The sequence below is a fragment of the Dactylosporangium sp. NPDC000244 genome (genome assembly GCF_040300725.1).
Taxonomy (GTDB): domain Bacteria; phylum Actinomycetota; class Actinomycetes; order Mycobacteriales; family Micromonosporaceae; genus Dactylosporangium.
The window spans coordinates 1-115,343 of the sequence record NZ_JBEPEH010000006.1; the positions used below are offsets into that span (position 1 = coordinate 1).

At 73.5% G+C, this 115,343-nt stretch carries 93 protein-coding genes and 1 pseudogene (1 of these 94 running past the window's edge); 53 read left to right on the plus strand and 41 right to left on the minus strand.

Going from position 1 to position 115,343, the window contains the following annotated elements; all coding sequences use genetic code 11:
* A partial coding sequence (locus ABT369_RS09905; RefSeq protein WP_502891721.1) for a serine/threonine-protein kinase occupies positions 1 to 1,390 on the plus strand: 1,390 nt, incomplete at its 5' end.
* Positions 1,391 to 1,428: 38 nt separating this feature from the next.
* Here the strand turns inward: ABT369_RS09905 and ABT369_RS09910 are convergent.
* The 3 genes from ABT369_RS09910 to ABT369_RS09920 form a co-directional block, all read right to left on the minus strand.
* Positions 1,429 to 2,361 carry an RNA polymerase sigma-70 factor gene (locus tag ABT369_RS09910; RefSeq protein WP_350611349.1) on the minus strand — a complete coding sequence of 311 codons (933 nt, stop codon included), beginning with the start codon at positions 2,359 to 2,361 and terminating at the stop codon, positions 1,429 to 1,431.
* Positions 2,358 to 3,128: an SDR family NAD(P)-dependent oxidoreductase gene (locus ABT369_RS09915; protein WP_350611350.1), complete on the minus strand. Its 771-nt coding sequence runs from the start codon at positions 3,126 to 3,128 to the stop codon at positions 2,358 to 2,360. The genes ABT369_RS09910 and ABT369_RS09915 overlap by 4 nt, the downstream gene beginning before the upstream one ends.
* Before the next feature lie 125 nt (positions 3,129 to 3,253).
* Entirely contained in the window at positions 3,254 to 4,687 is a 1,434-nt protein-coding gene (locus tag ABT369_RS09920; protein WP_350611351.1) for an arabinofuranosidase catalytic domain-containing protein, read from the minus strand.
* A gap of 171 nt (positions 4,688 to 4,858) precedes the next feature.
* Here ABT369_RS09920 and ABT369_RS09925 point away from each other — a divergent pair, with 171 nt between their 5' ends.
* Positions 4,859 to 5,896, plus strand: coding sequence for a LacI family DNA-binding transcriptional regulator (locus ABT369_RS09925; RefSeq protein WP_350611352.1), 1,038 nt, complete (start codon positions 4,859 to 4,861; stop codon positions 5,894 to 5,896).
* A gap of 173 nt (positions 5,897 to 6,069) precedes the next feature.
* Positions 6,070 to 7,434 (plus strand): glycoside hydrolase family 10 protein, encoded by a 1,365-nt coding sequence (locus ABT369_RS09930; protein ID WP_502891722.1) that lies wholly within the window; start codon positions 6,070 to 6,072, stop codon positions 7,432 to 7,434.
* Positions 7,435 to 7,519: 85 nt separating this feature from the next.
* On the opposite strand, the gene ABT369_RS09935 is transcribed toward ABT369_RS09930, so the two are convergent.
* The 3 genes from ABT369_RS09935 to ABT369_RS09945 form a co-directional block, all read right to left on the minus strand.
* Positions 7,520 to 8,200 carry a hypothetical protein gene (locus ABT369_RS09935; RefSeq protein ID WP_350611354.1) on the minus strand — a complete coding sequence of 227 codons (681 nt, stop codon included), beginning with the start codon at positions 8,198 to 8,200 and terminating at the stop codon, positions 7,520 to 7,522.
* The gene (locus ABT369_RS09940) at positions 8,197 to 8,532 is read right to left on the minus strand and encodes a PadR family transcriptional regulator (protein ID WP_350611355.1); all 336 of its coding nucleotides are present in this window, start codon (positions 8,530 to 8,532) and stop codon (positions 8,197 to 8,199) included. Before ABT369_RS09940 ends, ABT369_RS09935 begins: the two co-directional genes overlap by 4 nt.
* 137 nt (positions 8,533 to 8,669) lie before the next feature.
* Positions 8,670 to 11,060: a penicillin-binding protein gene (locus ABT369_RS09945; RefSeq protein WP_350611356.1), complete on the minus strand. Its 2,391-nt coding sequence runs from the start codon at positions 11,058 to 11,060 to the stop codon at positions 8,670 to 8,672.
* Positions 11,061 to 11,249: 189 nt separating this feature from the next.
* Between ABT369_RS09945 and ABT369_RS09950 the strand changes: the two are divergent.
* Positions 11,250 to 11,687 (plus strand): annotated as a pseudogene (locus ABT369_RS09950) (ATP-binding protein); the annotation flags it as partial.
* A 1,903-nt stretch (positions 11,688 to 13,590) separates the two neighbouring features.
* Complete coding sequence (locus ABT369_RS09955; protein WP_350611598.1) at positions 13,591 to 13,860, plus strand: helix-turn-helix domain-containing protein; 270 nt, start codon at positions 13,591 to 13,593, stop codon at positions 13,858 to 13,860.
* A 23-nt stretch (positions 13,861 to 13,883) separates the two neighbouring features.
* Here the strand turns inward: ABT369_RS09955 and ABT369_RS09960 are convergent, their stop codons facing one another.
* From ABT369_RS09960 to ABT369_RS09980, 5 genes are all read right to left on the minus strand, one after another.
* Positions 13,884 to 19,703 carry a DUF6603 domain-containing protein gene (locus ABT369_RS09960; protein ID WP_350611357.1) on the minus strand — a complete coding sequence of 1,940 codons (5,820 nt, stop codon included), beginning with the start codon at positions 19,701 to 19,703 and terminating at the stop codon, positions 13,884 to 13,886.
* A 26-nt stretch (positions 19,704 to 19,729) separates the two neighbouring features.
* Positions 19,730 to 21,958: a ComEC/Rec2 family competence protein gene (locus ABT369_RS09965; RefSeq protein WP_350611358.1), complete on the minus strand. Its 2,229-nt coding sequence runs from the start codon at positions 21,956 to 21,958 to the stop codon at positions 19,730 to 19,732.
* A 7-nt stretch (positions 21,959 to 21,965) separates the two neighbouring features.
* Positions 21,966 to 24,134, minus strand: coding sequence for a LamG domain-containing protein (locus tag ABT369_RS09970; RefSeq protein ID WP_350611359.1), 2,169 nt, complete (start codon positions 24,132 to 24,134; stop codon positions 21,966 to 21,968).
* 20 nt (positions 24,135 to 24,154) lie between these two features.
* Positions 24,155 to 28,021, minus strand: a complete 3,867-nt coding sequence (locus tag ABT369_RS09975) for a hypothetical protein (protein ID WP_350611360.1) — start codon at positions 28,019 to 28,021, stop codon at positions 24,155 to 24,157.
* A 226-nt stretch (positions 28,022 to 28,247) separates the two neighbouring features.
* A complete protein-coding gene (locus ABT369_RS09980; protein ID WP_350611361.1) occupies positions 28,248 to 28,961 on the minus strand; it encodes a TetR/AcrR family transcriptional regulator in 714 nt (237 codons plus the stop codon).
* Positions 28,962 to 28,999: 38 nt separating this feature from the next.
* Between ABT369_RS09980 and ABT369_RS09985 the strand changes: the two genes are divergently transcribed.
* The gene (locus tag ABT369_RS09985) at positions 29,000 to 30,409 is read left to right on the plus strand and encodes an FAD-dependent oxidoreductase (protein WP_350611362.1); all 1,410 of its coding nucleotides are present in this window, start codon (positions 29,000 to 29,002) and stop codon (positions 30,407 to 30,409) included.
* 26 nt (positions 30,410 to 30,435) lie between these two features.
* The gene (locus ABT369_RS09990) at positions 30,436 to 32,004 is read left to right on the plus strand and encodes a sensor histidine kinase (protein WP_350611363.1); all 1,569 of its coding nucleotides are present in this window, start codon (positions 30,436 to 30,438) and stop codon (positions 32,002 to 32,004) included.
* 19 nt (positions 32,005 to 32,023) lie between these two features.
* On the opposite strand, the gene ABT369_RS09995 is transcribed toward ABT369_RS09990, so the two are convergent.
* Together ABT369_RS09995 and ABT369_RS10000 are read right to left on the minus strand one after the other, a co-directional pair.
* A complete protein-coding gene (locus ABT369_RS09995; RefSeq protein ID WP_350611364.1) occupies positions 32,024 to 32,977 on the minus strand; it encodes an anti-sigma factor RsbA family regulatory protein in 954 nt (317 codons plus the stop codon).
* Positions 32,974 to 33,723: an MEDS and STAS domain-containing protein gene (locus tag ABT369_RS10000; protein WP_350611365.1), complete on the minus strand. Its 750-nt coding sequence runs from the start codon at positions 33,721 to 33,723 to the stop codon at positions 32,974 to 32,976. The genes ABT369_RS09995 and ABT369_RS10000 overlap by 4 nt, the downstream gene beginning before the upstream one ends.
* A gap of 290 nt (positions 33,724 to 34,013) precedes the next feature.
* Between ABT369_RS10000 and ABT369_RS10005 the strand changes: the two genes are divergently transcribed.
* The 3 genes from ABT369_RS10005 (at position 34,014) to ABT369_RS10015 (ending at position 36,361) form a co-directional block, all read left to right on the plus strand.
* A complete protein-coding gene (locus ABT369_RS10005) occupies positions 34,014 to 34,160 on the plus strand; it encodes a hypothetical protein (RefSeq protein WP_350611366.1) in 147 nt (48 codons plus the stop codon).
* Positions 34,141 to 34,749, plus strand: coding sequence for an AAA family ATPase (locus ABT369_RS10010; RefSeq protein WP_350611367.1), 609 nt, complete (start codon positions 34,141 to 34,143; stop codon positions 34,747 to 34,749). The genes ABT369_RS10005 and ABT369_RS10010 overlap by 20 nt, the downstream gene beginning before the upstream one ends.
* Positions 34,750 to 34,966: 217 nt before the next feature.
* Positions 34,967 to 36,361 (plus strand): non-reducing end alpha-L-arabinofuranosidase family hydrolase, encoded by a 1,395-nt coding sequence (locus ABT369_RS10015; protein WP_350611368.1) that lies wholly within the window; start codon positions 34,967 to 34,969, stop codon positions 36,359 to 36,361.
* A gap of 1 nt (position 36,362) precedes the next feature.
* Here ABT369_RS10015 and ABT369_RS10020 read toward each other — a convergent pair whose 3' ends face one another.
* Positions 36,363 to 36,929 carry a TetR/AcrR family transcriptional regulator gene (locus ABT369_RS10020; protein WP_350611369.1) on the minus strand — a complete coding sequence of 189 codons (567 nt, stop codon included), beginning with the start codon at positions 36,927 to 36,929 and terminating at the stop codon, positions 36,363 to 36,365.
* Positions 36,930 to 37,031: 102 nt separating this feature from the next.
* Here ABT369_RS10020 and ABT369_RS10025 point away from each other — a divergent pair, with 102 nt between their 5' ends.
* A complete protein-coding gene (locus ABT369_RS10025) occupies positions 37,032 to 38,102 on the plus strand; it encodes a saccharopine dehydrogenase family protein (RefSeq protein ID WP_350611370.1) in 1,071 nt (356 codons plus the stop codon).
* A 13-nt stretch (positions 38,103 to 38,115) separates the two neighbouring features.
* Here the strand turns inward: ABT369_RS10025 and ABT369_RS10030 are convergent, their stop codons facing one another.
* Positions 38,116 to 40,023: a HAMP domain-containing protein gene (locus tag ABT369_RS10030; protein ID WP_350611371.1), complete on the minus strand. Its 1,908-nt coding sequence runs from the start codon at positions 40,021 to 40,023 to the stop codon at positions 38,116 to 38,118.
* Between the two features lie 187 nt (positions 40,024 to 40,210).
* Entirely contained in the window at positions 40,211 to 41,434 is a 1,224-nt protein-coding gene (locus ABT369_RS10035) for an amidohydrolase family protein (protein WP_350611372.1), read from the minus strand.
* 268 nt (positions 41,435 to 41,702) lie between these two features.
* Here ABT369_RS10035 and ABT369_RS10040 point away from each other — a divergent pair, with 268 nt between their 5' ends.
* The 4 genes from ABT369_RS10040 to ABT369_RS10055 are packed head-to-tail and all read left to right on the plus strand — an operon-like array spanning position 41,703 to position 45,006.
* Positions 41,703 to 42,605: a DMT family transporter gene (locus tag ABT369_RS10040; protein WP_350611373.1), complete on the plus strand. Its 903-nt coding sequence runs from the start codon at positions 41,703 to 41,705 to the stop codon at positions 42,603 to 42,605.
* Positions 42,602 to 43,183 carry a hypothetical protein gene (locus ABT369_RS10045; protein WP_350611374.1) on the plus strand — a complete coding sequence of 194 codons (582 nt, stop codon included), beginning with the start codon at positions 42,602 to 42,604 and terminating at the stop codon, positions 43,181 to 43,183. Before ABT369_RS10040 ends, ABT369_RS10045 begins: the two co-directional genes overlap by 4 nt.
* A complete protein-coding gene (locus ABT369_RS10050; protein ID WP_350611375.1) occupies positions 43,180 to 43,443 on the plus strand; it encodes a hypothetical protein in 264 nt (87 codons plus the stop codon). The genes ABT369_RS10045 and ABT369_RS10050 overlap by 4 nt, the downstream gene beginning before the upstream one ends.
* 6 nt (positions 43,444 to 43,449) lie before the next feature.
* On the plus strand, positions 43,450 to 45,006 hold the full coding sequence (locus ABT369_RS10055; protein ID WP_350611376.1) for a pectate lyase family protein: 1,557 nt from the start codon (positions 43,450 to 43,452) through the stop codon (positions 45,004 to 45,006).
* Positions 45,007 to 45,082: 76 nt separating this feature from the next.
* On the opposite strand, the gene fumC is transcribed toward ABT369_RS10055, so the two are convergent.
* The 4 genes from fumC to ABT369_RS10075 form a co-directional block, all read right to left on the minus strand.
* Positions 45,083 to 46,555 (minus strand): class II fumarate hydratase, encoded by a 1,473-nt coding sequence (fumC, locus tag ABT369_RS10060; protein WP_350611377.1) that lies wholly within the window; start codon positions 46,553 to 46,555, stop codon positions 45,083 to 45,085.
* Between the two features lie 4 nt (positions 46,556 to 46,559).
* Complete coding sequence (locus tag ABT369_RS10065) at positions 46,560 to 48,275, minus strand: NAD-dependent malic enzyme (protein WP_350611378.1); 1,716 nt, start codon at positions 48,273 to 48,275, stop codon at positions 46,560 to 46,562.
* Positions 48,276 to 48,345: 70 nt separating this feature from the next.
* Positions 48,346 to 49,017 (minus strand): response regulator, encoded by a 672-nt coding sequence (locus tag ABT369_RS10070; RefSeq protein ID WP_350611379.1) that lies wholly within the window; start codon positions 49,015 to 49,017, stop codon positions 48,346 to 48,348.
* The gene (locus tag ABT369_RS10075; protein ID WP_350611380.1) at positions 49,014 to 50,147 is read right to left on the minus strand and encodes a sensor histidine kinase; all 1,134 of its coding nucleotides are present in this window, start codon (positions 50,145 to 50,147) and stop codon (positions 49,014 to 49,016) included. The genes ABT369_RS10070 and ABT369_RS10075 overlap by 4 nt, the downstream gene beginning before the upstream one ends.
* Before the next feature lie 166 nt (positions 50,148 to 50,313).
* On the opposite strand from ABT369_RS10075, the gene ABT369_RS10080 reads away from it, so the two are divergent.
* The 4 genes from ABT369_RS10080 to ABT369_RS10095 all read left to right on the plus strand — a co-directional run bounded on the left by ABT369_RS10080 (position 50,314) and on the right by ABT369_RS10095 (position 54,757).
* Entirely contained in the window at positions 50,314 to 50,736 is a 423-nt protein-coding gene (locus ABT369_RS10080) for a hypothetical protein (RefSeq protein ID WP_350611381.1), read from the plus strand.
* Positions 50,737 to 50,774: 38 nt separating this feature from the next.
* Positions 50,775 to 51,197: a hypothetical protein gene (locus tag ABT369_RS10085; protein WP_350611382.1), complete on the plus strand. Its 423-nt coding sequence runs from the start codon at positions 50,775 to 50,777 to the stop codon at positions 51,195 to 51,197.
* A gap of 29 nt (positions 51,198 to 51,226) precedes the next feature.
* Positions 51,227 to 52,669 carry a multicopper oxidase family protein gene (locus ABT369_RS10090; RefSeq protein ID WP_350611383.1) on the plus strand — a complete coding sequence of 481 codons (1,443 nt, stop codon included), beginning with the start codon at positions 51,227 to 51,229 and terminating at the stop codon, positions 52,667 to 52,669.
* A gap of 84 nt (positions 52,670 to 52,753) precedes the next feature.
* Complete coding sequence (locus tag ABT369_RS10095; RefSeq protein ID WP_350611384.1) at positions 52,754 to 54,757, plus strand: ABC1 kinase family protein; 2,004 nt, start codon at positions 52,754 to 52,756, stop codon at positions 54,755 to 54,757.
* Positions 54,758 to 54,763: 6 nt separating this feature from the next.
* Here ABT369_RS10095 and ABT369_RS10100 read toward each other — a convergent pair whose 3' ends face one another.
* Both ABT369_RS10100 and ABT369_RS10105 read right to left on the minus strand, forming a co-directional pair.
* Complete coding sequence (locus tag ABT369_RS10100; RefSeq protein WP_350611385.1) at positions 54,764 to 56,011, minus strand: MFS transporter; 1,248 nt, start codon at positions 56,009 to 56,011, stop codon at positions 54,764 to 54,766.
* A gap of 66 nt (positions 56,012 to 56,077) precedes the next feature.
* Positions 56,078 to 57,163 carry an LCP family protein gene (locus ABT369_RS10105; RefSeq protein WP_350611386.1) on the minus strand — a complete coding sequence of 362 codons (1,086 nt, stop codon included), beginning with the start codon at positions 57,161 to 57,163 and terminating at the stop codon, positions 56,078 to 56,080.
* A gap of 507 nt (positions 57,164 to 57,670) precedes the next feature.
* On the opposite strand from ABT369_RS10105, the gene ABT369_RS10110 reads away from it, so the two are divergent.
* From ABT369_RS10110 to ABT369_RS10125, 4 genes are read left to right on the plus strand one after another with little or no spacing between them, the layout of a single operon-like run.
* On the plus strand, positions 57,671 to 58,450 hold the full coding sequence (locus ABT369_RS10110; RefSeq protein ID WP_350611387.1) for a WecB/TagA/CpsF family glycosyltransferase: 780 nt from the start codon (positions 57,671 to 57,673) through the stop codon (positions 58,448 to 58,450).
* Between the two features lie 43 nt (positions 58,451 to 58,493).
* Entirely contained in the window at positions 58,494 to 60,380 is a 1,887-nt protein-coding gene (gene asnB, locus ABT369_RS10115; protein WP_350611388.1) for an asparagine synthase (glutamine-hydrolyzing), read from the plus strand.
* 43 nt (positions 60,381 to 60,423) lie between these two features.
* On the plus strand, positions 60,424 to 61,428 hold the full coding sequence (locus tag ABT369_RS10120) for a sugar transferase (RefSeq protein ID WP_350611389.1): 1,005 nt from the start codon (positions 60,424 to 60,426) through the stop codon (positions 61,426 to 61,428).
* 4 nt (positions 61,429 to 61,432) lie between these two features.
* Positions 61,433 to 62,758, plus strand: coding sequence for an MATE family efflux transporter (locus tag ABT369_RS10125; protein ID WP_350611390.1), 1,326 nt, complete (start codon positions 61,433 to 61,435; stop codon positions 62,756 to 62,758).
* 15 nt (positions 62,759 to 62,773) lie between these two features.
* Here the strand turns inward: ABT369_RS10125 and ABT369_RS10130 are convergent, their stop codons facing one another.
* On the minus strand, positions 62,774 to 63,163 hold the full coding sequence (locus ABT369_RS10130) for an ArsR/SmtB family transcription factor (protein ID WP_497984935.1): 390 nt from the start codon (positions 63,161 to 63,163) through the stop codon (positions 62,774 to 62,776).
* Positions 63,164 to 63,252: 89 nt separating this feature from the next.
* Here ABT369_RS10130 and ABT369_RS10135 point away from each other — a divergent pair, with 89 nt between their 5' ends.
* A complete protein-coding gene (locus ABT369_RS10135; protein ID WP_350611600.1) occupies positions 63,253 to 65,232 on the plus strand; it encodes a heavy metal translocating P-type ATPase in 1,980 nt (659 codons plus the stop codon).
* A gap of 58 nt (positions 65,233 to 65,290) precedes the next feature.
* On the opposite strand, the gene ABT369_RS10140 is transcribed toward ABT369_RS10135, so the two are convergent.
* Positions 65,291 to 66,292, minus strand: a complete 1,002-nt coding sequence (locus ABT369_RS10140) for a C40 family peptidase (RefSeq protein WP_350611391.1) — start codon at positions 66,290 to 66,292, stop codon at positions 65,291 to 65,293.
* 236 nt (positions 66,293 to 66,528) lie between these two features.
* Here ABT369_RS10140 and ABT369_RS10145 point away from each other — a divergent pair, with 236 nt between their 5' ends.
* Positions 66,529 to 66,936, plus strand: coding sequence for a hypothetical protein (locus ABT369_RS10145; RefSeq protein WP_350611392.1), 408 nt, complete (start codon positions 66,529 to 66,531; stop codon positions 66,934 to 66,936).
* Between the two features lie 123 nt (positions 66,937 to 67,059).
* Here the strand turns inward: ABT369_RS10145 and ABT369_RS10150 are convergent, their stop codons facing one another.
* On the minus strand, positions 67,060 to 68,022 hold the full coding sequence (locus ABT369_RS10150; protein ID WP_350611393.1) for a M48 family metalloprotease: 963 nt from the start codon (positions 68,020 to 68,022) through the stop codon (positions 67,060 to 67,062).
* Positions 68,019 to 68,390 (minus strand): BlaI/MecI/CopY family transcriptional regulator, encoded by a 372-nt coding sequence (locus tag ABT369_RS10155; RefSeq protein ID WP_350611394.1) that lies wholly within the window; start codon positions 68,388 to 68,390, stop codon positions 68,019 to 68,021. Before ABT369_RS10155 ends, ABT369_RS10150 begins: the two co-directional genes overlap by 4 nt.
* 155 nt (positions 68,391 to 68,545) lie before the next feature.
* On the opposite strand from ABT369_RS10155, the gene ABT369_RS10160 reads away from it, so the two are divergent.
* The 5 genes from ABT369_RS10160 to ABT369_RS10180 all read left to right on the plus strand — a co-directional run bounded on the left by ABT369_RS10160 (position 68,546) and on the right by ABT369_RS10180 (position 75,645).
* Complete coding sequence (locus ABT369_RS10160) at positions 68,546 to 70,156, plus strand: dynamin family protein (protein ID WP_350611395.1); 1,611 nt, start codon at positions 68,546 to 68,548, stop codon at positions 70,154 to 70,156.
* Positions 70,157 to 70,212: 56 nt separating this feature from the next.
* A complete protein-coding gene (locus ABT369_RS10165; RefSeq protein WP_350611396.1) occupies positions 70,213 to 70,731 on the plus strand; it encodes a hypothetical protein in 519 nt (172 codons plus the stop codon).
* Entirely contained in the window at positions 70,728 to 72,599 is a 1,872-nt protein-coding gene (locus ABT369_RS10170; protein ID WP_350611397.1) for a dynamin family protein, read from the plus strand. Before ABT369_RS10165 ends, ABT369_RS10170 begins: the two co-directional genes overlap by 4 nt.
* On the plus strand, positions 72,596 to 74,605 hold the full coding sequence (locus tag ABT369_RS10175; protein WP_350611398.1) for an Hsp70 family protein: 2,010 nt from the start codon (positions 72,596 to 72,598) through the stop codon (positions 74,603 to 74,605). The genes ABT369_RS10170 and ABT369_RS10175 overlap by 4 nt, the downstream gene beginning before the upstream one ends.
* Before the next feature lie 101 nt (positions 74,606 to 74,706).
* Positions 74,707 to 75,645: a cyclase family protein gene (locus tag ABT369_RS10180; RefSeq protein ID WP_350611399.1), complete on the plus strand. Its 939-nt coding sequence runs from the start codon at positions 74,707 to 74,709 to the stop codon at positions 75,643 to 75,645.
* A 215-nt stretch (positions 75,646 to 75,860) separates the two neighbouring features.
* Here the strand turns inward: ABT369_RS10180 and ABT369_RS10185 are convergent, their stop codons facing one another.
* From ABT369_RS10185 to ABT369_RS10230, 10 genes are read right to left on the minus strand one after another with little or no spacing between them, the layout of a single operon-like run.
* On the minus strand, positions 75,861 to 76,730 hold the full coding sequence (locus ABT369_RS10185) for a universal stress protein (protein WP_350611400.1): 870 nt from the start codon (positions 76,728 to 76,730) through the stop codon (positions 75,861 to 75,863).
* Between the two features lie 14 nt (positions 76,731 to 76,744).
* Entirely contained in the window at positions 76,745 to 79,396 is a 2,652-nt protein-coding gene (locus ABT369_RS10190; protein WP_350611401.1) for a bifunctional acetate--CoA ligase family protein/GNAT family N-acetyltransferase, read from the minus strand.
* Positions 79,393 to 79,827, minus strand: coding sequence for a hypothetical protein (locus ABT369_RS10195; protein ID WP_350611402.1), 435 nt, complete (start codon positions 79,825 to 79,827; stop codon positions 79,393 to 79,395). Before ABT369_RS10195 ends, ABT369_RS10190 begins: the two co-directional genes overlap by 4 nt.
* Complete coding sequence (locus ABT369_RS10200) at positions 79,824 to 81,209, minus strand: V-type ATP synthase subunit B (RefSeq protein ID WP_350611403.1); 1,386 nt, start codon at positions 81,207 to 81,209, stop codon at positions 79,824 to 79,826. Before ABT369_RS10200 ends, ABT369_RS10195 begins: the two co-directional genes overlap by 4 nt.
* Entirely contained in the window at positions 81,206 to 82,945 is a 1,740-nt protein-coding gene (locus ABT369_RS10205) for a V-type ATP synthase subunit A (protein WP_350611404.1), read from the minus strand. The genes ABT369_RS10200 and ABT369_RS10205 overlap by 4 nt, the downstream gene beginning before the upstream one ends.
* Positions 82,942 to 83,424 carry a hypothetical protein gene (locus ABT369_RS10210; RefSeq protein WP_350611405.1) on the minus strand — a complete coding sequence of 161 codons (483 nt, stop codon included), beginning with the start codon at positions 83,422 to 83,424 and terminating at the stop codon, positions 82,942 to 82,944. The genes ABT369_RS10205 and ABT369_RS10210 overlap by 4 nt, the downstream gene beginning before the upstream one ends.
* The gene (locus ABT369_RS10215) at positions 83,421 to 83,663 is read right to left on the minus strand and encodes a hypothetical protein (RefSeq protein WP_350611406.1); all 243 of its coding nucleotides are present in this window, start codon (positions 83,661 to 83,663) and stop codon (positions 83,421 to 83,423) included. Before ABT369_RS10215 ends, ABT369_RS10210 begins: the two co-directional genes overlap by 4 nt.
* Before the next feature lie 2 nt (positions 83,664 to 83,665).
* A complete protein-coding gene (locus tag ABT369_RS10220; RefSeq protein ID WP_350611407.1) occupies positions 83,666 to 84,094 on the minus strand; it encodes an ATP synthase subunit C in 429 nt (142 codons plus the stop codon).
* Positions 84,091 to 85,407 (minus strand): V-type ATPase 116kDa subunit family protein, encoded by a 1,317-nt coding sequence (locus ABT369_RS10225; RefSeq protein ID WP_350611408.1) that lies wholly within the window; start codon positions 85,405 to 85,407, stop codon positions 84,091 to 84,093. The genes ABT369_RS10220 and ABT369_RS10225 overlap by 4 nt, the downstream gene beginning before the upstream one ends.
* Positions 85,404 to 85,856, minus strand: coding sequence for a hypothetical protein (locus ABT369_RS10230; protein ID WP_350611409.1), 453 nt, complete (start codon positions 85,854 to 85,856; stop codon positions 85,404 to 85,406). Before ABT369_RS10230 ends, ABT369_RS10225 begins: the two co-directional genes overlap by 4 nt.
* Positions 85,857 to 85,991: 135 nt before the next feature.
* Between ABT369_RS10230 and ABT369_RS10235 the strand changes: the two genes are divergently transcribed.
* The 11 genes from ABT369_RS10235 to ABT369_RS10285 all read left to right on the plus strand — a co-directional run bounded on the left by ABT369_RS10235 (position 85,992) and on the right by ABT369_RS10285 (position 96,641).
* Positions 85,992 to 86,858 carry a hypothetical protein gene (locus ABT369_RS10235; protein ID WP_350611410.1) on the plus strand — a complete coding sequence of 289 codons (867 nt, stop codon included), beginning with the start codon at positions 85,992 to 85,994 and terminating at the stop codon, positions 86,856 to 86,858.
* Positions 86,859 to 86,918: 60 nt separating this feature from the next.
* Positions 86,919 to 89,240: a carbamoyltransferase HypF gene (hypF, locus tag ABT369_RS10240; RefSeq protein ID WP_350611411.1), complete on the plus strand. Its 2,322-nt coding sequence runs from the start codon at positions 86,919 to 86,921 to the stop codon at positions 89,238 to 89,240.
* A 5-nt stretch (positions 89,241 to 89,245) separates the two neighbouring features.
* On the plus strand, positions 89,246 to 89,512 hold the full coding sequence (locus ABT369_RS10245; RefSeq protein WP_350611412.1) for a HypC/HybG/HupF family hydrogenase formation chaperone: 267 nt from the start codon (positions 89,246 to 89,248) through the stop codon (positions 89,510 to 89,512).
* Positions 89,509 to 90,621, plus strand: a complete 1,113-nt coding sequence (gene hypD, locus ABT369_RS10250; protein ID WP_350611413.1) for a hydrogenase formation protein HypD — start codon at positions 89,509 to 89,511, stop codon at positions 90,619 to 90,621. Before ABT369_RS10245 ends, hypD begins: the two co-directional genes overlap by 4 nt.
* The gene (gene hypE, locus ABT369_RS10255; protein WP_350611414.1) at positions 90,618 to 91,679 is read left to right on the plus strand and encodes a hydrogenase expression/formation protein HypE; all 1,062 of its coding nucleotides are present in this window, start codon (positions 90,618 to 90,620) and stop codon (positions 91,677 to 91,679) included. The genes hypD and hypE overlap by 4 nt, the downstream gene beginning before the upstream one ends.
* Before the next feature lie 66 nt (positions 91,680 to 91,745).
* Complete coding sequence (locus ABT369_RS10260; protein WP_350611415.1) at positions 91,746 to 92,843, plus strand: 4Fe-4S dicluster domain-containing protein; 1,098 nt, start codon at positions 91,746 to 91,748, stop codon at positions 92,841 to 92,843.
* Positions 92,840 to 93,301 carry a cyclic nucleotide-binding domain-containing protein gene (locus ABT369_RS10265; protein WP_350611416.1) on the plus strand — a complete coding sequence of 154 codons (462 nt, stop codon included), beginning with the start codon at positions 92,840 to 92,842 and terminating at the stop codon, positions 93,299 to 93,301. Before ABT369_RS10260 ends, ABT369_RS10265 begins: the two co-directional genes overlap by 4 nt.
* Positions 93,298 to 94,110 carry an FAD/NAD(P)-binding protein gene (locus tag ABT369_RS10270; protein WP_350611417.1) on the plus strand — a complete coding sequence of 271 codons (813 nt, stop codon included), beginning with the start codon at positions 93,298 to 93,300 and terminating at the stop codon, positions 94,108 to 94,110. The genes ABT369_RS10265 and ABT369_RS10270 overlap by 4 nt, the downstream gene beginning before the upstream one ends.
* Positions 94,110 to 94,901 (plus strand): NADH-quinone oxidoreductase subunit B family protein, encoded by a 792-nt coding sequence (locus ABT369_RS10275; protein WP_350611418.1) that lies wholly within the window; start codon positions 94,110 to 94,112, stop codon positions 94,899 to 94,901. Before ABT369_RS10270 ends, ABT369_RS10275 begins: the two co-directional genes overlap by 1 nt.
* Complete coding sequence (locus ABT369_RS10280) at positions 94,888 to 96,189, plus strand: Ni/Fe hydrogenase subunit alpha (RefSeq protein WP_350611419.1); 1,302 nt, start codon at positions 94,888 to 94,890, stop codon at positions 96,187 to 96,189. Before ABT369_RS10275 ends, ABT369_RS10280 begins: the two co-directional genes overlap by 14 nt.
* Positions 96,186 to 96,641: a hydrogenase maturation protease gene (locus tag ABT369_RS10285; protein ID WP_350611420.1), complete on the plus strand. Its 456-nt coding sequence runs from the start codon at positions 96,186 to 96,188 to the stop codon at positions 96,639 to 96,641. The genes ABT369_RS10280 and ABT369_RS10285 overlap by 4 nt, the downstream gene beginning before the upstream one ends.
* A 49-nt stretch (positions 96,642 to 96,690) precedes the next feature.
* On the opposite strand, the gene ABT369_RS10290 is transcribed toward ABT369_RS10285, so the two are convergent.
* Positions 96,691 to 97,536, minus strand: coding sequence for a universal stress protein (locus tag ABT369_RS10290; RefSeq protein ID WP_350611421.1), 846 nt, complete (start codon positions 97,534 to 97,536; stop codon positions 96,691 to 96,693).
* Positions 97,537 to 97,731: 195 nt separating this feature from the next.
* On the opposite strand from ABT369_RS10290, the gene ABT369_RS10295 reads away from it, so the two are divergent.
* The 5 genes from ABT369_RS10295 (at position 97,732) to ABT369_RS10315 (ending at position 103,490) form a co-directional block, all read left to right on the plus strand.
* The gene (locus ABT369_RS10295; protein ID WP_350611422.1) at positions 97,732 to 98,442 is read left to right on the plus strand and encodes a hypothetical protein; all 711 of its coding nucleotides are present in this window, start codon (positions 97,732 to 97,734) and stop codon (positions 98,440 to 98,442) included.
* Between the two features lie 111 nt (positions 98,443 to 98,553).
* Positions 98,554 to 99,255, plus strand: coding sequence for a hypothetical protein (locus tag ABT369_RS10300; RefSeq protein WP_350611423.1), 702 nt, complete (start codon positions 98,554 to 98,556; stop codon positions 99,253 to 99,255).
* A 230-nt stretch (positions 99,256 to 99,485) separates the two neighbouring features.
* Positions 99,486 to 101,657 carry an MMPL family transporter gene (locus ABT369_RS10305; RefSeq protein WP_350611424.1) on the plus strand — a complete coding sequence of 724 codons (2,172 nt, stop codon included), beginning with the start codon at positions 99,486 to 99,488 and terminating at the stop codon, positions 101,655 to 101,657.
* A gap of 34 nt (positions 101,658 to 101,691) precedes the next feature.
* On the plus strand, positions 101,692 to 102,363 hold the full coding sequence (locus ABT369_RS10310; RefSeq protein WP_350611425.1) for a response regulator: 672 nt from the start codon (positions 101,692 to 101,694) through the stop codon (positions 102,361 to 102,363).
* 2 nt (positions 102,364 to 102,365) lie between these two features.
* Positions 102,366 to 103,490, plus strand: coding sequence for a sensor histidine kinase (locus ABT369_RS10315; protein WP_350611426.1), 1,125 nt, complete (start codon positions 102,366 to 102,368; stop codon positions 103,488 to 103,490).
* Positions 103,491 to 103,505: 15 nt separating this feature from the next.
* Here the strand turns inward: ABT369_RS10315 and ABT369_RS10320 are convergent, their stop codons facing one another.
* Complete coding sequence (locus ABT369_RS10320; RefSeq protein WP_350611427.1) at positions 103,506 to 103,970, minus strand: hypothetical protein; 465 nt, start codon at positions 103,968 to 103,970, stop codon at positions 103,506 to 103,508.
* 371 nt (positions 103,971 to 104,341) lie between these two features.
* Here ABT369_RS10320 and ABT369_RS10325 point away from each other — a divergent pair, with 371 nt between their 5' ends.
* Positions 104,342 to 105,514, plus strand: coding sequence for a D-alanyl-D-alanine carboxypeptidase family protein (locus ABT369_RS10325; RefSeq protein ID WP_350611428.1), 1,173 nt, complete (start codon positions 104,342 to 104,344; stop codon positions 105,512 to 105,514).
* 9 nt (positions 105,515 to 105,523) lie between these two features.
* Here the strand turns inward: ABT369_RS10325 and ABT369_RS10330 are convergent, their stop codons facing one another.
* Genes ABT369_RS10330 through rfbG form a run of 3 tightly spaced genes read right to left on the minus strand, consistent with a single transcriptional unit; the run spans position 105,524 to position 108,964 of the window.
* Positions 105,524 to 106,582 (minus strand): nicotinate-nucleotide--dimethylbenzimidazole phosphoribosyltransferase, encoded by a 1,059-nt coding sequence (locus tag ABT369_RS10330; protein WP_350611429.1) that lies wholly within the window; start codon positions 106,580 to 106,582, stop codon positions 105,524 to 105,526.
* On the minus strand, positions 106,575 to 107,834 hold the full coding sequence (locus ABT369_RS10335) for a glycosyltransferase family 4 protein (protein WP_350611430.1): 1,260 nt from the start codon (positions 107,832 to 107,834) through the stop codon (positions 106,575 to 106,577). The genes ABT369_RS10330 and ABT369_RS10335 overlap by 8 nt, the downstream gene beginning before the upstream one ends.
* Positions 107,831 to 108,964: a CDP-glucose 4,6-dehydratase gene (gene rfbG / locus ABT369_RS10340; RefSeq protein ID WP_350611431.1), complete on the minus strand. Its 1,134-nt coding sequence runs from the start codon at positions 108,962 to 108,964 to the stop codon at positions 107,831 to 107,833. Before rfbG ends, ABT369_RS10335 begins: the two co-directional genes overlap by 4 nt.
* Positions 108,965 to 109,433: 469 nt before the next feature.
* Here rfbG and ABT369_RS10345 point away from each other — a divergent pair, with 469 nt between their 5' ends.
* The 6 genes in view from ABT369_RS10345 to ABT369_RS10370 are tightly spaced (at most 27 nt apart) and all read left to right on the plus strand, a layout consistent with a single transcriptional unit that may run on beyond the window.
* Positions 109,434 to 111,200, plus strand: coding sequence for an ABC transporter ATP-binding protein (locus ABT369_RS10345; RefSeq protein ID WP_350611432.1), 1,767 nt, complete (start codon positions 109,434 to 109,436; stop codon positions 111,198 to 111,200).
* Positions 111,187 to 113,001: an ABC transporter ATP-binding protein gene (locus tag ABT369_RS10350; protein WP_350611433.1), complete on the plus strand. Its 1,815-nt coding sequence runs from the start codon at positions 111,187 to 111,189 to the stop codon at positions 112,999 to 113,001. Before ABT369_RS10345 ends, ABT369_RS10350 begins: the two co-directional genes overlap by 14 nt.
* Entirely contained in the window at positions 112,998 to 113,879 is an 882-nt protein-coding gene (locus ABT369_RS10355; RefSeq protein WP_350611434.1) for a glycosyltransferase family 8 protein, read from the plus strand. Before ABT369_RS10350 ends, ABT369_RS10355 begins: the two co-directional genes overlap by 4 nt.
* Positions 113,879 to 114,133 carry an acyl carrier protein gene (locus tag ABT369_RS10360; RefSeq protein ID WP_350611435.1) on the plus strand — a complete coding sequence of 85 codons (255 nt, stop codon included), beginning with the start codon at positions 113,879 to 113,881 and terminating at the stop codon, positions 114,131 to 114,133. Before ABT369_RS10355 ends, ABT369_RS10360 begins: the two co-directional genes overlap by 1 nt.
* A 27-nt stretch (positions 114,134 to 114,160) precedes the next feature.
* On the plus strand, positions 114,161 to 115,237 hold the full coding sequence (locus ABT369_RS10365) for a Gfo/Idh/MocA family protein (RefSeq protein ID WP_350611436.1): 1,077 nt from the start codon (positions 114,161 to 114,163) through the stop codon (positions 115,235 to 115,237).
* On the plus strand, positions 115,237 to 115,343 hold the start of the coding sequence (locus ABT369_RS10370) for a carbon-nitrogen hydrolase family protein (protein WP_350611437.1). Its footprint extends 751 nt past the window's final position; the window shows 107 of its 858 coding nt (coding positions 1-107); it begins with the start codon at positions 115,237 to 115,239; its stop codon lies off the right edge, out of view. The genes ABT369_RS10365 and ABT369_RS10370 overlap by 1 nt, the downstream gene beginning before the upstream one ends.

Sequence of the window (115,343 nt, forward strand, 5' to 3'; positions counted from 1 at the left end):
TTTGTGTGGTGTGTTTTCGGTTGGGGGGGCGGCCCGCGCGGCGGGGGCGGGGGGCCCCCGCCGGCCCCCGGCCGCCGCCCTCGCCGCGCTGCGCCTGGCCCGCCAGCCGTCCGGCCGCCGCCTGCTGACCGTGCTCGTCGTCGCCGTGGCGCTGCTCGGGTTCGCGGCCACCGGCGTCGCCGTCGCCGCCGCGGCCCAGGACAGGCGCGCCGACATCGCGGTCGGCGCGAGCCGCGTGCTGACCCTCGGCCCGGTCACCCGCCAGCGCCTGCTCGCCGTCACCCGCGCCGCCGACCCCGACGCCCGCTACGCGATGGCCGTCGTCGCGTCGCCGGACCTGCTCGCCGTCGACACGACCCGGCTGTCCACCGTGGCCGTCTGGCGCGACGCCCCGCCCGACGCCGGCCGCACCCTGCACCCGTTCCCGGCGGCGGCGCCCGCGGTCGTGCGCGGCGACACCGTGGCGTTCGACATCACCGCCGCCCGCCTCGACGGCCTGACCCCGGACCTCACCGCGCACCTGGCTCCGCTGGACGGCGCCCCCGGCATCGAGGTCCGCCTCGGTTCGCTGCGGCCGGGCCGCCAGACGTACTCCGGATTGGCCGCCTGCACCGCGGGCTGCCGCCTGGCCGATCTCGAGGTCGACCTCCCCGGCACCGCCGGCCCGACGGTCGCGCTCACCCTGCACGACCCGCCGACCCGCGACTGGCGCACCCCTCCCGACGCGTCCGTCACCGCGGCCCCCGGCGGGGTCACGTTCACGCTGCAGGCCGGCGCCCGCCCCGGCGCGGGCCAGCTGCGCCCGGCCGGCGTCCCGGACCGCATCCCGGTGATCTCGGCCGCCGCACTGGACGGCCCCCTGAGCGCCTTCGACGACACGCCGGTCCCGGTCACGGTCGCCGCTACCGCCCGCACCCTGCCCCGCCTCGGCGCCCACGGCACCCTGATCGACCTCGAGTACGCCGATCGCCTGTCCGGCGACTCCGGCGTCGCCGACAACGCCGAGGTCTGGCTCGCCGCCGACGCCCCGCAGTCCATGGTGGACGCGCTCACCGCCGCGGGCCTGACCGTCACCGGCGAGCGCACGACCGCCGGCGAACGCGCGCTGCTCGGCCGCGCGGGCGGCGCCCTCGGCATGCGGTACTCGCTGCTGGCCGGCGTCGCCGCGGTGACCCTGGGCGTGGCCGGCCTCGTGGTGACGACGCTCGGCGCGAGCCGCGCGGATCTCGTCGCCCTCCGCCGCCAGGGCGTGCCGGCGCGCGTGACGCGGCGCGTGGAGCCGGCGACGCTGGCGGCCCTGGTCTTCTGCGCACTCCTGATCGGCGCGGCGGCGGCCGCGGCGGCCTGGTTCGCGATCGGCCGCTACCTGCCAGCCGTCGCACCGGCCTGATGTGGCGCCGCGTACCGCCGGGCGCGCTCATCTCCCGGTCAGTCCGTGGGCCGGCGGGCCCGCGTCGCCTCGCGGAGGACCGCCCAGGCGTCGGCCACCGGCCCCACGTGCCCGAGCTTGTCGGGGTTGATCACCGCGCGGATCGTCACGATCTGCCCGTCGAGGATGTCGAGGGTCCAGGTGTTGACGACCCTGCCGTCCCGGTCGCGGAAGATCGCGCCCGGCTGGCCGTTCACCTGGTGCGGCTCCACCAGGCCGCCGATGCGCAGGAACGGTGCGACGAGCGCGTCGAGCACCCGGGCCACGTTCTCGGCACCGAAGAAGGCGGGCTGCCACTGCGGGGCCTTGCCGCCGCTGTCGCCGACCATGCGGACGTCGGCGGCGAGCAGCGCCCGCAGCCCGTCGACGTCCCCTTCGCGGAAGGCGTCGAAGAAGCGTCCGGCGAGCTCCTCGCGCTGCCTGCGGTCGGCCTCGAACCGGGGCCGGCCGGCGTCCATGTGGCGGCGGGCCCGCACGGCGAGCTGGCGGCAGGCCGCCTCCGAGCGCCCCACCGCCGACGCGACCTCGCCGAAGCCGAACCCGAACACCTCCCGCAGCACGAAGACCGCCCGCTCGAGCGGGCTGAGCCGCTCGAGCAGGACCAGGGCCGCCATCGAGATCGAGTCGGCCAGCTCCGCCGAGCGCTCGGGATCCTCGTAGGGGTCGTCGAGCAGCGGCTCGGGGAACCACGGCCCGACGTACTCCTCCCGCCGCACGCGCGCCGAGCGCAGCACGTCGATCGAGATCCGGGTCACCACGGCCGACAGGAAGGCCTTGGCCGAGGCGGGTTGCGTCGGCGACGCCTCATAGCGCAGCCAGGCCTCCTGGGCCGCGTCCTCGGCCTCGCTGACGCTGCCTAGGATCCGGTACGCGATCGAGAACAGCAGCGGCCGCAGATCCTCGAACTCCTCGGCCCGCCCCGCGCCCGTCACCAGGGCACCGAGCCCTGCTCGTCGAAGAACCCGCCGGTCGGCCCGTCCGCGCCGAGCGTGGCGAGACGCACCAGGACCGCGGCGCCCTGCGCGACCGTGAGGACCCCGGTGTGGTCGTTGCTGTCCGTGTCGACGAAGCCGGGTGCGGCCGCGTTGACGAGGATCCCGTCCTTGTGCAGCTCCTTGGCGTACTGCACGGTCAACGCGGTCACGGCGGTCTTGGACGGCAGGTACGCGGCCGACGGCAGCAACGCCGCGAACGGGCTGTCCGGGCCGCCGCTGGTCATGGTCAGCGACGCGCCGTGACTGCTGACGTTGACGATGCGCGGCGCCGGCGAGCGCCGCAGCAGCGGCAGCATGGCGTTGGTCACGGCGATCACCCCGAGGACATTGGTCTCGAACACGGCCCGGACCATGTCGAGGTCGACGGAGCTGGGAACCTGATCGTGGGCGTCCTGGGGCGCCACCGGCCCGGAGCCGGTGATGCCGGCGTTGTTGATCAGCACGTCGAGGTGGCTGAACCGCTCCTCGATCTGCCTCGCCGCCTCCCGCACGACGGCCGGGTCGGTGACGTCCAGGGTGACCGCGATCGCGTCGCCGCCCGCCGCCCGCACCGCCACGGCGGCCTCCTCGCCGCGCCGCGCGTCTCTCGCCCCGATCAGGACCGTCATACCCAGCGCCGCGAGCTGCTCGGCCGCCCCGCGGCCGATCCCCTTGTTCGCCCCGGTAACCAGCGCAACCTTCCGGTGCGCGGTCTGTTCGCTCATCACCAGCTCCTTGCCGCGGGAGGGCGTCCCACTCGAAGAATGTGCCTTCGAAACCCGAGACGAGACAGCCCACCGAGCTGTGACGCGCGGACGGCAGTGACCCGCGCACCACCCCGGGAGCACCGTCAGCGGTACCCGGCGGCGACGATGTTCGCCTGCACGGCGCTGTCGGTGGCGTCGGACGGGTAGCCGGAGACCATCGCGCCCTCGTAGAACGTCCCCGCGCTCTGGTTCGTGTTCGTCGCGCAGCAGTCGCCGCCGCTGCCGAGCACGATGGCGCCCTGCTTGCGCATCGGGCTGTAGCCGCGGGGCAGGGCGCCGTCCCAGAGCGTGGTCAGGCCGCCGGACTGGGCGTTGCTGCCCTTGATGGCGAACCGGGAGGTGCCGTTGTTCTTCAGCATCGCGGTGACGAACTTGCTCGTGAAGGCCCGCTGGTTCGGGTTCCACGACGAGCTGCCGCCCGGGTAGAGGCCGTACTCGAGATCCGCCTGCACCCACGGTCCGGTGCCCGAGCAGCCGCCGAACCAGCAGCTCGTGCCGAAGTAGATGGCGTCCATGGCCCCGGCCCCGTCGGCGCGGCGCGTGGTCTCGCTGTTGCCGTAGTCGAAGCAGCAGCCGCTGTTCACGTGCGTGCCGCTGGTGATCATGTACATGCCCTCGGGGGCGCTGCCGGTCGGCACGCCGGAGCCGGACCCGTTGTGCCAGTAGCTGTTGCCGGCGTTGATGAAGAGCGAATAGGCCTTGCTGCCGCCCACCGTCAGCGACTCGCGGGTCGCGCTCGCCGGGGTGTCCTGACCGCCCGCGCCGCCGGGTCCCTGATAGGCGAGGTCGTTGCCGTGGCCGGACTGGTCGAACAGGATCGTGACCACGCACGAGGTGCCGGCGCAGAACGAGTCCTGGGCGGACGCGTTCGCGGCGCCGCCGCGGGTCAGCACGCCGATGTTGCGCGTGGTGTTGTCGGAGGAGCGCCGGATTTGGTACAGGCTGCCGCCGTACGAGCCGTAGAGCGCCCGGACCGTGCTGTGCGCCGCGACGCAGGGCGTGCCCCCGGCGGCGTAGATGTCGCACGGGCCGGCCGGCCCCGCGGAGGCCGAGGCGCTCGGCGCCGGGCTGCTCGGGCTACTCGGGCCGCTCGGGCTGCCGGTGCAGGCGACGCCGTTCAGCGCGAAGCTCGCCGGGGCCGGGTTGGCGCCGGTGGTGCTGCCGTTGAAGCCGAAGCTCACGGTCGCGCCGGTGGCGATGGTGCCGTTCCAGCCGGCGTCGGTCACCGTCACCTGGGCGCCGGACTGGGTGTACGAGCCGTTCCAGAGCTGGGTGACGCTCTGGCCGCCGGTGAAGGCCCACGCGAGCCGCCAGCCGCTGACCGGGTCGCCGAGATTGGTGACCTCGACGCCGGCGCCGAAGCCGCCCGGCCAGGAGCTGGTGACGGTGTAGGTGACCCGGCAGCCGGTCGTCGCCGCGGAGGCGAGGTGCGGGCCGGCGACGGCAGCACCGGTGAGCAGCAGCGCGGCGGCCGCGAGCAGCGCCGCCCGGCGGAGCGGGCGTCTGAGGTGATGCATGGGCGTGTCCTTCCGAAGAGGTTGCCGGTGACGGCCGGTCTGATCGGCATTCGCGAATGTGTGTTCGGGAGTGTTAGCGCTCACTTTGCCGATGTCAACCAGCGCCGGGTGCGACCCCGGCAGGAGCGCGGGCATAACGTTTTTCGCGAAGGCTCCCGTACACTGCCCGGTGTGATCGACAGGCTCCCGCCGGCCCCGCGCGTGCGCTGGCGCGGTGACCTGCCCGTGGCCGAGATCGCGCAGCTCGCCGGCGTCTCCCAGCCCACGGTCTCCAAGGTGCTCAACGGCCGGGCCGGGGTCGGCGACGCCACCCGCCGGCGGGTCGAGTCCCTGCTGCGGGAGCACGGTTATCGCCGGCCGGCCGCCGCGCCCGGGACGGCCGGCGTCGAGGTGCTCTTCTCCGGGATGCTCAGCTACATCGCGATGGAGGTCGTCCGCGGCATCGAGGACGTGGCCGCCGCCCGGGACCTGACCGTGAGCGCCACCGACATCGGGCGCCGGGCCGCGGCCGGGCAGTCGTGGATCGAGCCGCTGCTGCTGCGCCGCCCCGTCGGGGTCGTCGCCGCCTTCGCCGGGTTCACCGCCGCGCACCTCGAACTCCTCGACGCGGGCGACATCCCCGTCGTGACCCTGGATCCGATCGGCGACCTGCACCCGACGCCGTCCGTCGGGTCGACCAACTGGAGCGGCGCGCTCGCCGCCACCCGGCACCTGCTGGGCCTCGGCCACCGGCGCATCGGCGTGATCACCGGGCCGGTCAAGGACCTCTCCGCCCGGGCCCGCCTCGACGGTTTCCGGGCCGGGCTCGACGCCGCCGACGTGCCGTTCGACGAAGGGCTGCGCCGCGGCGGCGTCTTCACCTTCGAGGACGGCCGCGACCTCGGGCTCGAGCTGCTGCGGCGGCCCGACCGGCCGACCGCCGTCGTCTGCGGCGACGACCTGCAGGCCCTCGGCGTGTACGAGGCGGCGCGGATCTGCGGGCTGCGCATCCCGGACGAGCTCAGCGTGGTCGGCTTCGACGACATCGAGCAGTGCGCGTGGTGCGGTCCGCCGATGACGACCGTGCGCCAGCCGTTCGCGGAGATGGGCGCCGCGGCCGCGCAGCTCGTGCTGGCGCTGGCCGCGGGGGAGCGTCCGGCCCGGAGCCGGGTCGAGCTCGGCGTCACCCTCGTGGTGCGTGGCAGCACGGCGCCGCCCGCCGGTCGCTGAAACTTTCAGGTCCTTCGAACCCCTGACCCGCCCGCGGCCGTTCGGCGGGCGGGACGGCGCATTGACGTCACTCGAGTGAGCGATAACATTCGCGAAATTCATTCGCCGGATTGTGGCGCCCGCCGATGCGCCCGACCGGCATCCCGGTCAGACCCGGAAGGGGAACTTCCCTCATGACCCGAACCACTCGAGGCGGACACAGTCGTGTGCGCCTCGCCGTCACCCTCGCCGCGGTGAGCGCCGTGGCCGCGGGCGCCGCCGTCGCCCTCGCCTCCGGTGCGCAGGCCGGCAGCACGCTCGGCGCCTCGGCGGCGGAGAAGGGGCGGTACTTCGGCACCGCCGTCGCCGCGGGGAAGCTGAGCAACAGCCAGTACACCGGCATCCTCGACCGCGAGTTCAACATGATCACGCCCGAGAACGAGATGAAGTGGGACGCGACCGAGCCGTCCCAGGGCCAGTTCCGCTACACCTCCGCCGACCAGATCGTCGCCCACGCCCAGGCGCACGGGCAGCGGATGCGCGGCCACGCCCTGCTCTGGTATCAGCAGGAGCCGGGCTGGGCGCAGAACATGTCCGGCAGCGCACTGCGCAGCGCCATGATGAACCACGTCAGCACCGTCGCCGGGCACTACAAGGGCAAGATCTACGCCTGGGACGTGGTGAACGAGGCCTTCGCCGACGGCAACAGCGGCGGGCGGCGCGACTCGAACCTGCAACGCACCGGCAACGACTGGATCGAGGCCGCGTTCCGGGCCGCGCGGGCCGCCGACCCGGGCGCCAAGCTCTGCTACAACGACTACAACACCGACGGCATCAACGCGAAGAGCACCGGCGTCTACAACATGGTGAAGGACTTCAGGTCGCGCGGCGTGCCGATCGACTGCGTCGGGTTCCAGTCGCACCTGGGCGGGCTGCCGCCGTCGGACTACCAGGCGAACCTGCAGCGCTTCGCCGACCTCGGGGTCGAGGTGCAGATCACCGAGCTGGACATCTCCGGCTCCAACCAGGCCACCGCCTACGCCAACGTGGTCAAGGCGTGCCTGAACGTGTCGCGGTGCGCGGGCATCACCACCTGGGGCATCCGCGACAGCGACTCGTGGCGCACCGGCGAGAACCCGCTGCTGTTCGACGCCAACGGCAACAAGAAGGCCGCGTACACCGCAACGCTCAACGCCCTCAACGGCCCGGGCAGCACCGTGTCCACCCCGCCGGTCAGCTCCCCGCCGCCGGTGAGCTCCTCGCCCGGGGGCGGGACGGGCAACGGCTGCACCGCGACCGTCTCCCTGAACCAGTGGGACGGCGGGTTCGTCGCCACCGTCAGGGTCACCGCGGGCTCGTCGGCCATCAACAGCTGGACCGTCACCCTGCCGGTGCCATCGGGTGTGACCGTCACCGGCTCCTGGAACGTCACCCGCTCCGGCAACTCCTGGACGAACGTGTCCTACAACGGTCACGTCGAGGCGGGGCAGTACACGGAATTCGGCTTCCAGGCCACCGGGACCGCCTCGGGCCTCAACCCGGCCTGCTCAGCCGCCTGACATTGCGCACATCGGGCTGGACGCGACGCCCGATCGCGTGGCCGTGCGGTTGGCAGACCGCACGGCCACGCACACGCTTTCGGCGTTATCCGGTGGTCGTCGGCCGTTGCCGGACGCCGGGCACCATGCGGCCGGCGGCCGCCACGAGCAGGGCCACGACGACGGCGACGGCCAGCGGGGAGACGCCCAACAGGCCGAAGGCCCCGACGAGGACCCACAACAGCATCGTGACGGGAATCGCGGCGAGCAGGACGGCGCGCGGGCGCGGTGCGGGCCAGCGCAGCGCCGTGGCGACGCCCACTGCCAGGACGGCCAGGACGTCGACCTGCGCGATCCCGCCGGTGGCCACCTGGTAGGCGAGCAGCACCGCGACGACGCCCAGCATCGTGCGGCGGGCCGAGAGGATCCACGCCACCGCGATGGCGAGCCGGAGCACGGCGGGGATCAGCAGGACGAGGGCCACGCTGTGGATGGGGAACGAGTGCTCGACGCTGACGAAGGCCCTGCCGGTTCCGATGTCGTACGCCGTCTTGGCGATCCACGTGCCGATGGCGACGAGGAACGCGGCCAGCAGCAGCGATGCCGGGCCGCCCAGGCGCAGGCGCAGGGCGAGGCCGAGCACGCCGGCGGACTGGCGCGGGCTGGGCCGGGTGCGGCCCTCGTCCAGGTCGAGCAGGAGGCCGAGCAGCTCCTCGCCGCGGGTGGCGCGATGGTCGGCGGGCAGCAGGCGCAGCAGGCGGCGGTAGCGCCGCTCCAGCGGGCTCATCCGCTCAGGCCCAGCTGCGCGCGGCGAGCGAGGCGGCGCTTGGCCGCGCGCGCCTGGCTGGCCATGCGCTCCGTCTCGGCCTCGACCACGGCCGCGCCCGCGTCGGTCAGGCGGTAGTAGCGGCGCAGGCGGCCGTTCTCCACCTCGTCGCGCTCGGGCTCGACCAGGCCGCGGGCGGTGAGGCGCTCCAGCGCCGCGTAGAGCGTGCTCGCCCGGAGCCGGACGCGGTCGCCGGACAGCGCGGCCACCTCGGTCACCAGGCCGTAGCCGTGCCGGGGCTGGTCGGCCAGCCCGGCGAGGATCAGAAACGACTGTTCGCTCAATGATTCCACGCCGAGAGCATATACCGCGCGATGGTATATGCGACGCTCAGGCCGTAGGAGGCGTATCGCGCGGTCCGCCAAGGTCTCCCGGGGCCGCGCGAAGCGGAACGGTGTGGACGGGGGCCCTGCCGCAGGGCCCCCATCCGTCACTCGGGCTGGCCGTTGCTGACGACGAGCTGGACCCCGCCGCCCTTGGTCGTGGCGCCGCCCGGATTGGTGCGGTCGACGGTGCCGGCCGGGCACTTGGACGGCACCTGGGCGGCCGCGACCGTGACCGAGAAGCCCGCCTTGGCGACCTTGTCCCGCGCCTGGTCGACCGGGAGGCACTTGACCGACGGGATGTCGACCAGCTTGCCCTGCGCGCGGTCCTTCGTCGGCGCCGTGAACTTGACCTCGGGCTGGCCGGCGAGCCCGTCGCGCAGCACGCCGAGGGCCGCGTAGTTCACCGGCGCGTGCTGCATGTCCACGGTGGTCTCGGGCCAGTCCGGGTCGGTCAGGAAGCCCGACACCGCGAGCTGCTTGGTCATGACGGTGAACGTGGCGCTCTTCTCCGAGTCCGTGGTCCCGGACTTGCCGGCGATCTGGCGCTTCACGAAGCCGCGCGCGTACTGCGCCGTCGCCCCGCTGCACTTGCTGGTCGCGGACTGGTCGCCGACCGGGCAGCGGGCCATGTCCACCGCGGCCCGCGCGACCTCGGGGTCGACCACCTGCTTGCACTTCGGGTCGAGGCCCTCGACCTTCTTGCCGCTGTTGTCCTTGACCTCGAGGATGGGGGTCGGCTCGCAGTAGAGGCCGTCGGCGGCGAGGGTGCCGTAGGCGTTGGCCAGCTGCAGCGGGGTCGTGGCCGAGACGCCCAGCGTGAACGCGCCCCACCCGTCCGGCTTGGCCGCGAGGTCGGCGTCCTCCTTGGCGTTGAACTGGATGCCGAGGCGCTGGGCCACGTCCACCACGTGCTTGACCCCGACCTGCTGCTCGAGCGGGACGAAGTAGGTGTTGATGGAGCTGCCGAACGCGGTCCACATGTTGTAGGGACCGGACTGGCCGCCGGAGTTCTTGGGGCAGTAGTGGTTGCCGTTGCACGTGGCGGGGCCGCCGCCGTTGAGGATGAAGTCCGACACGAACTGCTTCTCGGTCTGGATCGTCGTGGCCAGGGGCAGGCCGGACTCCAGCGCCGCCACCGCCGTGAACATCTTGAACGCGGAGCCGGCCTGGTAGCCGGGGATGTCCGCGTCGCCGGTGATGATCGGTACGGTGGTGTTCGGGTAGTTGCCCTTCTGGCCCTTCTTGCCCGGGTTCGTGTTCTCCTTGTTGCCGCTCTGGTCGTTGCTGAAGGTCCGGTTGGTCGCCAGTGCGGTCACCCGCCCGGTGCCGGGCTGGATGGCGGCCAGCATGAGGGCGCTGGAGTTACCCAGGTGGATCTGCTGGTTCTTGGCGACGTCCTTGGGCTGCTCCTGTGCGTACTTCGCCGCGGCCGTCTGCGTCTGGATGTCCAGCGAGGTGACGATGGTGTAGCCGCCGGCCCGCAGCCGGTTGGCGCGCTGGTACTCGTCCTCGCCGAACACCTTCTGGTCGTCCCACCAGCGCCGCAGGTAGTCGCAGAAGAACCCGGCGCCGAGTTCGGGGGAGGCCTGGATGGACTCGCAGCCCTCCGGAGTCCGCTTGCCGACGATGGTCAGCTTCTCGCCCACGGCGGCATCGGCGGCCGCCTTGTCGATGTAGCCCATCGAGACCATCTGGCTCAGGACGTACTTCTGCCGCTTGACCGCCTCCGGGTAGCCCTTCTCGGTGGCGGGGTCGTTGGTGCCCGGCGCCTTCACCAGCCCGGCGATGAGCGCGGACTCGGGCAGCGTCAGGTCCTTGGGGTCCTTGTCGAAGTACACGTGCGCGGCCGCGTACACCCCGTAGGCGCCGTGGCCGAAGGGCGCGATGTTCAGGTACCGCTCGAGGATCTCCTTCTTGGAGAGCTTCTTCTCGAGGTCGATCGCGTACTTCATCTCCCGCAGCTTGCGCGTGCTGGTCTTGCCGGTGGCGTCGACCACCTCCTGCGGCGTCTGCGCCGAGTACGCGATGGCCTGCCGCACGTACTGCATCGTGAGCGTCGAGGCGCCCTGCTCGGTCCCGCCCGCGTTCTGGTTCGCCACGAACGCCCGCGCGACGCCCTTCACGTCCACGCCGCGGTGCTCGTAGAACCGGTTGTCCTCGGCCGCGACCATCGCCTGCTGCATGACCGTGGCGACGTCGTCGATCTTCACATCGCGGCGGTTCTCGTCGTACATCATCGCCAGCCGGGTCTTGCCGTCGGCGGCGAGCACGTATGAGATCTGCGGCGACGGCAGCACGACGAGGTCGCTGGACATGCTCTCGAACGTGTCCGAGCCGGTCTTCGCGGCCAGCCCCGACATCGCCACGATGGGGAACGCCGCCCCGGCGACCACCAGCCCGGCCAGGAGCCCGCACAGCAGCAGCGAAGCCGCGCTGGGCAGCAGGCGTTTCCTCAGAATCCGTACCCGGGCCACGCTGGCGTCCCCCCGTGTCATGCGGCGTCCTTGTGCGTTCGTCGTCCTCGTCCGTCCTAGACGCGGAACACGGAGCGTGAGGTTGCCACCGGTGTGAGAAAGTTTTCGCGGCCAGGGTACGGGTTCGGCGGGAACCCCGATCCGGGGGCGGCCGACCACGATCCGGGAACGTAGTCTGGCAGGGTGGCGGGCCCGGCGGACACTGGCGCGATGGCACTGCTCGAACGCGACTCGGCGCTCGCGGCGCTGGCCGAATACGCCCGGCAGGCGCTGATCGGCGACGGCCGGCTCGTGCTCGTCGGCGGCGAGGCCGGCATCGGCAAGTCCAGTCTCGTCGAGACCTTTGCGCACCGGCTGCCGGCGCACGTGCCGGCCGCCCGGATCGCCTGGGGCCTGTGCGACGGCCTCTCCACGCCGCGGCCGCTCGGCCCGCTGTTCGACATCGCCGAGGAGCTCGGCGGCGACCTGCTGGAGCGGTCGCGGGCCCGAGCCCCGCGCGACGAGCTGTTCACGACCCTGCTGCGCCAGGCCAACGCGCCCGACGAGTTGCACATGCTCGTGCTCGAGGACCTGCACTGGGCCGACGAGGCGACGATCGACCTGCTGCGCTTCCTCGCCCGGCGATTGCGCGGCGCCCGCATCCTGCTCGTCGCAACGTACCGTGACGACGACCTCTCCTCACGTGACCCGCTGCGGATCGCCCTCGGCGACCTCGCCACCCAGCGCACGACCCGGCGGATCGGCCTCGCCCCGCTGTCGATGGAGGCGGTCGGGCGCCTCGCCGCCGACAGTGGCCTCGAACCCGCCGGCCTGCACCGGCTCACCGGCGGCAACCCGTTCTTCGTGACCGAGGTCGTCCGGTCCGGCTCGCCCGCGGTTCCGGCGTCCGCCCGCGACGTGGTCCTCGCCCGGGTCGCGACCCTCGGCGACGACGCGCGGGCGGTGCTCAGCACCGGTGCCCTGATCGGCAACCGGATCGACCCGCGCCTGCTCGCCGCGGCCACCGGCGGTTCCCCGGCCGACGTCGACGAGCTGGTGCTGTCCGGCCTGCTCGTCGGCGACGGCGGGCTGCTGACGTTCCGGCACGAGCTGACCCGGCTCGCCGTCGAGCAGGCCGTCCCGCAGCACCGCGTGGGCCCCGTCCACGCCAGGATCCTGGCCGCGCTGCGGGATCTGGACAGCGACGACGACGCCGGGATGGCCTTCCACGCCGAGGCGGCCGGCGACGCGGCGGCGGTGCTGGAGTACGCGGTCCGGGCGGCCCGGCGCGCGGCCGAGCTCGCGTCGCACCGGGAGTCGGCGGCGCAGTACGAGCGGGCGCTGCGCTTCGCCGGCGACCTGCCCGTGGCCGAGCAGGCCGAGCTCTACGACGCGCTCGCGGCCGAGCTGATGCTGGTCGACCGCGGGCCGCGCGGCTGTGAGGTGGCCGAGCGGGCCCGGGAGCTCTGGCACCGGGCCGGCGACCCCCGGCGGGAGGGGGCCGCCCTGCGCCGGCTCTCGGCGGCGCTGCGGTATGCGTGCCGGGGCGAGGAGGCCGTGGCCGCGGCCGAGCGGGCACTGGCCACGCTGGAGCCGCTGGGCGCGACCGCGGAGCTGGCCGGGGCGTACGCGAACCTCGCGGTCCAGCGGATGGTGAGCGAACGGTACGAGCAGTCGATCGCCGCGGCCGACCGCGCCCGGGAGCTCGCGGTCGCGCTGGAGCTCCCCGAGGTCCACGCCGACACGCTGATCACGGAGGGCTGCTCCCGGGGGGTCGTCGGCGGCGACTGGCTGGGACTGCTGCGCCAGGCGCTGGACACCGGCCTCGCGCTCGGGCTGGACGCGCAGGTCGGCCGCGCCTACGTCAACCTGCACCGCATGCTTTGCGCCAAACACCGGTTCGCCGAGGCCGAGCGGTACTACCTCGAGGGCGTCGCCTACTGCGACGAGCACGAGGTGCGCACGTACGCCACCTGCCTGCGCGGCGACTGGGTCAGCACCCTGGCGAGCACCGGCCGCTGGGACGAGTCGCTGCGGCGCAGCGAGCACCTGCTGGCCGGCGCGCTCGGCGCCTCACCCCTCAACCGGGTCGACCCGCTCGTCTGCGTCGGCGTCATCCGTGCCCCGGCGCGGCGCCGACGGTGTGTGGCCGCCGCTGGACGAGGCCGCCGAGCTGGTCGACGGCATGGCGGCGCCGCAGTGGGCCGCCACCGTGCGGGCCGCCCGCGCCGAGGCCCACTGGCTGGACGGAGCGCTGCGGCCGGCCCGGCGCGAGGCGGAGCTGATCGCGGACGCCGCCGCCACCGGCGACGAGTGGGCCCGCGGCCTGGCCGACTTCTGGCTGCGCCGCACCGGCTCCGGCCGCCGGACCGGGGGAGCCCTGGCCGAGCCGTACCGGCTGGAGGCCGCCGGCGACTGGGCGGCCGCGGCGGACCGGTGGGAGGCCGACGGCTCGTCCTACGTCGCCGCCCTGGTCCTGCTGGAGTCCGGCGACGAGCCGTCCCGGCGGCGCGCCCTCGCACTGCTGGACGACCTCGGCGCGACGGCCGCGGCGCGCATCGCCCGGCAGCGCATGCGGCAGGACGGGGTCCGCTCCGTCCCCGCGGGTCCCCGCGCCGCGACCCGAGCCCACCCGGCGGGCCTGACCCGCCGCGAGCGCGAGGTGCTGGACCTCATCTGCGCGGGCCACACCAACGCGGAGATCGCAGGCCGGCTGTTCATCTCGGTGAAGACCGTCGACCACCACGTGTCGGCGGTGCTGGGCAAGCTCGGCGTGGCGACGCGTTCGGGCGCGGCGGCGGAGGCGGTCCGACTCGGCCTGGCCCCCACAGCGCCCCGCTGACGTCGCTGGTCATTGTCGTCCGTTCAGCGACGGTCGACGTCGGCGCGCAGGGCCGGGGCGATCAGGGCCTTGGCGAGGCTCGCGGACGCGGCCGCCGCGGCCGGTGCGGCGCCGATCCGTTGCCGCGCGACGGCGGTCACGTCCAGCACCCGGCGGTCGCCGCTCCACTCGGCGGCGGCGGCGCCGAGCGTGAAGTGCAGCGTGTGGTCGGGCTGGACGATGGCGGCCCGGGCGGCCTCGCCGGCGAACAGATACAGCGCGGTGTTCTCCGACAGCAGGTCCGCGCGGAACCGGTCGAGGGCCTTGCCATCGGCGCCGGCCGCGGTCACCTGGAGGTCGGGCCAGCCGGACACCGCGTGGGAGCGCAGCAGTAGACCGGAGGCGGTCGCGTCGACGCCGCGCAGCACCGCCGCCGTCCACGGCCGCACGCCCGCGGCGGCGACGTCGGCGGCCAGGGTGCCGTCGAGGGCCACGTCGCCGGGGGTGCTGCGCCCGACGCTGAGCGCGCCGTCGAGCAGGCAGGCGACCCAGCCGGCGTGCACGGAGAAGAACCGCACGGACTCCGGCGGGGCCATCCGCTCGTCCGGCACGAGGTAGCTGAACGGCACCCCCTCCAGCCGGGCGAGGGCGTCGATCCAGGCGGTGACGAGCGCGGGAAGCTCCGGCCGGGACTGGTCGCCGCTCTTGCGGCGCTGCGCGCGGAGCCGCTTCCAGCGGTACAGAGCCGCCGCGAACGGCCGGCTCTGCAGCGCCAGGAGGCGGCCGAGGTCCCACGCGGCGGCGAAGCTGACATCGCCCGGCCCGGAGACGGGCATGAGGTCGGCGGCGGACGCGACCGGCAGCTTGGCGCGCTCCGGGCGGGGCTTCGGCACGAGCGGGCCGCTGTAGCCCGCATCGAGGCGGTCGCCGGTGCCGGACAGGTACGGCATCGGCAGTCGCCCGGACGGGTCGGCGCCGGGGGTGAGCAGCGGCGCGGCGCCGGCGGCGAGGGCCCTGAGCAGCCCGTCGAGGCCGGGCCCGGCCGCGGAGGACGTGAAGCGCCAGCTCTTGAGGCTCACCAGGCGCAGGGTGGGGGAGTCGGGGCCGGTCGCGGTGTACCGGTGCCGGACCGAGACGAGGTGGGCGACGTGCGCGGCACCGGCGGTGGGCAGCCGGTTGCCGATGACGACGGCCCGCTCGGCGCCGGCCGCGTCGCGGCGCACGTGGGCGAGCAGCGCCAGGTCGCGGCGGGTCGAGTCCTGCGCGGGCAGCAGCGCCGCGGGCACGTCGATGACGGTGACCTTCTCGTCGGCCGGGAGGTCGCCGGCGGGGCCGAGCTCGGCGGCGGTGACCACCCGCGGGTCCGGCGCGTCGGCCGCGTCGAAGAGGACCACGGCGAGCCACGGCAGGTCGTCGCGGTCCGCGGTCGCGGTCTCCTGCCAGGGCAGGGTGCTGTGGTTGAGCACGACGTGCGGCAGGTCGGCGGTGTAGTCGCCGTGGCCCCCGTCGGGCGGGTAGACGGCGTAGACCTCGTCGGCGCCGAAGGTCGGCCGGGACCCGGCGACGGTGAGCCGGGACGTGCCGCCGAAGTGCTGCGCCGGGATCTTCTTCGTACCGGTCTCGTCGGTGCCGACCTCGTGCTTGAACTCGATGAGGTACGTGCCGCCGGGCAGCGCCGGCAGGTGGTACTGCAGCAGCCGCAGTTCACCGGCGACCGCCGAGTCGGTGCCGACGAGCGGGGTGGCGCGGGGCCGGATCTCGAACCCGGTGAGCGCGTCGCGGACCAGCGTCGCCGCGTTCGGGTCGGGGCGCAGGTCGCCGCCGAGCTCGGCCCACAGCGCGGCGGGCACGTTGCCGAGCACCGGAGTGAACGAGAAATGGTGCTCCATCGGCACGCCGTCGCGGGTGATCGCGATCGACAGCGTGGAGTCCAGGTGGGCGCCCTGATGCTCGGGGCGCACGATGTGCATCGGCCCGGCGGCGAGCGCGGCGATCGTGCGCTGGGCGTGACCGGCGGCCTGGACGGGCGTGGCGGCGGGGCCGTCGGCCTCGAACGGCAGCGGCCCGCCGCTCGCGTCCACGGCGAGGCGGGTGACGGCGAGATCGGCGCGGATGCGGGCGGCGGCCGCCGGGATCGCGCTGCCGGCCCGCAGCAGCAGCCGCTGCGGGTCGGCGACGCCGAGGTCGGTGATCGCGGGGCCGGTGGGTGCGGCGTCCTGCTCGCGGATCAGCCCGGCCGCGGCGGTGAGCGTGCACGGGTCGGCGGCGGGCAGGAACCGGCGGAACGCGGGCCAGTCGATCGGCGCCGGCCCGGTCTGGTTCTGGGCGCCGAACGCCACGTCGAAGGAGATGATCCACAGGGAGATGTGGGCGGTGCCGGCGAAGTCGGGACCCCAGATGTGCAGGTCGGCACCGACGTCGACGCTGATGTGGTGGGTGCCGAAGAAGTCGAACGTGTAGGACACGTTGAAGTCGACGTAGGCGCGGGCGTCGTAGTGGTACGGCTTCCAGGCGATGAGGAAGTCGACCCCGGCGGTGAACGCGGCGCGCAGGTTGCCGCTCTGCCATACGACCTCGAGGTGGCCGCCGGCCATCAGCGCGGCCGGGGTGAGCGCGTAGTAGGCGTCGCCCTTGATGCCCAGCGCCTGGTCGTACTGCCAGTTGAAGCCGATCCGCGGCACCTTCGGATAGTGCGCCGGCACGGCGTACTGCGGGTGGTAGCCGCCGACGGACAGCACGAAGTCCCCGTCGTGCTCGCCGGCGAACCAGGTGGTGAACGCGAACCCGCCGGTGAGGTGGCAGTCGTGGGAGAACAGGAACGACGCCTGGGTCAGCTGCGCGGCGACGCTGAGCACGCCGGCGTCCGGCTGGAAGCTCGCCCGGACCGCGAGCTGCAGCTCGGCGAGGGGCGCGACCGCGGGGGCGGGCGCCGGCTCCGGGCGGGGCGCGACGAGGGTGGAGATGCCCAGCACGTCGAGCTCGAACGTCTCGCCGAAGCTCACCGCGAGCAGCGCGAACGAGTCGATCATCTGGAACGAGCTGAACCGGACCCCGGCGGCCAGGAACATCTGCCCGGCCGTCGGCGGCACCCACTGGCGCAGCCCGGTGAGCGCGGTGCGCAGCAGGTCCCGCGGCTCCCCGGTGCCGGTCGGCGCGCCGGACACGGCGGTGGCGACGAGCGGGAAGTCGGCGACGCCGGTGATCGGGGGCAGGACAAGAGACCGGTTGTACCCGAAGCCGGCGGCGAGCCCGGTGACGGTGAAGAACGGCGGCCCGCCGAGCGTCTTGTCCAGCACCGCGTAGACGAACATCGACGGCTGCCCGTTGAGGTAGACGTAGCCGCCGACCGCGGTGACGGCGAAGGCGGAGGTACGGATGACGGCGGCGCCGTCGTACTCGTCGTAGGGCTCCTTGCCGGGCTCCCGCACCGTGGTGCGCAGCAGGGCGCCGCCGACCTCGACCGGGCCGCTGCGGTAGTCGACGCCGATGCCGCGCAGGTCGAAGCTCGGCGCGAAGTGGTCGATCGGCGAGCCGAGGGTCAGGCCGTCCAGGGACAGGGTCAGCCCGGCCAGCGACAGGGCGGCGTCGAGCAGGAAGCGGACCTGGCCGTCGGCGTACTCGAAGCCGATCCGGTCGAAGTAGACCGGCCCGGCCGAGCGCTGGACGTCGAACCACTTCACCGGATCGGCGCCGGCCCCGGCCGTCTGCGGCTGGCTCTGGGGCTGGCCCTGCGGCTGGGTCGTCGCGGCGGGGGCCATCGGCAGCGTCAGGTCGCGGGGCGGGGCGCCACCGCCCAGCGCCAGCCGGGCCGTAATCGTCGCGCCGGTCGGCAGCGGCGCGGGCAGCGGGGCGACGGTGGCCGGCAGCAGGGCGCTCAACGCCGCCGACTCGGCCGCGTTGTACTCCCGGGACGCGACCACCAGCCGCAGGTTGTCCACGGCGGCGGTGCTGCCGGCCGGGAACTGGCGGCCGACCAGCGGCAGCCCGGACAGGCTCAGCGACGCGCCGAGGTCCAGGCCGAGCACGGCGCCGCCGTCGACGGCGAGCACGACGTCCTTGAGGTCGATGGTGAGGTCCTCCGGCGCCGCGGCGGCCAGGTCGGCGCTCAGCACGCCGAGGATGTCGCGCACGCGGATGCGCCGTCCGTCCTCGGTGTGCCGGTAGGTGGCGACGAACCGGGTCGCGGTCGCGTCGGCGAGCAGGTGCAGGTCGAACTGGAGCCCGGCGACCTCGACGGTGCCGGTGAACTCCTTGCGGTATCCGGTGCCGTCGCGGCTGACCCGGATGTCGACGGTGGCGGCGAGGCGGGTAGCGGACGCTGCGTCGCCGACCGGCAGCGACACCGAGCAGTGCAGCGCCAGCCCCGCGCCGCCGGTGTCGAAGGACGCGTCCAGGGCGTCGAGGGACGCCCCGGCGATCGCCGCCGGCAGCACCGGGTCGACGTCGTACAGGGCGACGATCTGGTCGTGCACGGCCTTGACGGTGAGGCTCTGCCCGGGGCGCAGCCCGCAGCTGAACCGCCAGCCGCCGGCCGCCTCGGCGTGCTCGGCGGTGATGTGGAAGTCGGCGCCGAAGATGGCGCCCCACGCCTCGACGCCGCCGGTGACGCCGCGGGCGTCCTTGACGACGTGGAAGGCGAACGACCGCGGCGCGATCGGCAGCCGCCCGGCGGTGAGCTCGAAGTCGGTGGTGATGGCGGCGGAGATCTCGTAGCGGCCGGCGTCCGGGTAGGCGGCCAGCCGCAGCTCGTTGAGCTCGGCGGCCGGGAAGGCACCGGCCGCGGCGGGGAACCAGGCGGCGGCCAGGGCGCGCAGGTCGACCGGGTGGGCCGGGTCGAGCCGGCCGATCAGGAAGAACGACGGCAGCCCGGCGGTGACGCGGAACGTGACGCCGTCGACGGTGAGGCTGGCATCGGCCTCGACTCCCCGGACGGTGCCGGCGTCGAGGTCCAGGCCGATGCGGACCGCGTCGATCGCGAGGCTGGTCAGGCCGAGGTTGCGCAGGCCGGCGTCGACGTCGGCGGGCTTGGCCCCGGCGAGCGCGGCCAGGGCGCCCAGGGCCGGCAGGATGTTGCCGTCGGCGGGCAGCACCTCCAGCACCCAGCGGCCGGGTCCGCGCAGGGCGAGCCGGACGGTGAAGTCCTGGCCGCCGATGCTCGCGGTGGCGTGCACGTCACCGCCGGCGGAGGCGGCGAAGCGTTCGGCGCGGGAGCCGGTGCGGGCCCGCAGGGTGACGCCGATGCCGCGCAGCTCGACCGAGCCGGCGACGATCGGCCAGGTGCCGGCGGCGTCGGCGGTCAGCGTGAGCTCCGACGCGTCGGCGGGCCGGGACCCGAAGGTGGCGGTGAGGCCGGTCAGCGGCAGCAGGTCGAACACGGCGCCGACCGGCAGGCCGTCCTCCAGCAGCCCGCCGCCGATGAGGGTGCCGAACGTGGCCAGGGACGCCGCCGGCCGCGGCCCGTCCGCGAGAGCGAGGGTGATCCGGCCGGCCGGGTCGAGGCCGCCGGTGACCGCGACGGTGGTGCCGCCGGCGGTGAGGCCGCCCTCGACGGTGACCTGCACCGCGAAGCCGCCCGGGTCGGCGGCGGCCCCGGTGAACACCACCCGCACGGCGGTGAGGTGCAGGTCGCGGCCGGTCCGGCCGACCGGCCAGGCGTCGGTGCAGGCGCCCGCGACCGTGAGCGTGCCGTCGGCGAGCGTGATCCGCGGGTCGCCGAGGGTCAGCCCGCCGGCCGGGAGCAGCGTCGTGAGGCGGGGCACCGGGCACGTGTCCTCGTCGAGGCTCAGCCCGCCGCCGGAGACGGCGAGGCCGAGCCGGTCGTTGAGGTCCGCGAGGGTCGCGACGATGCCGACGGGTTGGCTCATGCTGGGCGCCTTCCTGACCGGGTGCCTTACTTGATGTCCACGTTCATGGGACCGTTGACACTGTCGTAGCTGACGGTGAAGAGGGTCGCCGGGTTGACGGCGTTGGCAACGCCGCGGGCCGCGTTGCCGGCGCCGGTCGCGGCGCCCCCGGCGACGCCGACGCGCACCAACGCCGCCCGCACGCCGTCGCGCACGTCGTCCGGCTCTCCCAGGTAGTGCGCCGCGGCGGTGACCGCCGCCACGAACGCCGCGTGCTGCGTGGTCAGCCGCACGACCGGCGGCGCGTTCAGGGCGGCGTGCCGGGCCGCGTCGACGACGATCCGCGCGGTCTCGGCGGCGTCGAGGACCTGCACGAGGGCGCCCATGGCCGCGCCGAGCACCGCGGCCTGGGCCGGGGTGGCACCGGCGTGGGCCGCGGCGTACGCGGCGATGCCGGCGTAGGCCGCGTCGTCGCGGCCGTTGTTGGTGGCGTAGGCGACCTCGGCAGCGACCGACGCGGCGAGGGCTTCGTCCGCGGTGGCGCCGGCGCCCGTGGCGGCGTTGGCGATGCCGGTCCGGTAGCCGGCGCCGGCGGCCGTGACCATCGTCGCCCGGATGATCGCCATGCCCTGCACGCCGATGCTGGTGCGGATGGCGACCGGGTAGGCGTTGATGACGCCGTCGATCGACGCGGGGGTGGCGCCGGGGGCCGTCGCGGCGTTGTTGGCCCGGGTCACGAGCCCGTTGACCGGGTTGCCGTTGTTCTCCACGTTGCCGAGCCACATGACCGCGGTCAGCGCCTGCGACGCCTGCTGGTCGGTGGCGCCCGTCGCGCGGGCGGCGGCCTGCACCACGCCCCGGGCCCCGCCGGCCTCCCCCACCTGGTCGACCAGCCCGGGCGCGGGCGCGTATCCGGTGACGGCGTTGGTCGCGTTCCCGGCCGCGATCACGCCGCGGCGCATCTGGCCGACCGGCGACAGGTTCGACTGAGCCTCGGTGACCCGCACGACGATGTGCCCGGGCAGGCCGCCGGCCGGGTCGCCGGCGGTCTGCGAGACCGTGCCGCCGTAGGACAGCGGCGGCACGACGTTGGGTTCGCGGTATCCGGTCAGGAAGTGCTCGACCGGGCGCAGCGGGGGCGGTGGCGGCTCCGGCGGGTGGCGGCCGGCGTTGGTCGGGTCGCCCAGGATCGGAGCCTCCGGGTAGCCGTCCAGCACGTTGATCGTGCTCTCCGCTGGGTGGTGATGCCGGTTGCGCGGACCGGTGGAGATGATCGCCGCGGCTGGCCGGAGCCGGGTGATGAACTCCCGCGAGGTGGCGGAGTTGGAGCCGTGGTGGCTGGACTTGACCACGAGGACCCGCCCGGCCAGGTCGTCGGTGGGGTTGAGCCGGAACTTGACGCCGTTCTGCAGCACCGGCAGCATCTCGTGGTTGACGTGCCCGTCCTCCTGGGCCCGTTCGAGGTCACCGGCGACGAAGTACTTGAAGTTGCCGAACGTGAGCAGGAACCCGAGGCTCTTGGGGTTCTCGTCGTCGTTCTCGGCGTGGACCGGCTGGTTGGAGCAGAACGTCATGCCGCCGCCGGGCTGCAGCACGTACTTGTTCGCGGTGACGCAGATCAGTGACGGGCGGCCGGGGGCGTAGGCGGGCACCGCGGACACGGCCCAGTTCGGCTCGACCAGGCCGTTGCCCCACATGATGTCCTTGCCGAGCAGCCAGTGCGGCTCCCGCCAGTTGCGGGCCGCCGGGTCGCGGCGCGACGGGCGGGCGTTGACCACGCCGCGGGGGATCACCGCCTGGCCGGCCCCGTTGTAGTCGACGATGTCGAAGCTGTTGACGTGCTGCGTCGCGTACACGAACGGGCCCGGCTTGTTCGCCGCGGTGGTGCGGTATTCGAAGTACTCGCTGTCGACGGCATGCCGTACGCCGTACGCGTCCTCGGCGTAGCGGGTGTCCTCGTGGCCGTCGAGCCGGCCGGTGTCGTAGAGGATCGCGCTGTTGTAGCGGAGGGTGTTGTTCTTGAGGAGCTGGCTGATGCCGTAGAAGTGGTCCTCGTCGAAGTGGGTCACGGCGATGACGTCGACGGTGGCGATGTTGAGGGTGTTGGCCAGGTAGGTGTTCACCGTGGGCGCGGAGCCGATCTTGCCGCCGTCGATGAGGACGGTACGCCGGATCGCCGCCTGCGCCGGCGGGTTGCCCGGGTGCCTCGCCACGATGATGGTCGCGTCGCCCACCATGCCGATGTCGAGGTGGTGGATTTCGAGGGTCCACGTCATCGGCCCGTCACTCCCACGCGATCCAGTCGAGCCGCAGGTTCTGTTGCCACCCGGCGTTGAGCGCGTCGAGGCGCAGGATGTTCACCTTGAAGTGGCTCTGGTCGATGTACTTCACGGTCACCGCGAACGTGTCGGTGTAGTAGCCCTCGCTGCGGGCGGTGACCGTGGCGTGCGGCACGACGCCGAACCGCTCCGGGAAATCGACGCGGACCTCCTTGACGCCGCCGGTGTGCGGCCCGGCCACGAAGTGCCCGGCGAGCATGCGGCCGAAGCGGTGCGAGGTGCCGACGCTGAGGCCGAGCACCTTGGCCACGCCGTTGACGAAGAGGGTGTTGCCCTGCGCGTCGGCCCCGCCGATGGACACCGGGTTGCCGACCGGGTTGATGGCCAGGGGCTTCGCCCCGTGCGACTGCACCCAGCTGTAGTTCTGGTGATACCCGAGGCGCAGGTTGGCCCCGTTGGTGGGGCCGACGATGACGGCGTTGCCGTTGCCGTCCTGCGGGGTATGCAGCACGTGCAGCCGGCCCTCGGGGTTGTTCGTGGCGACACCGACCCGGGCCTCGAGGGTCTTGTCGGGCAGGGTCGCGTCGCGGACCACGAGCGGGCCCTTCTCGATGGTGACGGCGAGGTGGCCGTCCCAGTAGCCCGGCATGTTCTCGTAGTGCACGAGCAGCCGGGCGTGGCCGGACGGCGGGGCGGCGACCATGCCCTTGACGTCGACGAGGATGCTCTCCCCGGCGGCGAGCGCGGTGATGCTCGGCGTGGTCATCCGCCACGTCAGCGCCATGCCCTCGGCGGTCGGGCTGGTGGTCACCCACCGGTCGGCGCGGATGTCGATGCGCTCCAGCGCGGCCCGGGCGCCGAGGGCGACGTCGGCGGGCTGGGCGTCGAACGAGAAGATCAGCGTGGAGGGTTCCCCGGCCGTGCTCGGGGTGATCGGGATCGGCCGGCGGGACACGTTGGTGATGCGCAGCCGCAGGTTCGAGGGGCTGACGCCGTCGTCGACGATGCCGTTGACGCCGACGAACCCGGCGTCGAGCGGGATGTGCTGCTGGCCGCGCCGGTTGACCAGGGACAGGTGCTGCACGCGGCTGCCGGTCAGCAGCGAGGTCTCGTCGACGTACGTCATCTGGTCGTAGCGCAGCTGCACGCGGGTGCCGCGGGTGCCGCCGCGGCCGTCGGCGCCGACGTTGCCGAGCGTGAAGCGCACCGTCTCGTCGGGCTTGATCCGCAGGCCGGCCTTGCCGGTCAGCGACACGGTGAAGCCGTCGGCTCCGGCGGCGGTCCGCGCCGTCCAGCCGTCGGGGACGGCGACGGTCGGCGGCGCCTTCGGGTTGACCATGAGGACCCCGGGCCGGAACTGCAGCTCGAGGTGGCAGGCGGTGCTCTTGGCGTCGACGGCGGCGAGCGCGACGGACTGGCTGGCGGTGTTGGTGACCTCCAGCACCATCTTCTGCCCCGCCGGGTCGTCCACGATCGCCAGCACCGGCTGGACGTCGGTGTCGTGCAGGCTGAACGCGAGGGGGTGGCTGCGCCGGAACGCCGCCATCGCGCTGCGGTCCTCCTCGATCACCTGGCGCACCTCGGCGGCGGTGAGTGCCCGCTCGTAGACGCGGACGCCGGCCATGCGCCCGGCGAATCCGAGCTCGCCGAGCTTGGCGGCGGCCAGGGCGAGGCCCCAGCCGGTGTAGCCGAACACGGCCGGGATCGCGGCGCCGGCGGGCTGGCCGTCGAGGTAGCACGTGAGCAGCTTGCCGTCGTGGGTGGTGGCCACGTGCACCCAGCGGCCCAGCGGGAGCACCGGGGTGCACGAGGGACCGCCCCAGCGGCCGAGCTGGGTGCTGCCGTTGGGCTCCAGCAGCCAGTGGTAGGCGCCGACGCCGGGCTGGCCGAGCAGGAGCAGCCAGGAGCGGCGGGCGGGCAGCTTGTCGAGGCGCACCCACCCGGCGACGGTGTGCACCGGATTGGCCGAGGGGACGCTCGGGGCGACGTTGGCGACCGTGACCGTGTCCGCCCCGGCGAAGCGCACGCTGCTGCCGAAGTCGTCGTCGGGCACGACGAGCGGGCTGCCGGTGGTGGTGCCGTGGCGGGCGTGGGCGGAGCTGTCCGGGGCCCGGCCGCCGGTGAGCGCGTCGAGGCGCAGATGCACCAGCAGCTGCTGGTCGAAGCTGGTCATGCGGGGTCCTTTCGGCGGACTCAGGTGCCGGTGGGTTCGTGTCGCAGCTTGAGCCAGCCGCCGCGCAGCCCCTGGACCGCGGCGAACGCGGCCGCGGGGGATGCGGGGCCGATGCGCTCCTCGCCGAGGTCGAGCACCGCGTCGACGATCGCCTCGGCGCCGGCCAGGACGCCGGCGAGCACCGGCTGCGCGCGGCGGTCCCGGGCGACGAGCTCCGCGGTGCCGTCCGGGCCGGGCGGGAGCAGCCAGCCGGCGGCCCGCAGCGCCGTCCAGGCCGGCCCGGCGACGGTCTCGGCCAGGCGGGCCAGTGCGGCGGGCCGGTCCAGCAGCGTCGTGCCGAGCGGGGCGAGGACCGCCTCGACGCCGTCGGTCATCGCCCGGAACGGCGGGTCCAGCCGGGCGGACACCCGCGCGTCTTCGGCGACGGCGAGCAGGCGCTCGTCGGCGGGGACGTGCCGCAGCCAGCCGATGCGCGGGTCGGTGAGCTGGTCCCAGAGCCGGTCGGCGAGGGCGGCGGCGAACACGGACCGGCCGATGGTGGCGGCGGTGCCGACCTCGCGCCACGCTCCGGCGTTCTCGCTCACCCAGCCCCAGCGGTACCCGGGCTCCACCGGCAGCGGCAGCCGCAGCCCGTCGGCGCCCGCGAGCACGGCCGCCAGCGGGAACGTCATCTCCAGCGCGCCCATCGCCGCGGCGTAGTGCACCGGCGGGATGCTGATCGACTTGACCGGCTGGATGCCGGTGGTGACGTGGACCTTGCCGCGCGGGTCGACGAGCATCCGCAGCACCAGCGGCGGGTCGTCGACCGCGTGGGTCTCGGTGAGCGGGCCGTTGCCGCAGGTGCGGATGAGCGGGTGCCGGCCCGGCGCGGCCTGCGGGCTGCGCAGCACCGGGTCGCCCTGCGGCCAGTACCCGATCATGCCGTCGTCGAGCTGCTCGTGGGCGCCGAACCGGACCGGGAACCGCACCCGGGTGAACGCGTCGGTGTCGCGGGTGCCGCGCAGCATGTCCTGGCGGAACTGGTTCCAGCCCTGGTGCACCGCGGGCAGGCCGAGCAGCTCGAGGTCGAACGCGGCGCGCACCAGCGCGATCGGCCGGCCCACCAGGACCGCCAGGTCGACCTGGTGCTCGGCGACCGGCTCGATGTTGGTCAGGGCGCTGTCCAGCACCGCCATGAACTCCGCGACGTAGGCGGCACCGCCGCCGAGGATCGCGGTGACGGTCTCGCGCAGGTGCACGTTGCCGATGTCCGCGGCGCGGGCGACGCCGGTGCCGCCGGGCGCGCCCGACCAGCGGGCCCGCGCGTCGATCACGCCGAGCGGCGCGCCGCGGTTGTCGTACACCATCAGGCTCGTGTCGACGTGGTCGGGCAGGAACCAGCCGCAGACCGGTGTGGTGTCCGGATGCTCGCTGGTCTCGCCGTCGCGGTCGGCGGCCAGCCAGCGGAACTGCACGCGCGACGGCTGGCTCAGCCGTGGCGGGAGCGCGACGAGGTCGGTGTTGCCCGGCACGGTGAGGCTCTCGGCCGGCACCAGCCGTCCGGTCGGCACCTCGCGGGTCTGCCCGAACGTGTCGACGAGCCGCAGCCGGGCCAGCCGCAGGGTGCCGGAGCGGATCGGGCTGAAGTCGTTGAGCGGCTGCGGCGCGCTGCGGTTGCTGGTGCCGACCGCGGCGGCGACGGCCGCGCCGAACGCGACCTCGTCGGGGAACGCGAGCGGGTCGCCGACGGGCAGCTGCTTGACCAGCCGGTGCATGAGCAGCGCGTCGTTGAACCCGCCGAGGGACTGCGCGAGGCAGTCCATGCCGGCCAGCTCCTCGTAGGCGCGGATGGCGGTGAACACCTGGTCGTCCGGGCCGGCGGCCGGGTGCGCCGCGAGGTACCACGCCTTGACCTTGCCGATGACTGGGCCGATGTCCTCGGGGGCGGGGCCGCCGGCCGCGGCGAAGTACTCGGGCAGGATCTGCTTGTCGAGGTAGTCGCGCAGGCTGTCGCGCATCCGGCCGCCGGCGTGCCCGGTCAGCAGCGTCGTGCCGGTGTAGAGCGCGGCCGCGCCGGCCACCGCCGGGTTCGGGTCGGTGCAGACCAGATCCGGCTCGGTCGGGTTGAGCGCGAACCCGCCGGTGACGAAGTCCGGGTCGTAGGCGTCGACCTCCGGGTAGAGGTTGCCCCGGGCCCGCAGCGGCAGCAGCTCGACCTGCCATTCCAGCTGGAACGGGTTCCACGGCCGGCCGTCGCTGGGGCGGAACGCGGCGCTGGCCTGGTCCTGGCGGGCCAGCAGCGCGGTGAGCCCCTCCGGGCGCAGCTGGATGTCGCGGACCTCGGCGGCCGGCGCGACGGAGCACGCGAGGACGCCGTCGAAGCCGTGCCGGTCGGTCGGCTTCGCGTCGTCCCAGAGCAGGTGCACGACCGGGTCCGTCGGCTCCCAGTAGCGGGGCGCCTCGAGCTCGCTCAGCTCGTAGACCAGTCCGGCGTCGCGCAGCTGCGGCGTCGTGTTGAAGCTCGCGACCGCGGCCTTCGCGGCGGCGTAGGCGGTGGCGAGCCGGCCCTCCGGGGTGTCGCCGGGCTGCAGTGCCGCGAGCGCCTGCTGGGTGCGCGGCAGCGTGCGCCGCTGCACGAACGCCCGGACCTCGTCGATGTCGGGGTAGGCGTCGCCGGTGTCCTCCGGCGGATACGCGCACAGCAGGTACTTGTACCAGTCCGCGAACAGCTGCCGCCGCTGCGACTCCGCCTCGGCCACGGCCCGGTCCCGGACCCGCTGCGCCTCGTTGAGCGCGGCGAGCAGGCTCGCCAGCCCGGGCGGCAGCGGCACGGTGGCCTGCGCCTGCCCGCGGTCGGCATCGGCCGGCTCGGGTCCGGCCGACGCGGGGGCGATCGTCCACAGCCGCCCGCCGCGGCGCGCCACGAATCCCTTCTCGTGGCGCAGCTCGCGAAACTTCGCGTCGACGTCGACGAGGCGGTGCTCGATCCGCGACGCGAGCAGGATCGCCTCGAGGTGGTCCTCGACCTGGACGCGGTGCGCCGGGTCGATGCGCAGCGCGAGCGCCACGGACAGCGCCTCGGTCGCGGTGTTGCCCACGGTCAGCGTGGCCGGCATCAGCCGGGCCGGCGTCGTCGTCGCGGTGAACCCGCACGCGGCGTAGCAGACCATCTGGGTCGGCGCGTCCTCGCCCGGGTAGGTCCACGCGGCGCGCTCGCGCAGCACGTCGGCGAACGGGCGGCGCGGTGTCGTGTCGGCGATCGCGCGCACCGTGGCGAGGAAGTCCTGCGCGGGGTCGCCGTACCAGCCCAGCAGCTCGTAGCGCAGCCCCGGAGGAATGGCCGCGCCGATCTGCGGGTCGTGGAATCCGAAGACGCTGTGGCAATTCGGATACAGGGCCGCGAAGGTCGGGTCGCTGTATCCGGACTCGGCGTTCAGCAGATATCCGACAGCGGTGACCTGACGCACGTATTCTGCGTTAGGGTCACGCTCCTGCCACAGTTCCCGCGGTACCGCCCGGCCCAGATATCGGAATGGCCGGGATGATTGCGCGGACTTCGGGAAAGGCACGGCGACGCCGGCGGCCGAGCCGGTGCCGTCCGGGTGCAGGTATCCGCTCTCCACCACCCAGGCCCGCGGCGCCAGCCCGCCGCCGGTGCGGCGCACCAGCCACCGGTCCGGCACCGCCGCGAACACCGCCCGGTTGCCGCCGCCGGCCGCCTGCCGCCCCCTGGTCAGCGCGTCCGGCAGGGCCCAGTGCAGGTGCATGCCGGCGCGCAGCAGCGCCGTCTCGTCCTCGAAGGCCTGCCCGACGATCTCGTCGCTGATCTGCGCCACGTCGCCGTTGACGTCGCGGGTGCCGTCGAAATACGGCAACCGGCTGTAGTCGGCGGTGGAGCGCACCACCACCCGGTCGATCGGACAATGCAGAGCCGCAACCTGCACAGGGACGAGCAGCGTGCTATTCATACGACTCCGACCTGCCGCAATTCTCGCCTCGCCGAGAACTTAGCGGCACGTCAATGTTTTTAGCAAACCCTCCGAAGCGCGAGCGCATATTCTCGCAGCTGCCCGCAAATCCCGACGGAACCGGGCATACCCGTGCCGAAATTCAAGACCATCGGCCGATGGACGTCTACTGACGGTGCTGATTCGCAGCCGATCGGGGGATCAAGGACCCGAGGCCGTCCAGCAGCCAGTCCAGGATGGCCTCGAAGGTCTGGGGCGCGGCCGCGTGCCGGTCCGGGTCGGCGGCCCAGCGGCTGAAGTGGGGGTGGGCGCCCTCCGCCGCGATGCGCTCCAGATACGGCGCCGCGCTCGCGGCCAGGTCGGCGTCGGTGGGGGAGCCGATGCCGGCGCGCATGGTGCGCTCCTCCAGCAACGCCAGGCCGGAGCCGAACACGTGGCCGAGCACGGTGTTGACGAACCCCATGCGGGTGGCCGCCGGCAGGTGCAGCGGGTCGAGCTCGGCCAGGGCCGCGTCGTAGAGCGCCAGCGCGTTCGGGCCAAGGGGCGGGCGGGCGAAGGCCAGGCGCGCGAACCACGGGTGGCGCTGGACGGCGGTCCAGCCCGAGGCGCCGAGCGAGCGCAGGGCCGGGCGCCAGCCCTCGCCCCGCTGGACGGCGAACCGGCCGTACACCTGGTCGGCCATCAGGTCCGCGAGGCCGTCCTTGCTGCCGACGTACCGGTACAGGGCCATAGGGCTGCGCACGCCCAGGCGGGCGGCCAGCGCGCGCATGGTGACCTCGCCGCTGGGCTCGGCGTCGGCCAGCTCCGTCGCGGCGGCCACGATGCGCTCGCGGCTCAGCGGCGGGGGAGCGGGAGTCTCGTACCACACCGGACTGTTCATGGTGGACAAAGATTACCAGGCCGTGTACTACGTACACCATGAGTGGACAACGTACACCTGACGTTCTCGTCATCGGCGGAGGGCTGGTCGGGCTCACCGCCGCGCTCGTGCTGCGCCATCACGGCGTCTCCGTGACGCTCGTCGAGCGCCGCGCCGGCACCTCGCCGCAGCCGAAGGCGCGCCGCTTCCACATGCGCACCATGGAGATCTTCCGCGAGCTCGGGCTGGCCGGGCTCGTGCACGAGGCCGCCCGCGACCTGGCCGGGCACGACCACATGGCGGCCGGGCGCACCCTCGCCGAGGCCGAGCAGTTGCCGCTGTGGCAGCCGGCCGGCGGGCTCGCGGTCGAGGTCAGCCCGGAGCTGCCCTGCCTGCTCGCGCAGGACTCGCTCGAGCCGCTGCTGCGCGCCGCGGCCGTCGAGGCGGGCGCCGACGTGCGGTTCGGCACACCGCTGCTCGGCTTCGAGCAGACCGATGACGAGGTGATCGGCCGCCTGGAGCACACCGAGATCCGGGCGCGGTACCTGATCGCGGCCGACGGCGCCCGCAGCGGCATCCGCGAGACGCTCGGCATCACGCGCGCGGGATCGGGCGCGGTCGGCGGGCCGAGCGTGAACGTGTACTTCACCGCCGACCTCGCCGACGTCGTGCGTGGCCGCGAGTTCAACCTGTGCCAGATCGACCATCCGGAGGCGCCCGGCGGACTGGCCGCCGTCGACGGGCGCCACCGCTGGGTGTTCATGAGCCCGGGCGGCGACACCGAGCGCGACTGGCCTTCGCTGCTGCGCACGGCGCTGGGAGTACCGATGCCGGATCTCGACGTGCGAAGTGTCCTGCCGTGGCAGGCCGAGATGCTGGTGGCCGACCGCTACTCGGCCGGGCGCGTGTTCCTCGCCGGCGACGCGGCGCACGTGATGCCGCCGTATGCGGCCAGCGGCGCGAACACCGGGATCGCCGACGTGCACAACCTCGGCTGGAAGCTCGCCGCCGTCCTGCGCGGGCAGGCCGCGCCGGGCCTGCTCGACAGCTATCACGCCGAGCGCCGCCCGGCGGGGTGGTTCGTGGCCGAGCAGTCCGCCCGCCGCACCGAGTCGTTCAAGCTCGGCACGCCCGACCCGACCCTCGCGCACCCCTACGTGCTGGCGGCCGGCGGCTTCCAGTACACCGCCGGCGCGATCGTCCCGGACGGCTCCGAGGAGCCGACGCTCGACTTCGCCCCGGCGGGCCGCGTCGGCACCCGGGTGCCGCACCGCTGGCTCGACGGCGCCCGGTCGACGTCCACATTGGACGCCGCCGGGCCGGACTGGGCGGTGCTGCCGGGCGGCGGCCGGGTGGACTTCGCGGGCACCGGCGAGGTGCTGCTCCTGCGCCCGGACCACGTCGTCGCCTGGCGGGGCACCCGCGCCGACGACGCCGCCCGTGTCCGCGACGCGCTGCTCAAGGGCTAACCCCGGCGCGCAGTACCGTTGCCAGAGTGTTGGTCGCCGTCGCGCTGGTGGCCGCCGTCGTCGTGTTGGACAGCAGCGGACTGCTGAGCCCTTGGTGGTCCGTGCTCGTCGACGATGTCGCGCAGCTCCTCGCCGCCGTCGCCGCGACGGTGGCCTGCTGGCTCGCCGCCGCCCGGCAGCGCGGGGTCCAGCGGTGGTGGCGCATCTGGATGGGCGCGGGCGCGTGCGGCTGGGCGCTGGGCCAGGTCGTCTGGTGCTGGTACTTCCTGGCCCGCGGCGAGGAGCTGCCGACCCTCTCGCTCGCCGACGCCGGCTACCTGGCCCTGCCGGTGTTCGCGTTCGCCGCGCTCGTCACGCTCGCCATCGGCCCGTCCGCGCAGCGCCTGCCCCGCCACCTCGCGGGGCAGGCGCTGACGGCGATCGACGGGCTCGTCATCGTCGGCGCGCTGTTCGTGCTCAGCTGGATCACCGCGCTGGCTGCCGCCGTGCACGGCGGCAGCGCCGACCGGGTGAGCTACCTGGCCGCGATCGCCTACCCGGTCACCGACCTGCTGCTCACCGTCCGGGTGGTGCTGCTGCTCGGCGCGTCCTCGGTGGCGGACCGCGTCCAGCTGGCCCTGCTCGGCACGGGCCTGTTCTGCTTCGTGCTGTCCGACAGCGCGTTCGCCTACCAGGTGGCCGTCGGCGCCGGCGGCATCCCCCCGGTCGCCGACATCGGGTACATCGCCGGGTTCGTCCTGGTCGCCATGGCGGCGTGGACGACACCGGCCCCGCCGGCGCGCTGGGCGGCGCACGGGGAGCTGGGCTTGGGCCGGCTGCTGCTGCCGTACTACCCGGTGGCCGCAATGGCCGTCGCGCTGGTCGTGCAGCGGGTCCGGGGCATCGAGGCCGACGACGTCACGGTGATCGTCGCGTCCACGGTCGTCACCCTGCTCGTCGTCCGCCAGGCGATCACGCTCGTGCAGAGCGCCGACCTGGTCGCGTCGCGCACGCGGATGCTGCTCACCAACGACGACGCCCGCCGGGAGCTGGAGCGCAACCTGCACGACGGCGTCCAGCAGCGGCTCATCGCCCTGGCGCTGGACATCCGCCGGGCCGAGTCGGAGGTACCCCCCGAGCTCACCCGGCTCCGCGCGGAGCTCGACGCCGTCGTCGCCGCGCTGAACGGCACCGTCGACGAGGTGCGGGAGATCTCGCGCGGGGTACACCCGTCGATCCTGACCCAGGGCGGGCTGCGGCTCGGGCTGCGCGCGCTCGCCCGGCGCTCGGCCGTGGCCGTCGAGCTCGACGTGCAGATGGAGGGGCGGCTGCCCGAGCCGGTCGAGGTCGCCGCGTACTACGTGATGGCCGAGGCCCTCACCAACGCCGCCAAGCACGCCGAGGCCACCGTCGTGTCGGCCGGGGTGGCGGTGCGGGGTGGCGTGCTGCACCTGTCGGTCCGCGACAACGGGATCGGCGGCGCGGATCCCCGCAGCGGGACGGGTCTCACCGGCCTGTCCGACCGGGTCGAGGCGCTCGGGGGCACCCTGACCGTGGACAGCCCGCCGGGCCGCGGCACGAGCCTGCACGCCGAGTTCCCCCTCGACCGGCCGTGACGAATGCCGAGCCGCCTGGTCAGGGCGCGGGGTTCTCCGCGATCAGCCGGATCGTGAAGCCCTCGGGTCCGTGCCGCAGCGACACGTACGCGCACAGCTGGTACGTCAGCCACAGCCCCAGCCCGCCCGGCCCGCCCGCGGCGATCAGGCCCGCCGCCGGGTCGGCCGGCCCCGGGCCGCGATCGCCGACGGTCACGAGCACGCGGCCCGGCTCGGCCCAGGCGCGCAGGCGGACCGGCGCGTGGCCGTGCCGTATGGCGTTGGTGACCGCCTCGGTGACGCCCAGCAGCAGCCCCTGCAACTCGTCGATGTCCAGTGCCGCGATCGGCTGGAGCGCCTCGACGGCGTTGCGGGCCCGCACGAGCGACGGGCCGGTCAGCTCGACCGCCGGCGGGAGCGCCTCGAGCGGGTCCGTCCACGGCCGCACCGCGCCGGCGAGGAACTCGCGCGGCGGCCGGTAGCCCGGGCTGGTCACCCGGTCCCCGCCGGCGGTGACCAGGTGTGTGTGCGTGCGCCGCACGTCCTCGAGGACCTCGGGCGGGGCGGTGCGGGTGTCGTAGGGGCAGAGGCCGTACATCGGGAACTCGTCGTACACCTCGTTGGCGGCGGCCTCGTAGCGCGCCCACCACTCCCACGGCACCCCGGTGCCCGGATGCGGCACGTCCCCGGCGATGCGGATCTGGGCCGCGCCCTCGGCCACGTAGCCGGCCAGCATCTCGCGGTGCCGCCGGATCGCGACCGCCGGGCGCAGGTAGTGCCGGCCGCCGTCGATGAAGGTGACCCCGCTGTCCCGGCCGAGGGCGTCGCGCACCAGCGACTGGTTGTGCGGGCCGAACAGCGAGACGGTCGGCTCGCCGGCCGCGACCCCGTCGCGCAGGAACGGCAGCACGAGCGCGAGGAACTCCTCGTCGCTGCCGTAGAAGCCGGCCTCGTGCAGGATGCCGTCGTGCCCGGCCGCGGGTCCCGACCTCACGACACCACCGCCCGAAGGTCACGCAGCTGCAGCAGGTCGGCCAGCCGCGGTACGGCACTGTGCCGGCCGACCCGCAGCACCGTCGCCGCGCCGAGGCCCCGCACGTGCCCGACGAGCTGCATCAGGGCCCGGTGGTCGATGAACGTGAGCTCCCGCGCGTCGATCGTCACCGCGCCGCCCACCGGATCCAGCTCGATCCGTCGCAGCGCCGCCCGCAGCTGCTCGTGCCCGGCCGGGTCGATCTCGCCCGCCAGCACCGCGGCCACCCCCGGCTCCGCGGTCGCGAACAGCCGCAGCGGCGTCGCGGCCGGCTGCGCGAGCGGGTGCATCCCGGCGAGCTCGGCCACGGCGGCGTCACCGAGCTCGGCCCGGTTGAATCCGCACAGACCGGACAGCGGGTGGCGCGCCATATATGCGTCGATCATGAATTCGTACCGCCCGAAGGCCGCTCGCCCCTCCGGCGTCGCCACCAGCCGGGTCGAGTCGGCCGCGACCCGCAGGCCGGTGTAGCCGTCGGCGAGCGCCCGCTCGGTCGCGTCCGCCCAGAAGCGCAGCTGCTCGGCCGGGTCGATCGGGCCGTCGGCTTCCTCGCGCAGGAGGCTGAGCACGCGCTGCCCGGCCACGCGGCCATCGGCCAGAAAACGGTCCACGACCGTGTGATAGTCGGCGGGATCGTCGAAGACCCAGCTGACGTGGTCGTGTCCGCCGAGCGCGTCGACCGCGTCGACGAACCCGGTCCGGCGCATGGTCCGAACGGTAACACGCTTGCCGCCCGGCAAGCTCTTCCCGGCCGGGTCGGGCGACCGCACGCGTTCGGGCCGGAGTTGTGAACGTCGGGTATCCTTGCCGGTGAAGGGGAGTAGTCCTTCGCCGGTTCGCCGTCAGTTCGGAGCCCTCGCGGTTCCCGGTGGCCGGGCCCCGCGCATCGGGGTGGACGAGACCTTCGACCCAGCTGGTGACGAACATGTTGCCGCGGACAGGGTCGAGGTCTCGCGTGCGAGAGTTCGGTTCCTGCCGGCGGCGGGAAGGACCTCCGATGCCGACCATCGCCGACCGCATTCGCCGGTTCCTGCGCAGCCCCCAGGGGCGGCGGCTGATCATGCGCGCCCAGGACGAGCTGCGCAAGCCGCAGAACCGCCGCCGCCTCGAGCAGGTCGTGTCCCGTGTCCGCCGTCGCGGTTGAGCGGCCCGGCGCCGGTGGTGACCTGCGCGGCGCGACGGTCGCCGAGCTGCACTACGACGCCGACGCCGTCCTCGTGGTCGCCGGCGTGCCCGGCGCGGGCAAGACGACCCTGCTGCGCCGCCTGTTCCCGGCCGGCGGCGCGGGCGTGCGGGTGCTGGACTCCGACCACACGCGGGAATGGTGGCGCCCATACCTCGGCCGGCTCCCGTACCGGTACTGGCGCCCGGTCGTGCACGTCAGCCACTACGCCCGGCTGGTGCGCGCGCTGAACGCGAACGGCCCGATCGTCGTGCACGAATGCGCGACGCGGCCGTGGGCGCGGCGGCTCATCTTCGCCGCCGCGCGCCGCTCCGGCCGCCGGGTGCACCTGCTGCTGCTCGACGTCAGCCCGGCCGACGCGCTCGCGGGCCAGCGGGCGCGCGGCCGGCGCGTGCGGTCGCGGTCGTTCGCGACGCACTGCCGCAACTGGCGGGCCGTCGTGCACGGCGAGCACCGCGACGCGGCGTCCGTCACCCTCATCGACCGGCCGGGAGCCGCGAACCTGGACGCCATCCGGTTCCGGCGGGGCGAAACTTTCAACTCCCGGTGAGCCGCCCGGACGGTCCTCGGCGCGACCCGCGCGCCGGGGCCGTCCGGCCGGCATAAGGCCTCCGAGCGGCGCGAATGCCGGAATCGCGACCGGTCCGGGGCAACGACCGCGGCCGCGTGGGCGTGCGCCGGTCAGTCTCCGAGGCCTCCCGGCGCCGAACGTGTGAGCGATAACATTCGCGAAATTCGTTTCGTACCTGTCGCCCACGGAGGATCTGATGCAGTTCCCTAGGGTGGTGGCCGCCGCCTCGGCCGCCGGACTCGCCGTCGCCGGGGCCGTCGCGGTGCTCACCGCGAACCCCGCCCAGGCGGCCGCCGGCTGCCGTGTCGACTACGCCGTCGCCAGCTCCTGGCCGGGTGGCTTCACCGCCAACGTCACCGTCACCAACTACGGCGAGGCCGTCGACGGCTGGCGGCTCACGTGGTCGTTCGGCGCCGGCCAGACCGTCACCCAGCTCTGGGGCGGCACGGTCACCCAGTCCGGCGCCCAGGTCGCGGTCGCCAACGCGACGTACAACGGCAGCATTCCCACCGGCGCCAACGTCGCCTTCGGGTTCAACGGCTCGTGGAACGGCTCGAACCCGGCGCCCACCGGCTTCGCGCTCAACGGCGTCGCCTGCAACGGTGCGCCCGCGACCCCGTCCGTCACCCCGTCGAAGACCCCGTCCAGCACCCCGTCGAGCAGCCCCAGCGCCTCCGCGCCGGCTTGCACACTGCCGTCGACGTATCGCTGGACGTCCACGGGTGCCCTCGCGAACCCGCAGTCCGGCTGGGTGTCGCTCAAGGACTTCACCAACGTCGTCTACAACGGCAAGCACCTCGTCTACGCCACCACCCACGACACCGGCTCGACGTGGGGCTCGATGAACTTCGGCCTGTTCAACGACTGGTCCGACATGGCCTCGGCGAGCCAGAACCGGATGTCGTTCGGCACCGTCGCGCCCACCCTGTTCTACTTCGCCCCGAAGAACATCTGGGTGCTGGCCTACCAGTGGGGCGCGACCGCGTTCTCGTACCGCACCTCGAACGACCCGACGAACGCCAACGGCTGGTCCTCGGCGCAGCCGCTGTTCTCCGGCACCATCTCCGGCTCCGGCACGGGCCCGATCGACCAGACCCTCATCGGCGACGGCACGAACATGTACCTGTTCTTCGCCGGCGACAACGGCAAGATCTACCGGGCCAGCATGCCGATCGGGAACTTCCCCGGCAGCTTCGGCTCCAGCTCGACGGTCGTCATGAGCGACTCCACCAACAACCTCTTCGAGGCCGTCGAGGTCTACAAGATCCAGGGCCAGAGCCAGTACCTGATGCTCGTCGAGGCCATCGGCGCCAACGGCCGCTACTTCCGCTCCTTCACCGCCACCAGCCTGAGCGGCGCGTGGACCCCGCAGGCCGCCACCGAGAGCAACCCCTTCGCCGGCAAGGCCAACAGCGGCGCCACCTGGACCAACGACATCAGCCACGGCGACCTGGTCCGCACCAACCCCGACCAGACCAAGACCGTCGACCCGTGCAACCTGCAACTGCTCTACCAGGGCCGCGCCACCAACTCCGGCGGCGACTACGGCCTGCTGCCCTACCGCCCCGCCGTGCTGACCCTGCGGCGCTGACCTACGGCCGGAGCTCCGCCCGCAGGGTCTCCAGCGCGGTTTCGATGATTTCGTACAGCCTGCGGTCGTCGTCGGCGTCGAGCCACTCGGTCACCGACACGTACATCAGGGTGACCGAGGTCTCGGCGAGCAGCGCCGCCCGGGCCGGCTCGAGGCCGCGGGCGCGGAAACCCTCCCGGACCACCTCCGCGAGCGCGGCCCGCTTGTGCAGGTCGCGCTCGCGGAGCCCGGGGTCGGACGCGACGATGGCCCGGCGCTGGCGCAGCGCGGCCTTGCGGCCCTCGAAGTGCGTCTCGGCGACGGTGCGCAGGCCCGCGAGGAGCATCGCCAGCGGCTCGCCGGTCGTCGGGGCGTCGGCCATGAGCTGCTCGGCGAACGCCGGGATCGCGGACTCGTCGGCGAAGAGCACCTCGCGCTTGTCGGCGAAGTGGCGGAAGAACGTGCGCGTCGTCAAGCCCGCCCGGGCGGTGATCGCCGGCACCGTGGTCGCGGCGAAGCCCTGCTCGGCGAAGAGCTCGAGGGCCGCCTGCCGCAGCCGCTCCCGCGCGTCGGGTTGCCATCGTGCCATGACGGAAGTCTAGCGGTGATGACATGGCGTGTCATGGTCGGTATGGTGATGACACGGCGTGTCGTCATCGGGATGCTCGCCGCACCAGGGCGGAGCTGTGTCATGCACGACGTATGGATTCTCGGCGGCACCGGCCGCAGCGCGCGGGCGATCGCCGCCGGACTGCTCGAACGGGGCATCCGGCCGGTGCTCGTGGGGCGGGACGCCGGGCGGCTCGAGGCGGCCGCCGGCGGCCTGCCGACGCTCGTGGCCGGGTCGGTCGCGGCGACGGCGGACGCGATCAGCCGGGACCGCCCGGCCGTGGTCGTCAACACCATCGGCCCGTTCACCGAGACGGCCGCGCCGCTGCTGCGGGCCTGCCTGCCGGCGAGCCACTACCTCGACCTCGCCAACGACCTCGCCGCCGTCTCGGCGACCCTCGGCCAGGACCAGGCGTTCGCCGACGCCGGGCGCACCGCCGTCACCGGCGCCGGATTCGGGGTGACCGCGACCGAGAGCGTCGTGGTGAAGCTCTGCGAGGGCCGACCCGCCGCGCGGCGCGTCCGGGTCGACATGGTGCCCTCGCTGGCCGCGGAGGACGGTGTTCTCGGCGACGCCCTCGCGGGCACGATCGTCGAGGGGCTGCCGGGGGTCGCGGGCGGCGGCCGGTACCAGGGCCGCCGCTACCGAGACGGCCGGCTCGCCCCCGCCCGGCTGGCCGCCGACCCGATCCGCCTGACGCTGCCCGACGGCTCGGTGGTCACCACCGCCGGGATGCCGCTCGGCGAGCTCATGGCCGCCCAGCGGGCCAGCGGCGCCGCCGACGTGCTCAGCGCGTCCAGCGAGGCCCCGGCCGCGCCCGTCATCCGCGCCGTCCTGCCCGCGGCCACGGCCCTGCTGAACCTCGGACCCGTGCGGGCGTTCGCGCGGCGCCGCCTGGCCGCGGTGCGGTTCGCGGCCAGGCCGAAGCCGCGCGAGCACTCGTGGGGCCATGCCGTCGTCGAGTGGCCCGACGGCAGCCGGCGCGAGGGCTGGCTGCGCGTCGGCGAGGCGCAGGCCTGGACCGGGTCGGTGCCGGCCGAGGTCGTCCGCCGCCTGCTGGACGGCGAGGGCCGGCCGGGCGCGTACACCCCCGCGGCCCTGTTCGGCCCGGCGCTGGCCGAGGCGTGCGGCGGCGAGTACCAGCTCTCGTAGGGTGCGCGGCCGGTCACCAGTCGGCGTGCGGGCTTGGGCGGGGGGCGATTTCGAGGGGCAGGTCCGCCTCGAGGGTGGTGCCCCGCCCGGGCGGGCTGCTGATCGAGATGCTCCCGCCCAGCGCGTGGACCCGGTCGGCCAGCCCGAGCAGGCCGTCGCCGCGGGCGGGGTCGGCGCCGCCGGTGCCGTCGTCGCGCACGGTGAGGCGAAGCCTGTCCTCGCGGACCGCCACCTCCAGCCGGGCGTGCGAGGCCCGCGCGTGCCTGGCGGTGTTCGCCAGCGCCTCCGCGGCGATGTGGTACGCCGCCGTCTCAATCGGCTCGGGGAGGCGGCGGTCGAGGCGCGCCAGGATTTCGACCGGGACGTCCGAACGCCGGGCCAGGGCCTTGAGCGCGGGCTGCAGCCCGCGGTCGGACAGCATCGTGGGGTAGATGTCGCGGGAGACCTCCCGCAGGTCGTCCAGCACCCCGTTCAGCCCGTGCGGTACCTCGGACAGGTGCCGCCGCAGCTCCGGCATGCCCTCCGGGACGCCCGACACCGCGTCGCCCGCCTGGATGCTGATCGCGATGAGCTGCTGGATGCCGTGGTGCAGGTCGCGTTCGATCCGGCGCCGGTCCCGATCGGCGGCGACGAGCACCCGAAACCGCGAGGCGGCCAGGTCGCAGCGTGCCCGGGCGTTGGCGACGGCGATGGCGATGAGGTCGGCGAAGTCGGCCACCCGCGCCTCCGCGGCCGGTGCCAGCGGCCACTCGCCGGACACGGTGGCGTTCACGGCTCCCCAGACCCGCCCCTCGACGAGGATCGGGGCCCCGACCGTCCCGCGCACGTGGTGCCGGCGCAGCTGCGCGGCGATGGCGCCCGGGGCGGTGGCGAGGCTGTCCATCCGCGCCGGGCGGCCGGTCCGCCGGACCGTCGCCGTGACGCTGTGGCCGTCCAGGGGCAGCCGCTCGCCGATCGGCATGCCGGTGGCGGCCGACCGCGACACGCCGACCACGGTCGCGGTGCCGTCGCGCTCGTAGCGCATGACGTGCGCGCCATCGCTGCCGATCAGCCGCTCCAGGTCGACGGCGGCGGCGTTCAGGACCGCGGCCGGCGCGGCGCCGCTCGCCACGTGGGTCGCGATGCGCCGTGCCGCGGCCTGTGTCCGGGCGGCGCGTGTCAGGTGCCGCATGCGCCGCTGGAGGGCGTCGCCCATCAGGTTGTACGAGCGGGTGAGGTCGCGGACCTCACCCGCGCCGGTCTCGGGCACGCGGCTGTCCAGCTCACCGCGCGCGAGGCGCCCGGCCATGGCGGCCGCCCGGCGAACCGGCCGGGCGACGGCCCGGCTGGTGTACCCGACGACGGCGCAGCCGAGCAGGACCGCACTCGCCATGCCGGCGACTCCCGCCGTGATCGCCCGGCCGGCGCGCGCCCGGACCAGCCGGTCGTGCTCGGCCGCGAACTGCTGCTCGCTCGCGGCCAGGCGGTCGAGCCGGGCCCGGAGTTCGGAGACCATGCGCTCGTCCTCCCGCAGCGTCGCCGTGCTGCCCGCGGCGGGGTCGCCGCGCCGGGCCGCATCGAGCGCCGGCATCGCGGAGTCGACGAGGTACGACTGGCTGACCCGGGCGACCGCGCGGGCCTGGCGAGCCTGGTCCGGCGTATGGGCCAGCCGCAGCAGCCGCGCGTCCGCGCGGATCAGCCGGGCCCGCGCCTGCTGCCAGGTCACGAGCAATCCCGGGTCCCTCGTGACGAGGAAGCCCCGCTCGGTCCGGTCGAGGTCGAGAATGCACTTTTCGGCCTCGTCTTCGGCGGCCAGCAACTGCGCGGAACGCGCCGAGATCCGATCCGCCTCGCGGTGCTGAAGAATCGAGACGAGCAAAGCGCCGAACATGGCCCCGACAACGATGACGACGACCACGTAACCCACGACGAAGCGAAGCACCAGCCCACCACGCACGGCAGCCTCCGATCGTGATTGCGACTCGATCGCCGCTGTCTCAGGCCCACGATGCGGAAAGAATGCGTCGGCCGGCCGCACCGCTATGGCTGCGAACCGAAACACGCATTCGAGCCATTTTAGTCGGGCTTCGGGTGCCCCGCCCGCGCCGCGACGTGCGCCTGGTGACGTGCTATCGATTCAGCCGGGTGCCCCGCCGCCAGACGGCCCGGGTGTTGAGGGTGTCGGTGATGGTGGTGGTCGGGTCGCCGTCGACGAGCAGCAGGTCGGCGCGCAGCCCGGCGGCGATGCGGCCCCGGTCCGTCAGGCCGAACCGCCGGGCCGGGGTGCCGGTGGCCGCCCGGAGCGCCTCGACGGGGGACAGGCCGGCCTCGACGAGGTACTGCAGCTCGTGGTGCACGCTGGCGCCGTGGGCGAGGCCGCCCAGGAAGGGCAGGGGCAACGCGGCGTCGGTGCCGACGAGGATGTCGACGCCGGCGTCGTGCAGCGCCTTCACCGACGCGAGGACGTCGCCGAGGCGGCCCTGCGGGTAGCGGCCGAAGCTCGAGCGCAGGGTCGCCATCCAGTCCTCGGGCAGCCGGGCGGCGACCCGGGGGTCGTCGGCGAGCGCGGCGCCGGTGATGCCCATCATCGAGGCGTCGAGGACCACGCACGGCACGACGAACGCGCCCGAGGCGGCGATGAGCGCGATGATCGCGTCGGTGTGGGGCTGGTCCATGAACAGGTGCGCCAGCCCGCCGATGCCCGCCTCGATCGACATGCGGGTGGCGTCGAGGGTGAGCGCGTGCGCGACGGTGAGCATGCCGTGCCGTTTCGCGGCGGCCACGCCGGCGTCGAGCGTCGCCTGGTCCAGCATGGGCAGGCCGGGGTGGCCCTCGACGCTGCCGTCGTCGACCATGAACTTGATGTAGTCCGAGCCCGTCTCGACGAGTCTCGGGACGAACGCGGCCGCCTCCTGCGGCGTTGTTGAGAACGGCATCACCGGCGGCGGCCCGGCCGGCGATGCGCCGGGCGGCGGTCCGGGCCGGAAGTCTTTGGGAAACAGCTCGCTGGGGTGCCCGCCGGGCGGCGTGATCCCGAACCCGGCCGAGCGCACGTCGGCGAGGGTGTCGTCGTCGGTGATGCGGGCCCGGTTGGGGCGGGTGTTGGTGCCCTGCATCTCCAGCTCGGTCGTCACCCCGAACCGCAGGGCCAGCGCGAGGCTCGCGGCGTTGGTGTGGACGTGCGCGTCGATGAGGCCGGGCAGCAGCGTCGCCCCGGCGGCGTCGAGCACCTCGGCGTCCGCGGGCGTCTCGCCGCCCACCGCGGCGATGCGCGGGCCGTCGAGGACCACGGTCGTGGCGCCGAGCACCTCGTGCCCGTCGAAGATCCGCGCGTTGATGATGGCTGTCTGCATGGGGTCGCCTGCTTCCGGGAGATGACGTCACGCTCGCCGCCGACGAACATGTATCTGACGAACGTGTTCGTCACGAACGTACATCATGTCGAACGAGTTCGCAACGAACATGTTCGTCGCCACGGGCGCGGCCGGTTCACGGCTGCCGAGGCTTCGGGGTGCTGGCGGCGAAGCAGATCCCGGGGCTCACCCCGCACACCGGGCCGGCCGCCGAGCCGCAGGTCGTCGCGTGGTGTCCGGGGCCGGGGCAGCGGGTAGGCCGGGTGCCATGGTGTACGCGTTGGCCTTGTCCGCAGCGGCGTTCGTGGGGATCGGCAACGCGGTGCAGCAGCGGTCGGCGGCTCGGGCGCCGTCCGGCGCGGTGCTGCACTGGCGGCTGCTGGGGTACCTGCTCCACCAGAGGCTGTGGCTGGCCGGCATCGCCACGTCGGTGGTCGGCAACGTGCTCAGCGGCGCCGCGCTCGGGCTGGGCAGCGTGGCCGAGGTGGAGCCGCTGAGCGTGATGGCGGTGCTGTTCGCGATGGGCGTCGCGGCCGTGTGGAGCCGGTACCGGGTCGGGTGGCGGGAGTGGTCCGGCGCGACCGCGGTGGTCGTCGGCGTCATCGTGTTCCTGCTCGTCGCCCGGCCCGGCCCGGGCCAGGCGGACGCGCCGGTGTGGCAGTGGGCGCTGGCCGCCACGTCGATCGGCGCGATCACGGCCGCGCTCGTGTCGCTGGCCCGGCGGATGCGCCCGCAGCACGAGGCGGCCGTGCTGAGCCTGGGCGCGGGCATGCTCTTCGGTCTGCAGGCGGCGCTGACGAGCACGGCGGCGCGCCGGCTCTTCGACCGCGGCCTGCTGCCGATGCTGGTCGACTGGACGCCGTACGCCGTCGTGGTGATCGCGGTCATCGGCATCCTGCTGGCCCAGAGCGCGTTCAAGCTCGCCCCGCTGCCGGTCTCCTACCCGCCCGTGGCCGCAGCGGAACCGCTCGCCGGCGTGGCCATCGGCATCGGGGTGCTGGAGGGCACGATGCGGATCACGCCGATCGCCCTGGTCATCGAGATCGTCGCGCTGGCGATGATGACCGTGGGCGTCTACGCCCTCGCCTCCTCCCGGCTGGTGGAGGCCCACCACCACGCGCACCACCGCCCCCACCTCCCACACCGGCACCGGCACCCGCCTCGCGCATGACGCCGGGGCTCCTCCGGGCGGTGCTCCGCCGGCTCGACGCGGTCTTCGGCGGGGCGGCTCGGACCCGAATCGTGCTGATCTTCGGGGGAGTGCTGGCGCTGGGCTCGGCGGACATCGGCATGGTCGGCGCGCTCGCCCGGCCGCTGGAGGCCGCCTTCGGCATCAGCCACACCGGGCTCGGCCTGCTGGCGACGGTGTCCTCCGGCGTCGGCGCGCTCGCCGGCGGCCTCGTGCTGTCCTGGCGCTACGGGTTCGTGCTGCTGGCCGCGGATGGTGCCGGGTTGGCCGCCGCGATCCATCGATGGCTGCCCGAACCGGCCCGCGGCGGACCCAGCCGCGTGCGAGCCGGCGACGCCGAGATCCCGCACGCCGCGCCCGCCACCCCGCGCCGCACCGACACCGGCACCGGCCCGCACCGCATCACGGCCGGGCAGGCGGCACGCCCGTTGGCCGAACCTTCGCCCTGCTCCTGCGGTGTCGTACCATGCTGCGGCTCGCGGCCGAGGCGGGCGCCCCGGTGCTCTTCGGCCTCCTCGCCGACTCGATCGCGGGCGTGGTGGGCACGGCCAGGGCGATGAACCTGCGCGACACGTTCCTGCTGATGGTCGTACCGCTGCTGGCCAACGGCCTGGTCATGCTCCGGGAGCGGCGGACCTGCACCCTCGCCGACGGGACTCATGTCACCTGCGAAACTTTCATGGGCGTCAATCAACCGCTGCAACAATCCTGCACACGTCGATCCATTGACTTCTGCTCGGCCTGGCGCCAGTTTGATGAGGAATGCGCTTTCCTGACGGCCGCGGGAGTAGCGACACCCCATCGAGTGAGACGAAGGTGAGCGAGGATGAGACGACCAGTCGCGTTGCGGCTCCTGGCGGTCGGTGCGGCGGGCGCCGCCACGGCGATCGGTGTGGCCCTGGTGGTACCGCAGGCGTCGGCGGCGACCGGCGGCGTCACCGGGTACGCGACCCAGAACGGCGGCACCACCGGCGGCGCGGGCGGCCAGACGGTCAAGGCCACCACCGGGACCGCGATCCACACCGCACTGTGCAACCGGGCCTCGAGCAGCACCCCGATCATCATCCAGGTCGAGGGCACGATCACCGTCGGGAACACCGCCAAGGTTTCCGGCGACAGCTGCAACACCGCCGCCGGGGTCATCGAGCTCAAGCAGATCAGCAACGTCACGATCGTCGGGGTCGGTGCCGGAGCCGTCTTCGACCAGATCGGCATTCACATCCGCGAGTCCAGCAACATCATCATCCAGAACGTGACCGTGCAGAACGTGAAGAAGTCGGGCTCGCCCACCTCGAACGGCGGCGACGCCATCGGCATGGAGAGCAGCGTCCACAACGTCTGGGTGGACCACAACTCCCTGCTGGCGTCGGGCGGTGAGGACCAGGGCTACGACTCGCTCATCGACATGAAGGCGGGCACGAACTACGTGACCGTCTCGTACAACACGCTGCGCAACTCCGGCCGGGGCGGGCTGATCGGGTCCAGTGACAGCGACACGGGCAACGGGCCGGTGACGTTCCACCACAACCTGTACGAGAACATCGACTCCCGCACGCCCCTGCTGCGCGCGGCCACCGCGCACATCTACAACAACTACTACGTGAGCCTGAACAAGTCCGGCATCAACCCGCGCGACGGTGGCAAGGCCAAGGTCGAGAACAACTACTTCAAGAACTCCCAGGACGTCCTGGGCACGTTCTACACCGACCTGATGGGCAGCTGGCAGGTCGCCGGCAACATCTTCGACAACGTCACGTGGACCAGCCCCGGCACCGAGAACCACCCGGCGGGCCCGAACGTGCAGTCCAACACCAGCATCAGCATCCCCTACGCGTACAGCCTCGACGCCGCCAGCTGCGTGCCGACCGTCGTCACGCAGACCGCCGGGGCCAACAAGGGCCTGCAGGTGTCCAGCGGCTCCTGCACGGTGACGACGCCGACCGCCACCACGCCGGGGCCGACCGCCAGCGCCAGCCCGACGCGGACCGCGAGCCCGACCCCCACGCAGTCGCAGCCCCTGGGCACCAACCTGAGCATCGGCGCCGGCGCGGACGGCTCCAGCAAGGCGAGCGGGACGAGCTACGGCAACGTCATCGACGGCAGCCTCAGCACCTACTGGTCGCCGTCCGGCACGACCGGCGACATCTCGGTCAAGTGGAGCTCCGCCAAGTCGATCTCCAAGATCAACATCCGCGAGGCGTCCGGCTCCGCCGGTGCCATCGGCTCCTGGCAGGTCATCAACGCCGACACCGGCGCCGTGCTGAAGTCCGGCAGCGGCGCGGGCGTCATCAGCTTCACGTCGACCTCGTTGAAGAAGATCACGTTCAGGATCACCGGTGCGTCGGGGACGCCCAAGGTCGCCGAGTTCGAGACCTACGCCTGAGCACCCCGCGGGCCAAGGGTGCGGTGACCGTCGAACGCGGCGGTCACCGCACCCGCATCTGACCCGAGACGGTGCTTCACCTGTTCGGTCCGACGTCGGCCACGCCCGCATGGGTGAGGAGCTCGGGCACGACGATCCGCTCGTACATCTCGTCGCTCACGCCCCGCCGCCGCGCCGCCTCCTTGAGGGTCAGGTCGTCGTCGATGGCGAGATGCGCGATCTCGGATGCCTTGTCGTAGCCGATGACCGGCGACAGCGCGGTGACCATCATGACCGAGCGTTCCACGTTGTGCCGCAGCCGGTCGCGGTTGAGCTCGAGGCCTTCGACGAGAAACTCGCGGAAGTGGTCGGCGGCGTCGGCGAGGATGCGGATCGAGTGCAGGACGTTGCTGATGACGACCGGGCGGAAGGCGTTGAGCTCAAAGTTGCCCTCGTTGCCGCCGATGGCCACGGCGGTGTCCGATCCGAGCACCTGGACGCACACCATGAGCATCGCCTCGGCCTGGGTAGGGTTGACCTTGCCGGGCATGATCGAGGAGCCGGGCTCGTTGGCCGGCAGGATCAGCTCGTGCAGGCCGGTGCGCGGGCCGGAGCCGAGCCAGCGCATGTCGTTGGCGAACTTGAACAGCGCCGTGGCGATCCCGCGCAGCGCGGCCGACGTGCGCACCAGCGCGTCCAGGGAAGCCTGGGCGGCGAACTTGTTGGGCGCGGTGACGAACGGCCGGCCGGTCAGCTCCGCGAGCACTTCCGCGGTGTCCTCGCCGAAGCCGGTCGGGGCGTTGAGGCCGGTGCCGACGGCGGTGCCGCCCATCGCCAGCCGGTACAAACCCCGCATGGTCGAGGCGAGGTGCTCGACGGCGTCCTCGAGCTGGGCGGCGTAGCCGGACCACTCCTGGCCGACGGTGAGCGGGGTGGCGTCCTCCAGATGTGTCCGGCCGACCTTCACGACGTCGGCCCACTCCCGGCTCTTGACCGCGGTGGCGTGGTGCAGCCTGGCGAGGGCCGGCAGCAGGCGCTCCTCGATCGCGGTGATCGCGGCGATGTGCATGGCGGTCGGGAAGGTGTCGTTGGAGGACTGCCCCATGTTGACGTCGTCGTTCGGGTGGACCGGGGTCTTGGAGCCCAGTTGCCCGCCGGCGAGCTGGATCGCGCGGTTGGAGATCACCTCGTTGACGTTTATGTTGGACTGGGTGCCGGAGCCGGTCTGCCAGACGTACAACGGGAACTCGCTGTCGAGTTTGCCGGCGATCACCTCGTCGGCCACCCGTGCGATCAGGCCGGCCTTCCACTGCGGCATCCGGCCGGCGCCGGCGTTGACGATCGCCGCGGCCTTCTTGACGTAGCCGTAGGCGTGGTAGACCGCCTTGGGCATGCGGTCGTCGCCGATGTCGAAGTGCACCAGGGAGCGCTGGGTCTGCGCGCCCCAGTAGCGGTCGGCCGGCACCGCGACCGGGCCCAGCGAGTCGGTTTCGGTGCGGGTGCCGGTGGCGTCGATGCCGATCGGCACGTCGCGCACCTCGGGCCCGCCGCTCGGCTTGCCTGCGGCCATCTCGTCACCCGGCCTTCACGGGACGGTACTCCGGCTGCCACATCGCGCTCTGGACCTGCTGTACCGGATCGGTGAGCTCGACCCGGGCCAGGCCCTCGTCGGCGGCCCGCTTGGCCACCGCGACCGCGACGGTGGCCGACACCTCCCGCAGACGCTCGACGTGCGGCAGCAGCGACGCACCGGGTGTGCTCACGTCCGCCAGGCCGGCGACGGCTTCGGCGGCGGCCGCGAACATCCCGTCGCTGATTCGCCTCGCCCCGGCCACGATGGCGCCGAGGCCGAGCCCGGGGTACAGCAGGGCGTTGTTCGCCTGCCCGATGCCGTAGTGGACGTCTTGGTAGGCGACCGGCGGGACCGGGATGCCGGTGGCGATCAGGCCGCGGCCGTCGGTCCACGGGATGAGCCGGTCGGGCATCGCCTCGATGCGGTCCGTCGGGTTGGACAGCGGGAAGATGATGGGCCAGTCCACGTGTCCGGCCATCTCCCGGACGATGTCCTCGGTGAACGCGCCGTGCACGGTCGAGGTGCCGATCAGCATGGTCGGCTTGACGTTCGCGACGGTCTCCCGGAGCCCGATGCGCCCGTCGCGCCGCCAAGAGGCGACCTCGCCGGCCGCACGGGCGTACGGGGCCTGGTAGTCGCGCAGGTCGGTCATGTCGTCGGTCAGCAGGCCCTGCTTGTCGACACACCAGACCTGCCGGGTCGCCGCGTCGCGGTCCGCACCGTCGCGGACCATCGCGTCGCGGAGCTGGTCGGCGATGCCCACCCCGGCGGTACCGGCGCCGAAGACGACGATCCGCTGGTCCCGCATCCGGGTGCCGGCCACCCGCACCGCGCTCAGCGCCGCGGCGAGCACGATCGCGCCGGTACCCTGCATGTCGTCGTTGAACGTGCACATCCGGTCGCGGTAGCGCTCCAGGATCCGCCGGCCGTTGCTCGGCCCGAAGTCCTCCCAGTGCAGCAGCGCGTTCGGGAACAGCTTCGTCGCCGCCCGCACGTAGGCGTCGACGAACTCGTCGTAGCGCTGCCCGCGCTCCCGGGCGTGCCGGTTGCCGAGGTAGTCCGGATCGTTGAGCAGCTCCTCGTTGTCGGTCCCGACATCGAGCGCGACCGGAATCACCCGGCCCGGGTCGATGCCGGCCGCGGCGGTGTAGACGGCCAGCTTGCCGACCGCGATGTCGATGCCGCCGGAGCCCCAGTCGCCGATCCCCAGGATCTCCTCGGCGTCGGAGGCCACGATGAGGTCCACGTCGTCCGCGCCCAGCCCGGCGTCGGCCAGCGCCTGCTCCACCCGGTCGGGCTCGTCGATCGACAGGTACACCCCGCGCGGGCGGCGGTACTCGTGGCTGTACCGCTTGATCGCCTCACCCACGGTCGGGTCGTAGACGATCGGCAGCATCTCGCGCAGGTGCTCGGCCAGCACCCGGTAGAACAGGACCTCGTCGTTGTCCTGCAACATGGCCAGGAAGATGTTCTTGTGCAGGTCGGAGGGCTGGTGGTGGTACTGCTCGTACACCCGCCGCACCTGGTCGTCCAATGAGAGGATCGCCGGGGGCAGCAGGCCCTCGAGCCCCAGCGCGGTCCGCTCCTCGCGGGTGAAGGCGGTGCCCTTGTTCAGCAAGGGTGTGTCGAGCACTTCCACGCCCCGCGCCGTGGTGACATACGCGCCGTTCTCCGACCGGAACCGCCGCCTCACGGCGACCCGCGTGCCTACGGTCATCGATACGCCTCCGGTTCCTCCCGATCACCTCGCAACGCCGGTCTCACTACCCCCTGGCGGCGAGGAATCGTCACGCGGTCGGATGAAACGGGGCGGAGCCGGGGGAGACCAGGCCGGTCTCGTAGGCGAGGACGACCGCCTGGGCCCGGTCGCGGAGGGCGAGCTTCTGCAACAGGTGCCGGACGTGGGTCTTCACCGTCGCCATCGAGATCACCAGTTCCGCGGCGATGTCCGTGTTCGACAGGCCGCGGCCGATGAGCTGGAGGATCTCGCGCTCGCGGGGAGTCAGGTCGGCGAGGCCGGCGAACGGCGGCGGAGACGGTGGGCGGTTGACGTAGTGGCTGACCAGGCGGCGCAGCACGGTCGGGGCGAACAGGGCGTCGCCGGCCGCCACGACCCGCACCGCCTCGACCAGCTGCTGCCGGCCGACGTCCTTGAGCAGGAACCCGCTGGCGCCCGCCCGGAGGGCCGCGAACACGTGCTCGTCCAGGTCGAACGTCGTCAGGATGAGGACCCTGGTGTCGAGGCCGGCGTCGACGATACGGCGGGTCGCCGCGATGCCGTCGGTCCCGGGCATCCGGACGTCCATCAGCACCACGTCCGGCCGCAGGCGCTCCGCCTGCGCGAACGCCTCGGCGCCGTCCACGGCCTCGCCGACCACCTCCAGGCCGGCGACCTCGAGCACGAAGCGGAGCCCGGAGCGAACGAGGTCCTGGTCGTCGGCGATGAGGACGCGCGTCATGCCGCCTCGATCGGCAGCAGGGCGCGGACGGCGAACCCACCGTCCGCGGCATTGCCGGCCTCCAGGCTGCCGCCGTGGATCCGCACCCGCTCGCGCATGCCGACCAGGCCGTGCGCGTCGGGCGAGGGCACACTGCGGGCTCCGGGGCCCCGGTCGCACACCTCGATCCGCAGCGCGTCGGGCAACCAGTGCAGGCCGACCGTGACCGGCGCGCCCGGGGCGTGCTTGGTCGCGTTGGTCAACGCCTCCTGCACGATGCGATACGCGGACAGGTCGAGACTCGGCGGCAGCGGTACCGGCGTGCCGTCCACGGCCAGATCCACCGCCTGGCCGCCGTCGCGGGCCCGGTCCACGAGCGCGGGCAGCTGGGCCAGCCCCGGCAGCGGCTCCCGGTCCGGGTCACCGGCGTCGGCGCGCAGCACCCCGAGGAGCCGGCGCATCTCGATCAGCGCCTCGACGGCGGAGCCGCGGATCACGGCGATCGGGCGCTTCGCGAGCGCGGGATCGTATTCGAGCGCCGCCTCCGCGGCGTCGGCCTGCACCGCGATGACGCTCACCGCGTGGGCGACCAGGTCGTGCAGCTCCCGGGCGATCCGGGCGCGCTCGTCCGCGACCGCCGACCGCTCGCGCCGGTCGCGCTCCTGTTCCAGATGCCGGGTCAGCTCCTCCAGCCGGCGGTTCCGGCCGCGCTGACGGCGCACCAGCACCCCGACCGCGGCCGGTGCCAGGACGACGAGGACGGCGCCGACGTATTCCCCGACGATCACCCCCTGCATGGCGGAGCCGGCGATGCCGAAGATGGTCCCGATGAGGACCGTCGCCGCCGCCAGGTGCCGGTCGTTCACGTATGCGGTCACCGCGTAGAAGAGCAGCACCGCGGCGGGGTAGCCGACCAGCAGGAATCCGTCGGTCGGAATCAGCCAGACGGCCGAGCCGACGAGCGCGGCAACCACCGGATGGGTCCGGCGCCAGGCGATCGGCGCGGTCGAGCCGAGGGCCACGAGCGCGCCGATGGGGGCGGCGGCGATCGGCAGGAACACGAGGACCTGCGCCAGCGCGACGGCCGCCAGCAGCGTCGCGACCACCCTGTCGGTGGTCCCGAGCTGCACGAACCGCCGCCATGGTGACACGTGGCCACGGTAGGCGGTCCGCTCGTGGCATGTCATCAGCCCCTGGGCTGAGCTCGCTCTCGGCCCACCGGATCAGCCGCGGTTCCGCCCGTGGGTCGATGAGCGAAGGCCGTGCCCGGCCGCACGATCGACGGCGACAACACACCGACACGGACCGGAGCCACCCATGACCACGCCCACGAACACGACCACGACCACGACCACGACCGAGGCGACCACCGCCGTGCGGCGGCGGGTGCCGATCGCCGTCCGCGGCGCCCAGCTCCTGCTGCTGGTGCCGCTCGGCGCGTTCCAGCTCGTCGCGACGATCGCCTTCTCGATCATCATGCCGCTCGCCGGCAAGGACTACATCGCCGCCGTCTGGGCGCCCGTGATGGCGCTCGCCTGCATCGTCACGGCGCTGCGCCTCGGCCGCGGCTCCGCGCGGACGCTGCGCACGGCGCTGGCCCTGCTCGCGGCGCAGACCGCGTTCGGCCTGCTCAAGCTCATCGCGTTCGGCGAGTCGGCCTCGCTGGTGTTCCTGGCCGTGACCGCGGTCTGCGCCGGGCTGCTCGCGCTGCCGGCGTCCCGGCGCCACTTCCACGCCTAGGAACCGTTCGCCCGCCACAACTAGCAGGAGCCAAGCCCATGCGATCCACGTACCGAGTTTTCGCCTATCTCATCGCGGCCGGGGTGCTGGTCCAGGCGGCCACCGTCGCCTACGCCTGGTTCGCGGTCATCCAGGACATCGACGCCGGCGGAGTCTTCGACAAGAACGCCGGCGCCAATCCCGGCCACTACGCGCACGGCATCGTCGGCATGGCGGTCATCCCGCTCATCGCGCTGATCTTCCTGGTGCTGTCCTTCTTCGCCCGGATTCCCCGCGGCGTCACGTGGGCGGGCATCACGTTCGGCCTGACGGCACTGCAGGTGGCGTTGGCGGTCGTGTCGTTCAGCGCACCGCTGGTCGGCGCGCTGCACGGCCTCAACGCCGTCGCCCTGCTGGCCGCCGCGCTCGTCGCCGCGCGCCGGGCCGTCGAGCCGGTTCCCCAGCAGCCGGTCGCGGCCTGACCATGGGGCGCGGGCAATGGAGAGCCGTCGTGGCGATCGCGGCGGCTCTGGCCGTGCTGGGCCCGCTGGGCTGGTGGTGGCGGGCCAGTCTCATGCCGGGCACCTACAGCGTCATGGACATGGGGTATCCCGACTACGGCGGCGGTTCCCGCGTCGACCACAGCACCATGCATCACGGCGGCACCGAGGTCACCGCACTCACCGGCCCGCGCGACCGGCCCGCCGACGTGTCGGTGACGCTGGTGGCCCGCGCCGAGCGGATCGGCCTTCCCGACGGTCGCACCGTGGCGGGGTACACGCTCAACCACGCCTCGCCGGGACCGCAGATCCGCGCCAGGCAGGGGCAGCTGGTCGAGGTGCGACTGGTCAACGAGTCCGTGCCGGACGGCGTCACGCTGCACTGGCACGGCTACGACGTGCCGAACGCGGAGGACGGCGTGGCCGGCGTGACCCAGGACGCCGTGGCACCGGGCGATTCCCATGTGTACCGGTTCGTCGCGAAGGACACCGGCACGTACTGGTACCACTCCCATCAGGTCTCCCACGAACAGGTGCGGCTCGGGTTGTTCGGCGCGCTCGTGGTCGACCCGCCGACCGGCGCACCCGCCGGCGTCGACCGGCTCGCGCTGGTGCACACCTACGGCGGCCGCCGCACCGTGGACGGCCGCCCGGGCGAGACCCGCGTCGCCGCCGCCCCCGGCAGCACCGTGCGGGTCCGGCTGGTCAACACCGACCAGGGCACCATCCGCGCATGGGTGTCCGGCGCGCCCTACCGCCTCGTCGCCGTCGACGGCCGGGATCGCACCGCCGCGCCCCCGGTCACCGCCGCCGCGATCGTGCTGCCCGCCGGTGGCCGGGCCGACGTGGAGTTCGCGGTACCGGACGGGGGCGGCGCCGTGCGGGTCGACGTCGGCGCGGCAACGGCGCTCGTGGTCGGCCCCGAGGGCGCGGCGGCCGCGGTGACGCCGGAGCCGGCGGCATCGATCGATCTGCTGTCGTACGGCGAGCCGGCGCCGATCGGCTTCGACCCCGGCAGGGCGACGCGGCGGTTCGACTACCGCATCGGGCGGCGCTTCGGCTTCCTCGACGGGCGGCCCGGACTGTGGTGGACCATCAACGGCAGGCTGTACCCGGACGTGCCGATGTACATGGTCAGCGCCGGAGACGTCGTGCGCATGACGATCGCCAACGACAGCGGCGAGACGCACCCGATGCACCTGCACGGCCATCACGCGGTGGTGCTCAGCCGCAACGGGGTCGCGGCGACCGGCAGTCCATGGTGGACGGACTCGCTGGAGGTCGCCGACGGCGAGACCTACGAGATCGCGTTCGTCGCCGACAACCCCGGTGTGTGGGTCGACCACTGCCACAACCTGTCACACGCGGCAGAAGGACTCCTCGCGCACCTCGCGTACACGGGCGTCACCACGCCGTACCGCATCGGCGGCGGCGGCCACAACCACCCCGAGTGATGATCGAGCTGTTAGCCTACGGTCGGGCGGGTGGCCGGCTCGAGGAGCCGCGGCGCGACCAGGAGCGTGAAAGGGGTCGGCGTCATGTTGGTGGCCCTTGGGGCGGTCGTGGTCGCCCTGTGCTTCGGCGGGCTCTTGGGCGCGGTCGTCCGCAACGCGCTCGACGCTCCGGTAGGCTGGCCACGGATCCTGGTCGTCGCGGTCGCCGTGTTCCTGGGCGGCTCGCCGCTGACGACCCAGGTCGCACAGGCGGCGGGCCTGACCGGCGAGGACGGAACCGTTGCGGTGTCCGCGCCGGTCGCGCTGGTGTTCATCGTGCTCGCGTTCGCATGGGCTTTCGCGCTCGGCGTCGCGGCGCTGGTGGTCGCCGAGGCGCTCTGGCCGACCGGCACCGTCCGGAACCCGGTCCAGTGGGTTCGCGACGCCTTCCGCGGCCGCCGCCGCGTTCGTCGCTACGCCGAGATCATGCGGATTCTTTCCTCGTACGGGCTCTCGCGCTACGTCCGCGGCAGGCGGAGCGCGGACGGGGGCGCCGCGAACCCCGCCCGTCACGCCCATTCGGCCCAGGCGTTGGTCGGCGCTCTCAACAAGGCCGGCGTCACCTTCATCAAGCTGGGTCAGATGCTCTCGACTCGCCGCGACCTGCTGCCGCTGCCGTACGTCACGGCCCTGAGCAGCCTGCAGAGCAACGCGAGCCCGGAACCGGACGGCACCGTCGAGCGCATCCTGGAGGCCGAGCTCGGTGGGCCACTGAGCCGGCACTTCGCCGAGCTCACCCCCGAGCCGTTCGCCGCGGCATCGGTCGCGCAGGTGCATCACGCGCTCCTGGCCGACGGCACCCCGGTCGTCGTGAAGGTGCAGCGGCCCGGGGCGCGCGACAGCGTCCGCGTCGACAGCGACATCCTGCTGCGGCTGGCCCGCGCCATCGAGGAGCGCACCGGCTGGGGCCGGCAGCTGGGCCTGTCCGGCCTCGCCTCGGGGTTCGCCGAGTCGTTGCGCCAGGAGCTCGACTACCGGGTCGAGGCGACCAACCATCGCATGGTCGCCGCGTCGCTCGCCACCGGCGACTACGGGGTCGTCGTGCCGAGGATCGTCGACGAGCTCAGCACGTCCCAGGTGATCGTGATGACCCGGCTCGACGGTCGCGCGCTGAACGACGCGGACAGCGGACTGGAGTCCCTCGACGCCGCGGCGCGCTCCGCGCTGGCGCAGAACCTGTTCCGGGTCGTGCTCGACGGCGTCCTCGTCCACGGCGTGTTCCACGCGGACCTCCACCCCGGGAACATGCTGCTGCTCAGCGACGGCCGCATCGGCCTGCTCGACTTCGGCTCGGTCGGGGTGCTGGATGCCGAGACGCGACAACTGCTCGCGACGCTGCTGTACGCGGTGGGCATCGACGACAACGTGGCGGCGACCGATGCGCTGTTGATGGTCGTGGGCTCGCCCGCCGACACCGACGTCACGACCCTGCGGCGCGAGGTGGGGCAGATCATCACGACCCTGCGCTTCCGGGGCGACGCCGGCACCGACGTGTTCGCGGATCTCTTCGATGTCGTCCGCCGTCACGGCCTTGCCCTCCCGCCGCAGGTCGCCGCCGCGCTGCGAACGATCGCCTCCGCGGAGGAGTCGCTGGTGGCGCTCGACCCGGGCTTCTCGCTGATCGGATCGGCGCAGCGCTCGGCCGCCGACATCACCGCCCGGATGCTCGCCCCCGACCGGGTCGCGGACCTCGCCAAGGCCCGCGGATCCGTCGCCGCGGTGTCGCTGAGCCGGCTCCCGTCGCGTCTGGAGCGGACCACCGGCGCACTGGCCGACGGGACGTTGTCGGTGCGGGTGCGTCCGGTGGCGGACCCGGAGGACCGCAGGTGGATCCGCGGCCGTCTCAACGACGCCGTCGTGTCCGTGGTCGCCGTCGGGGCGTTCCTGGCCGCGGTACTGCTGATCGTCGCCGACACCGGACCCTTCGTCACTCCCCGGATCCGGCTCAACACCCTCCTCGGGTTCAGCCTGGCGCTGTGCGGTTTCGTCCTCGGCCTGCGCTCGGTGCTCAGGGTCTTCATGAAGACCGACCGCCCCACCCGGCGCTGAGCGGCTTCACGCCGAAGGCACTCCGGCGTCATCGTGGTTGATCTCGATGCGACGCAGTGATGGCACGAGCGCGACCAGGAGCATCGCCGCCGCCGCGACCCCGCCCCCGGTGGCGGCGACCGTCGCCGCCCCGAATGCCGCCGCGAGGACCGGCGCGGACATCTGGCCGACGGGCAAGGACACGGTCGACCAGAACTCGTCATGAGCGCCGACTCGGGACAGGAGACGCTCGGGAATGTTGGTGTAGTTGACGGTTTCCCAGACGACGGTGAAGAACTCGACGGCCACCCCGGTCAACAGCGACGCCGCGGCCAGCCAGAACGTGTTCGCGCCGGCGCCCAGGAGCACGAGCGGGAGGGTAGCCAGCGCCATCGAGAACAGCGCCGGCATCATCGGCCGCCGCATCAGCCGCACCTTGACCAGCACCACGCTGGCAAGCAGCGCCCCGACACCCTGGGCGCTCAGCACCAGGCCCCAGCCCGCGGCGCCGATGGTGTCGTGTGCGATCACCGGGCCGAGGATCTGCCAGACGCCCCTGTTGGCCGCGTTGAACACGGCGAAGGCCAGCGTCACCGACCAGATCCACGGCCGGGACCTGAAGTACCGCCAGCCCTCCCTCATGTCGGCGAGCATCGTGGGGCCGTCCTTGCCGCGCGGTGCCGGCGCGGGCAGCGAGATCCGGGAGAAGCAGGCGGCCGCCAGCAGAAAGGAGGCGGCGTCCGCGGCGATCGCCCAACCGCCGCCGACCGAGGCGGTCAGCAGGCCGGCGGCGGTCGGACCGAGGATTCGCGTGACGTTCCTGGCCGAGGCCAGCAGGGAGCTGGCCGTTTGCAGGTCGCGCCCGGCTACGAGGTTCGAGACGATGCCGCGCAGCGCGGGTGTCGTCAGCCCTTGGAACACGCCGTTGCCGGCGGCCAGCGGCAGCAGCAGCGCCGGGTGCTGATGGGTCAGGAGCAGGGCCGCGACGCCGGCCTGGGTGACGCCCGCGCCGAGACCGGTGAGGCGCAGCACGGAGTCGCGGCGGTAGCGGTCGGCGATGCCGCCGCCGAAGAGCATCGTCGCGACCGTCGCCACCACGGCCGAGGCGGTGACCGCGGACAGCCAGGCCGCGCTGTCGGTGATCGCAAGGACCCCGAAGGCCAGGGCGACCGGCGACATGAAACTGCCGGCCATGGAGATCGAGAGGCCGGCGAAGAACCACCGGAACGCTGGTGAGCGCAGAGGCCCGCCGGAAGCGGCTGCTGCCTTCGGCACGGGATGCCACGCTGCCAGCCCCGGCCGGATGCATCAACCCGGTTTCCCCACAGGTGCCGACCAGCCCTATACGGAGTCGCCGGCCACCCAGTCCGGATGCGCCGCGACGAATGCCGGCATGGTGTCTTCGCGCACGGCGCTGAACAGCTGCAGGCTGGTGTCGCTGAGAATCTCGGTGTCCTGGCCGTTGATGACCTCGGAGTTGAAGGTGCCGCCGTTGGTCTTCAGCATGGTCAGGGCGCCGGAGCGGATGTCGCGCAGCGCGAAGATCCAGTCGGCGATGGAGATTCCCCCGCTGTCGAAGGTCAGCGCCTGGCCGGCGGCGCGCAGCACCTGGTCCAGCTTGCCGGGGCTGGTGAGCACGCCGCTGCCGGTGGCCTGTTTCAGGACCGCCTTGATGAACTGTTGCTGGTGGCGCTGCCGCCCGTAGTCCCCGTCCGGGAGCAGCTCGCGCTGCCGCACGTAGTCGAGGGCCTGCCAGTCGGCCAGGTGCTGGCAGCCGGGCTGGTACACCTGCGGGGTGACCCCGGGGACGGGAACCGGTCCGTCGTCGGTCATGTCGTACGGCATCTGGTACCGCCCGTGGGCGTCATGGCCGATGTGGACCGAGACGGTCCGCTCGTCCACGCACATATCCACCCCGCCCAGGGCCGCGACCAGCGACTTGAACCCGGCGAAGTCGACGATCGCCCCGCCGTTGAACGAGATCCCGGTCAGCTGCTTGATCGTCAACGCGAGCAGCCCGAACCCGCCCGCCCGGCCGGCGCCGTTGCCGAAGCCGTCGGGGAACGCCGCGTTGACCTTGGCGTGGCCGCCGCCGAACCCGCTCCTCGGATAGGGCGGGATCGACACGTACGAGTCCCTGGGCACCGAGACCAGGTAGGCGGCGTCGTGGCTCGCCGGGATGTGCACGATCATGATCGAGTCCGCGTTGTGGTCGACGTCCGGGCTGTCGTCGCGTTGGTCGATGCGCTGGTCAATGCCGACCAGCAGCAGGTTGATCGGCCCGTCGATGCTGACGTGCGGGTCCGCCGCGTCGCCGAGCAGGTTCTCCTGGCCGATCGCGGCGGTGTAGCGGTTCAGCAGCGCCCGGGAACCGGCGAGGGCGGCGGCGCTGACCAGCACGAGCAGCACGCCGAGGACGACCAGCACACGGGCCCAGCGCCGGGGCCGGCGAGGCTTTTGCGGACGCGACGGTCGCGGCGGACGCCGACGGCGCGGTGGGTCCGCGGGCCGGTCGGCGGCCGTGTCGCGTGGCGGGACGCTGGCTCGCACCACCGCCCGCCCACGGGCCCGAACGTAGCCTGCATCAGGAATTGGATCGCCCATACCGTCTCTGTCCTCGAGCCGGGCCGGCCGCGAACCGGAGCGCCGGGGGCCGTGCCATCTGCGTGACCTCGCAAGCGTAAGAGGCACGCATCGGGCCAGGCGACGGATCGGCAGGTGATAGCGCAGGTGGAGCGGCCGTACACCCCGCAAAAGTCACCTCGGCCCGCCCGGCGCGCCGCGTTTACCGGGAACCGGTCGGGTACAGGCGCGCTCGAACATCCCGCAGTTGAGGCCGGCGTTCGATGCCTCGGGCCGGTCCGGTGATCGGCGCGTGTCGCGGGGCGAGGGGAAGGAAGATCGTTGGTCGTCGACGCGGGAAAACGCAGCGTCATGGGAGTTCTGGTCGATGTCATCGATTACGACACCGCGGTCGCGAGGGTGATCGCGGCCGCCCAGCAGCAGCGCCCGTTCATCCTGACCGCGCTGGCCGTGCACGGCGTGATGACCGGCTTGTCGGATCGGCGGCACAACGCCCGGCTCAACGCATTCGACGTGGTCGCCCCGGACGGTCAGCCGGTGCGGTGGGCGCTGAACCTGCTGCACCAGGCCCGGCTGCGCGACTGGGTGAGCGGCCCGGAACTGACCCTCCGGGTGCTGCGGCGCGCGGCCGACGAGGGGTTGCCGGTCTACCTCTACGGTTCCACGCAACGCACCGTCGACCGGCTGGTCGAGGCGTTGACCCGGACGATGCCGACGCTGCGTATCGCCGGTGCCGAGCCGTCGCGGTTCCGCGACGCCGAACCGGGCGAGTATGCCCGCATCGCCGAGCGGATCAACGCCTCGGGGGCCCGCGTGGTCCTGGTCGGGCTCGGCTGCCCACGGCAGGAGTCGTTCGTCCACGCGATGCGGCCGCTGCTCGCCATGCCGCTGCTGGCGGTCGGGGCCGCCTTCGACTACCACTCCGGGCGGCTGCGCTCCGCACCGCGCTGGATGCAGCGCAACGGCCTGGCCTGGCTGCTGCGGCTGGTCCTCGAGCCGCGCCGGCTGTGGCGGCGCTACCTGATCCTCGGACCCCGGTACCTCGTGCGGCTGTCCGCGCAGAAGGCCGGGCTGTGGGAGCCGTACGTCCCCGCGCCCTCGCACCGGCCGGTCGAACCCGCACCGGTCTGACCGCACCCGCCCCTGTTCATCGATCGACCGAGGCGGAGGATTCATGTGCGGAATCGCCGGCATGGTGCTGGCCAACGACACGCGTCCCGTGGACGAGGACCGGCTGCGCGCCATGTGCCGCAGCCTCGCGCACCGGGGCCCCGACGAGGACGGGTTCTTCCTCACCCCCACCGCCGGCCTCGCGGTGCGGCGCCTGGCCGTCATCGACGTGCTGCACGGCCGGCAGCCGGTGCGGTCCGAGGACGGCACCGTGCACGCGGTGCTCAACGGTGAGATCTACAACCACCGCAGGCTGCGGCAGTACCTCGCCGCGCGCGGGCACACGTTTGCCTCCGGCAACGACGCCGAGGTGATTCCGCATCTGTACGAGGAGTTCGGCACCGGCTTCGCGCGGCACCTGGAGGGCATGTTCGCCATCGCCCTGTACGACAGCGCCCGTCACCGCCTGGTCCTGTCCCGCGACCGGGTGGGCGTGAAGCCGCTGCACTACGCCGAGCGCGCCGACGGCCTCATCTTCGGGTCGGAGATCAAGGCGGTCCTGTGCTCCCTTTCCGAGCGCACACCGGACCTCCAGGCGTTCAGCGCGTACCTGTCGCTGATGTATGTGCCCGCACCGCGGACGATGTACCGGGAGATCCGCAAGCTCGAACCCGGCACGACGCTCGTGTGGCAGGACGGCCGGTGCACCTCGCAGCGCTACTGGTCGCTCGCCGATGTGCCGCAGCGGCAGGACCTCACCGTCGCCCGTGCGGGGGCGATCCTGCGCGAGCTCCTGGTCAACACCGTCCGTCAGCAACTGGCGGCCGACGTACCGGTGGGCTTCTTCCTCAGCGGCGGCATGGACTCCGCCACCGTCGTCGCCGCCGCCCGGCGCGCCGAGCCCGATGCCAAGCTGAAGACGTTCTCGGTGGGCTTCTCCGACCGGTCCTACGACGAGCGGGACGGGGCCGCCCTCGTCGCGGACAGGTTCGGGACCGACCACACCGAGCTGCTGGTCGAGCCGTCGGCGCAGGACGTCGTGGACGGCATCCTGCCAGCCTTCGACGAGCCCTTCGCTGACCCGTCGATGGTGCCCACGTACTACCTGTGCCGGCTCGCCCGCCGGGACGTGACGGTGGCGTTGAGCGGCGACGGCGGGGACGAGCTCTTCGCCGGCTACCTCACCTACCAGGCCGACAGGTACGCCCGCTACTACCGCCACCTGCCGCGCGCGTTGACGACCCGGCTCGTGCCGAGCCTGCTGCGGCACCTGCCACGCTCCAGCGCGCGGGCGAGCTTCGACTTCAAGGCGCGCCGCTTCGCCGAGAACGCCGTCGAGGAGCCCGGCCGCAGCCACTACCTGTGGCGGGTCGTCTTCCGGGAGGCACACAAGGCGCGGCTGCTGGAGCCGGACGTGCTCGCCGAGCTGGGCGACACGTACGACACGCACGAGCCGCACTACGACGCCGGCGCCGGATTCGACCGGCTGACGCGGTTCCAGTACACCGATGCCCACGTCTATCTGCCCGACGACGTGCTGACGAAGGTCGACCGGGTGAGCATGGCGCACTCCCTGGAGGTACGGGTACCGCTGCTGGCCACGCCGATGCTCGAGTTCGCCTTCTCCCTGCCGGGCCGGATGAAGCTCCCGGGCCGGCAACCGAAGTGGCTGCTGCGTCAGGCGATGGCCGGCCTGCTGCCGCCACAGACGCTCGCCATGGGCAAGAAGGGCTTCAACGCCCCGCTGCCGCGTTGGCTGCGCGGCGTGTACCGGCCGCTGGTCGGCGACTACCTGTCCCGCGACGTCCTGCGACGGCAGGGCTATCTGCGCTTCGACGCGGTCAACGAGATCGTCGAGCGCCACCTCAGTGGCGTGGCCGAACACGCCCGCGAGATCTGGATCCTGCTGCTGTTCACCATGTGGGCCGAGCAGGAGAAGGCATACCGATGACGACGACGGCGCCCGCCCGCTTTCCCCGGAGGTACAACAACCCGTGAGACACTGGGTGCTGCTCATCCCGCTGTTCCTGGCGTGCCTGCCCGCCGTCGTCCTGACATCATCGGTTCCCCCGCCGGCTCGGGCGTGGGCCTGCCGGATCGCCTTCGTCGTCACCGCGACGCTGATCGTCGCGCCGTGGATCTGGCTGCGGCTGGGGCACGACGTGCCGGCGCGGGCCGCCATGATCCTCATCACCGGGTCGTTCGCCGGCGGGATCGTGCTCAGCGGCGCCACCGCCGGGATCGTGGAGGACAACGCGCCGCCGTCGCCCGCCGTCCAGCACGCGGTCCTGCGGTACCACACCGCCTGCGCCGTGCGCCGCGAGCCGCGGGGCAAGCGGGTCCTGGACGTCGTCGGCGCCCTCGTCGGGCTCGCGCTCACGCTGCCGCTGTGGCCGATCATCGGACTGCTCATCTGGTTCGAGGAGCCGGGGCCGATCTTCTTCACCAAGAACTCCGTGGGCCGCGGCGGACGCACGTTCCGGCAGTTCAAGTTCCGCAGCATGCAGTACGGGGCCGAACGGCTCACCGGACCGGTCGTGTCGCCCGCGGGGGACCCGCGCACGCTCCGGGTCGGTCGCTGGCTGCGACGCTGGCACCTCGACGAGCTCCCGGAACTGATCAACGTGCTCAACGGCTCGATGGGCCTGGTCGGGCCGCGGCCGCTGCGTACCGTGCTCGTCGACAAGCACCTCGAGGCGGTTCCCGGATACGCCGAGCGGCACACGGTACGGCCCGGCATCGCCTGTATCGCCCAGATCGAGAAGTTCCACATGCCGCCGCAGGAGCGGCTGGTGAAGGACCTCGCCTACATCGAGCACCAGAGCGTGCGGCTCGACCTGCAGCTGCTTGTCCGCGCGGTGCTGACCACGGCCCGCGGCGAGCGTCATTACGACGAGCCGGTGCTCGCCCCGCCGAGCCCCGTCACGGTGCCGGCGACCCGCAACGACGGACAGCTGCCGGGTCTGGTCGAGCATGCCAGTCGTACCCAGGACGCCTGAGCGGATGCGCCGCCCGCAGGGGTTGCGGGGCGCCTCCCGGTTCGTCGGCGCCGGCCTGCTCGACCAGTTGGTGATCGCCGCGGCGAACTCGGCGAACACGCTGCTGGGCGGAATCCTGCTGCCGAAGGCCCGCTTCGGTGCGCTCGCGCTGGCCCTCGCCGTCGGCTACCTCGCGATGTACCTCAATCGTGCCGTCGTCGGCGACGTCCTGCTCGCCCTGGCCTCCCGCTACGACGGCGACCCCCGGGACCGCCTGGCCTGCAACGGCCTGGCCACCGCGCTGTGCTCCGGCGTGGTGACCACCGCCGTCTTCGCCGGGCTCTGGGCGGCCTGGCCCAGCCGCGGCCAGATCGACCTGCGCGAGCTCATCTGGCTGGCCCCGTTCATGGTCCCGATCATGCTGCACGACACCGCCCGCTGCGACTACCTCGCCGATCGCCGCCCGGACAAGGCCCTCGGCATCGACCTCGTCTGGGCCGGCACCCAGGCCGTCCTGGTCGCCCTCATGATCGCCACCCACCACGCGAGCGCCGGCGGCCTGCTTGCCGTCTGGGGCCTCGGCGCGACCGCGGGCGCCACGGTCTACCTGCTGCGCGAGAAGCGGCTGCCGTGGCGGGGCAAACCGCTCGCCTGGCTGGCCGAAACCCGCCACCTCTCCGGCTGGTTCACCATCACCGCCATCGTCGCCCAGTTCCACGTCCTGGCCATCAGCTTCACCGTCGCCGGCCGCCTGTCGAAGATCGACCTGGGCAACTTCCGCTTCGTGCAGACCGTCCAGCTCCAGCCGGTCCAGAACCTGGTCACCGCGATCAGCAGCCTGGTCACCCCGCGGGCCTCCCGCCACGCCGCCGAGGCCGCCAAACCCGGCCCCGAAGGCACCGCCGCCGCCGCGACCCTGCGCCGCCAGACCCGCCGGCTGGCCATCGCCTTCGCCGCCCTCGGCGCGCTGATGGTGCTCGTCGTCTGGCCGGTGGTCTCGTACGTCCTGGTCCACACCCACAAGTTCGCCGAGGCCGCGCCGCTGGCCCTGCCGATCGCCCTGCAGGGCGCGATCTACCTGGTGCAGGTGCCGTTCACCGCCGCGATGCGGGGCATGCACCAGGCCCGGGGGCTGTTCGCGCAGTACGTCGTCTTCGCCGTCGTCTCCCTCAGCGGCCTCGCCCTCGGCGCCGACTGGGGCGGCCTGCACGGCGCCGCCTGGGGCCTGCTCATCGGCTCCGCCACCGGCCTGATCTGCATGCTGATCCTCTACGCCAGCACGGTGCGGCGGCTCGGCCCGCCGCTCGCGACGCCCACGCCGGCCCGCGTGGAGGCCCCACAGAACGCCTAGCCCACGGGCCCGGGGTCAGACGGGCGTGCCTGCGGGGACCGTGTGCTGGTGTGCCACCGCGTCGCCGCGGGGATGGTCGGGCAGGTTCCGGTCGGCGTGGTCGGCGTGGAACAGCGCCTCGGCGAGCAGGGCGCGCACGTGGGTGTCGGCGGCGGAGTAGTGCACGAACGTGCCTTCCCGGCGTCCCCGGACCAGCCCGGCGAGCCGCAGTTTGGCCAGGTGCTGACTCACCGCCGTCGGGGCGGCGCCGACAAGTTCGGCGAGGCAGGCCACCGACGACTCGCCCTGTAGGAGGGCCCACAGGATCTTGATCCGGGTGGGGTCGGCGAGCAGCCGGAACCCCTCGGCGGCCAGGTGGACCTGCTCGTCGTTGGGCATCTGAAAGTCGGGCAGCTCAGTGTGCACCCGACCAGCGTAACCGCATCCTCCGTATTCGTCTGCTCATCTGCCTGGCTATCTGCATGCTTACGCAGGTATGGTCGTTCCCCGTGACCATGACGTCGACACGACCATCCGCCACGGCACCGGCCGGGCTGTCCTCCGTCCGGCCGCGCCGTCTCGGCGCGCGCATGTGGGCACTGGCGGAGATCCGCTGGGCGACGATCGCCACGGTGCTCTTCGCCGCGGGCGGACTGGCCCAGCTGGCCGGGGCCCCGGCGCCGGTGTGGTGGAGCCTGTACCTGGCCTGCTACGTCACGGGCGGGTGGGAGCCGGCCCTCGCCGGCCTACGAGCGCTGCGGGAGCGCACCCTCGACGTGGATCTGCTGATGATCGTCGCCGCGATCGGGGCGGCCGCGATCGGGCAGGTCTTCGACGGGGCGCTGCTCATCGTCATCTTCGCCACCTCGGGCGCGCTCGAGGCGTTCGCCACGGCCCGGACCGCCGACTCCGTCCGGGCACTGCTCGACCTCGCCCCGCAACAGGCGACCCGGCTCGACCCCGACGGCACCGCGACGGTGGTCCCCGCCGCCGCCCTGCGGGTCGGTGACCTGGTTCGAATCCGGCCGGGCGAGCGTATCGGGGCGGATGCGGTGGTCGTCGCCGGAAGCAGTGACGTGGATCAGGCCACCATCACCGGTGAGTCGCTGCCGGTGGCGAAGACCTCCGGTGACGAGGTGTTCGCCGGCACGCTCAACGGCACCGGCGCGCTGACCGCCCGGGTGCGCCGGGCGGCCGGCGATTCGGTCGTCGCCCGGATCGTGGCCATGGTCGAGCAGGCGTCCGCGACGAAGTCCCGCACGCGGCTGTTCATCGAGAAGATCGAGCAGCGGTACTCCATCGGCGTCGTCGTCGCCACCCTCGCCCTGTTCGCGATCCCGCTGCTGTTCGGCGCCGACCTGCAGTCCACGCTGCTGCGGGCGATGACGTTCATGATCGTCGCGTCACCGTGCGCGGTCGTGCTGGCCACCATGCCGCCGCTGCTGTCCGCGATCGCCCTCGCCGGCCGCCGTGGCGTGCTCGTCAAGTCCGCCGTCGTGATGGAACAGCTCGCCGATACCACCGTCGTCGCCTTCGACAAGACCGGCACCCTCACCACCGGCGCGATCCGCGTCGCCGGCATCCACCCCGCCACCGGCTCCGGGCTCGACGAGAGGGGCCTGCTACGGATCGTGGCCGCCGTCGAGACGCACAGCGAGCACCCCCTCGGCGCGGCCATCGTCGGGGCCGCACGGGAACGCGGCCTGGACATCCCGCCCGCCGAGGGCTTCCGGGCCACGCCCGGGCACGCCGTCGAGGCGATCGTCGGCGGCCGCCACGTCCGAGCCGGCAAACCCGCCCTGTCCGGCGCCGCCGACCCGGGCCGCGCGGACGTGCGGCGGGTTGTCACCGACGCCCACGACGCGGGGCGCACCGCGGTCGCCGTCGTCGTCGACGGCGCACCGGCCGGCGTGGTCGTCCTCGCCGACCAGGTCCGTCCCGAGGCCGCGGCCACCGTCGCGGCCCTGGCCGTGGTGACCGGCACCCCGCCGGTCCTGCTCACCGGCGACAACGCCGGCGCCGCGCACCGTCTCGCCGCCGACACCGGCATCACTGACGTCCACGCTGCCCTGCTGCCCGAGGACAAGGTCGAGCGGGTCCGCGCCATGCAGCAGCAGGGGGAGCGGGTGATGGTCGTCGGTGATGGCGTCAACGACGCGCCCGCCCTGGCCACCGCCGACCTCGGCGTCGCCATGGGCCGCCACGGTTCCGACCTGGCCCTCACCAGCGCCGACGCGGTCCTGGTCCGTGACGACCTCGCCGCCCTGCCTCCGCTGATCGCCCTGTCCCGCCGGGCCCGCCGGGTCGTCGCCGCGAATCTCGTCATCGCCGGTACGTTCATCACCGCCCTCGTGGCGTGGGACCTCTTCGGCCACCTGCCGCTACCGCTCGGGGTCGCCGGGCACGAGGGCTCCACCGTGATCGTCGGCCTCAACGGGCTGCGCCTGCTCACCGACGCCGCCTGGCGCCGCGCAAGCCGAAACGCGGCCGCATGAGCCGCCGCCGCACGGCCCACGAGCGTGCCGGTCGCGCGCAGGCCGGCCTCCGCCCCGGTCAGCTGGGCCGGCGGTACCCGGTGATGGGCCGGCCTTCGAGCTTCGCCATGCGGACGTAGTCGCCGGTGGTCGGGGCGTGGACCATCCAGCCCCCGCCGACGTAGAGGCCCACGTGGTGCAGGTCGCTGTAGAAGAACACGAGGTCGCCGGGGCGCAGGTCGGCCTTCGCGACCGATTTCGCGTCCTCCCACTGCCACTTGGTGTAGTGCCGCAGGCTCACCCCGGCGGCGGCCCAGGCGGCCATGGTCAGCCCGGAGCAGTCGTAGCCCTTGGGTCCGGTGGCGCCCCAGATGTAGGGCTTGCCGATGAGCTCGCACGCCTTCTTCGCGGCCGTGCCGCCGTCGCCGCCGAGGTAGTCGACGGGGCAGGCGACCGGTTTCAGCGTGCCGGTGGCGCCGCTGGAGCCGTACGCCTGCTGCCGGAGCTTTTGCAGGTCGGTGATCTTTCCCTCGATCTGCGTCTTCTTCGCGGCGAGTTCCTTGTCCTGGGTGGTCTGCTGGGCGATGAGGGCGTCGAGGGCCTGCTTGTCGGCGGCGAGCCGGTCGCGGGTCGCGGCGACGTCCTGGATCTGGGCCCGCTCGTTGCGGGCGATGGCGTTGACGACCGTGAGCTGGTCGAGGGTGTCGGTCGGGGTGCTGCCGGAGAGCAGGACCTGCATGGTGGTGACACGGCCGATCTTGTACTGGCGGACGGCGATCTCGCTGATCTTGCCCATCGCCGCGTCCACCTGGTCCTGCAGCGGCTGGAGTTGCTGCTGCAGCTTCTCGGCCTTGGCCTGGTTGTCCTTGAGCTGCGTGTGGACCTGGTTGTACTGCTCGATGGTCGGCTCGAGCTGGTTCCACATCTCGTCGATCTGCTGCTCCAGCTCCGCGGGGGTCGGCTCGGCCTGGGCCGCTCCGGTGCCGGCCAGCAGCACCGCGACCACGGTCACCGCGGTGACGAGGAACCTGTGCAGTGGCGGTGGGCAGATGCGGGGCATGTGGACACGGCGGATCGGCACGTCCGCGAACCTTACGCACCGGCGCACGGCCGGACAAGCCCGTCTCCTAGCCGCAGTAGCAGATATACCGCGCGTATCACCGCTCTGACTAAGGGTGTTTGTGGGTAAAACTAAGCTCCATAGGAAATAACGGTGCGGATGAAGTCATGGCACGTTTTTGGGAGTCAATGCTACTAAGCAAGGTAGTAGTGTTCTCGATGTCGGAGCCATTCCCCTGGTATGAAAGGACCACCCTGATGAGCGAGTACGGCGACTTCGACGGCGCGCACTTCGAGACCGGTCAGGAGTCGAGCGCGCTGGACCAGTTGCACCAGGCGTCGGGCAGTGAGCAGGACTACGCCTCGCAGTTCGGCGTCTACGGCGAGGACCACAGCTCGGCCGAGTCCACCGACTTCCAGACCGGCAAGCACGTCGAGTTCGAGGGCGCGGACGGCAGCCGGTACGAGTCGACGGACTTCACGAACTACTCCAACGACTCGGAGACGTCGGACTCGGTGTTCGCGGCCGAGGGCAGCGAGTCGGCCCACAGTGCGGACTTCTCGCAGCTGGACGCCATGCAGGCGCGGTTCGAGAGCACGTTCGCCGAGGGCACGCAGCTGAGCATGGGGCCCGGCGACTCGGGCCTGTCCATCGCCTCCAACTGACGCCGTTTCCACTCCGGGGCTGTACTACTAGGTGAGTTAGTAGTACAGTCCCTTCTGGGTCGTGCCGGAGCCTGCCAATCCCCTTGGAAGTCGTGCCGGCACGACCCTTTTTGTGACCGCGAACTACATCGGCAGCAGCGTCGGGGCCCAGGTGACGTACCGGTCGAACGCCGCCATCGCGACCGGGGCGGCGAGGGCGGCGGCGGTCGCGGCCACGATCCCGGCGCGAACCGGCCGTGACAGCGGCGGCGGCGGATCGAGCAGCCGATGCAGCCGCTCGAGGCTGTCGCCGCCGCGGGCGGCCAGGGCGCCGTCCGGCGTGCCGGAGGAGCCGGGCTGGGCCATACTCACCAGGGCCCGGGCCAGGTCGATGCGGGCGGCGCCGCCGGCCGCGGTGTCGTCGGCGCACAGCTCCACCAGCCGGTCCACCTGGCCGCGGCCGAGCGTGAAGCAGCGGGCCTGCGGGAACGCGGCCGCGAGCAGCCGCATCCAATGGGTGATCTCATAGTGGTGACCGGCGTGATGCGCGCGCTCGTGGGCGAGGACGGCGGCGAGCTCGGGGGCCCGGAGGCGCTCGACGGCGGCCGAGGTGACCACGATCTCGGCCGCGCGGCCGGGCCGGCTGGGTCCGGGCAGGAGATAGGCGGCGGGCTCGTCGTGGCGCACGATGCTGGCCCCGGGCAGCGGCGACGGCAGGCCGCCGAGCCGCACCGCGAGCCGCAGCTCGGCGCGGCGGGCCCGGGCGGCGATGACGAGGCGCCGGCCGTTGACGGCCAGCCGCCCGCCGAGCAGGACCAGGCCGAACAGGCCCGCCACGGCCGCCACCTGGGCCGCGCGGTCGTGGTGGCCCAGGAGCGCGTCGAGGCAGATGTGCCAGGCGCCCTTGACGAGATCGTGGGCGCGGTCCCAGTACAACAGCAGCGTCAATGCGGTGAACACCGCCGACAGGAGCACCGCACCGGACCAGCCCAGCCATGCTGCGACGGCGAGCCGGGGCGCGCGGACGACCCAGTGCGCCGAGGCCAGCCGTGGCGCGGCGATGAGCGCCAGCGCCATGGTGAACGCGGCGAGGAGGAACGGGCTCACCGGCCGGCGATCCGGCGTTCGTAGGAGCGCAGCGCGGCCCGCAGGGCGGCGGCCTCGTCCAGGCTCATCCGCCCGACGAAGTGGGTCAGCGCCTCGATCCGGTCACCGCTGTCGACGAGGGCGTTGTGCATGGCCCGGGCGACGCACTGCTCGCGGGTGAGCGCGGGCGTGTAGCGGTAGGCCCGGCCGTCCTGTTCGCGGGTGAGCCAGCCCTTGCGGTACAAGTTGTCGATCACGGTCAGCACCGTCGTGTAGGCGAGCTCGCGATGCCAGGCCAGCCCGTCCAGGGCCTCGCGGACCGTGGTCGGCTCGCCGCGCTTCCACAGCAGCTCCATGAGCGCCGCTTCCAGATCGCCGAAGCCCTGCACGCACCCTCCCGCCGACGAAGCGCCATCCTATCCCAGAACAACTAATGCACATAGGAGTGCGGCCGGTCAGGCACGCATACCCTTTCGGGGGATTTAATGGCGTGACTGTCGTGAACAGACTGAAGACCCTCAGTCATGACCGGACGGGATGACAAGTGAACACCGACTTGACCGAATCCGCAGCCATTGCCCTGCTGACTCGCCAGGCCGCACGGTTCACCAGCAGCAGCGACCGGTTCGGTTACCGCAAAGACCTGCACGACCTGCTCGCCGGGGCCGAGCGGAGGGTCAGGCGGCCGATGCGGCTGGCCGTCGTCGGCCGGATCAAGTGTGGCAAGTCGACGCTCGTCAACGCGCTGATCGGGCGCGGCCTGGCCAGCACCGGCACGACCGAGATGACGTTCACGGTCGCCGAGTACCGCCACGACGAGCGCGAGTTCCTGCGGGTGCACTACCGGGATGCGACCGGCCGGGCGCCGGCCGAGTTCGGGCTCGACGAGCTGCACCGGCTCAACGACCGCGACGCGGGCCGGCTGGACGAGTTGCGCAGCATCGATCACGTCGAGGTGCACCTGCCCGCCGAGTTGCTGACCGAGGTCGGGCTCCTGGACACCCCGGGTCTCGGCAGCGTGTACGGGGACGATTCGGCGAGCACCGAGCGCCTGCTGGCCACCATGGACCGCACCCTTGCCGACGTCGGCAAGGCCAGCGGCGCGGCGATGGCCCAGGCCGACGCGGTGCTCTATCTGTTCACCGACGATCTGGGCGGTCCCGACCTCGAGGTGGTGACCGGGTTCGTCGGCGGCGGTGACGGCTCCGGGCCGTTCAACTCGCTGCGGGCGTTCGGGGTGCTGAGCCGGTGCGACGGGAGCTGGGGGCCGCGGACCGCGGCCGTGGAGTACGACCCCTTCGGCCCGGCCCGGGCGAGGATCCGCGCGTTCCAGGACGACGACGACCGGATCGGCGAGCTCTTCCACACCGTGGTCCCGATCGCGGGTCTGCTCGCCGAGGGCGCGTTCCGGCTGGACGCCGGGCACCTGTCGGATCTGCGGGCGCTCAGCTCGAGCGGGCTGCCGGAGCTGGTGCGATGGCTGCGGGGTGAGCGCTCCTTCCTGGCCGAGGAGACCGACTGCCCGCTGCCGCTGTCCGCCCGGTCTGCGCTGGCGGCGGTGCTCGGCTGCTGGGGGGTGTTCCGGGCCTGCGTCCACCTCAAGGCCGGCCGGTCCGACGAGGAGCTGCGGGCCGCGCTGGTCAGGGACAGCGGGGTCGCCGACGTCGTCGCGCTGGTGCGCGGCCACTTCGGGCGGCGCTCGACCCTGATCAAGCTCAACGCCCTGATCGCCGAGGTCGAGCGGACCGTCGCCAGGCATCGGACCGAGGACGGCGGCCGGCCCGACGCGAATCTGACGGAGGTGACCAGGGCGGTGGCGGAGGTCCGCGAACGGGTCCTCGGGTTCGCCGACCTCGAGCTGCTCCGCGGCCTGCAGCAGCCCTCGGTCAGCCTGGGCCCGGGGGAGGCCGAGCGGGCGCGCCGCCTCGCCGGGGAGTTCGGCACCTCCTGCGCGCAGCGGCTCGGCCGTCCCGCCGGGACCCCGCCCGCCGGCTTCGCGGCCGTCGCCGATGAGGAGGCGGCGTACTGGCGGCGCCGCCTCAACGAGGACCTCAACGGCAACCCGACCCGGCACCTGCTGCGCACCCTGAGCCGGATCGCCGACGAGGTCGCGTACCGGGTCCACACGGCCGCGGACCTGCTCAGCGGCTACTGACGAGGCTACTGATCAAGGCTACCGATGGAGGCTTCCGCACGGATGAGGAGACGGTTGTGATGCTGCCGTTCCGGCGCCCGGCCCGCCCCAACCACCAGCTGCACCAGCTGGTGCGGGAGGCCGCGCTGCGGGCCGGGACGCCGGCGCCCGGCGAACCCCGCGACGACGACGAGCTGTTGCAGGTCGGCCGGCACGCCCTGGCGGTGCTCGCCGACGCGCTGGCCACGGCGCGGGCCGTGAGCCCGCCGCCCGCCGCGGCGCACGGCTGGGACAGCGCGCCGGTCGCGCTCGAGCTGGCCGGGGTCCGCGAGCGGCTGCGGGACGTGTCCGACGGCACGAACGAGGTGTACACGTGGCTGCTGGACCGGCTCGACGTGGTGCTGGACGGCCTGCAGGTCACCGAGTTCGCCGACGACGGGCCGGTCGTCCCGCAGCGGCATCGGGTGGTGGGCACGACGCCGGGCGGGCCGGCGGGCCGGATCGCCGCCACGGCACGCCCGGGGCTGCGGCTCGGCGCCGGGGTGCTCCGCCCGCAGGACGTCGTGATCTACGAGAGGGAGGACGAGGCGCAATGACCGACCCGGTGAGGCTCAGGTTCGACGCGGTACGGGCAGTCGCGGCGGAGGCGGCCCGGCAGCTGCCGGACCCGCGGCTGTCCGCGCTCGGCCTGTCCACGCTTGCGGCACCGACCTGCACGGTCGTCGCGTTCGGCAGCTTCGACCGCGGCAAGTCGACGATGCTGGCCGCCCTCGTCGCGGACCGGGCGCTGTTCCCGCACGAGGCGGCGGAGAACACGGCGGTCGCCACCACCGTGTACTTCGGCCGTCAGGCGCGGGCCTTCGTGCGGATCGCCGACGGCTCGCAGGTGCGCGAGCAGGAGATCGATGTCGACAAGCTGAGCCAGTACGTGAGCGAGCAGTCCCGGCGCGGGGCCGCCGACGACGTGGTCGAGATCCAGATCCGCAGCCCGCAGTCGCTGCTCGCGGCCGGTCTGGTCCTGGTCGACACGCCGGGGATCCTCAGTCGCAACCCGGCGCACAACGCCATCGCGCACCGCCGTGCCCGCGAGGCCGACGTGCTGCTGGTCGCGGCCGCCGTCGATCGCCCGTTGACGGAGGACGAGCTGGACGAGCTCGCCCGCATCGGCCGGGGTCCGCGGTTCGTGCTGGTCGTGACCAAGGTGGACAAGGTGAGCCGGGCCGCCATCGCGGCGTACGCGACGGAGAACGCCGACCGGGTCGCGCAGGCGACCGGCCGGCCCGCGGGCAGCGTCCCGGTCGCCGAGGTCACCGCCGAGGAGGCCCTGTACCTGGCGGCCGACGGCGGGGGCGGCGAGGAGGACACCGGCATTCCGGGGTTGCGGCGGATGCTGCTGGCCGAGGCGGCCACGCTGCTCGCCGCGAAACTCGACGCCGCCGCCGACCTCCTGGACACCGTTCTGGCGGAGATCGCGGCGGCAGCCGGGGAACGCCTGGCCGCGCTGCGGGCCCAGGTGGACGACGCCGAGGCGGTGGCCCGCCGCTCGGACGAGCTGCGGGCCCGGCTGGCCCGCCTCGACCACGCGATCGCACGCGCGCCGGTCGAGCTCACGCAGCGCTGCCGGGCGGCGGCCGACCGCGTGGACGCCGAGCTGACCGACCAGCTTCGGCTGCTCAAGGGCCAGATCCGGGCGGAGCAGGGACTGTACTCCCCGCGGCTGGACCCCCAGACGTACGCCACCAACTTCGCCGAGCGGATCCTGCGGCTGCGCGAGGACGCGGACGCCACGCTGACCAGCGCGGTCCTGAAGGTGTGGGCCGGCTGGGCCGCCGAGTCGGGCCTCGACCTCGACCCTGGCGCCGCCGACGATGTCGCCGGTGTGCGGGCCGGCAAGCGCTGGGAGGTGGTGACCCGGCTGGTCGACGACCGGCCGGTGCTCACCTTCGCCGCCATCAGGGCCGGCGCCGTCAACGGCCGGACGCTGGCGATCACCGGCGGGGCGATCGGCGGCATGGTCGGCGGCGTCGTGACGTTCTTCGCCCCCGGCCTCGGGGTGCTGCCCGGCGCCGCCGTCGGCGCGCTGCTGGGCCACCTGGTCGGGTGGGCGTCGGGCATCCGCGAAACGCTCCGCGAGGAGCGCCAGCGGTGGCGGGAGACCGGCCTCAACACCCTGAGCGGCCAGGCCCCGGCCTGGGTCGACGACCAGATCAAGCAGCATCAGGACTGGCTGGGCCGCAGCGGGCCGCTGATCGCCGAGGCGGTGCGCGACGAGTTCATCCGGCAGGCCGGCGCCGCGCGCGGCGAGGTGCTCGCCGAGCTGGACGCCGCCGATGCCGTCGCCGACACCGGCCGTGCGGACCCGGCGGCGCTGCAACGCCTGGCCGCCGAACAGCAACGGCAGCGGGAGGCGGCGCTCCGGCTGGCGGCCGAGCTTCGGGACGCGCGGAACGGGACCGCCGGGTGAGCGGCCGTCTCGTCTACGCCATCGACTTCGGCATGACCACCTCGTCGCTGGCCGTCCAGACCGGCGACGACGAGCCGCGGCTGGTGACCGACCCGGCGTCACCGGCCCGGAGGATCACCGCGATCCCGACCGCGGTCTGCCGGACCGGCGGCGAATGGCTGGTCGGCACCGCCGCGGTGAACGCCCGCCTGGCGGCGCCGGACGGGTTCGCCGACGAGTTCAAGCGGGACCTCGGCGGCGGCCGCACGTTCGTGCTCGGCGGCGAGCGGTACACCGCGGCCGACCTCACCACCGAGGTGCTGCGGTTCCTGCGCCGGCAGGCCGCCCGGCTCGTCACCGCCGAACCCGACGTGGTCGTGCTGACCGTCCCGAGCGTCTGGGAGCAGGGCTACCGGCAGGAGGCGCTGCGGCAGGCCGCGATCCAGGCCGGGTTCGCCGGTAGTTCACTGCACATCGTGAAGGAACCGGTCGCGGCCGTCGTCCATGCGCGGTCGCAGGGTGCCGTACCGGATGATCGGCCCTTGCTCGTGTACGACCTCGGCGGCGGGACGTTCGACTGTGCCGTGCTGGCGCCGCCGGAGGACCAGCGGCACGCGCTCGTCGTCCCCGGCGGACTCGCCGACGTCGGCGGCGCGGAGTTCGACCGGATGATCCTGGCCGCGCTCCGCGGCGACGGGCGGCTGCCGGCCGGCGTCGAGACGCAGGCGTACGCGCTCGCCGCCTGCGAATCCCTCAAGCGGCGGCTGTCGGACAGCGGCGTGGAGGTCGCCACCGAGCAGGTCCAGGGCTCGGCCGTCACCATCAGCTTCACCCGGGCCGAGCTGAACACGCTGATCCGGCCGGACCTGGAGCGGACGGTGCAGGCGTCCGAGCAGATCGGCCTGGTCGAGGACTGGGCCACGCTGGGCGCCGTCGTCCTGGTCGGCGGGTCCAGCCGAATCCCGCTGGTCCGCGAGCTGCTCGAGGCGAAGGCGCCCGGCCGGGTGGTGACGGTGCCCGAGCCCGAGCTCGCGGTCGTGCGCGGGGCCGTCGCCGAGGCTCGCGCCATCGCCGGCGACGCCGACCCGGTGGCGGCGCCGTATCCGCCACCGCAGGCCCGCGCCGACATCGTGGGGGCGCCGACGACCCGCGCGGCGGGCACCGCGCGGCCCGGCTGGGGCACCGCGGTCGCCGTGCTGGCCGTCTGGCTGCTCGGCGAGGCGGTCCGGGTGTGGCTCCGGCAGCAGTACGACCCGTGGAACCTCACCCCGCCCGCCCTCGCCGTGCTCGTCGCCGCCGGCACGCTCGTCGACCACCGGCGGCGTGACCGGCCCGCCGGGCGACGCCCCAGCATGTGGGTCGTCACGGTCGCGGGCGTCGCCGCGGCGTACGCGTTCCTCCAGATCGTCATCTACGTCTATCGCGCGGTCAGCGGCGGAAACCGGACCGCCGACTGGATCGGCGCCGCCGCCGCGCTCGGCATCCTCATCGTCGCGGCCTGGGCTGCCCTTGCCCTCGGTGACGCCCGTACCGCGGCCGACCAGGTGGCCGACCGGGAGGCCGACGCCGCAACGCTGGCCCAGCTCGCGGAGCGGCAATGGTTCGGACCCGGGGAGCAGCCCAAGGCGCCCTACCACCGGCTGCTCGCCTACTCGGCCGTCCGTATGCACGAACTCCCGGTGACCGGGGCGACGTCCTTCCACTACGCCATCTCGGCCGGCAACTTCGTCCTGCTCGTCCACGAGGCGACGGACGCCCGTGCCCGTCCGTCGCTGTCCGACCAGCTGCAGAGCTGGCGCACGCAGCTCGGCGGCACGGCCCGGGTCGAGGCGTTCGTCGTGCTCCCGGGCGGACGCCCACCCAGGCTGTCGAGCGTGGACCGCACCCGGCAGGGCTACGAGCTGGCCACCGCCACGACCTTCGTGGACCTCGTGTGGACCCTGTTCGCGGGCGAGACGACCGTGAGCTACCCCATCAACAGTGTCCTGCTGCGCCGGGCGGCCCGGTCATCGTTGGTCGGTGCTTGACGAACTCGATCGCGCCCGGAGTAGTACGGTCGGGGCTCACCCGCGGTGCCTCGAACCGCGTGACCGGAGGAGTCGGTGCAGGGATGACGGCGGGGCGACCGATGCCCACACAGGACGACGTGCTCGCATACTTCGACACGCTGTCGAACTGGGGACGGTGGGGCGACGACGACGAGCTCGGGACGCTGAACCACATCACCGACGAGGTCCGGCTGGCGGCGGCGCGGGCCGTGCGCCACGGCAGGAGCGTGTCGTGCGCATGGGAGGTCGCCGTCCCGGAAGAGATGGAGCGGTCGACGACGACGTGCCCGTGCGCCGCCGACATGCCGGGCGCCGAGCACATGCCGGTGCCCGCATTCCGCAACGACCGGCGCTGGGGCTTCTCCTCCGAGCGGCTCGGCATCACGTTCCACGGCAACACCCTCACCCACGTCGACTCGCCGTGCCACATCTTCTGGGACGGCATGATGTACAACGGGCGGTCACACGCGTTGGTCGATGCCGCAACGGGTTCGGCGTGGGCGGCCGTCACGGCGGCGGCGAACGGGATCGTCACGCGCGGTGTCCTGCTGGACATCGCGAGGGTCCGCGATGTGCCGTGGCTGGAGCCGGCGCAGGGCGTGTTTCCCGAGGATCTCGAGGAGGCCGAGCGTCGCCAGGGTGTGCGGGTGCGACCCGGCGATGCGGTGCTCCTGCGGACCGGCTACGGCCGCGCCCGGCACGAGGCCGGTGCGGGCGGCGGTTTCACGCAGGCCGGCTGGCACGCGTCCTGCCTGCCGTGGCTGCATGAGCGGCAGGTCGCGCTGATCGGCGCCGACACACCGCAGGACGTTCAGCCGTCGGGGTACGAAGACGTGTTGATGCCGGTTCATGCCGTGAGTCTCGTCGCGATGGGTCTGTGGCTGCTCGACAACTGCGACCTGGAGGCGTGCGCGACGACGGCGGCCGAGCTCGGCCAGTGGGACTTCCAGCTCGCTGTCGCGCCGGTCCGCTTCGCCGGCACGTCGGGCAGCCCGGTCAACCCGATCGCCACGTTCTAACCCGATGACTCACCCTGCACCGGCTCGCCTTCGGAGTAGATTCGTGGTTGGGCCTACGAGACGTGCGGGAGAGCCCAACTGGATGACAGTTGAGCTGAGAGGCTGAACACGACCGAGAGGTCGACCGGCGATCCCCACCACCTGATCCGGGCAATGCCGGCGAAGGGAAACCGCCTCGTAGGTCTTTTATTGTGCCCGGGCCCCGGATGCGCGGGCTATCGGACGACGGCGACCGGACAGTCGGCGTGACGGATGACGGCCTGGCTGACGGAGCCGAGCAGCAGCCCGGTGAAGCCGCCGCGCCCGCGGGACCCGACGACCAGCAGCTCGGCGCCGGCGGACCGCTCGGTGAGCACGGCCGCCGGGCGGCCGTGGACCACGGCGGTGCGCAGATCGACGTCGGGGTACTGCTCGGCCCAGCCGGAGAGCGACTCCACCAGCGTGCGGCGCTCGTCGTCGCGCAGAGTGTCCTGATCGCGGATCAGCGGCAGGATGTCGTCCGGCCTGGTGGGCTCCGGCCGCAGGTAGGCCAGGACGGCGGTGAGCCCGGCACCGCGGAACGACGCCTGCTCGAACGCGAACTGCAGTGCGCGCTCGGCGTCGTGGGATCCGTCGATGCCGACGAGGACGCGGCCGGCCTCGGGGCCGCCCGGCCGAGCGGAGTGGCGCACGATGACGACCGGGCAGGCGGCATGGGCGGCGAGTTCGACGCCCACGGAACCGGCGAGCAGGCCGGTGAAGCCGCCGAGGCCGCGGTTGCCCACGACGACGGCGATGGCGTGCCGGGAGGCGGTCACGAGCGCGGCGGCCGCCTGCAGGGCGGGCGTGTCGGTGCTGATGTCGAGGTTCGGCGCGACGTCGCGGGCCCGGAAGACCGCCGAACCCAGGATCTGCTCGGTGGACTCCCGCACGGCCTGCTCGTACGGTCGCGGCGGCGCCTGCGCGAACACCGGGGGCCACACGAACGCGTGCACCACGCGAAGCGGGCGGTGCCGGAGCATCGCGTCGGCGGCGGCCCACGCCACGGCGCTGAGACTGCTCGGTGAGCCGTCGACGCCGACGACCACCGCGTTGTCGGTACCCATGACAAGTGCCTCCCTCAGGACCCCGGAACCGCGTCGGTCGTCTGCCGCAGCAGATCCCGCAGGTACGGGTCGGGCTCGGCGCCGACCGGCGCCAGGCGCAGTTTCACGTCGACCGCCGTGCAGCCGCGCGAACCGACGAGGACCGGGTTCAGGTCCAGCTCCGCGACCTCGGGGAAGTCCTCGGCGAGGCGTCCGAGGCGCAGCAGCAGATCCTCGAGCGCGGCGGTGTCCGCGGGTGCCGCACCGCGGTAGCCGGTCAGCACCGGCGCGGCGCGCAGTCCGCGCCACATCGCCGCGGCGTCGCGGTCGGTGACGGGCAGCAGCCGCAGCGCCCGGTCGCCGAGCAGGTCGGTGTACACACCGCCGAGGCCGAGCATGAGCAGCGAACCGAACAGCGGATCGTGGACGATGCCGGTCACCATCTCCACGCCCGGATCGGCCATCGGCTGGACGGTCACGGCGGGCCGCGCGGTGCCGACGGCGGTGCCGATCGCCCGATATGCCTGGCGGACGTCCGCCTCATCGGCGAGCTCGAGCCGGACGGCGCCGATGTCACTCTTGTGCACCAGCTCCGGCTCGGCGGCCTTCAGCGCCACCGGATAGGCGATGGCCTCGGCGTCGCGGACCGCGGCGTCGGCATCCGCGGCGATGCGGGTCTCCACCACCGGCACGCGGTAGCAGGCCAGCAGCGACCTGGCCACGTCGGCGGGCTGCCAGCCGCCGCCGGTGGCCAGAGCCCGCAGCACGATGCCACGGGCCGCGGCGCAGTCGATGTCGTGCAGCGCGGGGCGATTGCCGGCCGGCTCGTGCCGCCAGGCCGCATACCGCGCCGCGCGGCCCATCGCCAGCACCGCCGGCTCCGGCAGGCCGAACACCGGTACCTTGCGGGCCCCCAGCGTTGCGGGCACGTCGGGCGCGCCGGCCACGACGACGGCGACCGGGAGCCGCGGGCAGTCGTCGGCCGCGGCGGCGACGGCCGCGATCGTGGCGGGAGTGTCGTTGGTCCGGGTCGAGACGAACGTGACGACCAGCAGGTCCACGTCGCCGGACCGGGCGACCAGCCCGATCGACTCGGCCATCGTCTCGGCGGCGGCCTGGGCGCCGAGGTCGACGGGGTTCACGGCGTCCGGGCCGCGGCCGGGCAGGGCCAGCGCGGGCACGACGAGGCCCGCGGTCTGGGCGGCGTCGGCCGCCAGCACGTTCAGCCCGCCGGCGTTGCCCACCACGGCGAGGCGGTTGCCGGTCGGCAGCGGCTGGTCGGCCAGCACCCGCGCGGTGTCCAGCAGTTCGCCGAGGGTGTCGGTGCGAATGACGCCGGCCTGCGCGAACAGCGCCGTCACCGCCGTCTCCGGCGCCGCCGCGGCGGCGGTGTGCGAGGCACCCGCCCGCCTGCCGCCTTCCGAACGGCCGCTCTTGACGGCCAGCACCGGCTTGCGGCCGGCGATGGCCCGGGCGATCCGGGCGAACCGGCGCGGGTTGCCGAAGGACTCGACGTACAGTGCGACGGCGCGGGTCGCCGGATCGTCGTACCAGTAGGTGAGCAGGTCGTTGCTGCTGACGTCGGTCTTGTTGCCCAGCGACACGAAGCTGGAGATGCCGATGCCGCAGTCGGCGGCCGCGTCGAGGATGGCCACGCCGATCGCGCCGGACTGTGACGCCACCGCCAGGCCGCCCGCGACGGGCGGTGCCGGGGCGAACGTGGCGGTCAGCCGCACGGCGGGGTCGGTGTTCACCACGCCCAGGCAGTTGGGGCCGAGGATCCGCATGCCCTGCCGGCGCGCCTGGCGCACGAGCGCCGACTGGGCCGCCGGTTCGATGCCGGCGGTCAGGATGGCCGCGGCGCGCACGCCTGCCGCGCAGCACTGCCGCACCACCTCGGGGACCGCCGCCGCGGGCACGGCGACGACGGCCAGGTCGACGGCGCCGCCGATCGCCGCGACGCTCGGATACGCGGCGATCCCGCACACCTGCTCGGCGTGCGGGTTGACCGCGTGGAGGGCCCCGGTGTAGCCGCCGGCCCGCAGCGCCGCGAGCACCGCGCGGCCGATCCCGCCGGGTCGCCGTCCGGCGCCGATGACGGCCACCGAGGCGGGGGCCAGCAGGGGCCGCAGCGAGTGGTGCGCCGCGGTGCGGTCCCGGACCCCGACGGCGGCCAGTGCGGCCTCGTCCAGCAGCGTCGGCACCCGGATCTGGACCTTTCCGGCGTCGGCGCCGAGCCGGCGAGCGACGCCCGGCGCGAGGTCGCCGCCCACCCGCAGCATGGCGGCGTTGTGTGCCAGCACGTCGCCGAGCAGTTCGGTGATGCCCGCCCGTCGCGCGTCGGCGGCAAGTTGCTCCAGCAGCAGCGTGCCGAGGCCCTCGCCGTGGTGGTTGTCGTCGACCACGAGCGCGAAGTCGGCCCGTGCCGCGTCGACCCGCTCGTAGGAGCCGGCGGCGAGCACGTCGTCGCCCTCCTCGACGAGCAGGTGTACGCAGTCCGGCCCCGACGGCCCCGTGAGCCTGCGGACCTCGGCGTCCAGTGCCGCGCCCGCGCTGAAGAACCGCAGGTACCGGCTGTTCGGGGAGAGCCGCTGGTGCAGGGCGAGCAGAGCCGGCGCGTCCCGCGGCCGGATCGTGCGGATCCGGACGATCCGGCCGTCCATGGTCAGGCAGTCCACGGTGCTCATGGCGGGCTCGCAGCCGACGTCATCGCGCCACGGCCAGGTCGAGCTACCCGGTAGGTCATGGTTGCCTCCAGCCCGTGATGCCGCTGTCCGCGGTGTTCGGAGGAATGCGCCCTGCCCGTACCTGCCATTCTCGCCCGTGGCCGGCGCGAACGGCAGGTCGGACACCGCCGGTCATCCTCGTCGGCCGCCGCTTCGATTGCCTCCAGGCCGTCGAGCAGCATCGCGCGTTCGAGCCGGCCGTGGGCCGTCGCGTCGGCCGCCGCCCAGTCCCTGGCCGTCTCGGCCCGGCGCCGCCGGAGGCGGTCGTGTTCGGCGGCGAGCAGGGTGAGCTTGCGCCGCAGGACGCTGCTGCCGTGCCGGGTGACCTCGAGGCGGTGGCGCAGCCACAGCAGGCCCGAACGGCCCACCGGAACATGGCGCAGGGCAATCATCCGGTCACCTCGGTGGCGTGGGCCGCGCGGAGCGTCTCGGGCAGCATGACGAGCTCGCGCTCCGGCAGGGCCCGTAGCGCCTGCCAGGCCCGGTCGAGCGTGTCGTCCAGCGTTCTCGCCTCGTCCGGCCGCTGGTCGATCAGTCGTCGTTCGACGACGTCGGCGAAACCGAGATAGTGGCGGTCCACGTCGCCGAGGGCGGCCGCGCCGATCAGGTCGGCCAGCTCGCGGGTCTGACGGGCGTGCGACAAGGCGGCGAGCACCTGTGCCGCGAGCGGGAGATGGTCGGCCCGGGTGCGGCCCGGCCCGGCCCCGTGGCGCATGAGCCGGGACAGCGACGACAGCGGGTCGACCGGCGGATACACGCCCCGGCCGTGCAGCTCGGCCGACAGCACGATCTGCCCCTCGGTGATGTATCCGGTGAGGTCCGGTACCGGATGGGTGATGTCCCCGGCGGGCATGGTCAGCACCGGCAGGATCGTCACCGAGCCGGGCCGGTGCCGGATGCGGCCGCACCGCTCGTAGAGCGACGCGAGGTCGGTGTAGAGGTACCCCGGGTAGGCGCGCCGGGCGGGCGGCTCGCCGCGGGCGGACGACACCTCCCGCAGCGCCTCGGCGTAGCCGGTCATGTCGGTCATCACGACCAGGACGTCCCGGCCCCCGGTGAACGCGAGATCCTCGGCCACGGTCAGTGCCAGCCGCGGGGTGAGGATGCGCTCGATCACCGGATCGTCGGCGGTGTTCAGCAGGAGTACCAGTTCACCAGCGGTGGCTCGTTCGTCCAGGGCGTCCCGGACGTAGGCGGCGTCGGCGTGGGTGAGGCCCATGCCGGCGAAGACGACACTGAACGGTGCGCCGCCGGCGTGGGACTGCGCGGCGATCTGGACGGCGAGCTCGAGGTGCGGCAGGCCCGCGACGCTGAACACCGGGAGCTTCTGGCCGCGCACCAGGGTGGTCAGCGCGTCGACGGCGGAGACGCCGGTGATGACCGGTTCGGCCGGAGGTTCGCGCCAGGTCGGGTTGAGCGGTGCCCCGGCGGCCGCCGCACTGCGCTCGCCGGTCACGGGCGGCCCGCCGTCGATCGGTGCGCCGCGGCCGTTGCAGGTGCGCCCCAGCCACTGGTTGCCGACCGGGATGCGCATCGGCGCGCCGGCGAACGCGACGGTGCTGCCGTGGCGGCCCATGCCCGCGGTGCCCTCGAGCACCTGGACGACCGCCGTGTCCCGGTCGACCTCGAGCACGACGCCGTGCCGGTCGGTGCCGCCGGGCAGGCGGACGGTGACGACGTCGTCGTAGGCGGCTCCCGAGACACCGCCGACGACGACCAGGGGCCCGTGCAGCTCCCGGATGTCGCAGTACTCGACCGGCGGCCACGCGCTCATGCCGTCCTCCCCGCAGCCGCCGCGTCGAGCTGGGCCAGGACGGCGTCGCGCGGCCCGGCGACGCCACCGGCGTCGCCGGGGCCGAGTGTCTCCCGAGCCCGGACCAGGGGACCGAAGTCGACCGCCTCGATGGAGGCCGGCGCGGCGCCGGCGTCGACGAGCGCGTGGCAGCGGTCGCACACGGTGAGGACGGCCTCGAGCAGCGCCGCCGACTTCGCCGTGGTGCAGTAGGCGTCGTGCACGACGAGGGCGTTCTGCTGCAGAACGGCGTCGCGCAGGAGGCGCCCGGCGAGCAGCGTCATCCGTTCGTGCGCCGGCAGCCCGCTCGTGCCGACGAGGTCGGCGAGCGCGGCGATCCGGTCGGCGTCGGCAAGCACGTCCAGGGCCCGTGCCCGCCGGGCGGCCCAGCCCGGATCCGCGCGACGCGCGTAGTCGGCACCGATCAGCCCGGTGTCGCGGGAGAACGACGCCGACCAGGACACCGCTGGGTAGTGGCGGGCGTAGGCGAGGTCCCGGTCGAGCGTCCACCGGCAGCGTACGAACCGCTCGGTGTTCGCGGTGACCGGCTCGGTGAGGTCGCCGCCGGGTGGGGACACCGCGCCGACGATCGTGACGGAGCCGTGACCGCCACCGAGCGTCCGCACGGCGCCGGCCCGTTCGTAGAAGGCGGCGAGCGCCGAGGCGAGGTCGGCGGGGTAGCCCTCCTCGGCCGGTGGTGTTCCGCTGCGGGACGCGAACTCGCGCAGCGCCTCCGCCCAGCGCGAGGTGGAGTCGGCGATGACCACGACGTCGTAGCCCATGTCGCGGTAGAACTCGGCGACGGTGACGCCGGTGTAGATGCTGGCCTCGCGGGCCATCATCGGCATGTTCGACGTGTTGGCGATCACGACGGTCCGGTCCAGCAGGCGGCCACCGGTGCGGGGGTCGTCCAGTGTGGACAGTTCGGCGACCACGTCGGCCATCTCGTTGCCGCGCTCGCCGCATCCGACGTAGACGATGACGTGGGCGTCGCACCACTTGGCGATCTGCTGCAGCAGCAGGGTCTTGCCGGTACCGAAGCCGCCCGGAACCGCTGCCGTGCCGCCTTTGGCGATCGGGAAGAACGCGTCGACCACGCGCTGCCCGGTGAGCAGCGGCGCGTCCGCGGCGCGGCGGGCCAGGTACGGTCGCGGGGTGCGGACGGGCCACGACGCGGTCATCGTCACCGGCACCGTCCCGACCGTGGCGAGGACGTCGCCGGGTCCGTACTCGCCGGGTGCGGCAACCCGTTCGACGCGGCCGGACACGTGCGGCGGGACGAGGACCCGGAACTCGATCGGGCCACCGGCGGCGACGGTACCGAGGATCCCGCCCGGTCCGGCCGCGTCGCCCTTCGCCACCTGTGGTGCGAAGCGCCGGGCCGGTCCGTCCGCCGGTGCGGCGGTCAGCGATCCCGCGTCGAGCCAGACCGGGGCACCGGCGAGGGGGCGCAGCAGGCCGTCGAACAGGCCGCCGAGCAGCCACGGCCCCAGCGGCGCCGCCAGTGGATGGCCGAGCGGGACGGCGGCGTCACCCGGACGGAGGCCGCCGGTGTACTCGTACGCCTGCACGGTGACGCGCGACCCGCGCACGGCGACCACCTCACCGGGTGAGCGGTACGGGCCGAGCTCGAGGACGTCGTGCATGGCGGCGTCCGCGCCGTCCACCTGCACCAGCGGCCCGCTGACGCGCGTGATCCGGGCGACCTGCGCGGTCAACGCCACAGCTCCGCGGCGGTTCCGGCCGATTCGACGGCCTGCCGGGTGAGCGACGCGATGGAGCAGTCCGCGCGCCGGTGGCCGAGATGGGCCGTGAAGCCACCGCCGGGCGCCGGTTCGACCCGGGCGTCCGGGCCGAGGACGGCGGCGGCCCGGGCGGCGAGCGCGGGTCCGAGCCGTCCACCGTCGAGCTCCGCTCGCAGCTGCCCGGCCACGCGGCGGCACAATTCGTCGTAAACGTCCCGCTGCGCGGACAGCACGAGTGCGTGGGCGGCGCGGCGGGTGTGTGCCTCCTCGGCCTGGGCGAGGCGTGCGGCGTCGGCGTGGCCCTTGCTGCGCGCCTCCCGCAGGATCCGTTCGCCCTCGGCGCGGGCGTCGCCCAGCAGCCGGGTGCGGGACTGTGCGGCCTCGGCACGGACGGCGGCGGCGTCCGCGTGCGCGCGGCGCAGGAGCGCGGCACGGACCGGTTCCAGGTTCACGCGGTGCCGTCCGGATCCGGCAGTACCGCCAGCAGGCGCCCACCCGGTCCGCCGGAAGCCGCCACGGCCCGAGCCGCGGACGGGGTGACGATGACGATGCTGATCCGGGGGTCGAGCTCCCGCCACGCGGCCTGCACCGTCGGCTCGTCCTCCGCGGTGATGACCGCGACCCCGGCCAGGCCGTAGCCGCGGACCAGGCGGGCCTCGCCGATCGCCGCGAGGCGGCCCGTCGCGTCCATGCTCACGCCCTGCCGATCAGGATGATCGCGACGATGAGTCCGTAGATCGCGATGCCCTCGGCCAGGCCGACGACGACCATGGCGCGGCCGAACAGCTCGGGGCGCTCGCTCAGCGCCGCCAGCGCCGCGGCGCCGGTGTATGCCACGGCGATCGCCGCGCCGATCGACGAGCCGGCCACCGCGATGGCCGCGCCGAGCAGCGCGGCCCAGCTGGCACTGCCCGTCCCGGCCGGGGCGAGCGCCGTGGTGCCCGCACCGGCCGGGCTCGCGGTGAGCAGCAGGACCGCCGCGGAGGTGGCGGCCGCGAAGAGCGCGGCGTTCACCACGAGCAGCGCGCGGGTCAGCAGCCGGGGCCGCCGGGTGGCTGTTCGCCGCACCGCCCAGGCGACCACCGCGACAGCCGGCACCGCGCCGAGCCAGAGTGCGTTCACCGCTGAACCTCCTTGGTAGCCGGAACACAGCGCCACGGCCGGAAGGGGCGGCCGGTCCCCTCGAACACCCGGGAGAACAGCTCGTAGTACTCCAGGCGCAGCGCCTGGACTCCGGCGACGACGGCTTCGAGGCCGAACGCGAGCGCGTTGCCGAGCGCGAAGACGACCACCGCGGCGACGGTCCACGTCCCGCCCCGCTGCCACAGCGCCGTGGTGCCGGCCCACACGAGCGCGCCGAGCGCCGCGTGGGTCAGCCCGAACGCGGCCAGCCGGGCGAACGACACCAGGTTCGCGCAGATCCGGATGACGAGGTCGAAGAGCTGGACGACGGTCTGGGCCACGGCGGCACCGCCGCCACCCGCGGCGGTGTACAGGCCGGCGGCGGCGACCATCAGTCCGGCGGCCGCGACGGCCACCGCGACGGCCACGAGCGGGATGCTGGCGGCGAAGACTCCGGCGGCGAGCAGGCCCAGGCCGGCGAAGACGGCGGCGCCCGCGATGCCGGACGGCGCGTACAAGGCCAGTGCGGCGGAGCCTTCCCGCCAGCGGTTCACGATGCCCACCACGTAGGCGACGGCCAGCAGCGCCCCGCCGAGCCCGACCGCGGCGACCAGCAGCCGCACCGGCTCGGCCAACGGCCGCAGCCACAGCGCCGGCAGCAGCCCGGTGGGCCCGAAGAACTCGCCGTAGAGCACCCCGAAGACGGTGCTGGCCAGCCCGGCGCCGGCGACGAACGGCCACGCGTCGCGAAGCCGGGGGTAGCGCCGGGGTGGGTGCCGGGCCAGGACGGCGGCCGCCAGCACCAGGACGAGGCCGTGGCCGGCGTCGCCGAACATCATGCCGAACATCACCATGTAGGCGACTCCGGCCGGCAGCGTCGGGTCGACGTCGGCGTAGGGCACCGCGCCGTACGTCTCGACGATGGGCGCGAAGGACCTGCTCACCCGTCCGGACGGGGCGAGCAGCGTCGGCGGCTCGGCTCCGGGCGGCGGGGGCAGGGTGGCGAGGGCTCCACCGAGCGGCGCCAGGCGGTGGGACAATGCCCGCCGGGCCGGCTCGGGACACCAGCCCAGGTACGCGGCCGCGCCGTGGCGATGCAGCGCCGCGGCCCGCATCCGGTCGAAGTCCATCGCCGCGGCATCACCGGCGTCGGGACCGGCGCCGGGATCGACCGGCTCCAGCTCGACCACGCCGGCCGACCCGACCTCGGCCAGGATCGCGTCGAGCGCGTCCTCGGGCGCCACCAGCGCGACACGCGTCATCCGCACCGGCCGCAGCCGCTGCCGCCACGACGCCGGCTCGGGCGCTGTCATGGTGTGCCCGGGTCCCGGCCGGTGCCGTACACCTCGTCCAGTGCGGCCGAGACGATCGGCGGCACGGCGGCGTCGAGGCGCGCTCGGCCGTGGGCACGCAGCGCCTCGGCCGTGCGTTGCGCGTCGGCGATGACCGTCTCCGCGGCCCGGGCGGTGTCGGCGCGCGCGGCGGCGAACGCCTCGGCGCGCGCATGCTGCGCCCGGGAGCGCGCGGCCGCGACGATCCGTTGCGCCGCGAGGCCGGCCCGGCGCCGTCGCCGTGTGGCCTCCGCGTCCGCCGCCGCCCGGATCGCGGCGGCCTCCGCGTCGGCGGTGGCGAGCACGGCGAAGACCTGGCGCAGTTCCTCCTCGGCCCGGGCGGCCCGATCGGCGGGCACCGCGACCCGCCCGGCGGCGCCCGGGGGACCGGACGGCCGGAACCGTTGCAGCAGCTGCCGCAGCGTCGTCACGGCCGGTACCTACCCTCGCCGGACGGTCGGCACCGGCTCGCCGCGGCGCATTCTGGGGGTATGCGATCCGGTGCCGCACATGTTGCCGGCGCCGTGCGGGCGCGGGCCCTCGCCCGGCGTTGTGTGGGTCCTGCCGTGGCGCGGGCGCTGGCCGGGAGTCCGGGGCTCGACGAGGCGATCGGCCTGCTGACGCCGGGTCCGTACGGCCGCGAGGTGCGCCCGGGCCAGGACGCGCCGGCGGTGCAGGAGGCGGTGGCCCGCACGGTGCTGTGGCATGCGCGGATCCTCGCGGGATGGCTGCCGCGGGACGGCGCCGAGCAGTTGCGCGCGATGGCCGGCTGGTTCGAGATCCGCAACGTCGAACGGATGCTGCGGCACGGACGCGGGCATGACGGCCCCGCGCCGTTCCGGCTGGGGTCGTTGGCGGTCGTCCGGCCGCCGCTGTCCGCCACGTTCACAGTGGAGCAGGTGCGGGCGGCGCTGGCGTCCTCCGCGTGGGGTGACCCCGGGGCCGCGACGGCCCGCGCGATCGGGCAGGGCATGCGGGCCGCCTGGGCGGTGCGCGCCGCGGCGGTTCCCGGGGCCGAGCCCTGGGCCGCGGGCGGCCTCGCGCTGATGGTGGCGCGGGAGCACTGGCTCACCCGCCGCCCGCTCACCGAGGCGGCCCGCGCCCGCGCCGCCGGTCTGCTCGGCCGGCGCGCCCTGGATGCCGCGTCGTTCGCCGGCTTCGTCGCGGCCCTTCCGGCGACGGCCGCGTGGGCACTCGACGGCATCGCGGAGCCGGACGCGCTCTGGCGGGCGGAGGCGGGCTGGTGGGCACGGGTGGGCCGGGACGCCCGCGCGCTGCTGCGCTCATCGGGGTTCGACGGGCGTCCAGCCATCGGCGCGGCCGCCGCGCTCGCGGTCGACGGCTGGCGGGTCAGGGCGGCCGTGGCCGCCGCGGCGGACGGGGCCGGCGCCGGGCCGTACGACGCGATGGTCGACGCCGGCCTGCGACCGTGACGGGTGAGAAGTCCCGAACTTTTGTGTGCGGGTGCGTGTGCGCGGACGAGACTTGAACTCGTGCAGACGGTCGCAACGCGGGTGGCGTACCGTATCGAGGTTCACGGGACGGTCCAGGGCGTCGGGTTCCGGCCGTTCCTCTTCCGGCTGGCCCGCGGGCTGGGCCTGGACGGCTGGGTCCGCAACGACGGCGGCGTCGTGGTGGTCGAGGCCGCCGGCCCGGCCGAGGCGTTGCACGCGCTCGTCGCCCGGCTGCGGACCGAGGCCCCGGTCCAGGCCCGCGTCGCCGACGTGCGGGTGCGCGAGCTGCACGGTCGCCCGCCAGCGCCCGGCACCGGCTTCCGGGTCACCCGGTCGAACCGCCCGCACACGCCCGGCGCCGGGCCGGGCCGGATTCCGCCCGACCTCGGCACCTGTGACCGGTGCCTGGCCGAGCTGTTCGATCCCGGCGACCGGCGGTACCGCTATCCGTTCGTCAACTGCACCGACTGCGGCCCACGGGCGACGATCGTCGACGCCCTGCCGTACGACCGGGCCCGCACGAGCATGCGGGACTTCCAGATGTGCGCGGGCTGCGCGGGGGAGTACGCCGATCCGGCCGACCGGCGCTTCCACGCCGAACCGATCGCCTGCCCGGCGTGCGGCCCGCGGCTGGCATGGCACGGCACGGGCGACGCCGTCGCCCGAGGCGATGACGCGCTCGCCGCGGCGGAGCACCGCATCGGCCGAGGCGGTGTCGTCGCGCTCAAGGGGCTCGGCGGCTACCAGCTCGTCTGCGACGCGACCGACGGGGCCGCCGTCGCCCGGCTGCGCGAGCGCAAGCATCGCCCGGCCAAACCGTTTGCCGTCATGGTCGACAGCGTGGCGGCGGCGCGGCGGCTGGCCCGGGTCGGCGAGGTGGAGGCCGTGCTGCTCTGCTCGCCCGCGCGCCCGGTGGTGCTGTTGACCCGGCGAACGGACGGCCCCGTGGCGCGCGCGGTGGCGCCCGGCGTGCCGAGGCTCGGGCTGTTCCTGCCCACCACGCCGCTGCACCACCTGCTGCTCGCCGATCTGGCCCGCCCGCTGGTGGTCACCAGCGGCAACGTCTCGGACGAGCCGATCGTGGCCGACGACGCCGAGGCCCGGCGGCGCCTCGCCGGGATCGCCGACGGGTTGCTGAGCCACGACCGGGCGATCCGGTCCCGATACGACGACTCGGTGGCCCGCGTCGTGGCGGGGCGGGTGTCGCTGCTGCGGCGCGCCCGCGGCTACGCGCCCGAGCCGATCGCCCTGCCGGTGCCCGCGCCGCGGCCGCTGCTGGCCGTCGGCGCGCAGCTCAAGCACACGTTCACGCTGGCCGACGGCGGGAACGCGTTCGTCGGCCCGCACACCGGCGACCTGGAGCAGCAGGCCACGATGGAGGCGTTCACGGCGAACCTCGCGCGGCTGTCCCGGGTCGCGGGCGTCGCGCCGGACGTCGTCGTGCACGACCCGCACCCGGGGTACCTGTCGACGCAGTACGCCGCGGCGCTGCCGGTCGGGCGCCGGATCGCGGTGCAGCACCATCATGCCCACGTCGCGTCGTGCGCGGCGGAGCACGGTGTGACCGGCCGGTTCGTCGGCGTGGCGTACGACGGTCTGGGCCTCGGCGACGACGGCACGCTGTGGGGCGGCGAGGTGTTCGTCGCCGACCTCGTCTCGTACCGGCGGGTGGCCCGCTTCGCCCGGGCGCCGTTGCCCGGCGGTGGGGCCGCGGTGCGGCGCCCGGCCCGCATGGCGCTGGGCTACCTGTTCGGCGGCGAGCTGCCCGACGAACGTGTGCCGCGCGCCGCGGACCCGTTCCTGCGCCGGTTGCCGGAGCGTGAGGTCGCCACCGTGCGCCGGATGGTCGCGCGGGGCGTCAACTGCCCGCTCGCGTCGAGCGCGGGGCGGCTCTTCGACGCGGTCGCCGCGCTGCTCGGTGTTCGTGACGACGCGACCTACGAGGGCGAGGCCGCGGTCGCGCTGGAGGCGCTCGCGGCCGGCTTTCCCGCCGCGCCCGAACTGCCGTGGCGCCTGACGAGACGGGACGGCCTGCTGGTGTACGACCCCGCGCCGACGCTGCTGGCGCTGCTGGAGGCGGTGCGGGACGGCGTCGGCGCGGGGCCGCTCGCCGCCGGCTTCCACGCCACGATCGCCGCCGTGACCGTCGCCCTGTGCACCGACGTCGCGGCGCGGTACGGGCTGCGGACCGTCTGCCTGTCCGGCGGGGTCATGCAGAACCAGCTCCTGGTGGAGGCCGTCGTCGGGGGACTGTCCGGTGCGGGGCTGGAGCCGCTGGTCAACGAGTTGGTGCCCAGCAACGACGGCGGAATCAGCTACGGCCAGGCGGCGGTCGCCGCCGCCCGGATGCGCGGGGGGTGAGCCGGATGTGTCTGGGCATTCCGGGCCGGATCGTGTCGGCCGACGACGCGAGCGGCCTGCTGATGGGCACGGTCGACTTCGGCGGTGTCGCGCGTGAGGTCTGCCTCGCCTACGTCCCGGAGGCGCGGGCCGGCGACTACGTGATCGTGCACGTCGGGTTCGCCATCAGCCTCGTGGACGAGGCCGAGGCGCGGCGGACGCTGGAGGTTCTGGGGGCGATGGGCGACGTCCTGGAGCGGGAGCTCGCCGGTGGAGCGGGGGCTGCGCCATGAGGTACGTCGACGAGTACCGCGACCCGGCCCTCGCCCGGCGCCTGTTCGCCGAGATCGGCGCGGCGGTCACGCGGCCGTGGACGCTGATGGAGGTCTGCGGCGGCCAGACCCACACCATCGTGCGGCAGGGCATCGACGAGCTCCTGCCGGCCGGGCTGCGGATGATTCACGGGCCGGGGTGCCCGGTCTGCGTGACGCCGCTGGAGCTCATCGACAAGGCGGTGGAGATCGCCGGGCGCGACGAGGTCGTCTTCACCTCGTACGGCGACATGCTGCGCGTGCCGGGCAGCGAGACCGACCTGCTGTCGCGGCGCGCCCGCGGTGGCGACGTCCGCGTGGTCTACTCGCCGCTCGACGCGGTCCGGATCGCCGCCGATCGCCCCGACCGCGAGGTGGTGTTCTTCGCCGTCGGCTTCGAGACCACCGCCCCGGCCAACGCCATGGCCGTGCTGCGGGCCCACCAGCTCGGGCTGCCCAACTTCAGCATGCTGGTCAGCCACGTGCTGGTGCCGCCCGCGATGACGGCGATCCTCGACGCGCGGGACTGCGAGGTGCGGGCGTTCCTGGCCGCCGGGCACGTCTGTGCGGTGATGGGGTGGACACAGTACGAGCCGATCGCGGCCCGCTACCGGGTGCCGATCGTGGTCACGGGGTTCGAGCCGCTCGACCTCCTCGAAGGCATCCTCATGGCCGTCCGGCAGCTCGAGGACGGTCGTGCGGCGGTGGAGAACCAGTACGCCCGCGCCGTGCGCCGCTCGGGCAACACCGAGGCGCAGGACGCGATCCGCCGTGTGTTCCGCATCGGCGACCGCGCCTGGCGCGGCATCGGCACCATCCCCGGCAGCGGCCTCATGCTCGCGGACGAGTTCGCCGGATACGACGCCGAGCTGCGCTTCGCCGTGGCCGGCCGGACCACCCGGGAGCACCCCGCCTGCATCGCCGGCGAGATCCTGCGGGGCACGCGCGTGCCGACCGACTGCGCCGCCTACGGGAGCCTCTGCACCCCGCGCACGCCGCTCGGCGCGCCGATGGTGTCCGCCGAAGGGACGTGCGCCGCCTACTACAACGCGGGGCGTGCGCGCCCGGCGGCCGGCGCGGGACTGCGATGACGGCCGCCGACCCGTCGCGCGGCACGTGCCCGATGCCGCTCGCCGAGACCGAGAAAGTGCTGCTCGGGCACGGCAGCGGCGGCCAGCTGTCCGCGGAGCTGCTGCGCGACGTCATCGTGCCGGCCCTCGGCGCCGCCGCCGCCGCGACCGTGCCGGAGGACGCCGCCGTGGTGGCGGTCGACGGCCTGGACCTCGTCGTCAGCACCGACGCGTTCGTGGTCAGCCCGCTGTTCTTCCCCGGCGGCGACATCGGCGTGCTGGCGGTGCACGGCACCGTCAACGACGTGGCGATGATGGGGGCGACGCCGCTGGCGCTCGCGGTGGCGTACGTCGTCGAGGAGGGCTTCCCGGTCGCCGATCTGCGGCGGGTCACCGCCTCCGTCGGCGCCGCGGCGGCGGCCGCCCGCGTGCCGGTCGTCACCGGCGACACGAAGGTCGTCGGGCGCGGTGCGGCCGACGGCCTGTTCGTGACCACGACCGGGCTCGGCCGCCGGCTGCCCGGCGCCGCAGTGTCGGCGGCGTTCGCCCGTCCCGGGGACGTCGTGCTGCTGTCCGGGCCGATCGGCGCGCACGGCACGACCATCCTGAGCACGCGCGAGGCGCTCGGGTTCGAGGCCGAGATCGCCTCCGACACCCGCCCGCTGCACCGGCTCGTCGCGGCGATGGTGGGCGTCGCCGGGCCGGCGGTCCACGTCATGCGTGACCCGACCCGGGGCGGGGTGGCCTCGGCGCTGACCGAGATCGCCGCCGCGGCGGGTGTGGGGATCGAGATCGATGAGGCGGCGGTCGCGGTACCGGCACCGGTGGCGTCGGCGTGTGAGCTGCTCGGCCTGGATCCGTTGCACGTGGCCAACGAGGGCTGCCTGGTGGCGGTGGTGGCGCCCGAGTTCGCCGAGCCCTTGCTGGCCACGATGCGGGCGAGGCCGGAGGGGCGGGATGCGGTCCGGCTCGGGTCGGTGGTGGGGGAGCACCCAGGGCGGGTGGTCATGCGCACCCTCATGGGCGGCCGCCGGGTCGTCGACATGCTCGTCGGCGAGCAACTGCCCCGGATCTGCTGACATCGGGGGTGGAACGGCCGTGACGGGGTAGTGGTTCCGACACGCTCAGTTGTGGAGGCGCGCGCGATGGCCCCGGTGGTGTTGTCCCGGCTCAACGACCTCTTCACCGCCCTGCGACAGGACGGCCGCACGATCATCGGCCCGACGGTGCGCGGGCACGCGATCGTGCTCACCGAGATCGGCGGCGCGGCGGATCTGCCGTACGGCCGGCGGACCGAGGTCGAGGCGGGCATCTACCGGCTGCGGCCCGGCGACGAGCGGCTCGCGTTCACGCACACGTCCGGCCCGCAGTCGTGGAAGCAGGTGCTCCATCCGCCCCGGCAGCAGCTGTGCTCGGCCGACAGATCCGCCGACGGCTTCACGGTCACCGACGAGCCCGAGCCGTCGCGGCGGCTGGCGCTGTTCGGCGTCCGCCCCTGTGACCTGCGCGCGATCGCCGTGCTCGGCCACGTCCTGGGCGACGGCGAACGGTACGCCGCGCGCCGCGCCGAGATGCTCATCGTCGCGGTCAACTGCACCGAGCCGGGCGGAGCCTGCTTCTGCGTGTCGGCGGGCGGCGGACCCGGCGCCGACACCGGCTACGACATCGTGCTGACCGAACGCCCCGACGGGACGTACCTGGCGGACAGCGGGACGGCCGGCGGCGAAGCGGTGCTCGCCCGGGTTCCGGCGACGCCGGCATCCGCCGACGACATCGGGTCCGCGCAGCGGGCGGTGGAGTCCGCCGCGACGCGGATGGGCCGGACCCTGCCCGAGGCCGACCTGCGCACGCTGCTGGCCGGTCACCGCGCGGACCCGCAGTGGGACGACGTGGCGTCGCGGTGTCTGACCTGCGGCAACTGCACGATGGTCTGCCCGACCTGCTTCTGCACCTCGGTCACCGACACCACGGACCTGACCGGTGAGCACGCCGAGCGCTGGGAGTCCTGGGAGTCCTGCTTCGACCTGGAGTTCACCTCGCTGCACGGCGGGCCGGTGCGCGAGTCGAACGCCGGGCGCTACCGCCATTGGCTCACCCACAAGTTCGGCACCTGGCACGACCAGTTCGGCGAGTCGGGATGCGTGGGCTGCGGCCGCTGCATCGCCTGGTGCCCGGTCGGTATCGACGTCACCGCCGAACTGCACGCCCTCAACGCGCACCCACCCGACGGGGACCTGCCATGATGACCACGTACGACATCCTCGTCGCGCATCCGTTCCTCGCCGGGCTGCCGCCGGGCCACGTCGAGCGCCTGTCGCGCTGGGCGCGCCCCGCGCCGTTCCGCGCCGGCACCCGGATCTTCGAGGAGAACGGCCGCGCGAAGCGGTTCTGGCTCATCCGCGAAGGCTGCGTCCACCTCGACATCCGGGTGCCCGGCCGCGGCGACGCCGTCATCGAGACGATCGGCCCCGGCACGGTCCTCGGCTGGTCCTGGATGTTTCCGCCGTACCGCTGGCACTTCGGCGCCGTCGCCGTCGACCAGGTGCTCAGCATCGCGGTCGACGGCGCCGGCGTCCGCGCGCTGTGCGACGCCGACCCCGATCTCGGCTACGAGCTGACGAAGCGGTTCATGGCCGTCGTCGTGGAGCGCATGCAGGCGACCAGAATCCGGCTGCTCGACCTGTACAAGGCACCGGCATGAGCACGATGACCGCCGCCCGGTACCGGGTGAGCGATCGCCGGCGCGAGACCGGCGACACGGTCACCCTCGCGATCGAGCCGGTCGACGAGCCGCTGCCGGTCTTCCGGCCCGGCCAGTTCGCCATGCTGTACGCCTTCGGGGTGGGCGAGGTGCCGATCTCCGTCTCCGGCTACGGCGAGGACGGCCCGCTACACACGATCCGGGCGGTCGGGGCCACCAGTGGCGCCCTGTGCCGGGCCGAGCCGGGCGCGATGCTCGGCGTGCGCGGACCGTTCGGCCGTGGCTGGGAGCTGCCCGGCCCCGCCGGTGCCGACCTCGTCGTCGTCGCCGGCGGGCTCGGGCTGGCCCCGCTGCGCCCGGTCGTCCGGCACGCCATGGCCGATCGGGACCGCTACCGGCGGGTGGCCGTGCTGATCGGCGCGCGGACCCCGGACGACCTGCTGTACCCCGGCGAGTACCAGGACTGGCGCGCCGCCGGGCTCGACGTGTACACGACGGTGGACCGCGCCACCGCCGAGTGGGGCGGACACGTCGGCGTGGTGACCGAGTTGTACGGCCGTCTCGAGCACCGGCCGGCCGACACGGTCGCCTGCGTGTGCGGCCCCGAGATCATGATGCGGTTCGCCGCCCGGGGCCTGGTCGGTCTGGGCGTGCCGGCCGGCCAGGTGTGGCTGTCGCTGGAGCGCAACATGCACTGCGGTCTCGGCCACTGCGGGCACTGTCAGCTCGGGCCGCTGCTGCTGTGCCGGGACGGCCCGGTGGTCGGCTACGACGAGGCCGGCCCGCTGCTGACGGTCAAGGAGCTGTGATGACGGTGACGACACGGCCGACGCTCGCGGTGTGGAAGTTCGCCTCCTGCGACGGCTGCCAGCTCACCCTGCTCGACTGCGAGGACGAGCTGCTGCCGCTGAGCGAGCACGTCGACATCGCCCACTTCCTGGAGGCCTCCAGCGCGGTCGTGGAGGGCCCGTACGACGTCTCCCTCGTCGAGGGATCCGTCACCACGCAGGACGACATCGAGCGGATTCACCACATCCGGGAGCAGTCGGGGATGCTGATCACCATCGGCGCGTGCGCCAATGCCGGTGGCGTCCAGGCATTGCGCAACTTCGCCGACGTCCGGGAGTTCACCTCCGTCGTCTACGCCAAGCCGGAGTACGTGGCGACCCTGGCCGAGTCGACGCCGATCTCGGCCCACGTTCCGGTGGATCTGGAGCTGCCGGGGTGCCCGATCGACCGGCGCCAGCTCATCGGCGTGCTGACCGCCGTGCTGGCCGGGCGCCGCCCGGGCCTGCCCGTGCACAGCGTCTGCCAGGAGTGCAAGCTGCGCGGGACGGCCTGCGTGACGGTGGCGCAGGGCATCCCGTGTCTGGGCCCGGTCACCCGTGCCGGGTGCGGCGCGCTCTGCCCCGCGTACGGCCGCGGCTGCTACGGCTGCTTCGGCCCGATGGCGAAGCCCAACACCGCCGCCATGGTCGCGTCGCTGCGCAGCCTCGGCATGTCCCCGGCCGACGTGGCCCGCGTATTCCGGACCTTCCACACCGCCAAGCCCGAGTTCCGGGCGGCCGCCGAGCAGGGGAGCCGCGATGAGTCACCGTAACGACCGTTCGCTGCGCGTCGGTGCGCTCGCCCGGGTCGAGGGCGAAGGGGCGATGCACGTGCGGGTCGACGGGGCGACGGTGACGGACGTGCAGCTGCGCATCTACGAACCGCCACGGTTCTTCGAGGCGTTCCTGCGCGGCCGCGGCCACCTCGAGCCACCCGACATCACCGCCCGCATCTGCGGTATCTGCCCGGTGGCGTACCAGATGAGCGCCTGTCTGGCGATCGAGGACGCGTGCGGCGTGCGGGTCGGCGGGCCGATCGCCGAGCTGCGCCGGCTGCTGTACTGCGGCGAGTGGGTCGCCAGCCACGCGCTGCACGTGTACCTGCTGCACGCGCCCGACTTCCTCGGGTACCCCGGCGTCGTGGAGATGGCACGGGAGCACCGCGGCGCCGTCGAGCGCGGGCTGGCCCTCAAGAAGGCCGGCAACGCCATCCTCGAACGCATCGGCGGCCGCGCGATCCACCCGATCAACGTCCGCGTCGGCGGCTTCTACCAAGCCCCGTCGCCGAGTGAACTGCGGGCGCTCGCCCGTGACACGCTGCGCCCGGCCCTCGAACACGCCCTCGCGACCGTCGAGTGGGTCGCCGGCTTCCCGTTCCCGGACTTCACCGTCGGCCACGAGCTGCTCGCGCTGACCGACCCGGACCGGTACCCGATCGACCGCGGGGAGCCGCGGACGTCGGCCGGCCGGTCGTTCCCGGTGCGCGACTTCGAGGACCACATCGTCGAAACGCAGGCGGCGCACTCGACCGCTCTGCACGCGGCGCTGGCCGGCGCGGGGAAGTACCTCACCGGCCCCCTCGCCCGGTACACGCTCAACCACGCCGCGCTGTCGCCGACGGCCCGGCAGGCCGCGGACGCGGCGGGCCTCGGGGAGCGCTGCGACAACCCGTTCCGCAGCATCGTGGTCCGCGCGGTCGAGATGGTCTACGCCCTCGATGAGGCGCTGCGCATCATCGAGGCGTACGAGCCTCCGGCACCGCCTCACCTGGAGGTGCTGCCACGTGCCGGGATCGGATACGGCGCCACCGAGGCGCCGCGCGGGGCCCTGTTTCACCGCTACGAGCTCGACGGCGGCGGCACGATCCGCAGCGCCCGGATCGTGCCGCCCACGGCGCAGAACCAGCCGAGCATCGAGGACGACCTGCGCCGGTACGTGCAGGACCGGCTGAACCTCGACGACGAACGACTCACCGCCCAGTGCGAGCAGGCGATCCGCAACTACGACCCGTGCATCTCCTGCGCCACCCACTTCCTCGACCTCACCCTGGAACGCCGATGAACCCGCCGGTCGTCGTGATCGGTGTCGGCAACCCGTTCCGCCGTGACGACGGCGCCGGCCCGGCGGTCGTCGAGCGGCTCCGGCACGCCGGCCTGCCCGGGGTCGCCCTGGCCGAGAGCGACGGCGAGCCCGGCACCCTCATCACGCTGTGGGAACGGCGCCGGCTCGCCGTCGTCGTCGACACGGTCCACACGCACCACGCCCCGGCCGGGCATGTCCACCGCCGGCGTGTGGCCGGCCGCCCGTGCGGGGCCGGGGGCAGCACCAGCTCCCACGCCGTGGATCTCGGCGATGCCGTCGCCCTGGCCCGGGAGCTCGATCGGCTTCCCGACCGCATGCTGCTGCTCGGCATCGAGGCGGCGGACACCGGATACGGCACCGGCCTGACCCCGGCCGTGGCGACCGCCGTCGACCGCGTGGTCGAGCTCGTCGTCGCCGCGGTCCGCCAGTGAGCCCGGCGAAGGCGCGTCCGGCGCCGGCACACACGTGTGAAGGCGTGCGTCAGTGGCGGGCGACGAGGACCGGGGCCGAGGCGTGGTCCAGCACCTGCTGGGTCACCGAGCCCATGCTGAGGTCGTCGAAGCCGCCCGTTCCGCGAGGACCGAGCACGATCATGAGCGCGTCGCGGCCCTCCGCGAGCAGCACCGGAGCCGGCGCGCCGCGGACGGTGCGCAGGTCGACCGGCACGGTCGGGTACTTCGCCCGCCACGGTTCCAGCCCGGCGGCCAGCATGTCGTAGGCCCCGGCGGCGCATTGGGTGAGGTCCGTGGCCCGGCCCCAATGGTGGGCGGGCTCCTGCCAGGCGCGCACCGCGACCAGTGGCACACCGCGCGACATCGCCTCCGCGAACGCCAGCTCCACCGCGAACTCGGCGTGCGCGGAGCTGTCGGCGCCGACGACGATCGGCTGATGCTGCGGCAGCGGTACGTCCGGGCCGGCCCACCGCTCCGCATGGTGCACGACGAGCACGGGACAGTGCGCGTGCGCGGCCACCTGCAGGCCGACGGAGCCGATCCGCAGCGAGCCGAAGCCTCCCATTCCCCGGCTGCCCACCACGAGGAGCGAGGCGGACTGCGACTGGTCGAGGAGCACACGGGCCGGGCTGCCGCGCCACGTGGACGTGGTGACGTGCAGGCCGGGGTGCCAGGTGCGGGCCTCGACCGCGGCGTGCAGGGCGACCTCGTGCTCGTCGGCCGCCCGTTCGAGGGCGCCCGCGACGGCGATCGCGTGGGTGACCCGCAGCGGCTGCCCGTGGCGCACCGCCTCGTCCACGGCCCAGCGGACCGCGCCGAAGCTGGCCGGCGAGCCGTCGACACCCACGGTCACCGGTCGGCGATTGGCGGTCATGACAACCTCCCGATGTCGGCGGATCCACCGCGGGGAAACTGCCTTCCACCTTCACCATGCCCCGGCACGTGCCGCGGCGGGAGGGGGCATCCGGGTTGTTTCTGGACCGCCCCGGGTCCGCCGGCCGTGGCGGTTGCGGCGAGGTCGATGCGAGAAGGACACCGTCGCGTTTCCTTGGGGCTCGACAATTCAGTGATGCCAATGTCGCACCGTGGTTCGCCGCGCACCGTCGCGCTCCTGATGGTGCCGTTGCTGTTGCTGGCCATCCTGGCAATCTGCTGCGGCAATGCCGGCTTGCAGTTTCGCGACAGGTCTCCGGGGCCGTCCGAGCCCGCCAGGCTGGCCTCGTCATCGGCCGTGATCGAAGCCGACCGGACGTCGACCGCGGCGCTCGACGCGCGAATGTCCGAAATCTTGGCCGTCATCGGCCGGGCCGACGCCACGGCGGTGACCGACGTGTGCGGCATCCGCTCGTCCGGCTCGATGTTCGGCGGGTCCTGGGTCGAGTGCCAGCGCGTGGTGACCGCGTACCTCGGCACCGCCGACATACCGGACAAAGCCGGCTGGGACCAGGGCCTTCAGAAAGCCGGTTGGTTCGCAAGCGGCGGGCTGTCCCAGCCGCCGCTGTACTACACCAAGAACGCCACCATCCAGATCGACTGGATGCGGCAGCCGGCGACGCCCGGCCCAATTCAGGGCCCCGAAGCGCTCACTGTGCGGTATTCGAACCCCGCCTATCGCGAGCAGAAGTCCGTCGATGTCTCGACGTTTTTCCCGCGGTACCAGTACGTGGTCATGGTCACCGTCAACGACGACTACTACCCCGTCCGCGCCATTCCCTCCTCACCGCCGCCCCAGAACGACCACGCTTGCTACACCGGCAGCGGCCGCTGTATCGGCGGCTGAGCGCACAAGCGGCGGCACCCGGTGCAAAGCCGACAACGGTCGGATAGCCGACCTTCCCGGCATCCACCGCCCGACCGTGCGCCCGCCCGTATGCCACCAGACTTGATGACCATGAACGCGCCACACCAGCCGCCCTACCAGGGCGCTCCCTATACAACTTCGCCGTACCTGCCGGCGAGCCGCTCGCCGAGACGCAGGAACGTCCTCGGCCTCGTCCTCGGCCTCGTCGGCGGGGTGATCGTGCTCTGCCTCGTCCTCGGGGCGGTCCTCGTCCTCGCCGACGGCAACGACGACAAGCCGGCCACCAACTCGGCCTCCCCGGCGGCTACCCGGGCCGCGAACCCGGGCGGCGGCTACAAGCAGCCCACCGACCGGTGCGCGCTCGCCGACCCGAGCCTGCTCGGCCCGCGTGCCGGCACCGGCGCGGGGGAGCCCCTCGAGGAGAAGACCAAGTACACCCTCAACGGCTGCGAGTACTCCCTCTCCGCCGCCGACGGCGTTCAGACGCTCAAGGTGTTCGCCAACGTCGACGACGACACCGCGGCCCGCTACCAGGAGTCCTCCGACGCGTACCCGAAGATCTCCGGCTTCAACGACGAGAAGGTCACCGGCTGCGGCTCGCAGGGCTTCTACAGCAGGCGGCTCAGCGCGGGCGACAAGCGCATCGAGGCGGTCCTCGTCTGCGTCGAGCAGAACCTGTACGTCGAGGTCCGGTTCAACGCGGGCGGCACCGCGCCGTGGGACTCCGACGCCATGAAGACGAACATGACCGCCCTCGTGAAGGGCGTGATGGCGAAGACCCCGAAGGCATGACGCTTGTCTGAGCCGAACGTGTCGTCGCCGGCCCGCGTGCGGCGACGCGTTCGGCACCGCGCCGTTGCGACGCCTGGCCGACTCGCCAGGTACTCCATCGGCGGTACGCACGGCTCGGCTGCGGCGATCGCGGTACGCACGATCACCGCGGCCGGCCGACGACGTGGGACGGACCTGGTCGCGACAGTGGAGGCGTTCTGCTCCACCGTGGTGACGAAGGGATCTTCTCCGTGTCTGTTCTGGCACGCTGGTGCGTCAGGCACCGCAAGTCCGTTTTCGCCGCCTGGCTGCTGCTGGCGGCGGGTCTGCTCGCCCTGGTGGTCGTCGGCGGGACGGCGTTCAAGACCTCTGCCGAGATGCCCGACAGCGAGTCGTCGAAGGCGTATTCGTTGCTCGCCCGGATGTCCGGTGGTGGCGGTGAGGCCACGACCACGGGCAAGGTCGCGTGGCACGCGACGGCTGGTTCGATCACGTCGGCGCCGGTGCGGCAGGAGATCGACGGCCTGCTGCACGAGGTCGGCAAGCAACCCGGCGTGGTCTCCGTGGTGAGCCCGTACAGCGAGGCCGGCGCACAGCAGGTGGCGACGTCGGCGAATACGGCGTATGCCCGAGTGATCCTGCAGTCCGACGCGGACGTCGCAGGCGTCGAGAAGATCCTGGACCAGGCTCACCTCAGCGGGGTTGAGCTGACCTACGGCGGTACCGCCTTCGAACACCAGCCGCAGCCGAGCCACGGCGGTGAGGCCGTGGGCCTGATCGTGGCGCTGGTGCTGCTGATGCTGATGTTCCGGTCGTGGTGGGCGTCGTGGCTGCCGCTCATCACCGGGATCGTCGGCGTGGTCGTGTCGCTGCTGCTCGTCGCGGTCGGCTCGCACGTCGTCACGCTGGACGCGACGTCGGTCACGATGGCGTCGATGATGGGTCTGGCCGTCGGTATCGACTATGCGCTGTTCATCGTCAACCGCACCCGCAAGGGGCTGCTCGCCGGTCAATCGGTCACGGATGCGGTGGTCCGGGCGGTCGACACCTCCGGCCGGGCGGTCGTCTTCGCCGGGTTGACAGTCATCGTGGCGCTGGTCGGGATTCGAGTCGTCGGCATGGGGGTGCTCACCGGCATGGGCGAGGCCGCGGCGGTGACCGTGGCGTGCACGGTGCTGGCCGCGTTGACGCTGCTGCCGGCGTTGCTGGGCAAGCTGGGGGTGAAGGTGCTGTCGAAGCGGCAGCGCGCGCAGCTGGCCGAGGGCGTCGTCGAGCACCACCGGCCGGACGGCCTTGCCGCCGGGTGGGCTCGGCTGGTCCAACGGGCGCCGTGGCTGGTGGTTCCCCTTGCGCTGGTGGTGGTCGTGGTGCTCGCAACGCCGGTCCTGCGGATGCGCGTCGGTGACGCCGACGCGAGCAGTGACCCGTCCGGGTCGCGGTCGCACCGGTATGCCGTGATGACGTCGTCCGCGTTCGGGGCGGGCTTCGACAACCCGCTCGTCGTCGCGGCGGGCACCCCCGACGCACCGTCGAAGCAGGCGTTCGCGGAGCTGGCCGGCCGGCTCGCCACGGTGCCGGGTGTGGTCTCGGTGACTCCGGTGAGCGCGTCGGCGGACGGCACGGTCGGTATGGTGACGATCGTGCCCGCCAGCGGTGCGCAGGCTGCGCAGACGGCGGATCTCATCGAGCGTCTGCGTGGCGACGTCATCCCTTCCGCGGAAGCCGGGACCGGCCTGCATGCCTACGTCGGTGGGAAGGCGGCCTCGAGTCAGGACCTGGCCGACGCGCTGATGGGCAGGCTTCCGCTGTACCTGGGCATCATCGCGGTCCTCGGGTTCCTGCTGCTGGCGGTGGCGTTCCGCAGCGTCCTGGTGCCGCTGGTGGGGGCGTTGAGCAACATCACGAGCATCCTCGTCGGCCTTGGCGCCATCACGGCCGTGTTCCAGTTCGGCTGGGGCAGCGAGCTGATGCGGGTCGGCTCCGGTGCGCCGATCATGTACATCGTCCCGGTGATGATCGTCGGGATCGTGTTCGGCCTGTCGATGGACTACCAGGTGTTCCTGGTCAGCCGGATGCATGAGGAGTGGACGCACACCGGCGACAACCGCCGGGCCGTGCGGGTCGGCGTCACCGAGACCGGACGGGTCATCGCCACCGCTGCGCTGATCATGGTCGGGGTGTTCGCCTCCTTCGCGTTCGGCGGGCAGCGGATCGTCGCCGCCATCGGCGTCGGCCTGGCGCTCGCCGTGCTGGTCGACGCCTTCGTCGTGCGCATGACCCTCATCCCCGCGCTGATGACGGTGCTCGGCCGATACAACTGGTGGTATCCGCGCTGGGCGGAGAAGATCACGCCCCGTGTGGCGGTCGAGGGAACCCCGGAGGTTCAGCCGGCGCGGGAGCGGGAGCCGGCCGCCGTCGGATGATGGAACCGACCGTATGACCAGAAAGGCATCGAACGTGACGATCCGCGTCCTCCTCGCCGACGATCAGGCACTGCTCCGGGCCACCTTCCGGCTGCTGCTGGACGCCGCCCCGGACATCGAGGTCGTCGGCGAGGCCTCCACGGGCGACGAGGCCGTCGCGAAGGCGTTGCAGACCGGCCCGGACGTGGTCCTGATGGACATCCGGATGCCCGGCAGCGACGGCATCACCGCGACCGGTCGGATTGCCGGGGCGCAGACCCTGGCCGGCACCCGGGTGCTCATCCTCACCACGTTCGAGACCGACGAGCACGTCCTGGCCGCACTGCGCGCCGGGGCCAGCGGCTTTCTCGGCAAGGGGGTCGACCCCGCCGACCTGCTCCAAGCGATCCGCACGGTCGCCGCGGGGGAGTCGTTGCTGTCACCGGCCGCGACGACCGCGCTGATCGCCCGGTTCCTCGCTGTCCCGGAGCAGGCTGCCATCAATGCCGACGCCCGCTTGGACGAGCTCACCACCCGCGAGCGCGAGATCGTCGCGCTCGCGGGAGGCGGACTGTCGAACGACGAGATCGGCCGGCGGTTGTCGATCAGCGCCGCGACCGCCAAGACACACGTCAACCGCGCGATGATGAAGATCGGCGCGCGCGACCGCGCCCAGCTCGTCGTGTTCGCCTACGAGACGGGTCTCGTCACACCGGGACGGAGCTGACCGTGCGCGGGTTGCGGGCCGTCGGGCTCTCGCTGGTGGTCGCGCTGATCGGTATGGCGCAGATTGCCTACGGCCACGGCCCCGGGTTGTTCAAGCCGACGATTCCCCAGCTCGTGCTCGTGCTTGCCGGGGCCGGGGCGCTGCTGGTGCGGCAGCGCCACCCTCGCGCGGTCGTGGTCGTCACGGTGCTGTGCGGGGCGGCCCTCCCGGCATTTCCGCCGCACCTCGTGCTGGCGGATGTGCCGACCATGGTGGCGTTGTACACCCTCGCGCTGCAGGCCGGAAGGCGCACCGCGGCAGCGTACGGTGCCGTCGCCGTGCTGCTGCTCACCGGCAGCTCCATGTGGTGGCTTCTGGGGCATCTCTTCGACATCCGCAACGTGCTGCCGCTGAATTACATCGCTGCCGCGGTCGCGATCGGCGACTCGGTGCGCAACCAGCGCAAGCTCCTGGCCCAGGAACGCCAACGGGCTGCCGAAGCCGAACGAGACCGGGCAACCGAGGCCCGGCGGCAGGTCCGCGAGGAGCGCGTCCGTATCGCCCGCGACCTGCACGACGTCGTCGCCCACCACATCACCCTGGTCAACGCCCAGGCCGGCGTCGCACACCACCTGCTGCGCACCGACCCGGACCGCGCCTACCAGGCCCTCGCCGGCATCAAGGACACCAGCCGGGCAGCCCTTGACGAACTCCGGGCGACCGTCGGCCTGCTCCGTGCCGACGACGAGCCGGACAACCGGCAACCCGCACCCACCTTCGCCGAACTCGACGCGCTGCTGGACGGATTCCGCCAGGCTGGGCTCGACGTCCGGGTGACCCGCAGTGGCATCCCGCGACCACTCACCGGCACCGCCGACCTCGCCGCCTACCGCATCGCGCAGGAGGCACTGACCAACGCCCGCAAGCACGGTAGCGGAGGAGCCGTGGACCTGGACCTCACGTACAGCACCGACACCCTTGACATCACACTCGCCAATCCGGCCCAACCGGGCGTACAGGGGCCGGGCACGGGCCACGGCATGATCGGCATGCGGGAACGCGCCGCGTCGGCAGGAGGCCGGTTCTCGGCCGCCATGACTGCCGGGCGTTTTGTCCTCCACCTCAGTCTGCCGTTGGCAGCAGACTGACCGGCGGGCGGTGCGTCAGCCGCTCTGGCGCGCCGCCACCACCGCGCCGTGCAGCGTCTCGTGGAACGCCCGGCCGGCCGGGTCGTCGCCGAGCGCGAGGAACCAGGACGCGGCGCGGCCGCCGTCCCACCGCGCCTGGACGCTGACCCCGGTATCGATGACGAGCCGCGGGTCCTCGCGCTGGATCGCGGCGATGTCGGCGAGGCGGGTGGACTTCACGACGACGCCGCGCTCGGCGCCGGCGGTGAGCACGATCAGGGCGTGCGGGAGCAGCAGCCCGATGGTGCGGTGCTCGGGCTCGCCCCGGTGGAACAGCCCGCGTCGCTTGAGGCTGACCGATCGTGTGTCGACGCCGGCCACCGGGGCGACGGCGCCGAGCAGCCGCTCCTCGGCGTGCCGCTCGACGGCCTGGCGCAGGACGAGGTCGAGGTTGGCGTAGGCGAGGGTCCGACTGCTGCGGTCGTACAGGTGCATGGTCACGGCTCGTATGGTCCCGCCTTCCCGCCGATCACGCCGTCGCGGAGCGGACACCGCGCGGGTCGCCGCCGGACGGTTCACCCGAAAGGCCGATCGGCGCCAGCTTTCGGGCGGCCAGGAGTCGACGCCGGGTTCGGACGTTAGCCAGCGGTCGGTTCGGGTAGGGCGCGGCTTCGCTGAGCGTTTGGCCGTGGGAGGTCGGGTTGACCGAGACCAATACCAATACTGAGACCGAGACCAATACCGAGACCGAGACCGTTACTGGGACCGAGACCGATACCGATACTGAGGTCACTGAGGTCACTGAGGTCAGTGCGGAACTGGAGCCGGCGGTCGCACCGCGGCCGGCTCGCCGTCGAGAGCTGTGGCTGTCCGTGGCCATAGCGGCCGTGGTGCTGACCGCCGGCGGATTCGTCACGTACGGGTTGGCCAAGCCGGTGCCGGTGCCGCAGATCGTGCAGACCGTCGCGCAGACGTACACGATCCCGGGCGCCGCGCCGGTGATGCCGTGGCCCAAGGCCGGGCAGGCGGCGGTCGATGTCGACGGATTCGGACGGGTGGGCACCTCCGGCGGTTCACGACCCGTGCCGATCGCCAGCGTCGCCAAGGTGATGACCGCATACCTCATCCTGCGGGACCATCCCATGCGCCTGGACGAGGACGGCCCCACGCTGACCGTCTCGGCCGAGGAGGCCGCCACCTACCCGTCCCAGTTCGCCTCCGGCGAGTCGGTGGTCAAGGTGGTGGCCGGCGAGACACTCACCGAGCGGCAGGCGCTCGTGGCCCTGCTCCTGCCCTCGGCCAACAACATCGCCCACATCCTGGCCCGGTGGGACGCCGGCGACGACGCCGCGTTCGTCACCAAGATGAACCAGGCCGCGGCCCAGCTCGGGATGACGAACACGCACTACACCGACCCGTCCGGACTCGAAGCGGCCACCGTCAGCACCGCCGCCGACCAGGCCGCCCTGGGCCGGCTGGCGATGCAGATGCCAGTGTTCGCGCAGATCGTGGCGATGCCGCAGGCCGCGCTCCCCGTCGTGGGACAGGTCAGCAACGTCAACACGCAGCTGTACCAGGACGGGATGATCGGCATCAAGACCGGATTCACCGACGAGGCCGGCGGCTGCCTGCTCTTCGCGGCCGAGATCTCCGCGGAAGGCCACCGGTACAAGCTCATCGGCGCCGTGCTCGCGCCCGGTCCGAACATGACGGACGCCTTCGACGCCGCCCGTCGGCTGATCCAGGCCAGCAGCGGCCTGCTGCACCAGTACCGGGTCGTGGGCGCCGGCGACGGCGTGGCGACCGTCCGGGGGGCGATGGGCAGGAGCACGACGCTCGTCCCGGGCGGCGACGTGAACGTGCTCGGCTGGCCCGGCCTGACCTACCGGATCGAGACGCTGGGCAGCGTTCGGGGCCGCGTCGGGGCGGGTGCCGGCGTCGGCACGCTCAAGCTCACCGTCGCGGGCACGGCCGTGACCGCGGCCCTCCATGCCACGCACACGCTGAAGCCGCCCAGCAAGTGGGAGAGAATCACGCACGTGTGAGCGGTCGGGTCACGGGCTCGGCACGAGACCGGCCGAGCGTGCGGACGGTGTCGACGCGGCGACCGCGAGGACCCCGTTGATCAGGGACAGGGCGAGCGTCGCGCCGGACGCCATGCCGAGGCGCATGCCCAGGTCGAGCAGGGGCTCGAGGCCGAGGCCGGCGAGCAGGGCGCGGTGGGCGGGCTCGGTCGAGCGGTGTGCGGCCACGAGGTAGCCGGCCGCCGCGGGGCACAGCCGCACCGCGAGGAGGGCGGCGACCGCGGTCATCGTTCCGTCGATGACCACCACCTGGCGCCGTCCGGCGGCGGCGAGGATGACGCCCACGTTGGCGGCGATCTCGAAGCCGCCGAGGGCCGCGAGCAGGGCCAGCGGGTCGTCGGCGGGGACGTCGGCGTGGCGGGCGAGGGCGACGTCGACCAGGTGTCGTTTGCGCGCGACGACGTCGGCGGGGACGCCGGAGCCGGCGCCGACGACCTCGGCGGCGGCGGTGTCCAGCAGCCGGGCGGTGAGCGCGGCGGCCGGGGTGGTGTTGCCGACGCCCAGCTCGCCGATCGCGAGCAGCCCGGCGTCGGCGAGCCGCTCGGTGGCGTACCGCGCGCCGCCGAGAACGGCCCGGATCGCCTGCGCCGGCGCCATCGCCGGGTCCAGCGTGATGTCGCCGGTGCCGGTTCCGATTTTGTACCGCTGGTCGCCGACGGCCTCGGACAGCCCGACGTCGGCGCACTCGACCCGGGCCGGGACCCGCGCGGCCAGGGTGCAGACGGGCGCGTGGCCGGCACGGATCAGCTCGAGGACGCGGGCGGTGTAGCCGTGGCGGTACACCGACGTGCCGTGCCGGGCGACGCCGTGGTCCCCGGCTAGCACGCTCACCACGGCCGGGAGCGGCCCCGGCGCGGCGTCCCGGCGGATGCCCGCGACGCGGTGCGCGACGGCGTCGAGGGCGCCGAGGGCGTCCGGCGGCCGGGCCTGGGCCCGCTGGCGGACCTGGGAGTGGCGCGCGCTTCGCGGGTCCGGCGGGGTCACCGCCGCGCACAGGGCGTGCACGGCGGCGAGGTCCGGTTCAGGCATGGCTCCTCAGCCCGGCCAGCCGGTCGGCGATCGCCGCGATGCCCTCCGCGAAGCGGGCGTTGGTGAAGTGCTGCTCGACGCGGGCCCGGGCGGCCGCGCCGCGGCGGGCTCCCTCCGCCGGGTCGGCCAGCGCCGCGGTGAGCGCGGCGGCGAGGTCGCTGGGGTCGAGCACCCGCGCGCCCGACGGGCCGGTGACCGGCACGGGCCATCCGTAGCGGGCGTCGGGCACCAGCTCGCGCAGCGAGTCGACGGCGGTGCACACCACCGGCCGCGTCAGGGCCATCATCTCGGCGCAGACGTAGCAGAAGGACTCCCAGAGGCTCGGGACCACCGCGACGTCGGCGACCGACATCCAGCTCAGCGCGGCCCGCCGCGAAATGTCGCCCAGGAACGTGACCCGGTCGGCGACCCCGAGCTCGCCGGCGAGGCGACGCAGCGCGGGCTCCTCCGGGCCGACCCCGACCAGCGCCAGGTGCACGGCGGTGTCCGGGGCGTGGACGTCGGGCAGCGCCCGCAGGAGCTCGGCGAAGCCCTTGACCGGCACGAGCCGGCCGCAGGCGACGAGCAGCGACGTGTCCGGCCGCCCGGCGAGCAGCTCGGCGCGCAGCCGCGGGCCGTCCCGGTCGGCGCGCACGGCGTCGATCTCGGCGAGGTCGACACCGAGGTGGACGACGCTGTGCGCGGCGGTGCTGTGCGGGTAGTAGCCGGTGATGGCGTCGCTGAGCGCCTGGCTGATGAAGGCGGTGTGGTCGCAGCCGGTCACCGCCTTCTCCTCCAGCAGGACCAGGTCGCGCCGGTCGGCGGAGACGCCGGTCGTCACGTGGTGGGCGTCGCGGTCGTACGGCACGATCGCCCGGAAGTCCTGGAGCAGGATGTTGACGGTTGCGACGCCGTGGCGGCGGGCGAACATCGTCGCCTCGGGGTGGCAGAACAGGTCGGGCAGGAGCACCACGCCGGGCGGGCCCAGCTCGTCGGCGAGGGCCTCGGCCGCGGCGTAGAGCCGGCGGTGGCTGCGCACGCTCTGGTCGGCCAGGCCGGACTCCTCGTTGTAGACCAGGCCGGTGGCGGCGCGGTACACCGTCACGCCGTCGATGTGCTCGCGGGAGTCGCGGTCGGTGCCGGCGAGGGTGGACACGACGACGACTCGCCGGCCGAGCGCGGCCAATCCGGCGGCGAGGTTGCGGGCGACGGTGCTGGTGCCGCCGACCGTGTTCGGCGGGTACTCGCGGGAGAAGACGAAGGCGTGGCTCATCGCGCGGCACCTGCCGTTCGGTCGGGGAGTCGGGGAAGTCCGAGCACGGTGTGCAACTGGGCGGCGGTCGCGTCGACGGCCGCGGTGCCGGCGGCGACCGCGTGGTGCCACGACACGATGGCCTCGGCGCTGCCGTCGAGGTCGAACCGGTGCTGCCAGCCGAGCGCCGCCGCGGCCCGCCGGCCGTCGAGGCGCAGGACGCCGTCCTCGGCGAATCCGGGCTCGTGGCCGGCGACGACCGGCACGCCGGTGCCGCCGTGCCGGGTCCACGCGGCGATGAGGGCGTCGACCAGTTCCCGCACGCTGGCGCCGTTGCCCGGCGGCGCGAAGTTGTAGACCTCGCCCGGGGCGACGGCGCCGGAGCCGAGGCCGTCCATGAGGCGCAGCAGGCCGTGCACGACGTCCAGGACGTGCTGCCACGGCCGCACGGCGTCCGGGTTGCGCAGCCGGATCGGCTGCCCGGCGGCCAGGGCCGCGAGCGTGTCCGGCACGAGCCGGTTCGCCGCGTGATCGCCGCCGCCGATGATGTTGCCGAAGCGGATCGAGCCTGCTGCGACCGGCAGCCGGGCGGTGCGGTACAGCTCCTGGTAGGCCTCGAACACCAGCTCGGCGCCGGCCTTGGAGACGCTGTAGGGGCAGCCGCCGCCGAGCTCGTCGATCTCCCGGTACGGCCACGGCCAGGCCCGGTTGCGGTAGCACTTGTCGGAGGTGACGTGCAGCAGCACCGGCGGCGCGCACAGCCGCACGGCCTCGAGCACGTTGACCGAGCCGACGACGTTGGTGGTCAGGGTCGTGCGCGGGTCGGCGAGACCGACGCTGACGAGCGGCTGCGCGGCGAGGTGGACGACGGCGTCGAATCGGCCGTCGCGCATGACGTCGTGCAGCGCGTCGAAGTCGCGGATGTCGCCGGTGACCCCGGTGACGCCGAGGGCCTTCAGCTCCGCTGCCCGGGCCCGGGTGTGCGGGGTGTCGTCGGTGGCGTAGCCGACCACCTCGGCGCCGCCGACGAGCAGCGCGGTGCTCAGCCAGGAGCCGACGAAGCCGCTGTACCCGGTGACGAGCACGCGCGTTCCGGCGCGGTCGGTGCGGAGTCCGACATCGGGGCGGGGGTGTTCCAGATCTGCGTTCACGGGTCATTCCCCTTGACCGTTCGCAATGGGACGGCGGCGTTACGTGCTGCATGTCCGGACCAGACCGTAGGGGAGATCCACACTTCGTCGCAAGTACTGAGCGGATCTGTGCAACTGCGGTGTGTGAGGTCTTTCGGCACCGAACGGCATTCGATGGCTACGTTCCGTAGCGCGAAATAGGGCGAGTTCCCCTCATATTCCGCGCCGGCAGGGCATCTTCGGCGATCAAGGTTGCTGATGGTGAGGAGGCTCGGCGACTCCAGAGAGTTTGATAGTTGCAAAAATTGGTTGGATAGTTGCCATGCTCGGTCGCGTCTCTGTAGGGTCACTCGGGCCGACGGCGGGAGGCATTGGCGGCCGTGGATTGATGCTCCCGTTTCCGATATGGCTGCCGGCGCCCTGCGAATGGGTCAGCCGGACGTGGTGCCGCACCCCGAAACCCTGCCAGCGCGGCGAACGAGGAGATGTGATGCGCAAGGTCCGGCGGTTGTTCGCCGTGCTGCCGCGGGGCGACCGTGCCCTTGCGGCCGCCTGGTGGGGGCTGGTCGCGTTCGGCGGCCTGCTGCCGTCGGCGTTCAGCGTGACGGTCGGCGTGCTGGTTTCGGCGCTCCAACGCGGGGACAGCCCGCGGACGCCGCTGGTGTTGCTCGGGGCGGTGTTCGTCGCCGGGCTGGTGCAGGCGCCGATCCTGAGCCAGGTCGGCGCGAACCTCGGCGACCGCGTCGCGCTGCACCTGCACCGGCAGTTGCTGGTGGCCGCGACCGCTCCGCAGGGCGTCGAGCACCTGGAGTCGCACGAGCGGGCCGGCGACCTGGCGGTCGCGAGAGACTTCGACACCGGCATGTCCGGGCCGCAGCTGTCGCTGTCGCTCGGCATCATCTCGGGTGGGCTGGTCATGATCATCACCGGCGTGATCCAGGCGCTGCTGCTGTTCGGGCTGGCCTGGTGGGCGCCGCTGCTCATCGGCGCGGCCTGGGCCTCGACCCACGTACTCCTGCGCGAGAGCACCTCGTGGGACCTCACCCAGGACGAGGTCCGGGCCAGCCAGCAGCGGGCCGAGTACACCTACAGCCTGGGCGTCGCCGGCCCGGCGGCGAAGGAGATCCGGGTCTTCGGTCTCACCGACTGGCTCGTCGGCCGGTTCGTCACGAGCCGGCGGGACCTCGTCGACCGGCGGCTGCACTCCACGCGGGTCCGGCAGCGTCCGCTGCGCTGGGCGCTGCTGATCCTGCTCGCGGCCAACGTCTTGCTCTTCTGGTGGATCGCCCGGCAGGCGGGCGCGGGCCACATCGACAGCGGCCGGGTCGTCGTGTTCGCCCAGGCCGCCGTCGGCGCCAGCCTCATCGCGTTCGGCGGGTTCAACTGGGCTCTCGCGCTGGCCGCCGACAACGTCGAGTCGGTGCTGCGCGCCGAGCGGGGCATGGCCGAGACCGGTGCGCTGCCGTCCGGCACGCAGGACGCCGACGGTCTGCCGGCCGCCGAGATCCGGTTCCGCGACGTGCGGTTCACCTACCCGGGCCAGGACCACGAGGTGCTGTCCGGCCTGGATCTGGTCATCCCGGCCGGCACGTCGCTCGCCGTCGTCGGGCTCAACGGCCAGGGCAAGACCACGCTCATCAAGCTGTTGTGCCGCCTGTACGACCCGACGTCCGGGCAGATCCTGGTGGACGGCAAGGACCTGCGGGAGTACGACGTCACCTCGTGGCGGCGCCGGCTCACCGCGGTCTTCCAGGACTTCGCCCGGTACGAGCTGCCGCTGCGGGAGAACGTCGCGCCGCTCGGAGCGCCGGACGAGGTGGTGCTGGACGCGCTCGCCGACGCCGGCGCCGCCGACCTGCGCCGGCTCGACACGGTGCTCGCCCCCGGCTACGACGACGGCACCGACCTGTCCGGCGGCCAGTGGCAGCGGGTGGCGATCGCCAGGGCCCTCGCGGCGGTACGCCAGGGCGCCGGGGTGGTCGTGCTCGACGAGCCGACGGCACAGCTCGACGTCCGCGGCGAGGCCGAGATCTTCGACCGGGTCCTGGCCGCCACCCGTGCCTGCACCACGCTGCTGATCTCGCACCGGTTCTCGACCGTGCGGCACGCGGACCGGATCTGCGTGCTCAGCGACGGCCGGGTGGCCGAGCTCGGCACCCACGACGAGCTCATGGCGCTCGGCGGCAGCTACCGCGTCATGTTCGACATGCAGGCGTCCCGGTTCGACGAGGAGGACACGCACCGTGCGAGCCGCTGACCAGTTGCCATCGTCGCTGAGGTCGTTGGCCCTGTCGTTGCGGCTGGGGCTGCGGGCCCAGCCGGTGCTCATGGTGGCGGCGTTCGCCGTGACCGTGCTCGGGGCCGCGCCCGACGCGCTGCTCGCCCTGGCGCTGTCGCGGCTCGTGGCCGCCACCGCCGACGGCGACGCGCGCCGGATCGCCTTCGCCGCCGCGGCCCTCGCCGCCCTCGTGACCGCGACCTGGCTGCTCGGCCTCGGCGCGGGCCGGATCAACACCCGGCTGACCGACCGCGCGGCCGTCGACGTCGAGTCGTACATGGTGCAACTGCACGCCAAGATCCCGACGATCGAGCATCACGAGCGGGCCGAGTACGCCGACCGGCTCGCGCTGCTGCGCGACCACGCCTCGGCGCTCAGCCAGCTGTACCAGATGCTCTTCTCCAATCTCGGGGTCGTGCTGCGGCTGTTCATCACCGTCGGCCTGCTCGCCTCGATCCGCCCCTGGCTGCTGCTGCTCGTGCTGCTGGCGATCCCGCCGGTGCTCGTGTCGGACTGGCGCGGCAAGGTGGAGAAGCGGGCCGAGGAGGCCGGGGCGCAGGCCGAGCGGCGGGCCCGGAGCCTCTTCCTGCTCGGCACCACCCCGCAGGCGGCCAAGGAGGTCCGGGTCGGGCGGCTGCAGGAGCGTCTCGTGGAGCTGGCCGAGACCTCGTGGTTCGCGCGGTACCGGGGGATGGCCCGGGCCCGGTCGGTGTCGGCGGTCTGGCTGTCGGTGGCCTACGCGGTCCTCGGTGCCGCCCTCGTCGCCAGCGTCGCGTTCGTCGCCACCGGCCCCGACGCCGCCGCGGCCGCCGTGCTGACGCTCGCCGCGGGCAGCCGGCTGTCGCAGTACCTCGGCCAGGCCGTCCGCGACATCCACCTGTTCCGGCTCATCTGGCTCGACGGCGCCCGCCGGCTCGCCTGGCTCGACGACTACGCCCGCGCCGCGGCGCACGCCGGCGACGGCCCGCCGCCCGACGCGCTGCGCCGGGGCATCCGGGTCGAGGACCTCACGTTCCGGTATCCGGGCGCCGACCGCGACGTGCTGGAGCACGTGACGCTGGACCTGCCGGCCGGTGCCGTCGTGGCGATCGTCGGCGAGAACGGGGCCGGCAAGTCGACCCTCGTGAAGCTGCTGTGCCGGTACTACGCCCCCACCGCCGGGCGGATCACCGTCGACGGCGCCGACCTCGCGGCCATCGCGCCGGCGGCCTGGCAGGAGCGCGTCGCCGGGACCTTCCAGGACTTCGTCAAGTTCGAGTACCCGGTCCGGGAGGCGGTCGGCGTCGGCGACCTGCGCCACGACGACCCGGACGCGCTGCCGGACGCCCTGGCCCGGGCCGGCGCGACCGACCTCGTCGCCGGCCTGCCGCAGGGCCCCGACACGCAGCTCGGCGCGACCTGGGCCGGCGGCGTCGACCTGTCGCACGGGCAGTGGCAGAAGATCGCGCTGGCTCGCGGGTTCATGCGGCGCGACCCGCTGCTGCTCGTGCTCGACGAACCGTCCTCGGCCCTCGACGCCGTCGCCGAGTGGGAACTGTTCGAGCGCTACGCCGCCGCGGCCCGGGAACCCGGCGCCGGCGAGTCGGGACGCATCACGCTGCTCGTCTCGCACCGGTTCTCCACCGTGCGGATGGCCGACCTCATCGTGGTCATCGACGGCTCGCGCCTGGTGGAGCACGGCACCCACCAGGAGCTCATGCGGCGCGACGGCCTCTACGCGGAGCTGTACAACATCCAGGCCGGCGCCTATGCCGACAGCCAGCCGGGTGCGCGCGCGTGAGCGCCGTGCCGATCGTGTTCGCGGTCGACGACTCGTACCGCGTGCCGCTGCTCGTCGCCCTGGAGTCGCTGTGCGTCTCGCAGCCCGCCGGGGCGCGCGGGCTCACGGTGGTCGTGCTGCACGAGGGGCTGGACGAGCGGACCCGGGCCGACATCGCCGCCGTCGCCGCCGACCACGACCTCGATCTGGTGCTGCGCCGCGCGGAACTGCCGGACCTGCCGTACAACACGGCCTTCGGCGGCGCCCGGGCCAACTATCTGCGGCTGGCGATCCCGGCCGCCGTCGCGGCCGCCGACCGGGCGGTGTATCTGGACGCCGACATCGTCGTGCGCGGCGACCTGCGCCCGCTGCTCGACGCCGACCTGCGGGGCCTGCCGTTCGGCGCCGTGCAGGACACGGTCAACCCGACGCTGGCGGACGGCCGCGCCCTGCCCGGCTGGCAGGAGCTCGGGCTGGACGGCGACCGCGCGTACTTCAACAGCGGCGTCATGGTCTTCGACCTCGCCGAGTGCCGGCGCGACGGGCTCTTCGAGCGGGCCTTCCGGGCCGTCGCCGAGCACCCCCGGCATCTGCGGCTGTGGGACCAGGACGCGCTGAACCTCGCCGCCCGCGACCGCTGGCACCGGCTGCCCCGGCGGTTCAACACGATCCCGCTGTCGGCGCTGCGCCGCACCCCGTGGATTCGGCTGCCGCCGGAGCGCCTGCCCACCGACGCGGCCCTCGCCGCCGAGGAGGCCGACGCCGTCGTCATGCACTACGTCTCGCCGTCCAAGCCCTGGCGGGGCCTGCTGCCGGCCGGACCGGCCGCGGACACCTACAGCCTCCACCTCCACGCCGTCACCCGGCGCGTGGCCGGTACCACGAGAAAGGGAACCTGATGAGCGACCGTCAGAAGATCGTGGACACCATCACCGAGCACCTTCGGACCGTGCTGACCGACGTCGGCGACGGCCCCATCGCCGAGGACCGCGACCTGCGCGACTTCGCCGGGTTCGACTCGCTGGGAATCCTCGAGACGCTGGTCTGGCTGGAGTCCACGTTCAGCGTCACCATCCCCGACGAGGAGCTGGTGGTGGACGACTTCGCCGCCGTGGGGAAGATGGCCGACTACGTGCAGAGCAAGGCCGGCTGAGCGGCCCGGCGAGCACGGGGGAGTCCGGTGAACCTCCACCTTCTTCCTGGCCCGGCGCCGCTGCGCACCGTTGTGGTCGGCGCGGGGGGCATGGGCATGACCTGGCTGCGGGCCGTGCAGGCGCATCCCGGCTTCGACCTCGTCGGCATCGCGGATCTCGACGAGCGCCGGGCCCGGGGCGCGGCGATCCGGCTGCGCCGTCCGGACCTGACGGTCACCGGCGACCTCGCCGGGCAGCTGGCCCAGGCACCGGACGTGTGCGTCAACATCACCCCGCCCGCCGCGCACTTCGCGGTGTCCTCCTCGGCGCTGTCGGCCGGCCTGTCCGTCCTGTCGGAGAAGCCGTTCGCCGCGACCCTCGAGGAGGCCGTCGCGCTGACCCGGCTGGCCGGCGAGCGCGGCCGCCTGCTCATGATCGCGCAGTCGCGGCGCTACGAGCCGGGCCTTGAGCGGCTCCGGGACGTGGCGCGCACGCTCGGCCCGCTGGGGCTCGTGAGCGTCGAGTTCCATCGGGCGTACCGCGACGCCGGTTTCCGCCTCGCCATGGACCATCCGCTGCTGCTCGACATGGCGCCGCACACCTTCGACGCGGTCCGGTTCGTGACCGGGGAGCGTCCGGTCGCCGTCTCGGCAACCGAGTACAACCCGCCCGGCAGCTGGTACGCCGGGCCCGCCGCCGCCATCGTGGCCGTCGAGTACACCAACGGCGTCCACCTCGGGTACACGGGCTCGTGGTGCTCGGAAGGGTTGGAGACGTCGTGGACGGGCCGGTGGCGGGTGTCCGGCAGCCACGGCAGCGCCGCGTGGGACGGCGAGACCGCACCCGTCGCCGAGATCCGCGCGGACCTGCCTCCGGCGGCCGCCGCGACGACGGAGCCAGGCCAGGCATCCGCGGACCCGGCCGCTCTGGTCACGGCCGCCCTCGACGAGTTCGCGGCGGCGCTGCGGGGCGGCCCGCCGCCTTGGGGCGAGGCGTCGGACAACCTGCTGACGTTCGCCACGGCCCAGGCCGCGATCGAGTCGGCCCGGCGCGGCGTGCGGGTCGAGGTCGACGAGCTGCTCGCGCGGCACGGGGCCGAGCTGGGGCCGAAGGCGGCGCGCTGATGCTGCGGCTGGCGTTGATCCAGGAACGAGCGGCGTTCAACGACCCGGACGCGAACCTGGCGGCCGGCATCGATGCGTGCCGGCGCGCCCGGGCCGTGGGCGCCGA

Bases quoted from the DNA above. Each gene is read 5' to 3' on its own strand.
- ABT369_RS10020 (WP_350611369.1), bottom strand. From the start codon at position 36,929: ATGGCACGATGGCAACCCGACGCGCGGGAGCGGCTGCGGCAGGCGGCC.
- ABT369_RS09965 (WP_350611358.1), bottom strand. From the start codon at position 21,958: ATGACGTGGACCCTCGAAATCCACCACCTCGACATCGGCATGGTGGGC.
- ABT369_RS10125 (WP_350611390.1), top strand. From the start codon at position 61,433: ATGCGCCGCCCGCAGGGGTTGCGGGGCGCCTCCCGGTTCGTCGGCGCC.
- ABT369_RS10290 (WP_350611421.1), bottom strand. From the start codon at position 97,536: ATGACCGCCAATCGCCGACCGGTGACCGTGGGTGTCGACGGCTCGCCG.
- ABT369_RS10360 (WP_350611435.1), top strand. From the start codon at position 113,879: ATGAGCGACCGTCAGAAGATCGTGGACACCATCACCGAGCACCTTCGG.
- ABT369_RS10055 (WP_350611376.1), top strand. From the start codon at position 43,450: ATGAGACGACCAGTCGCGTTGCGGCTCCTGGCGGTCGGTGCGGCGGGC.
- ABT369_RS10045 (WP_350611374.1), top strand. From the start codon at position 42,602: ATGACGCCGGGGCTCCTCCGGGCGGTGCTCCGCCGGCTCGACGCGGTC.
- ABT369_RS10095 (WP_350611384.1), top strand. From the start codon at position 52,754: ATGTTGGTGGCCCTTGGGGCGGTCGTGGTCGCCCTGTGCTTCGGCGGG.
- ABT369_RS10005 (WP_350611366.1), top strand. From the start codon at position 34,014: ATGCCGACCATCGCCGACCGCATTCGCCGGTTCCTGCGCAGCCCCCAG.
- hypD (WP_350611413.1), top strand. From the start codon at position 89,509: ATGAGGTACGTCGACGAGTACCGCGACCCGGCCCTCGCCCGGCGCCTG.
- asnB (WP_350611388.1), top strand. From the start codon at position 58,494: ATGTGCGGAATCGCCGGCATGGTGCTGGCCAACGACACGCGTCCCGTG.
- ABT369_RS10225 (WP_350611408.1), bottom strand. From the start codon at position 85,407: ATGACAGCGCCCGAGCCGGCGTCGTGGCGGCAGCGGCTGCGGCCGGTG.
- ABT369_RS10195 (WP_350611402.1), bottom strand. From the start codon at position 79,827: ATGATTGCCCTGCGCCATGTTCCGGTGGGCCGTTCGGGCCTGCTGTGG.
- ABT369_RS10050 (WP_350611375.1), top strand. From the start codon at position 43,180: ATGAACCTGCGCGACACGTTCCTGCTGATGGTCGTACCGCTGCTGGCC.
- ABT369_RS10110 (WP_350611387.1), top strand. From the start codon at position 57,671: ATGGGAGTTCTGGTCGATGTCATCGATTACGACACCGCGGTCGCGAGG.
- ABT369_RS10345 (WP_350611432.1), top strand. From the start codon at position 109,434: ATGCGCAAGGTCCGGCGGTTGTTCGCCGTGCTGCCGCGGGGCGACCGT.
- ABT369_RS10330 (WP_350611429.1), bottom strand. From the start codon at position 106,582: ATGCCTGAACCGGACCTCGCCGCCGTGCACGCCCTGTGCGCGGCGGTG.
- ABT369_RS10260 (WP_350611415.1), top strand. From the start codon at position 91,746: ATGGCCCCGGTGGTGTTGTCCCGGCTCAACGACCTCTTCACCGCCCTG.
- ABT369_RS09960 (WP_350611357.1), bottom strand. From the start codon at position 19,703: ATGAGCCAACCCGTCGGCATCGTCGCGACCCTCGCGGACCTCAACGAC.
- ABT369_RS10145 (WP_350611392.1), top strand. From the start codon at position 66,529: ATGAGCGAGTACGGCGACTTCGACGGCGCGCACTTCGAGACCGGTCAG.
- ABT369_RS10000 (WP_350611365.1), bottom strand. From the start codon at position 33,723: ATGCGCCGGACCGGGTTCGTCGACGCGGTCGACGCGCTCGGCGGACAC.
- ABT369_RS10275 (WP_350611418.1), top strand. From the start codon at position 94,110: ATGACGGTGACGACACGGCCGACGCTCGCGGTGTGGAAGTTCGCCTCC.
- hypE (WP_350611414.1), top strand. From the start codon at position 90,618: ATGACGGCCGCCGACCCGTCGCGCGGCACGTGCCCGATGCCGCTCGCC.
- ABT369_RS10080 (WP_350611381.1), top strand. From the start codon at position 50,314: ATGACCACGCCCACGAACACGACCACGACCACGACCACGACCGAGGCG.
- ABT369_RS10270 (WP_350611417.1), top strand. From the start codon at position 93,298: ATGAGCACGATGACCGCCGCCCGGTACCGGGTGAGCGATCGCCGGCGC.
- ABT369_RS10280 (WP_350611419.1), top strand. From the start codon at position 94,888: ATGAGTCACCGTAACGACCGTTCGCTGCGCGTCGGTGCGCTCGCCCGG.
- ABT369_RS09945 (WP_350611356.1), bottom strand. From the start codon at position 11,060: ATGACACGGGGGGACGCCAGCGTGGCCCGGGTACGGATTCTGAGGAAA.
- ABT369_RS10335 (WP_350611430.1), bottom strand. From the start codon at position 107,834: ATGAGCCACGCCTTCGTCTTCTCCCGCGAGTACCCGCCGAACACGGTC.
- ABT369_RS10295 (WP_350611422.1), top strand. From the start codon at position 97,732: ATGCCAATGTCGCACCGTGGTTCGCCGCGCACCGTCGCGCTCCTGATG.
- ABT369_RS09920 (WP_350611351.1), bottom strand. From the start codon at position 4,687: ATGCATCACCTCAGACGCCCGCTCCGCCGGGCGGCGCTGCTCGCGGCC.
- ABT369_RS10085 (WP_350611382.1), top strand. From the start codon at position 50,775: ATGCGATCCACGTACCGAGTTTTCGCCTATCTCATCGCGGCCGGGGTG.
- ABT369_RS10035 (WP_350611372.1), bottom strand. From the start codon at position 41,434: ATGCAGACAGCCATCATCAACGCGCGGATCTTCGACGGGCACGAGGTG.
- ABT369_RS10215 (WP_350611406.1), bottom strand. From the start codon at position 83,663: ATGGACGCGACGGGCCGCCTCGCGGCGATCGGCGAGGCCCGCCTGGTC.
- ABT369_RS10135 (WP_350611600.1), top strand. From the start codon at position 63,253: ATGACGTCGACACGACCATCCGCCACGGCACCGGCCGGGCTGTCCTCC.
- ABT369_RS10025 (WP_350611370.1), top strand. From the start codon at position 37,032: ATGCACGACGTATGGATTCTCGGCGGCACCGGCCGCAGCGCGCGGGCG.
- ABT369_RS10065 (WP_350611378.1), bottom strand. From the start codon at position 48,275: ATGACCGTAGGCACGCGGGTCGCCGTGAGGCGGCGGTTCCGGTCGGAG.
- ABT369_RS10245 (WP_350611412.1), top strand. From the start codon at position 89,246: ATGTGTCTGGGCATTCCGGGCCGGATCGTGTCGGCCGACGACGCGAGC.
- ABT369_RS09955 (WP_350611598.1), top strand. From the start codon at position 13,591: ATGCGGCAGGACGGGGTCCGCTCCGTCCCCGCGGGTCCCCGCGCCGCG.
- ABT369_RS09935 (WP_350611354.1), bottom strand. From the start codon at position 8,200: ATGAGCCCGCTGGAGCGGCGCTACCGCCGCCTGCTGCGCCTGCTGCCC.
- ABT369_RS10015 (WP_350611368.1), top strand. From the start codon at position 34,967: ATGCAGTTCCCTAGGGTGGTGGCCGCCGCCTCGGCCGCCGGACTCGCC.
- ABT369_RS10200 (WP_350611403.1), bottom strand. From the start codon at position 81,209: ATGAGCGCGTGGCCGCCGGTCGAGTACTGCGACATCCGGGAGCTGCAC.
- ABT369_RS10265 (WP_350611416.1), top strand. From the start codon at position 92,840: ATGATGACCACGTACGACATCCTCGTCGCGCATCCGTTCCTCGCCGGG.
- ABT369_RS10040 (WP_350611373.1), top strand. From the start codon at position 41,703: ATGGTGTACGCGTTGGCCTTGTCCGCAGCGGCGTTCGTGGGGATCGGC.
- ABT369_RS10190 (WP_350611401.1), bottom strand. From the start codon at position 79,396: ATGAGCACCGTGGACTGCCTGACCATGGACGGCCGGATCGTCCGGATC.
- ABT369_RS09915 (WP_350611350.1), bottom strand. From the start codon at position 3,128: ATGAGCGAACAGACCGCGCACCGGAAGGTTGCGCTGGTTACCGGGGCG.
- ABT369_RS09930 (WP_502891722.1), top strand. From the start codon at position 6,070: ATGACCCGAACCACTCGAGGCGGACACAGTCGTGTGCGCCTCGCCGTC.
- ABT369_RS10285 (WP_350611420.1), top strand. From the start codon at position 96,186: ATGAACCCGCCGGTCGTCGTGATCGGTGTCGGCAACCCGTTCCGCCGT.
- ABT369_RS10170 (WP_350611397.1), top strand. From the start codon at position 70,728: ATGACCGACCCGGTGAGGCTCAGGTTCGACGCGGTACGGGCAGTCGCG.
- ABT369_RS09985 (WP_350611362.1), top strand. From the start codon at position 29,000: ATGAGTGGACAACGTACACCTGACGTTCTCGTCATCGGCGGAGGGCTG.
- ABT369_RS09970 (WP_350611359.1), bottom strand. From the start codon at position 24,134: ATGACCAGCTTCGACCAGCAGCTGCTGGTGCATCTGCGCCTCGACGCG.
- ABT369_RS10180 (WP_350611399.1), top strand. From the start codon at position 74,707: ATGCCCACACAGGACGACGTGCTCGCATACTTCGACACGCTGTCGAAC.
- ABT369_RS10070 (WP_350611379.1), bottom strand. From the start codon at position 49,017: ATGACGCGCGTCCTCATCGCCGACGACCAGGACCTCGTTCGCTCCGGG.
- ABT369_RS09980 (WP_350611361.1), bottom strand. From the start codon at position 28,961: ATGAACAGTCCGGTGTGGTACGAGACTCCCGCTCCCCCGCCGCTGAGC.
- fumC (WP_350611377.1), bottom strand. From the start codon at position 46,555: ATGGCCGCAGGCAAGCCGAGCGGCGGGCCCGAGGTGCGCGACGTGCCG.
- ABT369_RS10185 (WP_350611400.1), bottom strand. From the start codon at position 76,730: ATGGGTACCGACAACGCGGTGGTCGTCGGCGTCGACGGCTCACCGAGC.
- ABT369_RS10300 (WP_350611423.1), top strand. From the start codon at position 98,554: ATGAACGCGCCACACCAGCCGCCCTACCAGGGCGCTCCCTATACAACT.